We start from the raw sequence: 93,385 nt of genomic DNA, 5'->3' as shown, positions 1-93,385 counted from the left end.
CACGGTCACCACCACGGTCATCGCGGTTGAAACCACCCGAGGGGCGGTCGTCGCGACGGAAGCCGCCACCGGCGGGACGGTCGCCACCGGAGCGGAAGCCACCGGACGGACGGTCGTCGCGGCGGAAGCCACCACGGTCACCACCACGGTCATCGCGGTTGAAACCACCCGAGGGGCGGTCGTCGCGACGGAAGCCGCCACCGGCGGGACGGTCGCCACCGGAGCGGAAACCGCCCGACGGACGGTCGTCGCGGCGGAAGCCACCACGGTCGCCACCACGGTCATCGCGGTTGAAACCACCGGACGGACGGCCACCGCGGTCACCGCGGTCGTCACGGCGGTCGTCACGGCGGAAGCCACCGCGGTCGCCACCGCGGTCGCCACCGCGGTTGTCGCGGCGCTCGAAGTTGCCGCGGTCGTCGCGCTGGGCGCGCTGCTCCTCGCGGCGCTCCTGTGCGGCCAGCTCGGCGGCAGCAGCCGCGGCGGCGGCCGCGACCTCGGCCTCGGCGGCCTCGGCCACCTCGGCGACAGCGGCCTCCGGGTCCTCGCCGCGCTCGCGCGCGGAACGGGCGACCAGGCGGTCGGCCTCCTCGCGCAGCTCGCCGGCACGGCGCGTCAGACGCTCCAGCTGCTTGGTGAGCTCGGCGACCTCGCGCTCGGCCTGCTTGGCGGCGTTGTTCGCGGAGTCGGCCTGGACCTCGGTCAGCGAACGGGCGCCGGTGATCTCGGCGACCTCCGGCTCGAAGGCGCCGGCGCCCTGGACGATGTGGCGCGAGGCGTCGACGCCCGCGTCCTCCATCAGGCGGAAGATCTGGCGGCGCTGGTGCGGCAGGGCCAGGGAGACGACGACACCGGACTTGCCGGCACGGGCGGTACGGCCCGAGCGGTGCAGGTAGTCCTTGTGGTCGCCGGCCGGGTCCACGTTCAGGACCAGGTCGATGCCGTCGACGTGGATGCCGCGGGCGGCGACGTCGGTGGCGACGAGCGCGTTGACGTAGCCGTCCTTGAAGTCGGCGAGGACGCGGGTACGGGCGCCCTGCGTCATGCCGCCGTGCAGCGCGTCGGCCTTCACGCCGGCCTCGACGAGCTGCTCGGCGATGCGGTCGGCGCCCAGCTGGGTGCGGACGAAGATGATGGTGCGGCCCTTGCGGGCGGCGATGGCGGCCGTGACCGGCGCCTTGTCCTTCGGCTTCACGACGAGCACGTGGTGCGTCATGGTCGTGACGTTGCCCTGGGCGCTGTCGACCTCGTGCGTGACGGGGTTGGACAGGTAGCGCTTGACCAGGGTGCCGATCTCGTTCTCCATGGTGGCGGAGAAGAGCATGCGCTGGCCGCCGCCGGGGATCTGGTCGAGCAGCTCGGTGACCTCGGGCAGGAAGCCCAGGTCGGCCATCTGGTCGGCCTCGTCGAGGACGGCGATCTTGACGTTCTCGAGGGAGCAGGCGCCGCGGTTGATGATGTCGCGCAGACGGCCCGGGGTGGCGACGAGGACGTCGACACCGCGCTCGAGGGCGTAGATCTGGTTGCTCATCGAGGTGCCGCCGCAGACGACCTTCATCTTCAGGCCGAGCACGTCGCCGTAGGGCTGGAGGGCGTCCGCGACCTGCATCGCGAGCTCACGGGTCGGCGTGAGGATGATCGCGCGGGGCTTCTTCTTGTCGGTGAAGCCGCCGGCCAGCGAGGCCAGGGTCGGCAGACCGAAGGAGAGGGTCTTGCCGGAGCCGGTGCGGCCGCGGCCGAGGATGTCCTTGCCGGCCAGGGCGTCCGGGATGGTCGCGGCCTGGATCGGGAAGGGGGTGGTGACGCCGTTCTGCGCGAGCTTGCGCACGACGCCCTCCGGCAGACCGAGGTCCGCGAAGGTGATCGTGGGCTCGGCGTCGGCGCCGGACTCGTCGTCGCCCTCGGCGTCGACGGAGTCGATGGACTGGTCGGTCGTCACGTCGGCCTCAAGAGCCTCGATGGTCTCGTCGACCACGAAGGCCTCTACGGCCTCAACGGCGTCGACGATCTCGTTCGAGTCGTTCTCGGGCATGACGGCACGGTCAGAACTGGAAATGGACATGCGAAATGCGAAACCTTCCGGAGTCTCGGCACGCGCCCAAACTCCGTGAATCGCAAATCGACCGCCTCAATGCGGTCAGCCACGGCTAGGGAGAGTACGCGCCACACGGCGCTCTTCGGATTCGGCGCCGGGCAATGGGATCAAACGATCTATAACCATACGCACCCTCCCCCGGGTCTGGCAAGTCACTCCAGCAAAACGGCTTTGACCTGCGGAGATGCCCTGAGCCCGGGGTCGGGCGGAGCGCGGGTGCGCCCGGAGCGGGCCCCGGCTACGACCCCGGCGCGGTGCTCGGATCGGGTTGCGGGCTCGTCGGCGCCGGCGTGGGTTCCGTCACAGGGGGCGTGGTGGCCGGCGGCGGGGTCGGGCTGGCCGACTGCTGCCCACCCCCTGAACCGCCCGAACCGGAACCTCCCGATCCGCCTGATCCGCCCGAGCCGCCAGACCCCCCGGAGCCCCCGGATCCGCCCGACCCTCCCGAGCCGCCCCCGGAAGGCTCGTGCGGGCCCTGGCCCCCCGCACCGCCGCCCGGTCCCGCCGACGGCGAGGGCAGGCCCGGCTTGCCGCTCGGCGCGCCCGGGCTCGGCGAGCCGCCGGTCGCGCCGGACGCCTTGCCGTCCTCCTTGGGCTTGCCGTCCTGGGTCCCCGTACCGTCCTTCGCGCCGTGCCCCTTGCCGTGCACCCCGGAGCCGCGGCCGGTCGTGGACCCCCCGCCCGCCGTGGCGCCGCCGCGATCGTCGGACGAGGCGGAGGGCCCGGGTTTCGCCGAGTCCTCGCCGACACTCATGCAGCCCGCCGTCGCCGCGACCGCGAGCGCGGTGACGGCCAGTCGGAGGGAAGCGGACAACTGGCGCACGAGGGCACCTCCGAGCCTTGGGGGTGAGCGGTCCGCATGAGCGGGTCAAGTAGCCCAACTCCCTTTGGCCCGTAAGGGACACGCCCTCAGCCGAACAGCTGCCGCGCCACCTGCGACCCGAGGTGTACGGCGCCCAGCCCGACCAGCACCGATGCCCCCACGTTCGCCGCCGCGAGGAACGGCCGGCCGCGCTCGGCCAGCCGCAGCGTCTCGTACGAGAACGTCGAGTACGTGCTCAGCGCCCCGCACAGGCCCGTCCCCAGCAGCAGCTCCAGCCGCCCGGAGGAGGCCCCGGCCGGCAGCGCACCGGTCAGCACGCCCAGCAGCAGGCAGGCCGCCGCGTTGACCACGAAGGTGCCCCAGGGGAACAGCGAATCGTGCCGCACCTGCACCGCGCGGTCCGTCAGGTACCGCAGCGGCGCGCCGACGGCCGCGCCCGCCACCACGAGCAGCCAGTTCACCGGGCCGCCGCCGGACGCCGGACGGCGCGGCGCGTCACCGCGGCCGCCGCCCACACCGCCCCCAGCGCCGCCGCCACGGTGAGCCCCGCGTACGCGAGCGCCGTGCCCGCCTCCCCCTGGTCCAGGAGCCGCGAGAAGTCCACCGCGTACGTCGAGAAGGTGGTGAAGCCGCCGAGGATCCCGACCCCCGCGAAGGGCCGCACCAGGGGGTGCGGCGCCGTTCGGCCGCCCTCGCTGATCAGCACCATCAGTACGCCGATCAGGGCGCAGCCCGACGCGTTGACGACCAGGGTCGCCCACGGGAAGGCCCCGGGCCCGGCCGGCCACAGCAGGGAGATGCCGTACCGCGCCGAGGCCCCGACCGCGCCGCCCGCCGCCACCGCCGCGAGCACCCGGCCCTGCGGCTCGGCGCGCTGCCCGGGCACGTGCAGGTCGACGTCCGGGTCGATGGCCTCGCCGCCGGGGACCGGCCGGGTCATCCGTACCCCAGCGCGTGCAGCCGCTCGTCGTCGATCCCGAAGTGGTGGGCGATCTCGTGCACCACGGTGACCTCCGTCTCGGCGACCACGCTCTCCCGGTCCTCGCACATCCGCAACGTGGGGTTGCGGTAGATCGTGATCCGGTCCGGCAGCACCCCGGCGTACCACTCGCCGCGGTCCGTCAGCGGGGTCCCCTCGTACAGCCCGAGCAGCTCGGGATCCTCGGCGGGAGGTTCGTCCTCGACGAACACCGCCACGTTGTCCATCAGCCGCGTCAGCTCCGGCGGGATCCGGTCCAGCGCCTCTGCGACAAGCTCTTCGAACTCCTCGCGCGTCATCTCCAGCACCGGGCCATTGTCCCCCCGGTCCGGGCTCCTCCCCCGGTCCGGGGGAAACCGTTTTGGCGATCCCTCCCCGGATCCCATATGCTTCTCACGTCCCCGACGCGCTGGAAAGTGCCCGGCGGGCCTTTAGCCCTCATCGTCTAGTGGCCCAGGACGCCGCCCTTTCAAGGCGGTAGCACGGGTTCGAATCCCGTTGGGGGTACGCATTACCGTGTGCAAGACTTGTTCTCGCACACTGCAAGGTCCTGTGGAGCAGTTGGTTAGCTCGCCACCCTGTCAAGGTGGAGGTCGCGGGTTCAAGTCCCGTCAGGATCGCTGAAGCCGGAAACGGCTTCGTGGCTGGGTAGCTCAGTTGGTACGAGCGATCGCCTGAAAAGCGATAGGTCGCCGGTTCGACCCCGGCCCCAGCCACCATCAGGAAGGCCCCGTCCCTCGGACGGGGCCTTCTGTGGTTACCGCGTCTCGGTCTCCGTCTCCTTCTCCGCCGTACGCACGCTGCCGCGCCCCTGCGCCAGAGCGACGGCCGTCACCCCCGCCGCGACCAGCAGGAGCAGCGCCCAGTCCGGAACCCCGTCCGCCACGGACCGGACCCACTCCTCCACCGCGAACGAGTCGTCCACGTCCAGCAGCCCCGGCAGGGCGCTCGCCCCGTCGAAGACCAGGAACATCGCGCCCAGGGCGATGAAGAACAGCCCGGACAGCAGCGAGGTGGTGTGCAGCTCGAAGCGGCCCACCCGGACGGCCCGCCCGCGCAGCCAGCGCCGCCCGCCCAGGTCGAACCGCTCCCACAGCAGGGCCAGCACGAACAGCGGTACGGCCATCCCCAGGGCGTACACGGCCAGCAGCAGGCCTCCGTAGACCGGGCTGCCGCTGACCGCCGCCACCGTCAGCACGCTGCCGAGGATCGGACCCGCGCAGAAACCGGCCAGCCCGTAGACCGCACCGAGGGCGTACACGGACAGGGCGGTCGTCGGCCGGATCCTCCCCGACAGCTCGGAGACGCGCCGCGAGGCGAAGCCCAGCCCGAGGATCTGCGCCAGGCCGAGCGCGATGATCAGCCAGCCTCCGGCGAGGACCAGCGCGTCGCGGTTGCCGTGGAAGAACCGCCCGGCGTACGAACCGGCCGCCCCCAACGGTACGAGGGTCGTCGCGAGGCCCGCGTAGAAGATCCCGGTGCGCGCCAGGAGCCGGGAGGCGGAGTCGATCGAGTACGCGAAGAAGGCGGGCAGCAGCAGGGCGCTGCAGGGGCTGAGCAGCGCGAGGAGGCCGCCCAGCAGGGCGGCCAGGTATCCGATGCCGGTCACGGGCGCGCCGCCGCCTCGGCCCCGGCCTTGGCCTTGGCGATGGCGGCGGTGAAGGCGCCGAGGGGCTGTGCTCCCGCGAGGGGCTGCCCGTTGACCAGGAACGACGGGGTCGAGGTCACGCCGATGCGGTAGCCCTCGTCCTGGTCCCGCTTCAGGGCCGCGGCGGCCTGCTCCCCGGCCATGTCCTTCTTGAAGCGCTCCAGGTCGGGGACGCCCGCCTGCTCGGCGAGCTCCAGGAGGCGGGCTTCGGCGAAGCCCTTCTCCTTGGCGCCGTCGGCGTACGCGGCCGCGTGGAAGGCGCTGAAACGGTCCTGTTGCCCGGCGGCCCAGGCGGCCTTGGCGGCGGCCTCCGACTCGGCGCCGAAGATCGGGAAGTTGCGCCACTCGATGCGCAGGGTGCCGTCCTCCACGTACTTCCTGACGAGCTCGGGCTCGGTGTCCCGGGCGAACTTGCCGCAATAGCCGCACAGGAAGTCGGAGTACTCGATCAGCACGACGGGCGCGTCCGCGCGGCCGACGGCGAGCTTGTCGCCGGGCTCCCGGCGCGCCAGCGCCTTCAGCTCGGCCGAGTGGTCGCTGCGGGCCGCGGCGGAGGCGCCGGATCCGCCGGAGGGCTTGCCGGTGGAGGCGGTGGAGGCCTGCCAGGAGACCAGACCGAGGGTGAGTGCGGCGAGGGCGACCCCGGCGGCGATGTGCAGCGGCTTCTTGGACGTCTTGCCGGGCTTGGAAGAGGACACGGGTGCTCCAGTGCTACGGGTGATGAGGCGGACCGGTGGGTGATCGGCCCTCCTAGACCCGCATCACGGACAGCTCCACAGGGCCGGGCGCCGGCTGGTCGGGCCCGCGTACGAGGCTCCGTACGGGTATGGCACGGGCGTCGCAGGCCCGGTCCGCCGCGAGCCGCCCCGCGGCCGGGATGTGGGCGTGACCCGGGTCGCCGGCCCGCGGCGGCACGACGGGCGGCCGGCCGTGGTCCCCGGCGGGGGCGCAGGACGGGCCACTGCCCCCGTACGCGACCGCGGGAGCCGCGTGGGCGGCGTGGGCCGAGTGGGCGGCGGCGGCCGCGGCGGCCGCGGGCGGGGCCTGCTGCGCCGCGGCGGCCGGCAGCGCGCCTCCCGCCAGCAGGGCCAGTACGGCGCCGAGCAGGCACCACACACGGCTGCGGCGGGACAAGGTGGGCTGCCTCTCACTCGTACGGCTGGGGGAGTCGTCCCGAAATGGTACGGGTACGCCCCACAAATGCGTTCGCCACCCGGCGCCCCCGGGTGAGATCCTCGACCAGGTATGTCTACTTCCTTCGCCGCCCTGCAGACGCTCCTCGGTGAGATCTCCCTCCGCGACGCGCACCGCCTCGGCCGCCGCCTCGAGGGCGCCCGCCGTATCCGCAAGCCCGAGGCCAAGCAGGCCGTGCTCGACGAGATCGCCGCGGAGGCCGCGAAGGCCGCCGAGCGACTGGCCGGCCGTGCCTCGCGGATGCCCGAGGTCACGTATCCCGAGAACCTGCCCGTCAGCCAGAAGAAGGACGAGATCGCCGAGGCGATACGCGACCACCAGGTCGTGATCGTCGCGGGCGAGACCGGCTCCGGCAAGACCACGCAGATCCCCAAGATCTGCATGGAGCTGGGCCGCGGCGTCCGGGGCATGATCGGGCACACCCAGCCCCGCCGGATCGCCGCCCGCACGGTCGCGGAGCGCATCGCCGAGGAGCTGAAGTCCGAGATCGGCCAGACGGTCGGCTGGAAGGTCCGCTTCACCGACCAGGTGGACCAGGACGCGACCTTCGTGAAGCTGATGACGGACGGCATCCTGCTCGCCGAGATCCAGACGGACCGCGAGCTGCGCGCGTACGACACGATCATCATCGACGAGGCCCACGAGCGGTCGCTGAACATCGACTTCCTGCTCGGCTACCTGGCCACGCTGCTGCCCAAGCGCCCCGACCTCAAGGTGGTCATCACCTCCGCGACCATCGACCCGGAGCGGTTCTCGCGGCACTTCGGGGACGCGCCGATCGTCGAGGTCAGCGGGCGGACGTATCCGGTGGAGGTCCGCTACCGGCCCCTTCTGGAGGAAGAGGGCGACGACAGCGACCGGGACCAGATCACGGCGATCTGCGAGGCCGTGGACGAGCTCCAGTCCGAGGGGCCGGGCGACATCCTGGTCTTCCTTTCCGGCGAGCGCGAGATCCGCGACACGGCGGACGCCCTGAACAAACGGAACCTCCGCTTCACAGAGGTGCTCCCCCTCTACGCGCGCCTCTCGCACGCCGAGCAGCACCGGGTCTTCCAGCAGCACACCGGGCGCCGGATCGTGCTCGCGACGAACGTCGCCGAGACCTCCCTCACCGTCCCGGGCATCAAGTACGTGATCGACCCGGGCACCGCCCGCATCTCCCGCTACAGCCACCGCACCAAGGTGCAGCGCCTGCCCATCGAGCGGATCTCGCAGGCCAGCGCCAACCAGCGCAAGGGCCGCTGCGGCCGCACCAGCGACGGCATCTGCATCCGGCTGTACTCCGAGGACGACTTCAACGCCCGTCCCGAGTTCACCGACGCCGAGATCCTGCGCACCAACCTGGCCTCCGTCATCCTCCAGATGACCGCGGCCGGGCTGGGCGAGATCGAGAAGTTCCCCTTCATCGATCCGCCGGACCACCGCAACATCCGCGACGGCGTGCAGCTGCTCCAGGAGCTCGGTGCCCTGGACCCGACGGAGAAGGACCCGAAGAAGCGGCTCACGCAGATGGGCCGCCAGCTCTCCCAGCTGCCCGTGGACCCGCGCCTGGCCCGCATGGTCGTGGAGGCGGACAAGAACAACTGCGTCCGCGAGGTCATGGTCATCGCGGCGGCCCTGTCCATCCAGGACCCGCGCGAGCGGCCCTCGGACAAGCAGACCCAGGCCGACCAGTACCACGCCCGCTTCAAGGACGAGACCAGCGACTTCCTCTCGTTCCTCAACATGTGGCGCTACGTGCGCGAGCAGCAGAAGGAGCGCGGCTCGTCCTCGTTCCGCCGGATGTGCAAGCAGGAGTACCTGAACTTCCTGCGGATCCGCGAGTGGCAGGACATCTACTCGCAGCTGCGCACGGTCGCCAAGACCATGGGCATCCACGTCAACGAGGCCGACGCTCCCGAGACGAGCATCCACATCTCGCTGCTGGCCGGTCTGCTCTCGCACATCGGGCTCAAGGACACCGACAAGAACGAGTACCTGGGGGCCCGGTCCGCCAAGTTCGCGATCTTCCCGGGCTCGGCGCTCTTCAAGAAGCAGCCGAAGTTCCTGATGTCGGCGGAGCTGGTGGAGACCTCGCGGCTGTGGGCACGGGTGAACGCCAAGGTGGAGGCCGAGTGGGTCGAGCCGCTCGCGCAGCACCTGATCAAGCGCACCTACAGCGAGCCGCACTGGGAGAAGGACCAGGCGGCCGTGATGGCGTACGAGAAGGTCACGCTGTACGGCGTGCCGATCGTGGCCCAGCGGAAGATCAACTACGGGCGGATCGATCCCGAGGTCTCGCGCGAGCTGTTCATCCGCAACGCGCTGGTGGAGGGCGACTGGCGCACCCACCACAAGTTCTACGCCGACAACCGCAAGCTCCTCACCGAGGTGGAGGAGCTGGAGAACCGGGCCCGGCGCCGCGACATCGTGGTGGACGACGAGACCCTCTTCGACTTCTACGACCAGAAGATTCCGGAACACGTGGTCTCCGGTGCGCACTTCGACTCGTGGTGGAAGCACAAGAAGCGCGAGGAGCCCGAACTCCTCGACTTCGAGCGCGAGATGCTGCTGACCGAGAAGGCGGCCGGAGTCACCAAGGCCGACTATCCGGACACCTGGCGGCAGGGGCAGCTGAAGTTCCGGGTCACCTACCAGTTCGAGCCGGGCGCGGACGCGGACGGCGTGACCGTGCACATTCCGCTCCAGGTGCTGAACCAGGTCACCGACGAGGGCTTCGACTGGCAGATCCCGGGCCTGCGGGAGGAAGTCGTCACCGAGCTGATCCGCTCGCTGCCGAAGCCGATCCGCCGCCACTACGTCCCGGCGCCGAACTTCGCCGGCCGCTTCCTGGACACGGCGGTGCCCCTGCAGGAGCCGCTGCCGGTGACGCTGGCGCGCGAGCTCCAGCGGATGGTCGGGGTGCCGGTCTCGGCCGAGGACTTCGACCTCTCCCGGATCCCGGACCACCTGAAGATCACCTTCCGGATCGTCGACGAGCGCCGCAAGAAGATTGCCGAGGACAAGGACCTCGAGGCGCTGAGGCTGCGGCTGAAGCCGAAGGCCCGCCAGGCCCTCTCCAAGGCAGCGGCGGCCACCGCCGAACGGGCGGGCGGGGAGTCGGTGGAGCGCACCGGCCTGACCGACTGGACCATCGGAACGCTGACCAAGGTGTTCGAGACCCGGCGCGCGGGCCAGCCGGTGAAGGCGTACCCGGCGCTGGTGGACGAGGGCGCGAGCGTCTCCGTACGGCTCTTCGACACCGAGGCCGAGCAGCAGCAGGCGATGTGGCTGGGCACCCGGCGGCTGATCCTGCTGAACATCCCGGTGAACCCGGCGAAGTTCGCCTCGGACCACCTGACCAACCAGCAGAAGCTGGCCCTGTCCAGGAACCCGCACGGCTCCATCCAGGCCCTGTTCGACGACTGCGCGACCGCCGCGGCCGACAAGCTGATCGCCGACCACGGCGGTCCCGCGTGGGACGAGGCGGGCTTCCGCCGCCTCTACGAGGCCGTCCGCGCGGACCTGGTGGACACGACCGTGCGGACGGTGAGCCAGGTCCAGCAGGTGCTGGCCGCCTGGCAGGCCTGCGAGCGGCGCCTGAAGGCCACCAACAGCCTCGCGCTGGTCGCCAACCTCCAGGACGTCAGAACGCAGCTGGCGGCCCTCATGCCGGCCGGGTTCGTGACCCTCACCGGGCTGCGCAGACTGCCGGACCTCATGCGCTACCTGGTGGCGGTGGACCGGCGGCTCCAGCAGATGCCGACGGGCGTCCAGCGCGACACCACGCGCATGGAGAAGGTCCACGAGATGCAGGACGAGTACGCGTGGCTGCTGGAGCAGCTGCCGAAGGGCCGGCCGGTGCCGTCGGCGGTCACCGACATCCGCTGGATGATCGAGGAACTGCGGGTCAGTTACTTCGCGCACGCCCTCGGAACGGCGTACCCGGTCTCCGACAAGCGGATCGTGAAGGCGGTCGACGCGGCGGCCCCGCCGTCGGCCCGGTGACCGGCGGCGTGATCCGGTTCGACTGCACCCCCTGAGCTGCGGTACAGTCTGATTCGCAGCCGCCGAGCGGCAGCAAATCAAGGACCTGTGGAGCAGTTGGTTAGCTCGCCACCCTGTCAAGGTGGAGGTCGCGGGTTCAAGTCCCGTCAGGTTCGCAGAAACGTCAGGGCCCGCATCCCCCAGGGGATGCGGGCCCTGACGCGTTGACCGGGGAAATCCCCCTCGGCGGCCCGGGGATACGGGGGCGCCCAGGGCGCCTTGGAGCCACCCGGGGCCCGCAGGCGCGCTCAAAGGCCCTCCGGCACCCGTTCCCGCGCCCACGGCGGCTCTGACGGCCGCCACCGACCGCGCCCCGCCCCTCGCGGCCGTCACGCTCCTGCCACCAGGGCCGAACCGCTCCAGGCGAATTCCGGCCGCTCCCCGTCGGATCCCGGCCGCTCCCGGCGGATTTCGACCGCCCCGGCCCGCGCCGGCCCCGCCCGGCCGCCCGGCCGCCCGGCCGCCCGGCCCGGCGAGAATCCCCCGTTCGCATGAGGCGCTCCGCGGCGGACATCCCCCTTACGGGGTGCATTCCCGCGAATACAAGAGTGATCATCTGTGACGGGAGTCACCGTATGAGTTTTTGGAAGGGGTGCTTTTATCGCACCCATACACCCGCTCGATTTAATATGTGCAATGGCACCTACCCCGCAGGCCTCCGCACACCCGCGCGATACCGCCCTGACCAGGGCATAAAAAAGATCGCGCTGGACCCGGCGGAGTCCAGCGCGATCGACGACCGTGAACCTGTTGGGGCAGGTTCAGTCGCATGAAGCAATGTGGGTTTCATCGGATTGGGGGACCCGATATAGACCCGTTAAAGCAGGGGTGCGTGCGGTGTCTCAGGCCTCGCTGCGCTGCTGCGGAATTCCCGCAAGCAGTGCGCGGACCTCAGCCTCGCGGTAACGCCGGTGTCCACCCAGCGTGCGGATGGACGTGAGCTTGCCAGCCTTGGCCCAGCGGGTGACCGTCTTCGGGTCCACGCGGAACATCGTGGCGACCTCAGCCGGGGTCAGCAGCGGCTCGGCATCAGGGGTGCGAGCGGTCATGAGCGGCCTCCTCGGGAGAACCGAACCATCTCGGTTCTTTCCTCTAAATTCTGCACCTTGGCCCGCGTTGCCCGAAATGGACATACGCGGGCCGAGTCGGTTATAGGACGAACGGCTTGTCCTCGGCACTACAACTACACCATCCGTCCAGCCCCAAGGGCCAAACCGACGGAATTGCCCTCCGAGGTGTTCATCAGCGGCGGAAGCCGATGGACCGCCCCATAACGGACAGTCACCCCACTGTGACGATCAGTCACAGAGCGATCAGGAGTCGTCAGGACCCCCCGTAGAGCGCAATGCCGAGCATTCCGCCCTTAGTTGGACGGAAGGAACCCTCCCCGGACTCCTTGTCCTATTTTGGCACGAGGGTAGGGGAAGGGCGCAAGGGTGTGGTTAGTGCGGTCCGTCACCCTTGGGCCAATGGCCCGTATCGGGACGAAGGTCCTGGTACTCCGTCCTTAAAGGCATGATCAAGCCCCTGATCAGCCAGTTATAACCGAAAGACCGATACGCGGGGGTACGTACGGGTGCTCCCGGACCGATCGGAGCACCATCAGAACACGGCCGGCCTCCCGGCCCTCAGTTCGCGAACAGTCTCTCCCGGACCGCCCGCCACCGTTCCGCCAGCTCCTCATAGACCTCGGCCGCGCCCTCCGCGTCCCCCGCGCGCAAGGCCGCGATCCCCTCCGCCAGCTCCCCCGCCGAGCGGTCCTCCGCCAGCCGGTCCGCCGGCAGGGCGTGCAGCAGCCCGCCGTAGTCCAGTTCGACCATCGAACGCGGATGGAACTCCTCCAGCCAGCTCCCGACCTCCACCAGACCCTCGGCGAGCCCCCCGTACCCGTCGGCCTCCCGCAGGGTCCGCAGGGCGCGCGCCAGGCGCCGCCGCGCCTGCACCATCGGCGTCCGGTAGCGCAGCCGCTCGCCCGGCACGTACTCCCGCTCCTGGTCCGCCACCAGCACGAACCAGCGCAGCGGGACCTGCCACACCCCCGTACGGATCCACGGGCGCGCGTCCGGATTCCGCTCGCGCCAGCGCTCGTACTCCTCGGCGGCCCGTTCGCGCACCAGCGGCGGCAGCGCCGCGTCCAGCACCGGCCGCGGGAACCACTCGACCAGCTCCTGGAGCGCCAGCCAGCCGCGGAGCCGGGTGCGCCACGGACAGACCAGCAGCACCCCGTCCACCTCCGCGGTGAAGGCGTCCGCGCTCTCGTGGGCCGGCACGCCCACCACGGGCACCCGTACCAAATCGGTGAGCGACCGGCGCAGTTCGTCCTGCGCGGTCGGCGCCGTCCCGCGGCGGGCGTAGGCGGACCAGTGCGCCCGTTCCGACTCCGGAAAGGCCCCGAGGGGCTCGTAGACTCGCAGGTAGGAGGCATACGGGACGGCCGGCGCCGAACGCGCGGAGGGCAGCAGGGGATCGGGAGATTCGCTCACGCTCTCGTACTCCCCTTTTTGCGGCTCCGCTACCTCAGGCGCTCCAGTGACACGGGAGTGTTCCGATCCTCGGACAGGCGGTCCCCGCACCCCCCACAGGTCTTACGCTGCTCCCAGCACGCCCTCCCCCACCCGCAGGGCGGGCGTCACTTCCGCGCCGCATCTCTTCCATGGGAGTCACCACCGTGACCGAAATGACCGACGGCGTCCTGCACACCCTGTTCCGTACGGAGCAGGGCGGCCACGAGCAAGTCGTGCTGTGCCAGGACCGAGCCACCGGCCTGAAGGCCGTCATCGCGATCCACTCCACCGCCCTGGGCCCCGCCCTCGGCGGCACGCGCTTCCACGCGTACGCCTCGGACGAGGAGGCCGTCCTCGACGCGCTGAACCTCTCGCGCGGCATGTCGTACAAGAACGCCCTCGCCGGACTCGACCTGGGCGGCGGCAAGGCCGTCATCATCGGCGACCCGGACGTGTTGAAGTCCGAGGAACTGCTGCTGGCCTACGGCCGGTTCGTGGAGTCCCTCGGCGGCCGCTACGTGACCGCCTGCGACGTCGGCACCTACGTGGCGGACATGGACGTCGTGGCCCGCGAGACCCGCTGGGCGACCGGCCGCTCCCCCGAGAACGGCGGCGCCGGCGACTCCTCGGTGCTCACCGCCTTCGGCGTCTTCCAGGGCATGCGCGCCAGCGCCCAGCACCTGTGGGGCGACCCGACCCTGCGCGGCCGCAAGGTCGGCGTCGCCGGCGTCGGCAAGGTCGGCCACTACCTGGTCGAGCACCTGCTGGAGGACGGCGCCGAGGTCGTGATCACGGACGTGCGCGAGGAGTCCGTCCAGCGGATCCTCGACAAGCACCCGGGCAAGGTCACCGCGGTCGCCGACACGGACGCGCTGATCCGCGTCGAGGGCCTGGACATCTACGCCCCGTGCGCGCTCGGCGGCGCCCTGGACGACGAGACCGTGCCGGCCCTCACCGCCAAGATCGTCTGCGGTGCGGCCAACAACCAGCTCGCACACCCGGGCATCGAGAAGGACCTCCAGGACCGCGGGATCCTCTACGCCCCGGACTACGTGGTCAACGCGGGCGGCGTGATCCAGGTGGCCGACGAGCTGGTCGGTTTCGACTTCGACCGGTGCAAGGCCAAGGCCGCGAAGATCTTCGACACCACCCTGGAGATCTTTGCTCGCGCGAAGATGGACGGTATCCCGCCGGCCGCCGCGGCCGACCGGATCGCGGAACAGCGCATGGCCGACGCCCGCTCCGCCCGCCAGGTCTGACCCGTAGCGGGGCACCTGGGCGCGCCCGCCGGGGTGCGGGGAGACAGAACTCACTGCACTTCGGCGGGTCGCGGGCCAGGAAAGCGTTAAAATCGCGGTTGACCAGCGAGGACGGGGCGCCTTGTTGGTTCTGCACCGGGGCGCGTCATGCGGGCGGCGTACCGTATGGCCGCGGAAGCAGGTACCGTTAAACCCCTACGGACGGTCTCTCCACGGAGAGCCCGCTCCGAACCATGAACGCGTGTCAGACTCTGGGGCCGTCGAGCCCCGTCACCGAGGGGGTCGAGCCATGGGGCGCGGCCGGGCCAAGGCCAAGCAGACAAAGGTCGCCCGCCAGCTGAAGTACAACAGCGGCGGGACTGACCTCTCGCGTCTGGCCAATGAGCTGGGCGCATCGCCGACAGAGCCGCTGCAGATCAGCGAGCCGGTCGAAGTCGATGACGATCTGGACGACGACGACCCGTACGCCAAGTACGCGGATCTCTACAACAGCGATGACGACGACGAGGACGAGGAGTCCGGTCCGTCGGCACAGCGTCGCGGCGCTTGACGCTTTCTCGAGGGCGTCTGCACAACAAGGTCAAAGACTGAAACCCGGTCCAGGGCATCGCCCCGGGCCGGGTTTCAGTGCTGCTCAGCTCGCGTAGGAACCGGTCAGGGTCGATCCCTCGGTGTGCTCGCCGCGCTCGACGATCTCACCGGCGACCCAGGAGTCGACGCCCCGGTCGGCCAGCGCGGTCAGGGCCACGTCCACCGACTCGGCGGGGACGACCGCCATCATGCCGACGCCCATGTTCAGCGTCTTCTCCAGCTCCAGCTGCTCGACCCGGCCGGCCTTGCCGACCAGGTCGAAGACCGCGCCGGGGGCCCAGGTCGAACGGTCGACCGCGGCGTGCAGGTGGTCCGGGATGACCCGGGCCAGGTTCGCCGCCAGACCGCCGCCGGTGATGTGCGAGAAGGCGTGCACCTCGGCCGTCCGGGTGAGGGCCAGGCAGTCCAGCGAGTAGATCTTGGTGGGCTCCAGGAGCTCCTCGCCGAGGGTGCGGCCGAACTCCGCGATCTCCTGCTCCAGGGACATCCCGGCCCGGTCGAAGAGCACGTGCCGGACCAGCGAGTACCCGTTCGAGTGAAGGCCGGACGAAGCCATCGCGATGACGGCGTCACCCTTACGGATGCGATCCGCGCCGAGCAGCCGGTCGTATTCGACCACGCCGGTGCCGGCGCCCGCCACGTCGAAGTCGTCCGGGCCCAGCAGGCCCGGGTGCTCGGCGGTCTCGCCGCCGACCAGGGCGCAGCCGGCGAGGACGCAGCCCTCCGCGATGCCCTTGACGATGGCCGCGACACGCTCGGGGTGGACCTTGCCGACGCAGATGTAGTCGGTCATGAAGAGCGGCTCGGCGCCGCAGACGACGATGTCGTCCATGACCATCGCCACGAGGTCGTGGCCGATGGTGTCGTACACGCCGAGCCGGCGGGCGATGTCGACCTTGGTGCCGACCCCGTCGGTGGCGGAGGCGAGCAGCGGGCGCTCGTAGCGCTTGAGGGCGGAGGCGTCGAAGAGGCCGGCGAAACCGCCGAGGCCGCCGAGGACCTCGGGGCGCTGCGTCTTCTTCACCCACTCCTTCATCAGCTCGACGGCGCGGTCTCCCGCTTCGATGTCCACACCCGCGGCTGCGTAGCTGGCACCGGTGGTCTTCTCTGTCATGACAGGGAGAGCTTTCGTGTCGTTACTGCTGTGGGTGCCGGGCCCCGGGACCGCCTGGGTTCCCATGGGCCTGAAGGACAGGGCCCGGCGCAGGTGGAGCGAAGGTTACGGACGGCGCAGCGCGTCGGCCGCGTCCGTGCCGCCCGCGAGCTCGGTCTCCAGGAGCTGCTTGCCCAGGAGCTGCGGGTCGGGCAGCTCCATCGGGTACTCGCCGTCGAAGCAGGCACGGCAGAGGTTGGGCTTCTGGATGGTCGTCGCCTCGATCATCGCGTCGAGCGAGATGTACGAGAGCGAGTCCGCGCCGAGCGACGTGGCGATCTCGTCGACCGTCATGCCGTTGGCAATCAGCTCGGCCCGGGTGGCGAAGTCGATGCCGAAGAAGCACGGCCACTTCACCGGCGGCGAGGAGATCCGGATGTGGACCTCCGCCGCGCCGGCCTCGCGGAGCATCTTGACCAGGGCGCGCTGGGTGTTGCCGCGGACGATCGAGTCGTCGACGACCACCAGGCGCTTGCCCCGGATGACTTCCTTGAGGGGGTTGAGCTTCAGGCGGATGCCGAGCTGGCGGATCGTCTGCGAGGGCTGGATGAAGGTCCGGCCGACGTAGGCGTTCTTGACCAGGCCGGAGCCGTACGGGATCCCGCTGGCCTCGGCGTAGCCGACGGCGGCGGGCGTGCCCGACTCCGGCGTCGCTATGACCAGGTCGGCGTCGACCGGGGCTTCCTTGGCCAGGCGCCGGCCCATCTCGACACGCGAGAGGTAGACGTTCCGGCCGGCGATGTCGGTGTCCGGGCGCGCCAGGTAGACGTACTCGAAGACACAGCCCTTGGGCTTCGCTTCCGCGAATCGGGACGTCCGCAGGCCGTTCTCGTCGATCGCGATGAGCTCACCCGGCTCGACCTCGCGGACGAAGCTGGCGCCGCAGATGTCGAGGGCGGCCGTCTCGCTCGCGACCACCCAGCCGCGCTCCAGGCGGCCGAGGACCAGCGGGCGGATGCCCTGCGGGTCACGGGCGGTGTAGAGGGTTCCCTCGTCCATGAACACCAGCGAGAAGGCGCCCTTGACCTGCGGGAGGACCTTGGCGGCCGACTCCTCGATGGTCAGGGGCTTGCCCTCGTCGTCGGTCTGGCCGGCCAGCAGGGCGGTGACCAGGTCGGTGTCGTTGGTCGCGGCCACCTGGGTGGCACGGCCGTCCTGACGGGGGAGGTCGGCGACCATCTCGGCAAGCTCGGCGGTGTTCACCAGGTTGCCGTTGTGACCCAGGGCAATGGAGCCGTGGGCGGTCGCGCGGAAGGTGGGCTGAGCGTTCTCCCAGACGGAGGCTCCGGTGGTCGAGTAGCGGGCGTGACCGACCGCGATATGACCCTGGAGCGAGCCGAGAGAGGTTTCGTCGAAGACCTGGGAAACGAGGCCCATGTCCTTGAAGACGAGGATCTGGGAACCGTTGCTCACAGCGATTCCCGCGGACTCTTGTCCGCGGTGCTGCAGTGCATACAGTCCGAAGTAGGTGAGCTTGGCGACCTCTTCACCCGGAGCCCAGACACCGAAGACGCCGCAAGCGTCCTGGGGGCCCTTTTCTCCGGGGAGCAGGTCGTGGTTGAGTCGTCCATCACCACGAGGCACACCTTGAGTGTAGGCGAGGTCGACCACTGGTCCGAATTCGGGATGCCCGGGAAATGTCACAGCACAGAGGGTGACCGGACCGCTCCGCCTCGGTATCCGCATTCCTTTGTCGACAGCCGTACGGCTATTCGTACAAGCGCTGCTCCCGGGCCCCCGCAGGAGCCCCGGGACCGCCCGCCAAGCGTCACTCCACGGCCGTCGCGCCCCGGGCGGTCAGGCCCTTGCCGCCGGGGGCGGTGAGGGTCAGGTTCTGGCTCTGGATCTTCCAGGTGAGCGGGCCGCTGCCGAGGAGCGCGGTCAGGGTCCGCTCCACCTCGCCGGCCGGGCCCTCGCAGGCCATCCGGGTGGTGGTGAGCGGTCCGAAGGTGACCGAGGGGCCGTCCACGGTGGCCTTGGCGCTGAACCGGTTGCAGCCGAGGCTGCCGCTCGCCGCGCCGTCGGCGGTGAGCGTGAACCGGGCCTTTCCGGCCACCTCGGCGGGGACGGAGGACACGGTCGCGCCGTCGGCCAGCCCGTCCACGGTCCACTCGGTCGCGGCGAGCGGGGCGTCCGGGGCCGGTGGCTCGGAGGACAGGGCGATGGTGCTCCCGTCGGCGGTCTTCAGGGTGAGCCGGCCGGGGCCGCGGTCGAGGGTCAGCCGGCCCTTGAAGAGCTGGGCGAAGGCGATCTCGAACTCCTGGTCCTCGCAGGCCATCGCGGTGCTCGCGCCGGGGGTCACGGTCACGGCGGAGGTGCCTTCGAAGACGGCCTTCGCCGTGAAGCGGTTGCAGCCGTAGTTGCCCGTGGCCTCGTCCTGCGTGAAGTCGACGCGTGCGACCGCGGGCGCGTGCAGGGTGCGGCCGCCGGTGGTGAGGGACTCGACGGCCCAGGAGCCCTGGGGGTCGGGGAGCGGGCTGCTCCCGCCGTCCTCGGACCGGGCGCACGCGCAGAGCGCGAGGACGAGGGCCAGGCCGGCCGGAAGGTGCCTGAGGGTACGCATGCCGATGGGACGGAGCGGGCGCCCGGGCGGTTCCGCTCAGCTCATCAGGGGCAGCAGCGCGGACAGGTCGGCCCGCTCGCCGCTGGCGCTGACCTGCGCTTCGTCGAGGGCGGTGGCCCAGTCGGTACGGCCCGTCGCGAGCCGGATCCAGGTCAGCGGGTCGGTCTCGACCACGTTGGGCGGGGTACCGCGGGTGTGGCGGGGGCCCTCGATGCACTGGACCACGGCGAACGGCGGGATCCGCACCTCGACCGAACCGCCCGGGGCCTTGAGCGCGAGGGCGTCGGCGAGCAGCCGGGTGCAGGCGGCCAGGGCCTGGCGTTCGATGGGGATCTCCGCTCCGGCGGCCCGGTTCAGGTCGTCGGTGTGGACCACCAGCTCCACGGTCCGGGTGACCAGGAAGTCCGCGAGGGTCATGTCCCCGATCCACAGGTCCAGCACGCGCCCGCCCGAGTTGGCCTCCAGGGCCCGGGCCATGGCGGCGGCCGCCCGGTCGTACAGCTCGGGGAGCGGGGCTCCGGCGAGGGTCTCGCGGGCGGCCTCGGAGATCTTCCCGGCGAGGGAGGAGGTGGCGAAGGGCCATTCGACGGCGGTCAGTTCGGGGACGGCGGCGGGCGGCCGGGCGAGGCCGGCGGCCAGCGAGTCGGCGATCCACGCGATGTGCGCGACGAGCTCGGCGACGGTCCACTCCCCGAGCCCGCTCGGCCGCGCCAGCTGCTCGGGGCTCAACTCCCGGACGGCCCGGGCGACATGCCCGAACTGTGCGGTGACCGCGGCGCGGATCTTGGCGGGGTCGTAGGCGCGCGGCTTCTTCTTGGCGGGCGGCATGGTCCCGACCCTACTCGGGGCCGGGCAGCACGAGCCCGGTGCAGCCGCGCCGCGTCACCGTCTCGGTGGCGTAGGCCTTGAACACCTCGTCGAAGCGGGGGCCGAGCACCCCGTCGTAGCGGAAGGCCACGGTCATGCCGAGCACGGGGGGGCGGCCCTGGCGGGTGGCCGCGGCGTACAGGAGCCGGTCCTCCCGTCCCGCTTGGCCGGAGCGATCACGGTGCCCTTCCCGGCCGCGGAGGAAGGCCGCGTACCAGGCGCAGCTGCCGGTGCCCTGCTCGGCGGGGCCGAGGGTGCGCCCCTGCGCGGGCAGGGTGGCGGGCAGTTCGGGTGCGGTGGCGGCGCAGCCGTTGCGCTCGGCTGCCGTGACGGCCGCCCTGCGGGCCATCACGGCCGGCGCCTTGCGTTCCGGCGACGATGCACAGCAGCACATTGACCGCATTGCACCGTCCGCGACGCCGAGGCCCCGCCCACGGGGTGGACGGGGCCTCGTACGTGCGGAAGCGGAAAGCGGGATCAGGCCAGCAGGGCCGGGATCGTCGCCTCGTGGGCCTCGCGGAGTTCGGCCAGCGGGAGGGTGAACTCGCCCTGCACCTCGATCTCCTCGCCGTCCACCACGCCGATGCGGGCGACCGGCAGGCCGCGCGCACCGCACATGTCGGTGAAGCGGAGCTCCTCGCTGCGCGGGACGGACACGATGGCGCGGCCCGCGGACTCGGAGAACAGGAAGGTGAAGGCGTCCAGGCCCTCCGGGACCACGATCCGCGCACCGTTTCCGCCGCGCAGGCAGGACTCGGTGAGCGCCTGGATCACACCGCCGTCGGACAGGTCGTGCGCGGCGTCGATCATGCCGTCGCGCGAGGCGGAGATCAGGATCTCGGCGAGCAGCTTCTCGCGGCCCAGGTCCACCTTGGGCGGCATGCCGCCGAGGTGGTCGTGGACGACCTGCGACCAGGCCGAGCCGCCGAACTCCTCGGCCGTGTCGCCCAGCAGGTACAGCAGCTGGCCGGCCTCCGAGAACGCCATCGGCGTACGGCGGTTGACGTCGTCGATCACGCCGAGGACCGCCACGACCGGGGTCGGGTGGATGGCGACGTCACCGGTCTGGTTGTAGAGCGAGACGTTGCCGCCGGTCACCGGGGTGCCCAGCTCCAGGCAGCCGTCGGCCAGACCGCGGCAGGCCTCCGCGAACTGCCACATGACGTCCGGGTCCTCGGGGGAGCCGAAGTTCAGGCAGTCGGAGATCGCGAGCGGCTTGGCGCCGGTCGCGGCCACGTTGCGGTAGGACTCGGCCAGTGCCAGCTGCGCGCCCGTGTACGGGTCGAGCTTGGCGTAGCGGCCGTTGCCGTCGGTGGCCATGGCCACGCCGAGGTTGGACTCCTCGTCGATGCGGACCATGCCCGCGTCCTCGGGCTGCGAGAGCACCGTGTTGCCCTGCACGAAGCGGTCGTACTGGTCGGTGACCCACGCCTTGGAGGCCTGGTTCGGGGAGGAGACCAGGGCCAGGACCTGCGCGCGCAGTTCCTCCGAAGTGGCCGGGCGCGGCAGGTTGTTGGCGTCGTCGGCCTGCAGCGCGTCCTGCCAGGAGGGGCGCGCGTACGGGCGGTTGTAGACGGGGCCCTCGTGGGCGACGGTGCCCGGGGGCACGTCCACGATCTGCTCGCCGTGCCAGTAGATCTCCAGGTGGTCGCCGTCGGTCACCTCACCGATGACGGTGGCGATGACGTCCCACTTCTCGCAGATCTCCATGAACCGCTCGACGTGCTGCGGCTCGACGATCGCGCACATGCGCTCCTGCGACTCGCTCATGAGGATTTCCTCGGGCGAGAGCGTCGCGTCGCGCAGCGGCACGGTGTCCAGCTCGACGCGCATGCCGCCGGAGCCGGCGGAGGCGAGCTCGGAGGTGGCGCAGGAGAGCCCGGCGCCGCCGAGGTCCTGGATGCCCGCGACGAGCTTCTCCTTGAAGATCTCCAGGGTGCACTCGATGAGGAGCTTCTCCTGGAAGGGGTCGCCGACCTGGACGGCGGGGCGCTTGGTGGGCTTGGTGTCGTCGAAGGTCTCCGAGGCCAGCACGGAGACGCCGCCGATGCCGTCGCCGCCGGTGCGGGCGCCGTAGAGGATGACCTTGTTGCCGGGGCCGGAGGCCTTGGCGAGGTGGATGTCCTCGTGCTTCATCACGCCGATGCAGCCGGCGTTGACCAGCGGGTTGCCCTGGTAGCACTCGTCGAAGACGACCTCGCCGCCGATGTTGGGCAGGCCCAGGCAGTTGCCGTAGCCGCCGATGCCCGCGACCACGCCCGGCAGGACGCGCTTGGTGTCGGGGTGGTCGGCCGCGCCGAAGCGCAGCGGGTCCACGACGGCGACCGGGCGGGCGCCCATCGCGAGGATGTCGCGGACGATGCCGCCGATGCCGGTGGCCGCACCCTGGTAGGGCTCGATGTACGAGGGGTGGTTGTGCGACTCCACCTTGAAGGTGACGGCGTAGCCCTGGCCGACGTCGACGACGCCGGCGTTCTCGCCGATGCCGACGAGCATGGCGTCGTTCTGCGGGACCTTCTCGCCGAACTGCTTCAGGTGGACCTTGCTGCTCTTGTACGAGCAGTGCTCGGACCACATGACCGAGTACATGGCGAGCTCGGCGCCCGTGGGGCGGCGGCCGAGGATCTCCCGGATGCGGGCGTACTCGTCCTCCTTGAGGCCGAGCTCCTTCCAGGGCTGGGAGGCGTCCGGGGTCTCGGTGGCGTTCTTGACGGTGTCGAGGCTCATGCGCTGACCAGCTTCTTCAGGACCGAGGTGAAGAACGGGAGGCCGTCGGTGCGGCCCGTCCCGATCAGCGGCTCGACCGCGTGCTCGGGGTGGGGCATGAGGCCGACGACGTTGCCCGCGGCGTTGGTGATGCCGGCGATGTCGCGCAGCGAACCGTTCGGGTTGCCGTCCAGGTACCGGAAGGCCACGCGGCCTTCGGCCTCCAGTTCGTCGAGCGTGCGCTCGTCGGCGGTGTAGCGGCCGTCCATGTTCTTGAGCGGTACGGAGATCTCCTGGCCGGCGGTGTAGTCACCGGTCCACGAGGTCCCCGCGTTCTCCACGCGCAGCTTCTGCTCGCGGCAGATGAAGTGCAGGTGGTTGTTGCGGAGCATCGCCCCCGGCAGCAGGTGGGCCTCGGTGAGGACCTGGAAGCCGTTGCAGATGCCGAGGACGGGCATGCCGCCCTTGGCCTGCTCGATGATGGTGTCCATCACCGGCGAGAACCGGGAGATGGCTCCGGCGCGCAGGTAGTCCCCGTAGGAGAAGCCGCCCGCGAGGACGACCGCGTCGACCTGGTGCAGGTCCTTGTCGCGGTGCCAGAGCGAAACCGGCTCGGCCCCCGCGAGGCGGATGGCGCGCAGTGAGTCACGGTCGTCGAGCGTTCCGGGGAACGTGACGACTCCGATGCGAGTGGTCACCGTCAGGCCTCGACCTTCACGGTGAAGTCTTCGATGACGGTGTTGGCGAGGAAGGTCTCGGCCATCTTGTGGATGCGGTCGAGGGCGGCCTGGTCGACCGGTCCCTCCACCTCGAGCTCGAAACGCTTCCCCTGGCGGACGTCGGCGATCCCTTCGAAGCCCAGGCGCGGCAGTGCACGCTGCACCGCCTGGCCCTGGGGGTCGAGGATCTCCGGCTTGAGCATGACGTCGACTACGACGCGTGCCATCGGGCACTCCCGTGTGTGGTTGGTGCGAAGGCGGTTCCCTCAGCGTACCCGGCCGAAATTTCTACGCGGGTAGATATCCCGGAACCGCGATCACCGGGCCGTTTCGCCTTCACCAACGCTTCGCAAAATCCGCCGGAAAACCTCGTGCCCGGGATTGCGGCGGGACACGCGGAGAGAATTAACTGGGCTTCGCAATGCAATGGGAATCGGGGTACAAAGGAATCACCCGGGATTCCGGTTGAATGATGCATTGCCCCGAAACATCCACACAGTCGACATCGCCCCACGTCAGCCGGTGGCGGCGTCGCACGAAGGGACCGATATCCGTGGCGCAGCGCGTAGTAGTCACGCTCTCCGACGACATCGATGGCGGAGAAGCGGCGGAAACGGTCGTGTTCGCTCTGGACGGAAAGTCGTACGAGATCGACCTCAATGCGGCCAACGCAAAGAAACTGCGGAAGGGCCTCGCACCCTTCGTGGCCGCCGGGCGCCGCCAGTCGCGCTCGGGGAAGACCTTCAAGCACACGTCCATCGCACCCGACCCGGCGGTCGTCCGGGCCTGGGCCCGGTCCAACCAGTACGAGGTGCCGCCCCGCGGCCGCATCCCCAAGAAGATCTACGAGGCCTACAACGCCGCGCACTGAGGGCCGATTTGCCATCCACCCCCCTCCGTCGGCTAGTGTGTGGATCACGCCGAGGGGCCAGACCGCAGGTCAGAGCCTCGAAGGTCGTGCGGGTGTAGTTCAGTAGCAGAACATCCTCCTTCCAGGAGGAAGGCGCAGTGTGCGATCCCTGTCACCCGCTCTGCATCGGTTTACCGACCACCACGGTGGATCAGGTAGAGTGATGTACGCATTGTTCACGCAGTGCACGCAGTAAACCTGCGGACGTAGCTCAGTTGGTAGAGCACCACCTTGCCAAGGTGGATGTCGCGCGTTCGAGTCGCGTCGTCCGCTCCACAGGGAGAAGGCCCCGGTCATCACGACCGGGGCCTTCTTCGTGTTCCCTTGTCCCGAGCGCTGACAAATGTCATCGCGTGTCATGACAGCGCGCACTGCCCCGGCCGCCCCGGCGCCGTGAGGCTGGAGTCATGACTGACACCGTGATCGACGTCGCAGAGCTGCGCCGCAGCTACGCCGGCGGCTTCGAAGCCGTACGGGGCGTCTCCTTCTCCGTGGCCCGCGGCGAGATATTCGCCCTGCTCGGGACCAACGGGGCCGGGAAGACCTCCACCGTCGAACTGCTGGAGGGGCTGGCCGCGCCGAGCGGTGGGCAGGTCCGCGTCTTCGGGCTCGACCCGTACGCGCGGCGGGCCGAGGTCCGCCCGCGCACCGGGGTCATGCTCCAGGAGGGCGGATTCCCCTCGGACCTCTCGGTCGCCGAGACCGTGCGGATGTGGAGCGGGGTCACCACCGGCGCCCGGCCCGCGGCGGAGGTGCTGGAGCTGGTGGGCCTGGACGCGCGCGCCTCCGTACGGGTCACCCAGCTGTCCGGCGGTGAACGGCGGCGCCTCGACCTGGCGCTGGCCCTGCTGGGGCGGCCCGAGGTGCTGTTCCTGGACGAGCCGACCACCGGCATGGATCCCGAAGGCCGCCGGGACACCTGGGCGCTGGTACGGGACCTGCGGGACCGGGGGACCACGGTGGTGCTCACGACGCACTACCTGGAGGAGGCCGAGGAGCTCGCCGACCGGCTGGCGATCCTGCACGAGGGGGAGATCGTGCTGTCCGGCACCCCGGCCGAGGTGACCGCCACCCGTCCCGCCCGGATCCGCTGCACGCTGCCGGACGGGGTGCCGGCGGCCCGGCTCCCGCTGTCGCTGCACGCGGCGGCCTACGGGCAGCGCGTGGAGATCCGTACCGGGCGGCTCCAGGAGTCGCTGACCGAACTGCTGCGGTGGGCCCATGACTCCGGGGTGGTGCTGGACCGGCTCGAGGCCCGGTCCGGCTCCCTGGAGGAAGCCTTCCTGGAGATCGCGCAGGGCCGCCGCAGCGAACCCGCGGACACCGCGTTCACCCCGGACACCGCGGACGGGGCCGGCCCGGCCGGTCCGGCCCGCGCACCAGCAGGAGCCGCCCGATGACCCCGGCCCTGGTCCCCGTCCCGACCCTGAACCGCGGCCGGCTCACCGCGCTCGGACGCAGCGAGCTCACCCTGCTCGTGCGCAACCGGGCGGCGCTGAGCGTGGCCCTGCTGATGCCGCTCCTGATGGTGCTCGTGCTGCGCTCCGTCCTGGACGGGGCGCAGGGTGCGGCAGCCGTCGGCGAGGCCACGCTGACCGGCGGGATCGGCATGGTGCTGCTCCTCGTCGTGTACATGAACCTGGTCTCCGCGTACGTGGCCCGGCGCGAGGAGCTCGTACTCAAGCGGCTGCGCACCGGCGAGGCGACCGACCTGGAGATCCTGGCCGGGACCGCGCTGCCGTCCGCCGCCCTCGCCATCGGCCAGATCGCCGTCCTCGCGGTCGCCGGGGCCGCCGCCCTGGACGTGCGGATGCCGCGCGACCCGCTGCTGCTCGTCCCCGCGGTCCTCGCCGGGATCGTGCTGCTGGCCGGGATGTCCGCGCTGACCAGCACCGTCACCCGCACCGTGGAGAGCGCGGGCCTCACCACGCTGCCGCTGTTCCTGCTGACCGCGCTCGGCTCGGGGCTCTTCGTACCGCTGGACACCCTGCCGGAGGCGGCGGCCCGGGTGTGCGAACTGCTGCCGCTCAGCGGGGTGATGACCCTGGTGCGGGCCGGCTGGAGCGGTGGCGCGCAGGCCCACGACCTGCTGGGGGCGGCGCTCACCACGCTGGCCTGGGTCATGATCACCGTGTTTGCTGTGCAGAAGTGGTTCCGCTGGGAACCGCGCCGCTAGAGAGCCGGGGGGACGGGACCGTGTCGAAACTGACCGGGTGGTGGAAGAACCGCAACAGCGCGGAGAAGGTCGAGCTGTACTGCCGCTGGTCGTGCCACCTCTTCATCCTCATCGAGATCTTCTCGTTCGGGCTGCTCCCGGTGGCGGTCGAGGCCGCCGAGCGGCCCGTGGTGGCCCTGGCCCTCTCCCTGCTGGTGTGCGGGCACGCGGTGATGTGCGGGGTGGTCTACTCGCGGGCGATGGACTGGGCCGTCGGCCGGCGCGAGCGTCCGGCCCGGCTCTCGGCCACCATCGCCGTGCTGACGGCGGTCTTCGCCGTGACGGTGCTCGCCCTGCGCGCCTACGGGGGGCTCTCCGATCCGGCGGTGGCCCCGCAACTGGTCGGCGGAGTGGTCGGCTTCGGGAGCGGGGCCCTGGTGATGTGCCTGCCCTCGGTACGGCAGATGCGGTACGTCGGGCCGGCCTTCGCGGGCGGCACGGGGCTGGTGGTGCTCGCGCTCGGACTGTCGGCCGGAGAGGCCCTCGGGTACGCGGTCGGCGTGCTGATCACCGCCCTCTTCTTCTCGCTGGCCTGCGGTTTCACGATCTGGCTGATCAAGACCGTCTGGGAGCTGGACCGCTCCCGCGAGGCCCAGTCCCGGCTGGCGGTCGCCGAGGAGCGGCTGCGCTTCGGCCGGGACCTGCACGACGTGATGGGCCGCAATCTGGCGGTGATCGCGCTCAAGAGCGAGCTGGCGGTCCAGCTGGCGCGGCGCGAACGCCCGGAGGCGGTGGACCAGATGATCGAGGTGCAGCGCATCGCCCAGGAGTCCCAGCGAGAGGTGCGGGACGTCGTGCGCGGCTACCGGGAGGCGGACCTCGCGGTGGAGCTGGAAGGGGCGCGCGGGGTGCTGAGCGCGGCCGGAATGGACTGCCGGGTCGACGTCGAGGCCGGGCGGGTGCTGCCCTCCGAGGTGCAGTCGGCGCTCGGCTGGGTGGTGCGCGAGGCGACCACCAACGTGCTGCGGCACGGGGACGCGCAGAACTGCGTGATACGGCTGACGGCGCCGGAGGCGGGAGCCGTGACGCTGGTGGTGGAGAACGACGGGGCGCCCGAATGTCCCGCCGGGCCGCCCGGATCGGGGCTCGCCGGGCTCCGGGAGCGGCTCGCGGTCCTGGACGGAACCCTGCAGGCCGGACCGGCGGCTGGCGGCCGGTTCCGGCTGCTCGCCGAGATCCCGAGTGCACACGTGCAAGGACTGGAGGTGCGGGCGTGAGCCCCGTACGCGTACTGCTCGCCGACGACGAACACCTGATCCGCGGGGCGCTGGCCGCCCTGCTGGCCCTGGAGGACGACCTGCTGGTCGTCGCCGAGGCGGCCTCGGGGCCCGAGGCGCTGGCGATGGCGCGGGCGCACCGGCCGGACGTGGCGGTGCTGGACCTCCAGATGCCGGGGGCGGACGGTGTGAGTGTCGCCACATCGCTGCGGGCCGAACTCCCCGACTGCAAGAGCATGATCGTGACCAGTCACGGCCGTCCGGGACACCTGAAGCGGGCCCTGGCGGCGGGGGTGCGGGCCTTCGCGCCGAAGACCGTCTCGGCGCAGCGGCTGGCCGAGCTGATCCGGACCGTGCACGCCGGAGGGCGTTATGTGGACCCGGAGTTGGCGGCCGACGCGATCAGTGCGGGGGACTCTCCGCTGACCGCCCGGGAGGCCGAGGTCCTGGAGTTCGCGGCCGACGGGGCGCCGGTCGCGGAGATCGCGGAGCGGGCCCGGCTCTCGCAGGGGACCGTACGGAACTACCTGTCCTCGGCGGCGACGAAGCTCGGGGCCGAGAACCGGCACACGGCAGTGCGTCTCGCACGGGAGCGAGGTTGGGTATAGTAGGTCTCGCCTTACGGCGCCTGCGGACATAGCTCAGTTGGTAGAGCACCACCTTGCCAAGGTGGATGTCGCGCGTTCGAGTCGCGTTGTCCGCTCAGCAGTGAAGAAGCCCCCGGTCCTCGGACCGGGGGCTTCTTCCGTTGTCAGGACCAGTTCTGGCCGGTGAGCCGCTCGTAGGCCTCGACGTACTTGGCGCGGGTCTGCTCGACGACCTCCTGCGGGAGGGCCGGCGGCGGGAGTTCGCCCTTCCGGTCCCAGCCGGAGGCCGGGGAGGACAGCCAGTCGCGGACGTACTGCTTGTCGAAGGACGGCTGCGCGTGGCCCGGCTCCCACAGGTCGGCCGGCCAGAAGCGCGAGGAGTCCGGTGTCAGCACCTCGTCGGCGGCGACCAGCGTGCCGTCCTTCGGGTCGAAGCCGAACTCGAACTTGGTGTCCGCCAGGATGATCCCGCGCTCGCGGGCGATGTCCCGGGCGCGGCCGTACACGGCCAGGGTCGTCTGGCGCAGCAGGGCGGCCGTCTCGGCGCCCGCGGTGCGCGCGACCTCCTCGTAGGTGACGTTCTCGTCGTGCTCGCCGACCGCGGCCTTGGCCGCCGGGGTGAAGATCGGGGCGGGCAGCTCGGAGCCGTCCACGAGGCCTTCGGGGAGGGCGAGGCCGCAGACCGTACGGGTCTGCTCGTACTCGGCGAGGCCGGAGCCGGTCAGGTAGCCGCGGGCCACGCACTCGACGGGGATCATGTCGAGGTTGCGGCAGATCAGGGTGCGGCCCGCCCAGTCGGCGGGGGCGCCGGCGGGCAGGTCGGTGGAGATGACGTGGTTCGGGACGAGGTCCGCGAGCTGGTCGAACCACCACAGGGAGAGCTGCGTCAGCACGCGGCCCTTGTCCGGGATCTCGGTGGGCAGCACCCAGTCGAAGGCGGACATGCGGTCGCTGGCGACCATGACGAGGCGGTCGTCCTGGTCGCGGTAGAGGTCGCGGACCTTGCCGGTGTGGAGGTGGACGAGGCCGGGAACCTCAACCGGCTCGGGCTTTTCGACGAATCCGGACACGGGGTCTCCCTGTGGGTCTGTACAAGCGCAAACCCATTCTCCCGTACGCGGTCGCCCGCTCGGGCAGGCGGGGGTGTCGTGCGGGTCTCAGTCCCGCTTGCAGATCCGGTCGAGGAGGTTGGCGGTCGCGCGCTGTACCCGCTCGTCGACGTGGCCGGGGCGGTCGAGCGCCGGGGACCAGGCGAAGGTGCCGGACGCGAAGACCAGGGCTCCGCTGGGCGCGCGGTAGAGCGAGGTCTCCTGGTGGCGGCGGTGGCCCTCGCTGTCGAGGTAGGGGGAGTGCGCGAGCAGGATCCGGTCCTGGTGCGCGGGGAGCTGGGTGCGCGGGAAGTACCGGTCGGCCTCGCCGGCGACCAGGCCGGGCAGTTCGTCGTTCTCGCCGGCGCCGGTGGAGTCCCAGAGCCAGTGCGTGGCGTTGCGCACGATCAGCGGCGCGGGCTCGGGGACCCGTCCCGCGTACTGGATGCCGAGCAGTTGCTGCTCCGGGCGGTCGACCTCGCGCCAGAGGCTGGGGCGGCCCGGGCCGCGGCGTTTTCGGCAGGTCAGGAGCCGGTCCTCGACCCCGGAGGGGGAGGGTCCGAGCTCGACCTGCCAGTACATGGTGTTGGCGGAGAGGAAGACGAGGGAGGTGCCGTGGTCGCGGGCGCGTTCGACGGTGCGGCGCATGGGGACGGACCAGTACTCGTCGTGGCCGGGGAAGACCAGGCCGCGGTAGCGGGTGGGGTCGATGCGGCCGGCGTGCAGGTCGCGGGTGTCGGCGTAGGCGAGGTCGTAGCCGTAGCGCTCGGCCCAGCGGATGAAGTCGTAGGCGTGGCCCACGTGCAGGGGCAGGCCCGCGCCCGCGTAGGGGCGGTCGAAGGAGACGGTGTGCGCCGCGTCCTGCTCGCCGAGCAGCCGGCCGTCCTCGTCCCAGGCGTGGTAGAGGCTGGCGCCGGTGCGGCCGTCCTCCGGATAGAGGTTGTAGGCCTGCCAGGTGATGTCGGGGAGCAGGAGCAGGAGGTCGGCGGGGTGCTCGTCGCGGACCGTGAAGGGGATGTGGGAGCGGTAGCCGTCGGCGGTGGTGAGGACGGCCACGTACGCCCCGATGCTCCAGTAGGACGGGACCTGGAGGCGCCAGGACAGCCACCAGTGGTGGCAGGAGACGGTGCGGTCGGCGGCGAGCGGGGCCGGCTGGACGATGCCGGAGAGCCGGGGGCTGGTGGTGATCTTCGATGCGCCGTCGCCGCCGTAGTGGCCGATGCGGTAGACGTCGACGGAGAACTGCTGGGGCGGGTCGACGGTGATGTGGAAGTCGATCGCCTCGCCGGGGGCCACGGCTCCGGTGGAGGCGAAGCCCTTGATCTGGCGGTGCACGTCGTCGGCCGTGCGGGGGCCGCCGGTGCCGCCGCGGGTGCGCGGGAGCTGGCCGGGGGCGAGCGCGGGGTCCACGTACCAGGGGACGACCTGGCCGGTGTCGTCGAAGTAGAGCTCACTGCCCCGGAACCAGGGCAGGGGGCCCTGTCCGAAGGGGTCGTTCACCGCGTGCGCGAGCGCACCTGACTCCCAACGCCGGATCTGGTCCGCACCCATAACCGCTCCCCTCCCTCGCTCCCCCGAACGGGCATGCAATCGAGCCGGTCCCAGCACATCACATAACGCACGCAGTCCGTCACCGTTCGTCGCGAATTGACGTGATCGGAACCTAAGGATCCGGTTGTGTGTGCGATCCGTAGCGCGTCAGGGGAGGTGGGGGGCGGGGCCCTGGGGCGCGTACGTCAGACGAGGCGGACGGGCTTCTCGGGGCGGACGCCGAGGTCCGCGAGCCAGTCACGCAGGGGCTCCGGGTCGCCGTCCTCGACCAGGCTCAGCACGCGGGGCGCGAGGTCGGAGCGGCGGGCGCCGCCCACGAGCAGGACGGGGCCGTCGAGCCAGTCCAGGCCGGGTGCGGCCCCGGCCGAGTCGACCGCCGCGCAGCACACCATCGCCGTGACGTGGTCCGCCAGCAGGTCGCGGCCGCTGCGCGGCGGCTGGAGCGGGAACAGCGGTACGGCGTCCGCTCCGCGCGCCTTCCCGGCCGAGGGGTGCGCGGCACCGGCGGCACGCTCCTCGCGGGCCAGGTCGCCGCTGAGCCGTCCGGCCAGCGCCTCCCCGGCGGCGCCCGTGCCGGAGGGGTCGGCGAGATAGCTCAGCACCCGCTCCAGCGTGGGCCCGGCGAAGCCGTCCACGGCGGGGGTGGGGGTGGGGGCGGGCGCGGAGACGGAGGTCGCGGGGCCGGAGGTCGCGGGGCCGGAGGTCGCGGGCGGCGCGGCGGCGACGGTCAGGGCGTCCAGCGCCGTGTGCAGGCGGGCCGCCTCCGTGCGCCATGTGCGGTCCACGACCTCTTCCGGATACGCCGCCCAGTCCACCGGGGACCATTCCGGCCCGGTTTCGGCGGGACCGCCGTGGAAGAGCCGCGCGGCCAGCAGCGAAGCCGCCTCGTCGACCGCGCCCGGCTGCTCCAGCAGGTCGCAGGCGGGGCGCTCGCCGAGGCGGGAGGTGAACCCGTCGGCGAGCCGGTCCCGGCGGGACAGCTCGGTCAGTGCGGAGACCACCCCGGCATCGAGGTGCGCGGGCCAGCGGCCCATCCGCCAGGCGGGCAGCGCGACCCGGGTCAGCAGCCGGTCCCAGCCCGCATAGGCGAGGCCGACCTGTTCCTGGGCGACGATGCGCAGTCCGTAATCCACACCCTGTGCACGGTCCGAGGCGGCCGCGGCCACTCCGCGCTCCATCTCGGCGGCATCCACCCGGCACAGTCTCAGCAGGAGCCGGGCGCCTCCGGCGATCCAGCCGAGGCCACGCCGGCCGCCCACGTCCACGGCGGCGTCCAGACCCCGTACAAAGCCGCGTGCGTCGGCTATGTCGGGGTGCGCGGAGGGTCCCGTACCGGCGACGACCGGGGCGAGCACGGCGCGCAGCTCGGCGACCCGCATCCACCACAGGAACGGCGATCCGATGACCAGCACGGGGGCGGCGCCGGGCTCGGACTCCGGACCGGCACGTCCGGCTATGCCGGCGGATGTGCGTCCGCCGCCGCGGCGGTGGGCCGCGTGGGTGCGGTCCTCGAGCCAGCTGTCGCAGTCCGGGGTCAGCGCTATCGCGGAGGGCGCCGGGACGTTCATCCGGTCGGCCAGGTCCCGCACCAGCCGGTAGAGGTCGGGGGCGGCGGCCTCGGACAGCGGCACCGTCGGCGTCACGGCGGGGCTCGCCCGCAGCACCACGGCGGCGAAGATCCCGCCGACGAGCAGCACCAGCGCGGCGACCGCGCAGACGGCGAGGGTCACGGCGGGCCAGGGGTCGGCAGCCAGCCGGCCCGTCATCCGGGCGGCGACCAGCACCACCGCGAGCGCGGCGGGCAGCAGCGCGACGGCCAGGGCCCTGCTGCGAACGCGCAGCACGGCCAGGGCGCGGGAACGCGCGGACGGCACGCCCACTTCCATGATCGAACCGGTTCCGGACACGGCCGGACCTCACCCCCTCTGCCCTGCGGCGGCTTTGCTCACTCCCCCACTGTGACACCCGCCACTGACATCGCAATGCCGGTGGGCCAAGTGCCGGAATGAGTGCCGGAATGCTTGCGCCGCACCCTAGTTGGGGCACGCCCGGCCGTCAGGCAGACGGGGGGACGATCACCCGATGGAATGGCTTTGGGCAAAGGTGGGTGCGTTCGAACGCGGCCGGATGCAGTCGTCCGCCCCCGGGGACGGACGCGCCCGCGGGCCCGGGCGCACCTCGTGCGCACCGGGCCCGCGGGGGGTGGGTCTGCCGCAGCTCAGGGGCGTTCGGCCGCCTTGGCCGCAATATCCGTACGGTGCTGCGAGCCGTCGAGCCGGATGCGCGCGACCGCCTTATACGCCTTCTCCCGGGCCTGCGCCAGATCAGAACCGGTCGCCGTCACCGACAGCACGCGGCCGCCCGCGCTGACCACCGCGTCGCCCTCGCGCCGGGTCCCGGCGTGCAGCACGTACGCGTCGGGGCCGTCCTCGGCGGCCACGTCGCCCAGGCCCTCGATGACGTCGCCCGTGCGCGGGGTCTCCGGGTAGTTGTGCGAGGCGATGACCACCGTGACGGCCGCGTCCTCGCTCCAGCGGAGCGGGGGCTGGGCGTCCAGGGTGCCGTTGGCGGCGTTCAGCAGCACGCCCGCGAGGGGGGTGCGCAGCCGGGCCAGGACCACCTGGGTCTCCGGGTCGCCGAAGCGGGCGTTGAACTCGATGACCCGGGTACCGCGGCTCGTGATCGCCAGGCCGGCGTACAGCAGTCCGGAGAAGGGGGTTCCGCGGTGGCGGAGTTCGTCGACGGTCGGCTGGAGGACCAGCTCCATGACCTCGTCGACCAGCTTCGGGTCGGCCCAGGGCAGCGGGGAGTACGCGCCCATGCCGCCGGTGTTGGGGCCTTCGTCGCCGTCCAGCGCCCGCTTGAAGTCCTGGGCGGGCTGGAGCGGGACGACGGTGACGCCGTCGGTGATGGCGAAGAGGGAGACCTCGGGGCCGTCGAGGTACTCCTCGATGACCACGCGGTCGCAGCCGAGCGCGTGGGCGCGGGCCACCGCCAGGTCCTCGGTGACCACCACGCCCTTGCCGGCCGCGAGGCCGTCGTCCTTGACGACGTACGGGGCGCCGAAGGCGTCGAGGGCCTCGTCCACCTCCTCCGGCGTGGTGCACACGTAGCTGCGCGCGGTCGGAACCCCGGCCGCGGCCATCACGTCCTTGGCGAAGGCCTTGGAGCCCTCCAGCTGCGCCGCCTCGCCGGACGGGCCGAAGACGGGGATGCCGGCGGCGCGCACGGCGTCGGCGACTCCGGCGACCAGCGGGGCCTCCGGGCCGACGACGACCAGATCGGCGCCGAGTTCGGTGGCGAGAGCGGTGACGGCGTCGCCGTCGAGGGCGTCGACCGGGCGGAGCTCGGCCACCTCGGCGATGCCGGCGTTGCCGGGAGCGCAGTACAGCGCGGAGACGTCGGGGTCGAGGGACAGAGAGCGGCACAGGGCATGTTCGCGGGCGCCGCCGCCGATGACGAGGACCTTCACGCTGCTCAGCCTAGCCCGGACGGCGCAGCCGGCTTCGTGCGGCCACCCCAATCAGGCGGTGCTACTCATTCGTGTATTCCTCCACAACGGTGGCTCCGAGCTCGCGCACGATCAGGTCGTGTCCGGTCAGCGCGCTCTCGACGAGGTCGGGATCGTCCTCCTCCGGGACGTCGTCCTCGGGGGCGACGGGCGGGGGCGCCTGCTGCTGTACGGGGGGCTGCGCGGCCGGAGCCGAGTGCTGCGGCTGCTGTGAGTGCTGCTGTGACTGCTGGTACTGCGGGGCGCCTGCGGACGGAGCCTGAGCCTGCGGCGGGGGCGGCGGGCTGTAGGCCGGGGCGGGAGCGTGGGCTGCCGGGGCGCCGTACGAGGACGAGGACTGCACCGGGGCCGGTGATCCGCCGCCCACCACGGCCTCGATCTTCCAGTGGACCTGGAACTGCTCGGCCAGGACGGCCTTGAGCACGTCCTCGCTGCCGCTGCTCGCGAAGTTGTCGCGGGCTCCGGCGTTGGGGAAGCCGAGCTGGAGGGTGGTCCCGTCGAAGCCGGTGACCTGGGCGTTCTGGCTGAGCAGGATCCAGGTGAAGCGGCGGCGGTTCTTGACGGCCTCCAGGACGCCGGGCCACATCGCCTGGACCTGCCCGGCGCCGGCGGCCATGCCGGGGGACGGCGCGGAGGCCGCGGGCGCGGCGGGGACCTGGGGCTGGGCGGCGGCCGGGGCGGGGGCCGCGGGAGCGGGAGCCGGAACCCCCTGGCCGGGAGCGGCCGCGCTGGGCCAGGCACCGGGGGCGGCGGCCGCGGCCGCGGCCGCGGGCCGGGCGCCGGGGGCGCCGCTGCCGGGCTGCGCGGCTCCGGGCCACGCCCCGGGCGCGGGAGCCGCGGGGGCGGCGGGGGCGGTGGGCGGCACGGCGGTGGGCGGCACGGCCTGAACCGGCGCCTCCGGCTGCGCGGGAGCCCGTACCGGCTCGGGGGCGGCTGGCGCGGGGGAAGGCACCGGGGCGGGGGAAGGCACCGGGGCGGGGCCCGCGGCGGGCGCCTGTGCGGCGGCGCGCGCGGCGGCGGCGCCCCCGCCCGGACCGGCGGGGGCCATGGGGTGCGCCTCGGGCCCGGGTACGTAGCCCATGGCGGGCGGCACCGCGACCGCGGCGTGCCCGGCGGCGAAGGCGGCGGCCCCGCTGCGCTCGAGCCGGTCGAGCCGGGCCTGGAAGGACCGCTCGTCGTCGAAGGCGGCGGGCAGCAGCACGCGGGCGCAGATCAGCTCGAGCTGGAGCCGCGGCGAGGTCGCGCCCCGCATCTCGGTGAGGCCGGTGTTGACGAGGTCGGCGGCGCGGGACAGCTCGGCGGCCCCGAACACGGACGCCTGGGCCTGCATCCGCTCCACGACGTCGGCGGGGGCGTCGATCAGCCCCTTCTCCCCGGCGTCGGGCACGGCGGCCAGGATGACCAGGTCGCGCAGCCGCTCGAGCAGGTCGGCGACGAAGCGCCGGGGATCGTTCCCGCCCTCCACCACCCGGTCGACGACCTCGAAGGCGGCGGCCCCGTCCCCGGCGGCGAAGGCGTCGATGACGGAGTCGAGCAGGGAACCCTCGGTGTACCCGAGCAGCGAGGTCGCCATGGCATACGTCACACCGGCGTCGGCGGCGCCCGCCAGCAGCTGGTCCATGACGGACATCGAGTCACGCACGGATCCCGCGCCGGCGCGCACGACGAGCGGCAGCACGCCGTCCTCGACCTTGGCGCCCTCGCGGCCGCAGACCTCGCCCAGGTAGTCGCGCAGCGTCCCGGGCGGAACCAGCCGGAAGGGGTAGTGGTGCGTCCGGGACCGGATCGTCCCGATGACCTTCTCGGGCTCGGTGGTCGCGAAGATGAACTTGAGGTGCTCCGGCGGCTCCTCGACGACCTTCAGCAGGGCGTTGAAGCCCGCCGAGGTGACCATGTGGGCCTCGTCGATGATGTAGATCTTGTACCGGCTGGACGCGGGCCCGAAGAAGGCCTTTTCGCGCAGGTCACGGGCATCGTCCACACCACCGTGCGAGGCGGCGTCGATCTCGATGACGTCGATGGACCCCGGGCCGTTCCTGGCCAGGTCACGGCAGGACTGGCACCCCCCGCACGGGGTCGGAGTGGGACCCTGCTCACAGTTCAGGCAGCGGGCGAGGATGCGCGCGCTGGTCGTCTTTCCACAGCCCCGCGGCCCGCTGAACAGGTACGCGTGGTTGACCCGGTTGTTCCGCAGCGCCTGCATCAGCGGGACAGTGACATGCTCCTGTCCGATGACCTCGGCGAACGTCTCGGGGCGATAGCGGCGGTACAGCGCAAGGGACGACACGTCTACGAGGTTATCCGGGCCCACCGACAACGGCGGCCCACAAGGCCCCCCGGAACGCAAAGCGCCCCCCACGCACCCGCCAGAGCCCACTTACCCTTGCTGCCTTCCGGCCCTGGGGGAGTTGGGTGAGATAGCGCCACGTGAGGGGCTGAGCCCACCCTAGCGGATGGACGCCCCCGGAATCGAGCCCGGCCCCCCGCCCGCCCTCCGGGAACGATCACGTTCGCGAGCACCCCTCAACGTCTTGTATTGTTTGCGGCGGAGGATTCGCCTAGTGGCCTAGGGCGCACGCTTGGAAAGCGTGTTGGGGGCAACCCCTCACGAGTTCGAATCTCGTATCCTCCGCCACGGCTGACCAGCCGAAACGAAGGTCCCGACCGCCCTGCGGCCGGGACCTTCGTCGTTCTGTGGTTGCAGTGTTGGTTCAGTTCCCGATCTACGCCCCTCGCTGGCTCGGGATGGCCGCAGCCCGGCAAGCGTCACAGGCCATCGCCGCGTTGCGCCCGTACCGGCGCATCAGCTGCCCGCAGCCGATGCACGGACCGACCTCCCACGGAGGACATCCCAGGGTGGCTGCCGCCGCGGCCCGCTCCACCTGCGTGATCCACGTCGCACGTCGCTTCCGCTGGGCCGGCATGCGGGCGAGGGTGAAGCCGCCCGTGGGCTGCCCAAGGTCCCTGACCGGCCTGGCGTCGCTCCGAAACCAGCCCTCCTCGCCCGCTCGGCAGGAGCGGTCGATCTCCTGCTCGGAGAAGGTGATCTCGTCGTCAGCCTCTGGCTCCTGCACCTTGGGCAGGGGATCCCACTGACCGGTCAGCTCCCGCCAGGTTCGACACTCGGTACGGGGAACCCACATGTGCCGGCCGGCCCGACCGCCGCCACGGCTCGGCACGAAGACCGGCACACTGTCGCCGGTGGCGCTGGTCAGGATCAGGTCCTCGATCCGGACGGGAGGCTTGGGCGGGTCGCACAGCGCCGGGAGAAACCACTCGGCGTGGATCGCGCCGCAATGGCCCGCGCCGCCGCTGTCGGGGCAGTGGAGCGCGCTGCTCGTCAGGCAGCGCCAGACCTGTAGGTGCCGGTACCCGCCGCGGATGACCATCTCGCTGCCGTCGACGATCTCCCGCCAGGACATGTCGTCGACCCTGGCCCAGGGTGCTCGGTCGATCAGGGCCGCCGTGTCGTCCTTGGCGACCCACAGCGGTGTGATGTCGTGCTCCATGGCGTTGACCGACCGCCGGTGGACGCTGCTGGGGCTGAGCGGGGAGTACTGGATCTCCCAGCCGATCTGGATGCCGGAGGGCCCGGTGACCATGGCGTCGGTGACGCCGCGCCGGTTGAGCATGCCCACCTCAGCATCGGCGGTCAGCCCGTACGCCTCGGCTGTCTCGACGATCCGCTCCTTGGTGGCCTTGTGCTGATCGCTCTCGGCCGGCGTCGGCTTGTGCGTGATCGGCAGGTGAGCAGCCACCAGCGGCGAGCGGCCACCGACGCGAGCCCGCCGGATGAACATCCACGGGGACTTCCCACCCGCCTCGGACGCGCACGGCTTGCCTCGGTGGTGCGCGAGGCACTCCAACATCTGCGGGTTCCGCTCCGAGACGCTGGTCATGATCTCTTCGAGCAGACCGGGGTAGCCACGGACCCCCAGGTCTGGCCGCGTCAGGTTGATCTCAATGTCGTATCCGGTATGCCACACGCCATTGGCCATCCATCCACGATAGGAACGTCCGCTGACACGCAACAGAGCGCGGTGCAGCATCACTTCGACAAGGTCGCTTTCAGCCGACCTTGTCTCCGCCGCCGGCCCGCCCCTGCGCTGCGGCGCAGAGGGTGCCCTTCGGGACCCCTTCTCGCCCGACTCGAGCTCCGCCGCAGGTGGGCGACCATCAGGGCCTCGGCCTTCTCCCGGGTGGTCGCGTTCAAAACGGAAATGATCGGTTATACGCCGCCCGCGCGCTGAGCAGGCGGCGCACCGACCAAGTACATGCTCTGGCCAGAAGCCGTCCCGTTCCGGGGCTCTTGGCGAGAAACCTCCCGCGCACACCGTCAAGTGCGTCACCATCCGAACCATGAACTACGGAGCAACGCGTGGGTAAGCGCGAACGCCGGCGCAAGCGGGAACAGGCGAAGAGGAAGGGCCAAGCCCAGCCGCAGCCGACTACCCCGCAGCCGATCATCGTGGAGTACCCGGAGGAAGCCCCCCGCATCCGCGTCGTGATCAAGCACGGCGCGCCGGACGATGCACAGAAGGTCAGCCTCCTCTACTGGGAGATCAAGAACGACGGCAGCTGGGCTCGGACCGTCAGCAGTATCGGAGTCTCCAGCAACATCGGCGTGGTGGCGACGACGTACTCTCACGCCGTCCTGCTCGGCTGCCCGTGCGCGAACTGCTCCGAACCGATCAGCGTCACCAACAGATCCTGGGCCAACAAGGTCGGCGGCAAGTACCTCGACGACGAGGCCCCTACCCACCTCTGCTGGGACTGCTCGGCGGTTCAGAAACGCCAGGAGACGGAGCGGCAGCAACGCCTCGCTGAAGAGAAGCGGGCCGAGCAGGAACGCGAGAAGCAGAAGGCCGAAGGACTCAAGCGCCTGATTGCCGATGCCATCGAGGACGAGGAGGGAAAGTCCGAGACCATCAGCCGCCTCCCAGAGGACAACGCCCCAGCCTTGGCCCTCTACGTGGCGCTGGTCAGCTACGCGGCACACAACCCCGGCAAGTCACTGCCCAGCATCACGAGTATCGGTTCCACGGGCTGGACGGGTGACACCGCGCAGGACCGGGAGCTCCTCCTCGTGCTCTACTACGCAAACCTGCTCGCCATCTCCCAAGAAACCCCCGCACAGGCTTTCAGCCTCTCCAAGGACGGCGATGACATCACGTTCGTCGCCAAGGAGGTGGCTTGGCGTCTTATCGGCGGTGTCCCGATCGCACAGGAGCGCGTCCGGGAGATCACGTACAGCTTGCAGACCGAGCCTGGGCCCCGAGGATTGGAGGCACGTAAGGCGGTCGCCGCGCTCGTGGAGCAGATCGAAGTCACCAACGTCGCTACGTACCTGAATGGGCTGCTCACGAAGAAGTACAGCTACCCCGAAGTGCCCGAGGCCCGGCGCGAAGAACTCACCGACGTCATCCGCAAGGGGTTCAGCCACGGCTACACCCCGGGGCAGATGATCTGTTTTGCGTGGCGGGCAGCTGACTCGGCCGCAGCCTGGAAGGAGCGCAACGCCCGGATGGGGCCACCGGAGGCCGCTTCAGCCTCTGTGACGAGCCTCAACGGGAAGATCGACAAGGCGATCGAGCTCCACCATTCCATCCCGGAGTACGAGGCGCCTCGCTGGCACACAGCACCCCTCGCGCTCGGCAGCCTCCGACGGCTGCATGCAGATATTCAGTGGGTCTACAACCGCGAGGTCATTGACGCCTGCACCCACTGCGATCACCAAGGCCTCAAGGACACCGTTCACCCCGAAACCGGAAGAGGGGCTGTGTGGCGCTGCACGCACCCCGTCGAGATTCCGGCCCAACAGCAGGTGGAAGAAGAGCCGAACTGGTGGGATGACGCCCCTGAGCCAGCCGATACATGAACCACCCAGCCGGTCTCCGAAGGTCATCGGGGACCGGCTGGCAAAGGTCATCAGCTACCGAAGGCGATCAGCGACGCCACCGGTCCCAGAGCCACCCGATGGCCGTGACCGTCACGAAGCCGAGCACCTGCTGCGCCTCGTTGCCGATGCCTGCGGTGTAGCCCGCCGCGTAGCCGACGGCGACCGCGGCCACGAACATCTCGAACCTGGGCGGCCGCTCGCTTCCGAGCAGGGGGACACGCATACTGAACATGGTTCTTCTCCTCATCAGATGGGTTGGACCATCCGCCGGACCCCGGAGATCTGTGGAAGGTGACACGGGATCCGGCGGAAGCATGTGGACTAGCTGTCGTCGCCACCGTCCTCGGTAACTGGCAACTCCTCGTACAGCTCGGAGCTCACGAGCTCACCGAGCCTCGCCGCCATTTCACGACGCTGTTGCTCGGACAGGCCTCTGAAGGCACGCCATGCGAGTTCGGCGGGGGAGCTGGGTCGGCGACCCATGGCGATCCAGGCCAGGATGAGCGACCTCTCCTCCTGGGAGAGATCCTTAAGGCGCTCCCAGACCGCCTCCGGGTCCTGAGGGCGATGGACCCTGATTGCGTCCGCGAGCCGGTACTCCTGGACCCGTTCGACCGATGCCGAATGGCGAGGAGCCAACGCGCGGCGTTCACGCAAGGTGCGAGCACGCGCGCCCGGTTCCCATACGGGATCTCCAGCCTGGACGAAACGGGCCTCGTGAGAGGTGAGGCGCGGATCATCACGGTTGGTCGCGATAACCCAGCCATAATCCCGCAGCTCTCGAACCCGGCGGTCGATCTGCGAGACGTCGGGGAATGCCGCCCGCAGTTGCTCCTTGGTATAGACGTTCCCCTCCCCCACCTCGGTAGCGAGCCACAAGGCGGTGCGCACCTTGGTCGCCATCTTCTGGTCGGTCCAGTCCGGCAGTTGAGACTCCGTCACGCAGCCTCACCCCCTTCGTCCGCTGCACTCTCAGTAAAGCACACCCGGCGGACTTCGGCGCCGTTTTCCGGCGCAGTCCGGCGCGTGATCGGACGAGAACGCATTGGGCCCCGACCAGACAGGCCGGGGCCCCCTCCATAGGAAGCAGCTACCCCTCGTCGGTGTCGCCGTATCTTCCCGGGTTTCGGGCTCGGTCCACGGCCTGAGCACACGCGTCAGCGAAGGCCGCCTCCCCGGCCGCCTTGTCCGTGCCTCGCACCTGTGCCTCGCGAAGCGGAGGCCGTTGTGGCCGGCCAGCTCGCCGAAGAGGAAGGCGGTGCGGGCCTGGATCTCGGCGGCGTCATAGCGGCCGAGGTCGAAGCTGGCGTTCGCAGTACGCCGCCCAGCGCGCCGGCACCGACGTACAGGTCGCGGTGTACTGCGGTGGCTGGCGCCCTTCGAGGAGTTCGAAGGCGTGGTCGCGCAGGGCGCGTACCTTCGAAACAACGGACCTGAGGGGCGGTTGGGGTACGAATCGACATCCGGCGGATGGCAGCTTCCCGCTGCTCCAGCGTGTGCGGTCCCACGTTGCTGCTCTCTGCCCTGGCGGCAAACTGCGCCGACTCGTTGGGCGCCGCCGTCGCCACGTCCCCAAGGCCGTATTCGAACAGTTCCACTGCAAGGTGTTGCTGCGCCGCGGGTGGCACGGCACGGACTCGTGCCCGGACGGCACGGGTCCGAGAAGCCGTGCCGCTGGGATCCCGGGGAACATGAACTCCAGGATCCGGCGAGCGACGGTCTGCGGGGTGCGGACCTCGCCGTGCGCGTAGAAGAACTGACGCTTCTCGATCGTCACGTTCGAGATCGAGGGCGGGCCCTCCAGCTCGGCTAACTGCTTGGCCGCCTGCTCGTACCGCCTCTTCAAGACCTGGTAGTCCTGCCAGCCCCGCTGGTTGATCAGGGTCTGAAAGAGGGTCGGTCCTGTGCGTTCCACAGCGGCTCCCTCGCGCCGGCCTCTGCCTCCGGCGACCACGCTATGCACCAACCCCGCCTGTGCGCGGAGGTGTTGTCGAGAAATCTCGCGCGGGCCGCGAATAGACATCGGTTGGGCACGGAAGGGCCGCGTTAGACAGCGCTTGGGGACTCGTTCAGGCGGGTTGGACGGAGAACACTGCGGCTTCGCCCCGGCAGGCCGGTAACCGCACGGGGTCGCAGCCTCGCCCCTTGCTCCACAGCCTGGCGCTCAGGAGGCCCGCTCGTGACAGCGCAACGCCAGCTCGGCTTTCCCGACATCGGTCCGGCGATCACCAGCCCGGTGGCGTCGCCCACTTCCGCGACTGCCTCCGTCACCGGGGACGTCGAGGCCGCCCTCAGCCTCGCCGACCACCTCCCGTCCGGGCCGGTCGCCGTATAGCTGCGGGAGCAGCTCCGCGGGCACTCCGGACCTTGGCGGTGCCCGCCGAGCGGTACGCGGATTTCTGCTGCCAGAGAGCCGTGAGAAGGACATCGCAGCCAGCACCGTGCGGTTCGCTCGCAAGGTCGCCGGCGGCTGCGGGAGCGACCCCGCCATAGCGCTGCGCCTGCTGGCCAAGTCGGTGGCACACCTCGCACGCAACACCGACCTCCTGCGGTCCGCCTGAGCCGCTTCCGGTATCGGCCTGCATGGGGGCGCCGGTACCGGGAGCACTTCATCTGCCCGCCCGGCGCCGGGCCCCGTCGAACCCTCCCCTAGAGGCACCTCCGTGTACGCGATCGGCATGTGCGTCGATGCCCGCTACCTGATACCCGCCCTGGTCACGCTCAGGTCGGTCGCCGACCATCTGCCGGTGGCCGACCGCCGCGATAGCCCGGTGCGGGCTGACCGACGGCCTGTCCCGGGGGCAGGCCGCCGTGATGGAGTCCTTCCCTGCCACTGCGGGTTCGGCTCTTTCGACCTGTGCTGGCAGGCCCCGCCGCCCGAGAGCGTCATGGCGGACACCGCCTCCATCTCCATCGCCACCTACCTGAGGTTCGGGTTCACCCCCGAATTCCTCGACCGCCCCTTCCTGATCTACGTGCGCGGCGACGTCTCAGCGTCTCTGAACGGGCTGCCGGAGGATCGGATCGGCGCTGTGCAGGACGAGTTCAACCCGGCCGTCAGCCAGTGCCCGGCCCTGCCCGGCCTCGCCGAGCGGTGGCCGCAGCTGGTGGGGCGGCCCTACTTCAACGCCTGGATGGTGTTGGCCCCCACGCCGAAGCTCGCTCCCATGCGGACCGCGGTCCAGCGAGCGCTGGTCGGCGGGCGGCAGTACATCAAGCTCAACGACCAGTGCGCCCCGAACCTGTGGCTGCTGTCCTCGAGGACCGCGCACCCGGTCGGGCCGGTGTTCAACCGGTTCGAGGTGGACCGGTTTCTCGAGCCGGGGGACTGGGTTCGCCGGTTCCTCCGGCACCCGGTCACCCGTCGGGACGGGCACGTGGTGCACTTCGTCGGGGCCACAAGCCGTGGAGGCGCTCGTGCCCCGGCACGGAGGACGTGCGTGCCTATCGGCGGCAGATGCGCCGCACGCTGCGGCACCTGGCCGGGGCAGGAGACGGGCGGCACGGTCCTGGCGGTGGAGCGGGCCTGCGCGGAGCTGGCCGGGTCGCCTCCGGCCGAGACGGTCCGGGTCCGCAACGGGCCAGTCAAGCTGCTCGCGGCCGGCATCTCACACGGCGCGGCCGATGAGGCCCGCCTCCTGGCCGCCGTCGCAGACGCCGGGCGGGTACGGGTGCCAGCCGTGATCGGGCACGGGCGGTTCCTGGCCTGACGCTCTCCGCTCTGGTCACCGCCGACGCCGGAACGAGCAGCCTGGACGACGCCATCCGGGCCGGGCAGATGGCACGTCCGGCAGCTCTTCTGCGGCTCGCTCTGCTGATGGCCGCTTCCACGACATCAAGGCCCCGGCCGGGGTCCCCCTGGCGCCGGGCATCGGCTAGCAGGTCAGCGCCCTGGCCGCCCACTGCCCCAAACAGGTCCTCGTCCGGCTCGCGCCCGCGCTGGAGGTTCATTGCAGCCGGGGCCTGCCTGGAACGGCTGGTGTGGTACCACGGCGACCTCCACCTGGACAACGTGATCCGCGGAGGCGACCGATCCTCACCGCGGCCGAGCGCGGCCAGCCTCACCTTCCTGAGTGCCTCGTGGACTTCGAAGGCCGCGACCGTGGAGGTCCCCGGGTACAACCTCGCACAGACCCTCGTGACGTGCGACGCCCTGGAGCCGTCCGACCTCGTGTTCATGGCCGCCGCTTACGGACGCCCCATCGACACGCGCCTCCTGGACGCCTACGTGGCTTGCCGGGCCGCATGCGGCTGGGACCTACGCCGCCCACCGGGAAGGCCGCAACCGCGACGCCTGGGCGGCCCGCCTTCACCAAGCCCTGACTCCCCAACCAGGAAGGACCGTGCTGTGACCGATCCCGCCCTGTCGGTGGTCACCCCCGCCTACAACGAGGCCGAGTACCTCCCCCGCTACCTGCCCACCGTCTTCGCGTCCCTGCGCGCCCGGACCGATGTCGTACACCGCGAACGCGGATCGAGCAGCGTCACGCCGGTGACCCAGAACAGGCCGTGCTGGAGCGGATGAGACACATCTGCCAGCCTGAAGACCGCGGTCGGCGAAGGCTTGGTACAGCTCGCTGCTGAACGGAGGAAAGGCGGGCCCCTCGCACAGCCGCTCGGCCGCCAAGCCAACCAGAAAGATGTTGAGCATGGGCTCGGGGTGAGCCATGACGATGTGAGGCAAGTGCTGACGCCCAGGTCGCGGCATGCCTGGATATGCACCTCAAACGCCCGGCACCTCGGCTTGAGTGGAGAGTTCAGCACCCGTTAGGTCGGTGGGTTCCGCGTCTCTAGTCGTCGTCAGGCGCTGCTGGCGCAGGTCATCAGCTGCAAACACGGACACGCACTCACAGGCAGAGGGAACGGGGCAGGCGAGCCAGCTTCATGCAGACGAGAGTTGGGAGACAAACACCCCCCTCCTAGAACTCAAACTATGGAGCAATAATAGTCAAAGAATGTCAACATCGATCTAAATTGACAATTAACTGGTCACTCATGCCCGCAATACAACAATCAGACGCAACTCGAAGAACCATCCCATAGCATCTCTAGCGAGTGACCGAGACGCGCAGCCGCGCCACCCTCGACCTCAAGGCATCGACACAAAGCGAGGAGAGGGCAGCACGTGATCGAAGAAGACAGTGAGAATCCCCGAACATACACCGAGCTCACTGAAGTGACGCCGGACAAGTGTTCGATCTGGATGGAAAAAAGGACATGTAACCGCGTCCCCTTGAAGCGGTCCAATGTAGACAAGTTTAAGAGCATTCTGCGAAATCGACAGTTTCGCACTACCCACCAAGGCTTCGCCCTGGACTGGCATGGCTGTCTCATCGACGGGCAGCACCGAGCCGCCGCCATCATCGAGACCGGCCTTACAGTGACCGCACAGGTCACGTACAACCTCAGCCCGGACACCTTTGCTGCAATTGACGGTGGTCGCGTCCGTGCAGCCGGCGACTTCGTCGCACAGATCACTGAGATGAGGCAGAGTAACTCCAACGTCTATGCAGCCGCTCTTAAGATCCTCGCAAACCGCGCTGCGGGGCTGCACTGGATGAGGTGGACCAGCGGACGGCTGACTGCCGAACAAGTACAGGATTTGGTCCCAAGGTGGCCAGTCGACGAGGAGCGCATCGTCCGCCTGGTCAGCAAGGGAAAGCAATGCCACTCCAGCGCAACAGGATTGATCGTCGCACGCACGATCATTACAGAAGTGTGGCCCGAGAGTATTGCCGACCTATTCTTTGACGGCATCGGCGAGACCAGCCGGGAATTTGTCGGGCGAGACCCTCGATCCCTGTACACGAATACGATGATCAATGTGAACCGCGGTGTCGTGAGTAGGGACAGTGTTCAGCAGTCAGCTCAGGCTATCAAAGCGTTCAACGCACTCGTATCGGGTGACTCTATTGGCACCTTGAAAAAAATGAAGGTGGCTGGCGTAAAGATCATCAAGGATCGGAGAACCGGCACGGAGGTTCAGCAGGAATACCCTCCGGACCGTTATCCCGAAGTCATTCAGCCGGCCATCAACATCAGTGACAAGTGGCTTGGGAATGACGGCACAAGGCCGATCGAGTGAAGGGGCGGGTCACGGCTCCCGCCGGAACAAGCACAACTAGTCTTGAGGGACAAGGCGCCGAGCCCACCAGCTTGGGCAGCAAGCGCGAGTACACGTCCCTCGATGCCGCGGCGACCCGCATGACGTCAGTAGCCCTGCCTGTGCTGGTGATACAAAGCCGTCGGCGGCCCTGGGCTCCTGGCAGCCGAGGTACATGGAGTGTCAAGGTGCGGCGTCTTCACCGTCGGCCCCTTGGTAGGTCCCGGAGTTTGGTCGGGCTCTGGTAGGGCGCTCGGAACTGGTCACGGACAGCCTGCGTTCGGCTCGCGCAACCCTGCGATTCCGGCAAGCAACGGGATGACGGGCTTGAGGCAGCCTCGTCGCACTGCCGGGGGCGCGTGGCGGGAACACCACTCGCCCGGTAGCGGTTTCGGTTGCGTTCATCCTGGTTCGGCACGGTCCACAAGCAACCGAGCGAACCGCATCGCCACAGGTCGGGGCGTTCGCGACCATCTCTGAACAGCCAGACGAACATTTGAAAAGCGTGTTGGAGGCAACCCCTCCCGAGTTCGAATCTCGTATCCTCTGCCAGTGCCTCACCGGGCACTTGAAGGCCCCGACCGGGAAACCGGCCGGGGCCTTCTGCGTTTCGTGGTCTCAGTTCCAGTCTCAATTATTTCGACATAGCCGGGTGACTCACAACATTCCGGCCTCGATGGCCTACCCCTCGTGCTCCCAAGGATTCAGCAGGAGTGCGCCTGACCTCGCCAGATGCTTGATGTTGCGGCTCACCGGCGTCCAGTCGGTCGCCAGCGCAGTGGCGGGGATCAGCGCATCGGGTGGATCCATGCTGGTCCCGGCACTCTAGAGCCCTGGGTGAAGAGCGAGGCAGGCGAGTGCCTCCCGCTCTCCGACCCGAGCAATAGAACACTCGCCGTCCGCCGCACCGTCGTAGGACCGCTGCCCGAACTCCGACCCTCGAACGGGGCCGCCCCCGTAGCCGCTCAAGGAATCCGTCGCTGCCAAGCGCCGCCCAGTAGTGAAGCATGTTAGGCAAGGCATCGATGTCGGTGTCGGCCAGCTCGGCATGGAAGTGCCCGAGCTTGCTCGGGCAGACACTCCCGGTTCTCCCGGACCGTCCGAAGAGGATGAGGCCCCTCGGGTCTGCGCGGCAGAAGCGGTAGGTTCGGGGAAGTGCGCTGTGGTCCACGGGCACATGCCTCAAGACCCCCTAGGCCGGGCGGCCCGGGAGAGGCGCGAAAACGACCCATCCGTGACTGAGCGCCCGCAGCGGTTGAAGCAGCCGTGCGCATAGCGGGGCCGCCTCCGGTTTCGTTGTACCGCCAGGTCCTTTAGCCCGAGGTCGACATGGTCACTCCGACCAAGGACCTCACTCTGTCGCAGGCAGAGCGACACCTGTCGAGTGCCACCACCCATACCTCTTATATTGCCGCGCCGCCAAACATTGTTCACTCGATGAGGCTAGATTCCAGGAAAATCCCCCGAAGCGCAACCTGCCACCCCTCACGATTTCTCTTGAGCCTGATCTAGCGGCGCGAGAGGAAAAACATGCGCGATGTCTTCACTCTCATCAATGAACGAGTTCAGCGTGATTGCGAGGGGGAACCCGTCTGTGCACATGTCGGCGATGTTCAAGCGTGCGCATTGAGGAGCCACCCCACATATCAAGTGTTGCGCGAGCAAATTCGACTTGGTCGAACGAAGTCCGTAGCAAGCCTACGCCTCTGGGAATCTGTGGGCACTTTGGCGAAGGAAAGCAGCAAACGCGAAGGAGAGAAATGGCTAATGATCCTACTGGATCTACTGACTCCCTATTTCGGAGGATGGTCGAAGGAGTTTGCGCGAAAATGGCATTACGAGGTTTCTGACATCAGGTCTGCGATGATAGAAGGAGCCCTGGAGGCATGGTTTTCGGCGGCAGGTGACATGCCATCTAAGAAACTCCTGGATACCATGAAGACTCGTGCGTTCACCGGCGCCCGCGGTCTGGTGGAGGCTGGAAGCTCGGAAACCTGTGCGGCAAGTGCGGAGTATCTGATTGCCGATGCTGTGCGCGAGGAGGATTCCACACTGCGCGCATCGTCAATCATTGACGCCCGCACAGTGCAGGACCCGGACGCCGATGAGAGAATTCGCGGCGAGCGCACGGGAGCCCTACTGCAACGAATGGGCGCCATGAGCCACGTCAAGATTCTCCATGCCAAACTCCGCAGCGGTTGTCGCGATGAGGCAGATGCTCCCGCCATTACCCCCGCACAGATGGGGCGATCCTGGGTGGACGGGAAGAATCTTTACTATCGATTTTCCGATCTCTTGCCGCAACACATCAGTTTCAGCGAGGCGGCCAATATTGTTGGTCTTTCAGAATCGCAAGCATCAAAGATGGCCGCGAAGGGCTCCCTCTCCTTCAGGGTGCTCTGGATTGGCAATAGCCGAGTCGTGTCGGTCAAGTCACTTATGCGCATCTTGGGGATTCAGGATTCCATCGTGCATCCCGACGATGTGGAGAACGGAGCCTCCCATGTTGGGGAAGGATAGAAAATCGATGGCGCGAGGCATATGTCGCACAGCCATGTCCGTCAGCTCGCCCAAGCCATCGACGCCAGCACCGCCATCACTGTCGAGTACGTCGCACCCTCGTGCATTCTCACCGTACGCGCCCTGCGCAGCCTGGAACTCGACCCGCCCTACCTGGAAGCCTGGTGCCACCTACGTGAAGCCAAACGCGTCTTCACGCTCTCCCGAATCCACCGCGTCATGCCCAGGCCGGTCAGGCGCCCAACGTCAGCGCTGCAGCCACACCGCACTGACAGCATGATCGAGGCCGCTGCACCGCGCTGAGGCACGTCGGCTTCTAGGCTGACGTCGTCGTCCGCCACGGTAGCCACCGTACGGGGGTCCCTGAGCTGGTCAGGGACCCGGGGCCGGTCTCAATTCCGGTCTCGTTCATACCGGTCCAGGGCCATCCGGCGAACCCTCTGGGCCAGGTCCCGACCCAGGTCAGGACGGTTTCAACCCCGGCCGTACAGCCATCCGAACCTTTGGAAAGCGTGCTGGTGGAACCCCTCACGAGTTCGAACCTCGTATCCTCCGCCAGTGCCTCACCGGGCACTTGAAGGCCCCGACCGGGAAACCGGCCGGGGCCTTCTGCGTGCCGCAGCTCTCGTCTCATGCGGCCGGACGTTTTACGGAGGAACCGGCACGGCGGGCCACCGCTACGATCGCCGATCATGGACTGGCTCGAGCGCGCCGCGAAGCTGAGGCAATGGACCGGGAACGGGGTGCGGGCTCCGCACAAGCCACTGCTGCTCCTGTACGCCCTCGGCCGGTTCCAGGGGGATGCCGACGGCGCATTGCGGTACAGCGCGGTGGAGGAAGATCTGAAGCGGCTGCTGAGCGAGTACGGGCCGGCCAACAGGACGACACCCGCCTACCCCTTCCACCACCTGGTCAGCGACGGGGTGTGGGAAGTGCGTACCGATCGCGGACCCGGCAGCCCCGGCAGCGGTGTGCTGGAACTCCGCGCGACGGGCGCGGCGGGTCGGCTGGCACCGGAACTGCGGGCAGCTCTGCGCCGTGAGCCGTCGCTGCTCGGGCGAATGGCCCGGATGCTGCTCGATCGGCACTTCCCGCCGTCGCTCCACGGCGAGCTGTGCGAGGCCGTGGGCCTGGAGCTGGAGCCGGAGCCGGCGGGCTCCGAACCGCTGACGGCCGGGCGGCGGCAGCGGGACCGGCGGATGCGGGAGCTGGTTCTGACCGCCTACGAGTACCGGTGCGCCTTCTGCGGCTACGACGGCAGGATCGGCACGGTGCCCGTCGGGCTGGAGGCCGCGCACGTGCGCTGGTGGGCGTTCGACGGCCCGGACGACGTGGACAACGGCCTGTGCCTGTGCGCACTGCATCACAAGCTGTTCGACAGGGGCGTCCTCGGTGTGGGCGAGGGCCACCGCATCCTGGTCTCACAGCGCTTCGTCGGGCATAGCCCGACAGCCCGCGAGCACGTGACAGCGCTGGCGGGCCGCCCGCTGATCGGCCCCCAGCCGGGGACGAGCCCGATAGCGGCGGCCCACCGGTCCTGGCACACCCGCCAGGTCTTCCACGGCACGCCGCGCCCCGCCTCCGTACCGTGATGCCCGGACCTCGTGCGGTTCAGCCGAACTTCGGCATTTCGCCGACCGTCGTCGACATGTCGATCACCGCGAAGGCCGCGCCCTGCTGGTCCGTCACCGCCGCGAAGCGGCCGAAGGGGCTGTCCATCGGGCCGAAGTGCAGCTTCCCGCCGTGCTTCTTCGTCTTCTCGACCGCCTCGTCGCAGTTCGGGACGCCGAAGTAGACCTGGATGTACGAGGGGATCTGCGGCGGGAACTCGTCGCCCATCTTCATCCGGCCCAGCACCGGGTTCTCGGGGCCGCCGACGCTGAAGACCTTGAAGTCCATGTCGGCCGTCTCCGGGTCGTGACCCCCCTCCATCTTCTGGGTGCTGTACGGGAAGACCTTCGGCAGGAAGGCGTCGGCCTTGTCGGGCTCGCGGGTGAAGACCTCCGCCCAGGCGTACGCGCCGGCCTCGCCCATCTTCTCGAAGCCCTTGTGGTCACCGGGCTGCCAGACGCCGAAGACCGCGCCGCTCGGCTCCTTCGCGATCAGCATCGAGCCGAAGCTGCCCACCTGCATGGGCCCCATCAGCACCTCTCCGCCGTTCGAGGTGACCTTCTCGGCCGTGGCCGACACGTCGGGCGAGTGGAGGTACAGACACCACTGCGACGGGGCGTCCGCCCCGGGCATCGGCGGCACCACGGCCGCGACGGCCTTCCCGCCGGAGTAGGCCTGCGTGTAGTTGCCGTACTCGCTGCTGGCCTCGCCGAAGGTCCAGCCCAGCACGTCTCCGTAGAAGGTCTTGGCGGCCTCCACGTCGGCGAACATCGCGTCCACCCAGCACGGTGCGCCTTCGGTGAACTCACCCATGGTCGATCGACTCCTCGGACTCGGACTCGTAGCTGTCGTCGTTCCCACGCTAGGCGCGCGGTGTGCCGACCGCGCGGGGAGCGCGCCCGCGCGGGAGGCTGGAGCCATGGACAAGGACATCACCATCCGGCTGGCGCAGCAGCCGGAGGCCGACGCGCTGCTCTCCCGGAGCCCGCTCGCCGCCCTCGTCGGGATGCTGCTCGACCAGCAGGTGCCGATGGAGTGGGCCTTCTCGGGGCCGTGGACGATCGCCCAGCGGCTCGGCTCCGACGACCTGGACGCGCACGCCATCGCCGCGTACGACCCGGAGGCCTTCGCCGCGCTGCTCTCGGAGAAGCCCGCCGTCCACCGCTACCCCGGGTCGATGGCGAAGCGGATCCAGCAGCTGTGCGCGTACCTGGTGGAGCACTACGGCGGGGACGCCGAGGCCGTCTGGGACGGCGTCGGCACCGGGGCGGAACTGCTGGCGCGCCTGAAGGCGCTGCCCGGCTTCGGCGAGCAGAAGGCCCAGATCTTCCTCGCGCTGCTGGGGAAGCGGCTCGGCGTGCGGCCGAAGGGCTGGCGGGAGGCGGCGGGAGGCTATGGACCGGCGAACGTCTACCGTTCGGCGGCCGACATCACGGGCCCCGAGTCACTGGCCAAGGTCCGGGCGCACAAGCAGGAGATGAAGGCCGCGGCCAAAGCCGCGAAAGCGTCGGGCTGACCAGCCGTCTGCCCGGCAGCCGGCCCGGCAGTCGGCCCGGCGGTAGCAGTAATTGACCGGCTTGGAAGGTGCTGGATTGACCCCTGGGACCGGTCTATTCACACCCTAGATTGGGGGACATGAACGAGATCGCCACCCGCGCCGCCACCGCCGAAGTCATCCAGGACGCCCCCGGCAGCCTCATCACGCTGCTCACGGACACCGCCGAACTCACCTGCAACACGGCCACCTTCGAGGAGGGCGCGGCCGGCGCCCCGGTGCACTTCCACACCAAGGCCACCGAGTTCTTCCACGTCACCGCCGGCCGCCTGGACGTCCTGGTCGGGGACGAGATCCACACCCTCGAAGCGGGCGACTTCCTCGCGGTCCCGCCCGGCGTCAAGCACGCCTTCGCCCCCGCCGCCGGCCACACCGCCGGGGTCTTCGTCGGCTTCACCCCCGGTATGGGCCGCTTCGACTACTACCGCCTCCTCGGCCGGGTCAACGCGGGCGAGGCCACCGTGCAGGACATCAAGGACAGCTCCGCCACGTACGACAACCACTACGCGGAGAGCGCCGCCTGGAGCGGCCGCCGCCGCAGCGCAGCGCCGTAGGTCACGTCCGCGTCGAGGCGGCGCAGCTCCTCCGCGATCAGCTCGGCGCCGCTGCGGATCTTCAGGGCCACGCTGCGGTCCGGGCTCCCCGGCAGGGCCAGGGTGGCCAGCGCCCCCGCGGGCCGGTCCACCCGGATGTCGCCGCCCGTCGTGCGCAGGACGACCCGGGTGATCACCGGGCCCCCGCTCGCCACCCGGTCGACGGGCACGCCGAGCCGGTCCTCCAGCCAGCGCGCCAGCAGCTCGGCGCTCGCGTTGTCCGGCTCGCTCTCCACCGCCGCGCCGGTCACCGGCAGCGGCTTCTGGTCCAGGGCGGCCGCGAGCAGGGCCCGCCACGGCGTCAGCCGGGTCCAGGCCAGATCGGTGTCCCCGGGCCGGTACGCGGCGGCCCGGTCGTCCAGTACGCCGACCGGGTCGAAGGCCGCGGCCGCGTCCGTGATCCGGCGCTGCGCGAGCGAGCCCAGGGAGTCCCCGGCGACATCGGCGGGGGCGTCGGCCGGCCACCACGCGACGACGGGCGCGTCCGGCACCAGCAGCGGCAGGACGACCGAGCCGGCCTGCTCGGTCAGCTCCCCGTGCAGGCGCAGCACGAGCGTCTCCCCGGTTCCGGCGTCCGAGCCGAGCCGCAGCTCGGCGTCCATCCGGTCGGCGCGGAGCTTGTGCGGGCCGCGCGAGGTCCGCTTGATCACGGTGATGATGCGGCAGGGGTGCTCGCGCGAGGCCTCGGAGGCCGCGCGCAGGGCGTCGTAGGCGTTTTCCTCGTCGGTGACGACGAGGAGGGTGAGCACCAGCCCCGTGGTGGGGCTTCCTATCGCGCGGCGGGCGGCGAGCAGCGCCCGGTTGATCTTGCTGGACGTGGTGTCGGTCAGTTCGGTCCGCATGCCACGAGTCTCTCAGCGACGGGCCGGTTCCGGTCACCCGGTGGGCTGGGTTCCGCCTGGAACGGGGGCCGGGCGACACCGTTTTCGCGGCTCATCGCCGCCTGCGGGCCGTTCCGAAGACCGAGCGCGAGATCTCCCGGCCCAGCTGGGTCCCGATCGACCGGGCCAGCGAGCGGAACAGCCCGCTGCCCAGCACCTGCTCGGCCAGCGAGGGGTCCGGCTCGGGAGCGCCGCGCCCGGTCCGCGCCGCCCCCTTCTCCGCCTTCTCGGCCTGCTTCTCGGCCTTCTCCGCCTTCTCGGCCTGCTTCTGCGCCTCGGCGGCTGCCGCTGCCGCCTCCGCCTCGGCCTCCGCGGCGGCCTGCTCGGCGCTGATCTTCTCGTACGCCGACTCCCGGTCGACCGGCTCCGCGTACCGCGACCACAGCAGCGAGGACTTCACCGCCTGGTCCAGGGCCGCCGGCTCGATCGGCCCCATCAGCGACTGCGGGGCCCGCAGCCTGGTCGCCGCCACCGGCGTCGGCGCGCCGTTCTCGCTCAGTACGGTGACCACCGCCTCGCCGGTCCCCAGCTGCGTGAGCAGCTCCTCCAGGTCGTAGTCGGAGTGCGGGAAGGTCCTCACCGTCGCCTTCAGCGCCTTCGCGTCGTCGGGGGTGAAGGCGCGCAGCGCGTGCTGCACGCGGTTGCCGAGCTGGGCGAGCACGTCCCCCGGCACGTCCTTGGGCGTCTGCGTCACGAAGAAGACGCCCACGCCCTTGGAGCGGATGAGGCGCACCGTCTGGGTGACGGAGTCGAGGAACGCCTTCGACGCGCCGTTGAAGAGCAGGTGCGCCTCGTCGAAGAAGAAGACGAGCTTCGGCTGCTCCAGATCGCCCACCTCCGGCAGGTCGTGGAACAGGTCGGCCAGCAGCCACATCAGGAAGGTGGAGAAGAGCTGCGGCTTGTCCTGGACCGCCGCGAGCTCCAGTACGGAGACCGTGCCGCGCCCGTCCGCGGCCGTCCGCAGGAGCTCGCTGGTGTCGAACTCCGGCTCGCCGAAGAACTCCGCTGCCCCCTGCTGCTCGAAGGCGGTCAGCGCCCGCAGGATCACCCCGGCCGTCACCGTGGACAGCCCGCCGATGCCCTTGAGCTCCGGCTTTCCCTGGTCGGAGACGAGGAACGCGACGACCGCGCGCAGGTCCTTGAGGTCGATCAGCTCCAGGCCCTTGGTGTCGGCGTAGTGGAAGATCAGGCCGAGGGACTGCTCCTGCGTCTGGTTGAGCCGGAGCACCTTCGACAGCAGGACCGGGCCGAAGCCGGTGACGGTCGACCGGACCGGGATCCCGGGGCCGATACCGCCGAGCGAGTAGAACTCGCACGGGTATCCGGTGGCCTCCCACTGCTGGGCCACGTCCTTCGCCCGTACCGCGACCTTCTCGTTCGGCGCGCCCGGCGCCGAGATCCCCGAGACGTCGCCCTTGACGTCCGCGAGGAAGACCGGGACTCCGCTGGCCGACAGCTGCTCGGCGATGAGCTGGAGCGTCTTGGTCTTGCCGGTGCCGGTGGCGCCCGCGACCAGCCCGTGCCGGTTGAGCATCGGCAGCGGGATGCGGATCTGGTGGCCGGGCAGGCAGCTGCCGTCCCAGAGCAGGGCCCCCAGGTCGAGCGCCGGTCCGGTGAAGGCGTATCCGGCAGCGATCTTGTCGGCCGGGCCCGTCTGCTCCGCCATGGCGGCGGGGTCGGTGCTCTCGCTCATGCATCACTCCCGAATTGGCGCCCTTCGCCACTTTTGCACCAACGCGGCGAGGCTGCGCTCGCAGGGCCGGGGCCGGTAGGCTTTCCGTGTGATCTTCAAGCGCATCGGTAACGGAAAGCCGTACCCCGACCACGGCCGGGAAAGCACCCGCCAGTGGGCGGACGTCGCGCCGCGCCCGGTCCGGCTCGACCAGCTGGTGACGACCAAGGGGCAGCTCGACCTCGAGACGCTGCTCGCCGAGGACTCCACCTTCTACGGCGACCTCTTCGCGCACGTCGTCAAGTGGCGGGGCGACCTCTACCTGGAGGACGGGCTGCACCGCGCCGTGCGCGCGGCCCTGCAGCAGCGCCAGGTGCTGCACGCCCGCGTCCTCGAGATGGACTGAGCCGACACCGGCCCGCACGACCACGCCCGGCCTCCGGGCGCGAGCCCCTGACCACCCCCCGGCCAGGGGCTTCGGCGCGTCGGCCCATCGGCCCGTCGGCGCTTCGCGTGGATTGCGCCTTTCGGGTCACCATTGACCTATCAGCAGATCATTTAGTAGGCATCGCCACCGGGCGGCACTACGCTGCGCCCATGAGCATGCTCACTCCCCCCGGCATGGGCGGAAAGTACCGCGTCACGGGAGCCGCCTACCCCCGTATGAGCCGTAAGCGGAGCCGCCGTCGGATCGTCTTCGCCGTGCTCGGCTCGGTCCTCGCACTGGCCCTGCTCGGCTACGGAGCCCTGCAGCTCATCGACGTGTTCCAGGGCGACAGCCCGAAGCGGAACACGGCCGCGGGCGCCAGGGACTGTCCGACGAAGGCGGCCGACGCCGCCGTCAAGGGCGGCCCCGAAGCCGCCTCGGCCGCCTCCCCGAAACCGGCGGTCGTGCTGCCCAAGCCCGCCGACATCACCGTCAACGTCTACAACGCGACCCCGCGCGCCGGACTCGCCAAGGCCGTCGGCGACGAGCTCCGCAAACGCGGCTTTACCGTCGGCGACGTGGGCAACGCCCCCGCCGACTTCGACAAGAAGGTCCCCGGCACCGGGATACTGCTGGGCTCGCCCACCACCGACAAGGCCGCCTTCAGCGTGCTGGGCACCCAGCTCGCCGGCGTCACCCAGCAGACCGACGCCCGCGAGACCGCGGAGATCGACCTGATCCTGGGCGACGCCTTCAAGGAGCTGAACACGCCGGAGGACGCGGCCAAGGCGCTGGCCGTACTGGCCAACCCCGCGCCCGCGCCCTCCGCGAAGTGCTGATGCGCCCGATGCACCCGATGCACCCGGTGCGCCCGATGCGCTGATCGGGTGCCGGGGGGGCGGCTGCTACTCGGCCGAGCCGTACATGCGGTCGCCCGCGTCGCCCAGGCCCGGAACGATGTAGCCGTGCTCGTTGAGCCGCTCGTCCACCGCCGCCGTCACCACGGTCACCGGCGTGCCCGCCAGCTCGCGCTCCATGATCTCGACGCCCTCGGGCGCGGCCAGCAGCACCACGGCGGTGACGTCGTCGGCGCCGCGCTTGATCAGCTCCCGGATCGCCGCGACGAGCGTGCCGCCGGTGGCCAGCATCGGGTCGACGACGTAGACCTGCCGCCCGGAGAGGTCCTCCGGCATGCGCGTCGCGTACGTGGAGGCCTCCAGGGTCTCCTCGTTGCGGACCATGCCCAGGAAGCCCACCTCGGCGGTCGGCAGGAGCCGCACCATGCCGTCGAGCATGCCGAGGCCGGCCCGCAGGATCGGCACGACCAGCGGGCGCGGGTGCGAGAGCTTCACGCCGGTGGTCGGGGCGACCGGGGTCTCGATGTCGGCCTGCTCGGTGCGCACGTCCCGGGTGGCCTCGTACGCGAGCAGGGTCACCAGCTCGTCGGCGAGCCGCCGGAACGTGGCGGAGTCGGTGCGCTTGTCGCGCAGGGTGGTGAGTTTGTGCGCCACCAAGGGGTGATCGACGACCTGCAAACGCACAACATCCTCCAAAACTCGGCCTGCGACCTGCAAAAACGGCCGCGAGACGCGACCTGCACCCAAAAGGCTACGCGGTGCGCGGGCCCGCGCGCGTCCGTCTGGGGATGCGACCCGCGCGCGAGCCCACCAGGCTGGACTGATGAGCAACGCACCGGTGATCGCCGCCGTCGACGGGTCCGAGCACAGCCTCAAGGCCCTGGACTGGGCCAGGGCCGCCGCCCTGCGGCACGGTACGGGACTGCTGATCGCCCATGTACTGCCCGACCACGCCCAGTTGTACGCGGGACGCCGGGCCGCACTGCACGACGCCTCGCAGCCGGAGGAGTTCGCCGACCCGGTGAGCGAGCGCATCCGGGCCCTGCTGGGCGGCGGACCCGACCTGCCGGAAGGGGTCCGGTACGCATCGCTGGAGGGCTCCGTCCCCGAGGCCCTGCGGGTGATCGGCGCGGAAGCCCTGATGCTCGTCATGGGCTCCCGCGGGCGCGGCGGCTTCGCCACCCTGCTCCTCGGCTCGAACAGCCGCGCCGTCGCCACGACCGCGCCCTGCCCGGTGGTCGTGGTCCCGCACGCGGAACGGAACGTGGCGGACGCCTCGGCGGAGCAGTCCGCCGGGAAGGTGGTGCTCGGGCTGCACGCCGCGGAGACCCCGGACGACGTACTGGCCTTCGCGTTCGCGGAAGCGTCCGTGCGGGGGACCACCGTCCAGGTGGTGTCCGCGTACGCCGTACCGCCCGCCCCGACCATGGTCATCGACGCGCCCTTCGTGGTGATCCCGCCGGAGGGCCTGGCGGACGACGGGGACGCCGTACCGGCCGAGCGGGAGATGCTGCGGTCCCAGACGGCGCGGCTGGCGCCCTTCCGCGCCCGCTACCCCGGCGTGCCGGTCGAGCAGGCCGCCGTGCCCGGGGACGCGGCGGGCCGGCTGGTCATGGCCTCGCGGTCGGCGGAGCTGGTCGTGGTGGGCCGCCACCATCCGCGGCGCACGGCCATGTCCCTGCTGATCGGCTCGGTGGCGAACGCGGTGCTGCAGCACGCCCACGGCCCCGTGGCCGTGGTCCCGGCGCTCTCCGACGACGCGGCCGCCGCCGCCTGACCCCGGCGGCGCCGTCCGACCTTCTGACCTGCGAAGGGGTGGCATCAAACGGCCCTTCCGGGGGAAGGTGGGTGCAGGGGGAACGACCGACCAGCCTGGGTGGTGGCCGATGCCCGACACGCAGCCGAGCGACGACGAGCCGGAGACCGCGGCGCAGCGCCGAGCACGCCGCGCGCAGTTCCTGCGCGACCTCATGGAGGCGCGGGCCCTGCGCGACCGCGTCCAGCCCCGCCGCGCCCGCGCCGCGCGCATGCGCCAGCAGATGCGCATGCGCACGTTCCGCTGGTGACCGCCGCCGCCGACACGGCGGGGCGCGCCCGACGGGCAGGGACGCCTCGACCGGGGCCGGCCGAGGCCCCGGACCCGTACGGCACCGCCGCCCCACGCCCCCCGCACGGGCCGCACGGCGCACGGCACGGGACGACGCAAGCGCGGAAGACCTCTCGCAATGCCGCCGTTTCTGCCACGATGCCGATTGGGCGGGGCAGTACGGCGGGCACCACAGCCGTTCGACCCCAACCTCCGGCCGGGGGGACCTCCAACCGGCACGCCTAAGACCAGTGGGAGAGTCACGGTGTATTTCGCCGCACTGCTCGCGCGCACCGAAGACGGGTGGGAAGCGAGCGACATGGAACTCGACGACGTCGAGTCCCTCAGTGATCTGATCGATCTCGCCCGGTCCGCCGCTGTCGACGACGACACGGTGGTCGCCCTCATCGAGCAGGAGGACGCCTGGTTCGGCGTCGTCCGCGTGGACGGCGAGGAGGACCCGCGGTACTTCGTGTCGAACGCCTCCGCGGCCGCCCGCAGCTCCTACGGCTCGATGCTGACCAAAGAGCTGCTGGGCAGCGACGAGGAGGACGACGAACTCGACGAACTGGACCTGGACGGCACCGAGGACGGCGAGGAGGAACCCCTCACCGCCTTCACCGACGAGACAGACGACGAGGACGAACCGGGAGGCACCGGCGCGGAGCCGGTACCGGCCGGCCCGCTCGGCGACCCCCAGTTGCTGGACGACCTCGGCGTGACCCACAAGCAGCTGATGACCCTCGACGGGGACGCCCTCTCGGAGATCGCCGAGTCCCTCGGCGCCACCGAGGTCCTGGAGGCCGTCCGCTAGTGATCCACATGCAGGACGCGCACACTCCGGATCCCGTACGGGACCCGTGGCGGGACTCCATGCGCCTGGCGCTCCAGGAGGCCGCGCGGGCGGTGCCGGCCGGCGACGTGCCGGTCGGCGCCGTCGTGCTCGGCCCCGACGGCTCGGTCCTGGCCACCGGGTACAACGAGCGCGAGGCGGCCGGCGACCCCACGGCGCACGCCGAGGTGCTGGCGCTGCGCCGGGCCGCGGCCGCACTCGGGGAATGGCGTCTGCCCGGGTGCACCCTCGTGGTGACCCTGGAGCCGTGCGTGATGTGCGCGGGCGCGCTCGTGCAGTCGCGCGTCGCCCGGGTCGTCTACGGCGCGGACGACGAGAAGGCGGGCGCGGCCGGCTCGCTCTGGGACCTCGTACGGGACCGCCGGCTCAACCACCGGCCCGAGGTGATCCGCGGCGTCCTCGCCGAGGAGTGCGCACGGCAGCTGACGGACTTCTTCCGCGACCTGTGACCGGACCGGCGGCTGCCCCGCCCCGCAGACCGGCCCGCAGACCGGCCCGCAACCGCCTCGCAACCGCCCCGCCGACCTGCGCGCTGACCGGCTCACCGGCCCGGCGGATTCCGATTTCGGTGAATGAGGCTCCTTAGGCTAGGATCCATCTCGGTAGTGTGTCCGAGTGGCCGAAGGAGCTCGCCTCGAAAGCGAGTATGGGGCAACCCATCGGGGGTTCAAATCCCTCCACTACCGCTCCGATCGAGAGCCCCGCCCCGCAAGGGTCGGGGCTCTCGGCGTTCCACCCGCACGTCGCGTCACGTACGTCATGCGCGTCACTTCACGCACGTCACATGCCGCGCGTCCCGCGCCTCGACGCGTCTCTCCGGATGACCCCCGCGTGACCGCCCGCCCCCTCGGCCGTTGTCACGGCATGACCAAGACCCAGCGCATGCTCGCCGCCTTCGCCCTCGCGGGGGCCGCCGCGGGCCTCGCCGCACCCGCCGCCTCCGCCGCGCCCCTGGCCCCCCTCACCCTCCCGGACCTCCCGACTGCCGCCCCGGGCATGCCCGCGGGGGCCCAGCCCGCCTCCGTCCAGGAGATCGGCGGGAAGGTCAGCGAAGGCGCGAACCAGCTCAACCAGCTGACGGAGCTGCCGAACCAGCTGGCGCCCGTCATCGCCCCCGTGCAGCCCCTGGTCGACCTGGCCGGCGCCATCCAGTAGCGGCACACACGAAGAAGGCCCCGACCGGAGCCGGGACCTTCGACGTGTGGACGGGGGAAGCGGCATCGGGGGGACAAGCCGCTTCCCCCGATGAGGACGGAACCTGCCGGCCCGAGCCGCGTCAGGGGGAAGCTCGCGGCGCGGACCCCGCAGTGAGGTCCTGTCCCTCACCCACCGATTTCCTGCCAGAACCGGTGGGCTCACACCCATCCTGCGCTTCCCGCAACCGCCGGCACACCGGCAAAGGGCCTGGAGGGCCGGGTCATTGGTCCCTAAAGGACAGGTGAGTGTCCATACCCGACCGGTTAGACTCACCCGACTTTGCAAGGACCGGTTGGGGAGGCCGTCACCGCTCATGGACACCAAGAAGCTCATCACGGGCGCCCTCACCATCTTCGTACTCTTCGTGATCATCACCCAGCCCAAACGTGCGGCCGAGATGGTGGGAATAGGTTTCCAGGGCATATCGGATGCAGCCTCCGGTATCGGCGAGTTCATGACCGAACTGGTGCGCTGAGCCCGTACGCTGAACCGGCTTCCGGATTTCCCGGCCCCCCACTCCGACGGGTGGGGGGCTTTTTGCATACCCACCACTCGGCGCAATGCCCCACTATGCCCAACTTGCCCTCAACACGGTGATATACGGTGCTTGCACACAGTGCACATCTCTTGTGATGCTATGACCGCTTTTGACGGATGAGTTGATTGAAGGGGTGGCGTGACCGTGCCGGCCAGTACAGCGCCTCAGGTGCCACCCCAGCAGGACCCGCAGCAGGACTCTCCGGTACCGCTCCAGCAGGACCCGCAGCAGGAATCTCCCGTACCGCTCCAGCAGGAGCCCCGGCAGGGACCGCGACAGGAACCCCGGCAGGAGATCCGGCAGGAACCCCGGCGGGAGCCGGGGCAGCAGCCGGGACACGAGCCGGGGCAGGAGCCGGGGCAGGAACCGCGCCGCGACCCCGCCCCCGAGGAGCCCCCGGCCGCGGCCCCGCCCGCGCCCCCGAGACCGCCCAGCCGGGGCGCGGACACCCGGGCCCTGACCCAGGTCCTCTTCGGGCAGCTGAAAGGGCTCCAGCCGGGCACCAGCGAGCACAACCGGGTGCGCGGGGCCCTCATCGAGGCCAACCTCCCGCTCGTCCGTTACGCGGCCGCCCGCTTCCGCAGCCGCAACGAGCCGATGGAGGACGTGGTCCAGGTCGGCACCATCGGGCTGATCAACGCCATCGACCGGTTCGACCCGGACCGCGGCGTGCAGTTCCCGACCTTCGCGATGCCCACCGTCGTGGGCGAGATCAAGCGCTACTTCCGCGACAACGTCCGCACCGTCCACGTGCCCCGCCGCCTCCACGAGCTGTGGGTGCAGGTCAACGCGGCCACCGAGGACCTCACGACCCTCCACGGCCGCACCCCGACCACCGCAGAGATCGCCGAGCGGCTGCGCATCACCGAGGACGAGGTCCTCTCCTGCATCGAGGCCGGACGGAGTTATCACGCAACCTCGCTCGAGGCCGCCCAGGAAGGCGACGGCATGCCCGGCCTCCTCGACCGCCTCGGTTACGAGGATCCGGAGCTGGCCGGGGTCGAACACCGCGACCTGGTCCGCCACCTGCTCGTACAGCTGCCCGAGCGTGAGCAAAGGATCCTGCTGCTGCGGTACTACAACAATCTGACGCAATCGCAGATCAGCGCCGAGCTCGGCGTCTCCCAGATGCACGTCTCCCGACTCCTCGCCCGGAGCTTCGCCCGACTGAGATCCGCAAACAGGATCGAGGCGTAACCGGAACGAGTGGAGATCATTCACATGTTTCCCGACAGAACGGGCTGATCGCCCTCTGACCTCGTCTGTCGCTGGAGATATATGTCGACTTGGCGCTACAGCGCGTTGCCGACATGTGACATTCTGCTTGAACCGCGTTTGCCGCAGCCCCGCCTCCGGTATTCAGGTGGAGGCTGCGTTCCTCCGACGGGCGCGCCGTACGCGACCGTCCGCGACCTCAAGGGGGTGGCATGTCCGTAGACCAGGGCAGCTCCAAGGTGCTCACGCTCGTCAAGAGCGCGGCGCCGACAGCACCGGCAGTGTCCGACCGCTCGGAAGCCATCGACACCCGCACCCTCTCCCGCTCCCTCTTCCAGCGCCTCGCCGCCCTGGACGCGGACAGCCCCGACCGGGCGTACGTACGCGACACCCTGATCGAGCTGAACCTGCCCCTGGTCCGGTACGCCGCCGCGCGCTTCCGCAGCCGCAACGAGCCGATGGAGGACATCGTCCAGGTCGGCACGATCGGCCTGATCAAGGCGATCGACCGGTTCGACTGCGAACGCGGCGTGGAGTTCCCGACGTTCGCGATGCCGACCGTCGTGGGCGAGATCAAACGATTCTTTAGGGACACCTCCTGGTCCGTCCGCGTCCCGCGGCGCCTCCAGGAGCTGCGCCTGGCGCTGACCAAGGCCAGCGACGAGCTCGCCCAGAAGCTGGACCGCTCGCCGACCGTCCCCGAGCTCGCCGCCGTCCTGGGCGTCTCGGAGGAGGACGTCGTCGACGGCCTCGCCGTGGGCAACGCCTACACCGCCTCCTCGCTCGACTCGCCCTCCCCCGAGGACGAGGGCGGCGAGGGCTCGCTCGCGGACCGGCTCGGCTACGAGGACACCGCGCTCGAGGGCGTCGAGTACCGCGAGTCGCTCAAGCCGCTGCTCGCCAAACTCCCCGCCCGTGAACGGCAGATCATCATGCTGCGGTTCTTCGCGAACATGACGCAGTCGCAGATCGGCGAGGAGGTCGGCATCTCCCAGATGCACGTCTCCCGGCTGCTCACCCGCACCCTCGCGCAACTGCGCGCAGGCCTGATCGGCGAGTGACAGAGGCCCGCGGGCTTCCCAATTGACGCAGCGTCAGCAAAACTGGCGCGATGCGAAAGGGATCCCGCGCGGCCGTCCTCCTCGCCCTGTGCTGCACGGCCGCCGCCGGCCTCACCGGCTGCGGCGGCCCGGCACGGGACGGCTACGTCGCCGTGGGCGCCGCGGCCCCCGGCCCCGAGCGGGGCGCGGGGGAGAACGTGGCGCCTCAGGACAGGGTCGAGTTCCAGCCGCTCGGCGGCCCGTCCGCGGCGGGCGGCTCCTCCGTGTCGTCGAGTACGTCGGCCAGTACGCCCGGGTCCGGGACACCCGGCGGCTCCGCCCGGACCGGAGGCACGACCACCGGACCCGGCGGCTCCGCACACGCCCCGGGCACCTCACCCGGAGCCGGCCCGACCACCACCGCACCCGGCACACCCGGCAGCCCCGGCGGAACCGGCACACCTGGAAGTCCCGGCAGCCCCGGCCCCGGAGGCCCCGGCACTCCGTCGAGCCCGTCCGCCAAGCCCGGCACCACGCCCCCGGCGCCGCCGGCCACGGCGGCGAAGCTGACGCTGTCCACCCCGGTCAGAACGGCCGCGGCCGACCGCTGGTGCGAGCAGGTGACCGTCACCTTCACCAACACCGGGACCACCACCGCGCGTTCGGGCACGGTCAGTTTCGCGACGCACATCATCGGCGCCCTCGGCATCGACTGGGCCACGATCACCACCACCCAGCCGCTGCCCGCGCCCATCGCGGGCGGGGCCGCGAAGACGCAGAGCTACGCGGTGTGCGTGGAGGCGTGGCGGGTGCCGCTGGGCATGCACGTGGAGACCCGCCAGGTCACGGCCACCTGGAGCTGAGGCCCCCGGCCGGGACCCGCGGGTGCGGGCGCCGGTGGGCGGAGCCGGTGCAGGAGGGCGCGCCCGCATCTGCGCAGGAATCGCGCACGTATCGGCGCACGCATCGGCGCACGTATCGGCGCACGCATCGGCGCACGTATCGGCGCACGTATCGGCGCACGCATCGGCGCCGGACTCAGCGCAGAGCGAGCCAGGCGGCCGCGCCGATCACGAGCACCAGCGCGACGGCCAGCCCCAGCCAGAGGCCCTTCTTCGAGCCGGCAGCCTGCTGCTCCTCCTCGCGGCGCTGGCGACGCGTGGGCGTCTGGCGGGCCGGTGCGGCCTCCTCGACGAACGCCCGGAACATCTGGGTGCTGCCCGCGGGGTCGTAGTTGCCCTCGGGGCCCTGTGAGTTGTGGTTCGCAGCCATGGAGCAGGACCCTAGCCGGTTTTCCGATTCTTTTACCGCCCCACTCCCCGGATTCGTTTGCCTGTAGCAACCATCCGGTTCTATGGTTGCCCCAAGCAACAAGATGGGGGGCGGTCCGGGTGAGCACGCAGACGGCAAAGACCACGCGGTACGAGGAGCTGGCCCGCCAGCTCAGCGGAATCGGCGCGGTCAAACGCGACCTCGCCCGCATCCTGCCCCCGGACTGCCCGCCCGGCACCGCCGCCGTCCTCACCGTGCTCGACCGGCACGGCGAGATGCGGCTGAGCCGACTGGCCGAACTCATGGCCGTGGACATCTCGGTGACCAGCCGGCACGTGACCCACGTAGCCGAACGCGGCTGGATCGAGCGCGAGGCCGACCCGGGAGACGGCCGCTGCCGGATCCTGCGGCTCACCCCCGCCGGCCGGACGCTCCTCGCCGAGCTCGGCTCGCGCTACACGGCCGCGCTGGAAAGAGCACTGGCCGCATGGTCGCCCGAGGACGTCGACGCCCTCAACACCCTGCTGGCCCGACTCCGATCGAGCTTCTAGACAAAGGAAAGACATGGTCCAGTCGGAGACGACGACCCCCCACCCGCCCCCGTCCCAGACCCCGGCCATGACGCACCCGCAGATCATGAAGGCCCTGTCCGGGCTGATGCTCGGCATGTTCGTGGCGATCCTGTCCTCCACGATCGTCTCGAACGCCCTGCCCCAGATCATCAGCGACCTCGGCGGCACGCAGTCCTCGTACACCTGGGTGGTCACCGCGGCCCTGCTGTCGATGACCGCGGCCACCCCGCTGTGGGGCAAGCTCTCGGACCTCTTCAGCAAGAAGCTGCTGGTCCAGATCTCCCTCGTGATCTACGTCCTGGGCTCCGTGGTCGCGGGCATGTCCCAGAACACCGGCACGCTCATCGCGTGCCGCGTGGTCCAGGGCATCGGCGTCGGCGGCCTGTCCGCCCTCGCGCAGATCGTGATGGCCGCGATGATCTCCCCGCGCGAGCGCGGCCGGTACAGCGGCTACCTCGGCGCGGTGTTCGCCGTCGCCACCGTCGGCGGTCCGCTGCTGGGCGGGGTCATCACCGACACCGAGTGGCTGGGCTGGCGCTGGTGCTTCTACGTCGGCGTGCCCTTCGCGATCATCGCGCTGATCGTGCTCCAGCGCACCCTGCACCTGCCCGTCGTGCGCCGCGAGGTCAAGGTCGACTGGCTGGGCGCCTTCCTGATCAGCGGAGCCGTCTCGCTGCTGCTGATCTGGGTCACGCAGGCCGGCGGCTCCTACGCGTGGATCTCCTGGCAGACCTGGGCGATGACCGGCGGCGCGGTGGCGCTCGGCCTGCTCTTCGTCCTGGTGGAGTCCCGGGCGAGCGACCCGATCATCCCGCTGCGGCTGTTCCGCAACAAGACCATCACACTCGCCTCGGCGGCCTCGCTGTTCGTGGGCATCGCGATGTTCTCGGGCACCGTCTTTTTCAGCCAGTTCTTCCAGCTGGCCCGCGGGGAGTCCCCCACGATGTCCGGAATCCTCACGATTCCGATGATCGGCGGGCTCTTCGTCTCCTCCACCGTTTCCGGTCAGGTGATCACCAAGACCGGTCGGTGGAAGGCCTGGATCGTCGTCGGCGGCGTCCTGCTGACCGCCGGTCTCGGCCTGCTCGGCACCCTGCGGTACGACACCCCGTACTGGCAGATCGCGGTGTACATGGCGCTGACCGGCCTCGGCCTCGGCATGATGATGCAGAACCTGGTCCTCGCCACCCAGAACCAGGTGGCCCCCGAGGACCTGGGAGCGGCCAGCTCGGTCGTCACCTTCTTCCGCTCGCTCGGCGGCGCCATGGGCGTCTCGGCGCTCGGCGCGCTCATGGCGCACCAGGTCACCGGGTACGTGAAGGACGGCCTGGCCGCGCTCGGTCCCCAGGCCGCGGCGCTCGGCCACGGCGGCACGGGCGGCGGCGCCTTCCCGGACCTCGACAAGCTGCCGGCCCCGGTCCGTACGGTCATCGAGTCGGCGTACGGGCACGGCGTGGGCGACGTCTTCCTCTACGCGGCGCCCACCGCGCTGCTCGCGCTGCTGCTCTGCCTGTTCATCAAGGAAGTCGTACTGAAGTCGAAGCCCGCGGCCCACACCCCGGTGGGCGCTTCCGTGGAGAAGGCCGCCGCCCCGGCGGAGGCAGCGGCCAAGGCCTGACCCTGCGGGCCTACGCCGTGGCCGTAGTCGTAGCCGTGGACGCGGCCGCGGCCTTGGCCTTGGCCTCGATGCCGGCGATCAGGACGTCGAGCGCGAGGCAGAAATCGCCCTCGGGCGCCCGCCGGGCCGCACCCCCGCAGCCGTGCAGGAACTGCGAGACGGCCAGGTGGGCGCCGGTCCGGGCGGGGTCCGCGAGACCCGTGGCGTCCAACAGCCGCTGGAGGGCGGCGTCGAAGGCCCGGGCGTGCGGGCCGATGTTCGGATAGGCGGCGGTGAGCGGGACCACCCAGGGGTGGTCCGCCAGCAGCCGGCGGTAGCCCCGGGCCAGCGCCCGCAGCCGGCCGTGCCAGCCCTCCGGCGGGGGCCCGGCCGACAGGGCCAGCTCTCCCAGGGCGCTGTCCAGGGCGAGTTCGAGCAGATCGTGCCGGGTGTCCACGTACCAGTACAGGGACATCGCGGTGACCCCGAGTCCGGCGGCGAGCCGCCTCATCGAGAACCGGGCCAGCCCGTCGGAGTCGAGCAGCCGCACGGTGGCGGCGGTGATCCGCTCCCGGTCGAGCCCGGAGGGCGCCTCGCTGCGGCGTCTGGCGGGTGCGGCGGCCCTGGCGGTCAGCCACACACTGCTCTCGACTGGCATCGGATCACCGGAACCGGCCGCGGTCACCATGGAGGCACCCTCCTCACGCCAGGTGGATCAGCCCGGAATGCCCGGTCCGCCCTCTTGATGCTAGGGGGTTCGCCGCAGCGGGCGCTGGATCAGGACCGGGAAGCCGTCAGGTCGTAGAAGGTGGCTCCGCCGACCGTCGTGGCCTTGAACGTGGCCTTCACCCAGGTCTCGATGGCGGTGCCGGTGGCTCCGCCCGGACCTCCCCCGCCCTGGAGCATGCCTCCGCGGGCCTCACCGGTGGCGCGGCCGTCGGCGCCGCCGCCGGTACTTCCCTGGCCGATGAACCAGTGGATCTTCCCGTCCCGCACGTACTGCCGGAACTGCTCCAGGGTGGGCGACGGGTCGCTCCCGTTGAAGCCGCCGATCGGCATCACCGGCGCGCCGGTGGCCAGCTGGTAACTCGCCGCGTTCTGCGAGCCGATGGCGGCCGCCGCCCACGTGTACCGGTCGGCGCCGGCGCTCACGGCCGCCTTGGCCTCGGCACTGACCCGGGTGCCGCCCAGCAGGCCGCCCGGCCCGCCCTGGCCGCCACCGACGCGCTCGAGGACCCGCCCGTCCTGACCGCCCGCGGCGCCATCCTGCGCGGCACCGTCCCGCGCGGCACCGTCCTGGCCTGCCTGGCCCGCCTGGGGCGCCTGGCCCCCCGGCATTCCGCCCTGCGGCGGGGCGGCGCCGCCCTGCGGGCCGCCGCCCTGGCCGGTTCCACCGGGGCCGCCCGGAGGCAGGTCGCCGGGCCCGCCCGCGCCCCGCATCATGCCGCCGGGACCGCCCCGGCCACCCGCCACCGCGGGGCCGGCCGTCACGATGGAGCCGGTGTGCCCGGTGCTCACCGTGGTCAGGCAGTACGCGAGCGGTCCCGCCAGTGCCGCGCCCAGCGCCAGCGCCGCGATGGCCGGCAGCACCCGGCGCCCGGCGCGCCCGGCCCGTGCAGCGCGTCCGGCGCGTGCGGCGAACGGCAGCGCGGCCGCGGCGAGCAGACCGCCCACCAGCACCGCCCAGCGCAGCCACGGCAGATAGCCGGTGGCGCGGCCGAGCAGCTCGTACGACCAGACGGCGGTCAGGGCGAGGGTGCCGGACAGGGTGAGGAGCGCGGCCCGGCTGCCCCGCTCCTCCCACAGCACGGCGACCCCCATGCCGATCAGCGCGGCCACGGACGGCGCCAGCGCCACGGTGTAGTACTCGTGGAAGATGCCCCGCATGTAGCTGAAGACGAGCGCGGTGATCAACAGCGAACCGCCCCAGGCCAGGAACGCCGCCCGGGCCATCCCCTCCAGCGAGTCCGTGGCCCGGCGGGCCCGCCAGGTGACGACCAGCCCGGCCACCAGCAGCACCAGGGCCGCGGGCATCAGCCAGGAGATCTGACCACCGATAGGGGAGGAGAACAGCCGGTCGATGCCCGTCTCGCCCCAGCCGCCACCTCCGCCACCGGCTCGTCCCCCTCCGCCGACGCTGCCCGTCTCATTGCCGTTGATCCGGCCCAGCCCGTTGTAGCCGAGGGTCAGTTCCAGGAAGGAGTTGTTCTGCGATCCGCCGATGTACGGGCGGGAGGAGGCGGGCCACAGCTCCACGACGGCCACCCACCAGCCGCCGGCCACCACCATCGCGAGCCCGGCCAGCAGCAGCTGGCCCAGGCGCCTGCGCAGCGCGATGGGCGCGCAAACCGCGTACAGCACGGCGAGTGGCGGCAGGATGACGAAGGCCTGGAGGGTCTTGGTGAGGAAGGCGAAACCGACTGCGACTCCGGCCCAGACCAGCCACTTCGTGCGCGCCCCGTCCAGCGCGCGCAGCACGCAGTACACGGTGGCGGTGAGCAGCAGGGTCAGCAGCGCGTCCGGGTTGTTGAAGCGGAACATGAGCGCGGCGACGGGTGTCAGCGCGAACGCGGCGCCACTCAGCAGCGCGGCCCCCGGCCCGAACTGGCGCCGTACGGCGGCGTACAGCACGGCGGTCGTCGCGACGCCCATCAGTGCCTGCGGGACGAGGATCTGCCAGGAGCCGAGCCCGAACAGCCGGACTGACAGCATCATCGGCCACAGGGCGGCCGGGGGCTTGTCGACGGTGATGGAGTTCCCGGCGTCCGAGGAGCCGAAGAAGAAGGCCTTCCAGCTCTCGCTGCCCGCCTGTACGGCGGCGGAGTAGAAGGAGTTGGCGTAGCCGGAGGAGCCCAGGTCCCACAGCAGCAGCAGGGCCGTGGCGATCAGGAGCCCGGCGACCGCGGGCCGTTCCCAGCCGGGCCGGCTGGTGCGGGCCCGGGCCTCGGCGGCCGGGAAGAGCGGAAGTACTGCCGTGGTCATCGGGTGTCCTTGGGCGTAGGGGACTGGGAGCCGCGCCGGTCGGGGAAGACCCAGGCGCGGAAGAGCAGGAACCTCAGCACGGTGGCGGCGAGGTTGGCGGTGATCAGTACGGCCAGTTCGGTGCTGTGCGCGGGATGGGCGGCGGCCGCGCCGAGGGCGGCGAGGGAGCCGCTGGTCAGGGCCAGTCCGATGGCGAACACCACCAGTCCCTGGGCCTGGTGGCGCACGGCCCGGTCCCGGCCGCGCACACCGAAGGTGAGCCGGCGGTTGGCGGCGGTGTTGGCGACGGCGGACAGCAGCAGGGCGGCGCCGTTGGCGATCTGCGGGCCCGTCCCGGCGCGGAAAGCGGAGTACAGCGCCAGGTACAGCAGGGTCGACAGGGCTCCGACCGCGCAGAAGCCGAGGAGCTGGCGGGCCAGCCCGCCCTCCACCCCGGGCAGGGCCGTGCGGTCGCGCGGGTCGTCGCCGAAGGGGCGGGCGAGCCGGTCCAGCGGGAGCGCGCCGACGGCCAGGGCGCGGCCCACCCGCCAGACGCCCTTGAGGTCCTCGGCCGCCGTCTTGACGAGGTGGACGGTGGAGTCGGGGTCGTCGACCCAGTCCACCGGCACCTCGTGGATCCGCAGCCCGGCCCGCTCCGCGAGGACGAGCAGCTCGGTGTCGAAGAACCAGCCGGAGTCCTCCACCAGCGGCAGCAGCCGCTCGGCGACCTCCCGCCGGATGGCCTTGAACCCGCACTGGGCATCGCTGAAGCGGGCGGCGAGGGAGGAGCGCAGGAGGAGGTTGTAGGCGCGGGAGACGAACTCCCGCTTCGCTCCGCGCACCACGCGGGAGGAGCGGGCGAGGCGGGTGCCGATGGCGAGGTCGGAGTGGCCGGAGATCAGCGGGGCGACCAGCGGCAGCAGGGCGTTCAGGTCGGTGGACAGGTCCACGTCCATGTACGCGAGGACCGGCGCGTCGGAACCGGACCAGACGGTGTGCAGTGCCCTGCCCCGGCCCTTCTCCTCCAGCCGGGTGCTGCGTACGCCGTCCAGGGTCGCGGCGAGCGCGCCCGCGACCTCGGGGGTGCGGTCGGTGCTCGCGTTGTCGGCGACGGTGATCCGGAAGGGGTAGGGGAACGTACGGGTGAGGTGCTCGTGCAGCCTGTGCACGCACGGTCCGAGGTCCTTCTCCTCGTTGAACACCGGAATCACCACGTCGAGGACGGGCTCACCGGGCGCGGTGGCGAGGGGCGCCCGTGCCGGAAGGGCCCCGGGAGAGGTGTCGGTTCGCATGCTCCGACACTCGCCGGGCGGCCTGTCACCGCTGTGTGGTGAGCCTGTGCCCCGTCTGTGAGTCCTTGTCCTGGTCCTTGTCCTGGTCCTTGTCCTGGTCCTCGTCCGCGCTCTCGTCCTCGTCCCCGGACGCCGGCCCGGGGGCGAGTGGCAGCAGGACCTCGAAGCAGGTCCGTCCGGGCTCGCTCCGTACGCCGACCCGGCCGCCGTGCGCGGTGACGACGGCCTGGACGATGGCGAGCCCGAGGCCGGTGGAGCCCGCGGCCCGGGAGCGGGAGGCGTCGCCGCGCGCGAAGCGCTCGAAGACGTGGGGCAGCAGGGCGGGCGGAATGCCCGGGCCGTCGTCCTCGACCCGCAGCCGGACCGCCGTTGTTTCACGTGAAACATCGGCGGTGACGGTGGTGCCGGGCGGGGTGTGCGTGCGGGCATTGGCGAGCAGGTTGACCAGCACCTGCTGGATGCGGGCCGGGTCGCCGCGGACGGGTGCGGGCTCGTCCGGCAGGCGCAGCCGCCAGTGGTGCTCGGGGCCTGCGGCGCGGGCATCGCTGACGGCGTCGACGACGAGGGGAGCCAGGTCCGTGTCGGTGTCGCCGGCGGCGAGCGGACGGCCCGCGTCGAGCCGGGCCAGCAGCAGCAGGTCTTCGACCAGTCCGGTCATCCGGGTGGCCTCGGACTCGATCCGGCCCAGAGCGTGCCGGGTGTCGGGGCCCGGCTCCTCCCGTCCCCGGCGGGTCAGCTCGGCGTAACCGCGGATGGAGGCCAAGGGAGTGCGCAGTTCGTGGCTGGCGTCGGCGACGAACTGCCGGACCCGCATCTCGCTCTGCTGCCGGGCCGTGAGGGCGGCGGAGACATGCCCCAGCATCCGGTTGAGGGCGGCCCCGACCTGGCCCACTTCGGTGCGGGGGTCGGCCTCGGCGTCCGGAACCCGCTCGTGGAGGGCCGGTTCGCCCTTGTGCAGGGGCAGTTCGGAGACGCGGGTGGCGGTGGCGGCGACCCGGCGCAGCGGGCGCAGGGCGACCCCGACCAGGGCCTGCCCGGCGAGGGAGGCCGCGATCAGCCCCGCCAGGGTGACGCAGACCTCCACCGCGATCAGGGTGTTCACGGTGGAGTCGACCTCGCCCAGCGGGAAGCCGAGGACGACGCTTCCGTCGCGCGCGGCCAGCACCCGGTACGCCCCGAGCCCCGGAAGAGTGACGTCGACCGGCGCGGCCCGGTCCGGCCCGGCCGCGTCCCGGGCGGTCTTGGTCATGACGGCGATCTGGGCCGCGGTGAGGGGCTCGCGGTGGTCGCGCTCGGGATCCTCGAAGCGCACTGCGCGGTCGGCGCCGAACACCTTGCCGTCGGAATCGACCCGGAATCCGACGGCACCCAGCGGGGTACCGGGACCGAGGACGGACTTGCCCTCCCTGATCGCCTTCCCCAGGCCGGGGGGCGGGGAGGCCATGGAGACGGAGGTGCGCAGCTGCTCGTCGAGCTTGTCGACCAGGTAGGAGCGCAGGGCGAGGGTGGTGACGGCCCCGATGGCCGTCCCCACGACGGCGATCAGCACGACCGCCGAAACGACGAGCCGGGTCCGCAGCGACCACGGCCGGCCGATCCGGGTCCGCAGCCACCACGACTGGCCGATCCGGGGCCGCAGCGACCACGGCCGGCGGGCACGCGGCCCCCGCTGGCCGCGGAAGGCCACTACTCGGCCGGCTTGATCAGGTATCCGGCGCCGCGCCGGGTGTGGATCAGCGGTGCCATGCCCGGCCCGCTCTCCAGCTTCCGCCGCAGGTAGGAGATGTACAGCTCGACGACATTGGCCTGGCCGCCGAAGTCGTACGACCACACCCGGTCCAGGATCTGCGCCTTGCTGAGCACCCGGCGCGGGTTGCGCATCAGGTAGCGCAGCAGCTCGAACTCGGTGGCGGTCAGGTGGATCTCGCGTCCGGCGCGGACCACCTCATGGCTGTCCTCGTCGAGCCGCAGGTCTCCCACGACGAGTGCGGAGCCGCCGCGCGCCGCCTGCGCCGCGCCCGAACGCCGGACCAGGCCGCGCAGCCGGGCCACGACCTCCTCCAGGCTGAACGGCTTGGTCACGTAGTCGTCGCCGCCCGCCGTCAGGCCCGCGATGCGGTCCTCCACGGAGTCCTTGGCGGTCAGGAAGAGGACGGGGACCTGCGGCAGCTCCCGGCGCAGCTGGCCGAGGACGGCGAGCCCGTCCATGTCGGGAAGCATGATGTCGAGGACCACGACGTCGGGCCGGAACTCCCGGGCCGCCCGTACCGCGCCGGCCCCGTCACCGGCGCTGCGGACCTCGCAGCCCTCGTAGCGCAGGGCCATGGACAGCAGCTCGGAGAGCGAGGCCTCGTCGTCGACGACCAGAACCCGGCAGGGCCCGCCGTCGGGCCGCACCAGGGCCGTGTGGTTGCCGGTGGACGTGGACGCGTGGGAGGTGGTCGTCGCAGTCATGCATTCACGCTGTCCGGCGCCTCTGAGAGCGTTCTTGTCCCTGCCTGTGAAATTTCTGAGAAACGGAGGAGCCCGCCGCGGCGGGATCAGGCCCGGCCGTCGAGCCGGAACAGCCGGGCGCCGTTGTCGTGGCAGACGGCCCGCAGCCAGTCGTCGCCCAGGCCGAGCCGTTCGAGGGCGGCGAGCTGGTGTTCGTACGGGTAGGGGATGTTCGGGAAGTCGGTGCCGAGCAGGATCCGGTCGCCGAGGTCGGCGAGCCGCCCGCGGTCCCCGGGCGGGTAGGGGCTGATCCGTTCGCAGAAGTCGGTGAAGGCCATGGTCGTGTCGAGGCGCACCTCGGAATACCGGTCGGCGAGGTCCAGGAAGTCGGCGTACTCGGGCATGCCCATGTGGGCCACGATCAACGGCAGCCGGGGGTGGCGGCCCAACAGCCGGGCGATCGGGTCGGGCCCGGTGTACTTGCCCGGGGCCGGACCGGACCCGCAGTGGACCACGGTCGGGACGCCCGCCTCGGCGAGCAGCCCCCACACGGGGTCGAGCCGGTCGTCGTTCGGGTCGTAGGCCCCGACCTGGAGGTGCGCCTTGAAGACCCGGGCACCGGCGTCGAGGGCCTGGCGGACGTACGCGGCCGCGCCCTCCTCCGGGAAGAAGGTCGCCGTGTGCAGGCAGTCGGGGGTGCGGGCGGCGAAATCCGCGGACCAGGAGTTGAGCCAGGCCGCCATCGCCGGCTTGTGCGGGTAGAGCATGGCGGTGAAGGCCCGTACCCCGAACTCCCGCAGGAGCGCGACGCGCTGCTCCTCCTCGTGCCGGTAGGTGATCGGCCACTCGACCCCGGTCAGCGGACCGATCGCGTCGAAGTAGTCCCACACCTTGTCCAGGACCCGCTCGGGCATGAAGTGCGTATGTACGTCGACCAGTCCGGGCAGCCCGAGCCGCTCCCGGAAGGCGCGGACCGCCTCAGCCGTTGCGGACAAAGCCGTGGCTCCGCTCGACGGTCGCGACGTGCAGGGTGTAGCTCTCGTACCAGCCTTCGCGGCCCTGCTTCATGGCTGCCTGGTGTTCCAGGTCCTCCCGCCAGACCGCGAGCGACTCGTGGTCGCGGAAGTAGGCGACGGTGATCCCGAGGCCTCCCGGGTTCCGCGCGGACTCGTAGCCGAGGAAGCCCGGGTTCTCCGCGACGATCTCGTTCATCCGGGCGAGTGTCTGCGGGTAGCCGCTGTCGTCATCGGTGCGGATATTGCTGAAAACCGCCATCACATAAGGCGGTTCGAAGGCCTGTACCGGCTGAATGCTCATGCCCACCACCCTGTGCGGCGCACCCCGGCGTGTCCACCGGAATCCGCCCCGGCAGACGAAAGGGATCCAAGTTTTGACCATGCCGGCGGCCGGGCCCGCCCACGGCCGTACGCCTCAGAACAGTCCGTCCTGCTCGGCCGGAGGCCGCACCGCCGCAGGCGGGATCTCCACCACCGGCACGGAGGTCACGGCGGCTCCGCCCACCGGGGCGGCGAGCTCCCACCCGGCCAGCAGTCGGGTGTCCACGACCAGCCCGTCAGCGAAGTGCAGATCGGGACCGGCCGCACCCGCCAGCTGCCCCACGACCGCCCCGCCCGGCACCATCTCGGTGATCACCCGGGCGGGATCGGGCAACGCCTCCAGCCCGAACACCCCCGCATGGTCGGCGACTTCACACCCCAGCCGCTCCAGCGAGTCCGGCCAGCCGGGCAGCGCGGCCGCCCGTGCATGCAGCTCGGCGACCTCCCGGGCCCGTTCCGCCGCGGCCGGCAGGTGGACCCGTACGGCGCGCTTACGGGCGTACGCGATCCGATCGGGCACCCCGAGCGCCGCCCGCAGCAGCTCCTCGGTGCGCCGGGCGGCCATCAGCGGCCCGCGCCCCAGCCAGGCCCAGGCCACGGCCCCCTGCTCCAGCAGCCGGGCGCGGCCCCGCTCCTCGGCGGTGATACCGACCTTGACCATCCCGGGCCCGAACCACGCCAGGTAGACGCGGTAGGTGCGCGGATCGGCGGCATGGGTGTCGGCGGCCACCGAGAACGACCGGTCGAGCCGCGCACATTCGGGACACTGCGCGTTCCCGGCGCGGCCGGGCACGGTGGCGCCGGTCGGGCAAGGCGTCCGCTTCCCGGCCCGTCGCACCCCGAGGCAGCGCCGCTCCCCCTCGGCGACGAAGGCCAGCCTCTGCCCGTAGCCGAGCGGGCTCGCCCGCTCACCGCGCCCCTCCCCGTACCAGCCGATGGCGGGCTGCCCGTCCTGCCACCGGATCCCGGTGCACCACCAGCTCACAGCGGGAGCGGCCGCTCGAAGAAGGTCTCCAGGACGACGGTGGCGTGCGTACCGCTGACCCCGTCGATGGCGTACAGGCGCCGCAGGACGTCCTGCAACTGCTCGGTCGAGGCCGTGCGCACCTTGACCAGCACCGACGCGCTGCCCGCGATGATGTGCGCCTCCTGGATCTCGGGGATCGCCGCGAACGCGGCGGCGGACTCTCCCATCCAGGCGTTGGAGTCGACCATCACGTAGGCGAAAACCCCGCTGCCGACGGCCACCGGGTCCACCTCGACGGTGGTCCGCCGGATCACCCCGCGCTCGCGCAGTTTGCGGACCCGCTCGTGGGTCGCCCCCGCCGAGAGCCCCACGGCCGCGCCGAGCGCGGCGTACGACTGGCCGGCGTCTTCCTGCAGGCGCAGGACGAGCGCCCGGTCGATGTCGTCCACGCGACCTTCCTCCCATGGACCCGTCGGCCCTTGCGAAGACGGTACCTGATCCTGCAATCTCACCATCACGCCGAACAGTATTCGGCAATCCGCTATCAGGGGGAATCATGTCCGGCATAGCCGACCTCACTTTGTACGAGATCCTGGACGAACGCTTCAAGACCGGACGCTGCGCCAACGGTGACGAGCGCCTGGAGCGGCTCTACGACGACTGCCGCTGGGCGGAAGGCCCGCTGTACCTGCCCGCCTGGCGACAACTGGTGTGGAGCGACATCCCCAACGACCGCATGCTCCGCTGGGACGAGGCGACCGGCGCGGTCTCCGTCTTCCGCTCCCCGGCCGGCCACTCCAACGGCAACACCCTGGACCGCGAAGGCCGGCTGATCACGTGTGAGCAGGGCAACCGCCGCGTCACCCGCACCGAGCCCGACGGCCGCCTCACCGTCATCGCCGACCGCTTCGACGGCAAGCGCCTCAACAGCCCCAACGACGCGGTGGTCCGCTCGGACGGCTCGGTCTGGTTCTCCGACCCGGACTTCGGCATCACCAGCGACTACGAGGGCCATCGCGCACCCGGCGAAATCGGCGCCTGCAACCTCTACCGGGCCGACCCCGCGACCGGCGAGGTCCGCATGGTCGCCGACGGCTTCCTCGGCCCCAACGGGCTCGTCTTCTCCCCCGACGAGAGCGAGCTCTACGCCGCGGACACCCGCGCGGGCCACATCCGCGCCTTCAAGGTCACCGACGACGGCACCCTCACCGGCGACCGGGTCTTCACCGCCTGCCCCTCCGTCGACAACATCCGCTTCGACGACGAGGGCCGCCTGTGGGCCGCCGCGATGGAGTCCGGCGTCCACTGCTACGCCGCGGACGGCACCCTGATCGGCCGCGTCCGCGTACCCGAACCGGTCTCGAACATCGCCTTCGGCGGCCCGAAGAACAACCGCCTCTTCATCACCGCCACCACCTCCCTCTACTCCCTGGTGATGTCCGTGACCGGCCTGCCCCGCGTCCTGTGAGGACCGCGGCCCGCCCGGCTACCGGGCGACGAACTGCGTGAGGATCGCCTGCACCTGGTAGATGTCGACACCCTTGGTGAAGGTCTTCTCGATCGGCGCCGCGCTCCCGGATATCCAGATCTTGAGCTCGGCGTCGAGATCGAAGTGGCCGGCGGTCTCCACGGAGAAGTGCGTGATGCTCCGGTAGGGCACGGAGTGGTACTCGACCTTCTTCCCCGTGAGCCCCTGCTTGTCGATGAGCACCAGCCGCCGGTCGGTCAACAGGATCGTGTCCCGGATCAGCAGATACGCCGCATGCACTTGCTCGCCCTGCCCCAGCAGCCGCGCATAGTCCCGCTGCGCCGACGCCGAGTCGATGCTGTGCGCGTTTCCGAACAGTCCCATGAGAGCCCCCCGTGTTCCGGTTCCCGCTTCGAACGATCTTCAAGAACCGTACGGAAGCCGACCCGTAACCCGCGTCCCTCTCCAGAGCCATCTCACCCCTGACCCCCTACGGGGTACGCCCTCCCCACCAAGGAGGAGCCCCACCGAGCCCCACCCCACCCGGCCTCCGCCAGGACATACGACAGAAGCCCCCAGGATTTCTCCTGAGGGCTTCTGCCTTGCTGTGCACTCGGCAGGATTCGAACCTGCAACCTTCTGATCCGTAGTCAGATGCTCTATCCGTTAAGCTACGAGTGCTTGTCCGCCGGGGTTTTGCGCCCCGTTGGCCTTGCGAGAACAACAATACATGGACCTCGCCGGGACGCGAAATCCATTAGCCAAACCATCGATGACCTGCGGAAACGCCCTGGAAGAAGATCATCCGGTTGGGTCCGGGGGCTCCTGCGGAATCCGTGCGCGGCCGAGCCGTCCGCGTGGACGGGGTGCTCCGGAGGTCGTACAAAGGTCGGAACGCACCGAAGCCCCGGTCCGCAAGGACCAGGGCTTCGTGAAGTGCGGAGGCGGAGGGATTTGAACCCTCGATGGGGTGTAAGCCCCAAACCGCATTAGCAGTGCGGCGCCATAGACCGGACTAGGCGACGCCTCCAGCACACCCCCGCGTACGAAGGTGCGTGCAGATGATGACACAGGCGCAGGGCCCCTCACCAATCCGCTCCCACGGTACTAGGAGGGGCGGGCCCAGGGCAAAGCCTTAAACCCGCCGCAGCACGGAACGTCGGCGGACCGTCGTCGTTGGTCAGGCGTACGACGTACGGACGACCTGGAGTGCCCCATGCTGCGTCTCGCCGCCTTCGCCGTCACCTCCGCCCTGGCCGCCGCGGCCGCCGGACCACTGCCGCCGCTGCCCGAGCCGCTGGGCGGGCTGCTCTCGACGCCCGACCGCCTGACGATCACCATGGCCAACACCGGCAACCGGCAGCTGGACCGCGAGTACCGACTCGAATGCGATCCCGTCGGCGGCAACCACCCCTCGGCGGAAGAAGCCTGCGCGAAGCTGGACCGGCTCGCCGAGGAGGGAAAGAACCCCTTCGCGCCCGTCTCCAAGCGGCAGATCTGCTCCGAGCAGTACGGGGGCCCGGCCACCGCCGAGGTCACCGGGACCTGGCAGGGGCGCAAAGTGGACGCGCGCTTCCGCCGGACGGACGGCTGCGAGATCAGTCGCTGGAAGGAGTTGGAACCTCTGCTTCCGCCCGGGCGTTCCTGACCTGGGAGGATGCGCACGAAGGGTGGTGTCCGCCACACATCGGCCACCTCGCCGGGGGACTGTGGCCTTAGACTCCTCCCGTGACATGCCGGTAGTTGTGGTCAGGGAGGAAGCTCGTCGTGAGCAGCAGGCCATCCCGAGGCGCTGCTCGCCTCGCAGCAATACTCGACGCTCTTCCGGACGCGCTGTTGCTCGTCAACGCCAACGGCACTGTCGTCAACGCCAATTCGATCGCCCTCGAGGTCATGGAGAGCCCGGGCACCGCGCTCGTCGGCCGCGGTGTGCTCGACCTGCTGCCCGAGTTCGACTCCAAGCTGATCCCCGGCTCCATGCGCCGGCCCGGCGAGGACGAAGGCGGCCGGGCCACGCCCAAGCGGATGACCGCGCGCCGCACCGACGGCACCGAGTTCCCCGTCGAGGTCACCAGCGCCCACCTCGACGGGCGCGACGCCTACCGCGAGCCCCAGCCCTCCTACACCGGCGACGAGCTGCTGATGCTCGTCGTACGGGACCTCTCGCAGACCGTGGACACCGAGGCCGAGCTGGCCCGCTCCCAGCGGCAGACCGAGATGATCCTGCGGGCCGCCGCGGAAGGCGTCGTCGGCACCGACACCGACGGACGGGTGGTGCTGGTCAATCCGGCCGCCGCCCAGATCCTCGGCTACCGCGCCACCGACCTCGGCAACCGCGAACTGCACGGGCTGGTCCTCCACTCGCGCGCCGACGGCTCCCCGTTCCCCTTCGAGGAGTCCCCGCTCGCCGACACCCTGCGCAGCGGACGCAAGCACCGCGTGCGCGGCCAGGTCCTGTGGAACAAGGCCGGGCAGCCGGTCGCCGTGGACCTCACCACCTCGCCCGTACGCGACGGGGAGCAGCTCGTCGGCGCCGTCATGACCTTCACCGACCGGCGGCCCTACGACGCCCTCGCCGCGCGACACGCCCAGCTGCTGGCCGTCCTCGGCGAGTCCCTGCGCGGACCGCTGGACGAGCTGCGCGGGGAGCTGGCGACGCTGGCCGCCGACGACGCCGGGCAGCTGTGGCCCGAGGCCAACCAGCTGCTGCACCACCTGGCCGCCGGGTACTCCCGGATGACCACGCTGCTGGACAACGTGCTCGGTTTCCAGCGCCTGGACTCCGGCGCCGACCGGCTCAAGAAGAAGAAAGTCCTGATCAACGGTGTGGTGACGGCCGGCGTCGACGGGGCCGTCGAGCTGATCGGCCCCGGCCGTGCGCAGTTCGCCGTGCACGCGCCGACGATCGAGGCCGAGGTCGACGCGGACCGGATCGCGACCGCTCTGGCGCACTTGGTCGCGGACGTCGCCGGGGTGGACGCCACCGGCAAGACGCGACAGGGCAGCGGGTACAGCGACTCGACGATCGTGGTGGCCGCCGCGCAGCGCGGTGACGTCGTACGGATCGAGGTGCGCGGGCCGTACGAAGGCGGCAACCCGGTCCACGAGCCGATCGTACGAGGCATCGTGGCCGCGCACGGAGGCGTGCTGCAGACGGTGGAGGTTCCGGGCGCGCCCGGCGGTGCGTACGTGCTGGAGGTGCCGCTGGGCGCGGGCGCGGGGACGGTCACCCTGCCCGAGCCGGAGGAGGAGCAGCCCCCGGCCGACACGGCCCCCGCGGGGCGGGTCTCCGGAGGACGGCGGGGCCGTCGCGGGGTGGACGCCTTCCTGGAAGACGAGGCCGGCGGTTCCGGCGCGCCCGGCTCCGAGAAGGCCGCCGAGGGCGGCGCCGCGCTGGCGCTGCCGTCCGGGCGGCGGCGGGCCGGTGAGGCCGCTGCCGCGGCCGAGACGGGTCCGGAGCTCGCGCAGTCTCCGGTGAACCCGGCGGGGCTGGGGACCGGCCGGCGCCGCGGCCGCGCCGGCGACGGCAGCAGCGAGGGCGGCCCGGGGCAGCCCGTGCCCCCGCAGGGCACCGCCATGCCCGCGCTGCCGCCCGTTCCGACCGTGCCCCCGGTGCCGCTGATGGAGCATCCCGCCGGGCGGCGCCGGGCGCTGGGTGCGGCCGGTCCGGTGCAGCCCGGCGGTCCCGTGCCGGCGACCGGGCTCGGACCGGCGCCCGTTCCCGCCCAGGCCCCCGCGCGGCCCATCGCTCCCGAGGGCGGCTTCGCGCTGCCCGCCGGTCCGACCCCCGCTGCGCCGGCCCCGCAGGATTCCGTGATGGCCGGCTCGGCCCCCGCTCCCGCCGAGGCCGATGCCGAGGCCCCCGGTGGGCGGCGTGGCCGTCGGGTCCTGGGCGCGCCCGGCACCGCGGACGAGGCCTCCGCCGTACCGTCGGCCGCGGCCGAGGGGGACCCCGTACATCCCACCGGGCGGCGGCGGGCGCTGACGAACCCGCCGGCCTGGCCGGTTCCCGCGGCCCGGACCGCTCCGGAGGACGCCGAGGCGGCCTCCGGCCAGGCCGCGGTGCCCGGGGCCCGGCAGCCGCAGGAGACCCCGGCCGACGGCCAGACCGCCCAGCCGATCAGCGTGCGCGCCCTCGGCACGCTCGGGCAGGGCATCTCCGTGGACCCGGCCGGTTCGGGCTCCGGCCGCCGGCGCCGGCTCTCCGAGCCCGCTCCGCAGGGCCGGGCCTTCGCCATAGGAGCCCCCGAGGCGGGCTCCGCCGAGGGTCCGGAGCCGCTGGACGGGCCCGGGGGCGCCGTCGAGGTGGTCAACCGTCCCGTGCCGCGGCCCGTCGATGACGAGCTGCCGCCGGAGCCGCTGGACAACCCGCGACGGCTGCTGGTGTGGCCCGCGCCGGACGTGCAGACACAGCAGGCGCTCAGCGACCGCGGCTACCGCCCGGTGATCGTGCACTCCCGCGAGGAGGTGGACGCGCAGATCGCCGCGTTCCCCGCCGCGCTGTTCGTGGATCCGCTGACCGGGCCGATCACCCGGACCGCCCTGCAGTCCCTCCGCCAGGCCGCGGTGGCCGCCGAGGTGCCCGTACTGGTCACGGCCGGGCTCGGGCACGCCACTCGTGAGGCGGCGTACGGCGCGGATCCGGCCGTCCTGCTGAAGGCGCTCGCGCCGCGTGACAGCGAGCAGCACCCCTCCCGGGTCCTGCTGATCGAGGAGCACGACGCGATCGCGACCGCGCTGACCGCAGCGCTGGAGCGGCGCGGCCTCCAGGTCGCGCGGGCGGGCGCCGATACCGACGCCGTGGAGCTGGCGACGCGGATACGGCCCAACCTCGTCGTCATGGACCTGATGCAGGTGCGCCGCCGGCGGGCCGGGATCGTGGACTGGCTGCGTGCCAACGGGCAGCTGAACCACACCCCGCTGGTCGTCTACACGACGGCCGGCATCGAGCCGTCCGACATGCCGCGGCTGGCATCCGGCGAGAGCGTGCTCTTCCTCGCCGAACGGGCCACGACGGCGGACGTCCAGGGCCGCATCGTGGACCTGCTGGCCAAGATCGGCACCAACTAGCCATCCTGGCCCGATGGCCATCACCCAGACGACCGAGCACACCGTCCCCGCCGACAACGGGGAGGTGAACCTGCTGATCGCGCGGCAGGTGGAACCGGGGCACGAGGAGACCTTCGAGGCCTGGGCCCACGGGATCCTGGAGACGGCCGCGGGCTTCCCGGACCACCTCGGGTACGGACTCTTCCGTCCGGCGGCGGAGGGCGGGCCGTGGTTCCTGGTCCACCGCTTCCGCAACCAAGAGGCCTTCCAGCGCTGGCAGGACTCCCCGGAGCGGGCGGAGTGGTTCTCGAACTGCCTCGGGCACCACCACACGGAGATAGCCCGCCGTGAACTGCACGGCATGGAGACCTGGTTCGCCAAGCCGGGTACGACCCGGCCCGCGCCGCCGCGGTGGAAGATGGCGATCAGCTCGGGGCTGGCCATCTTCCCGATCTCGCTGGCCGGCAACGCGGTGCTCGGGCCGTACCTGGTGGATGTGCACTTCGTACTGCGGACGGCGGCCTTCGCCATCATCTTCAGCACCCTGATGACCTATGTGGCCATGCCCGCCGTCAGCAGGCTGCTGCGGCCATGGCTCACGAAGGACTGAGGGAGGCGAAGGCCGGCGCGGTCAGTCCAGCTTCGTGACGTCCAGCGCGCCGTCCGCGTACTGCTTGCGGATCACCTTCTTGTCGAACTTGCCGACACTGGTCTTCGGGACCGACTCGATGATCGTCCAGCGCTCCGGCAACTGCCACTTGGCGATGGACTGGCTGAGGAACGCGCGCAGCCCCGCGTAGTCGACGGTCGCGCCCTCCTTCAGGACGACGGTGGCCAGCGGGCGCTCGCCCCACTTGTCGTCGGGGACCGCCACGACCGCGGCCTCGGCGACCTCGGGGTGGGCCATCAGCGCGTTCTCCAGCTCGACACTGGAGATCCACTCGCCGCCGGACTTGATGACGTCCTTGGCCCGGTCGGTGAGGGTGAGGTAGCCGTCGGGGCTGATGACGCCGACGTCGCCGGTCTTGAGCCAGCCGTCCGCGCTGAACTTGTCCTCGGGCCGGAGGGGTTCGCCGGACGCCCCGCCGTAGTAGGAGCCCGCGATCCAGGTGCCGCGCACCTCCAGCTCGCCCGCCGATTCGCCGTCCCAGGGCAGGATGCCGCCGCCGGGACCGACCAGGCGGGCCTCGACACCCGCCGGGAAGCGGCCCTGCGTGATCCGGTAGGGCCACTCCTCCTCGGCACTGAGCCCGGCCGGCGGGTGGGCCATCGTGCCCAGCGGCGAGGTCTCGGTCATGCCCCAGGCGTGGCAGAGGCGGACGCCGAGCTTGTCGTACGCCTCCATCAGGGAGGGCGGACAGGCCGCGCCGCCGATGGTGACCTGCTTCATCGAGCTCAGGTCGCGGGGATGCGCGGTGACCTCGGCGAGGAGGCCCTGCCAGATGGTGGGGACGGCCGCGGCGTGCGTCGGCTTCTCCCGCTCGATCATCTCGGCGAGCGGAGCGGGCTGGAGGAACCGGTCCGGCATCAGCATGTTGATGCCGGTCATGAAGGTGGCGTGCGGCAGGCCCCAGGCGTTCACGTGGAACTGCGGGACCACGACGAGGGTGGTGTCCTTGTCGGTCAGACCCATCGACTCGGCCATGTTGACCTGCATGGAGTGCAGGTAGATCGAGCGGTGCGAGTAGACGACGCCCTTGGGGTCCCCGGTGGTGCCAGAGGTGTAACACATGGCCGCCGCCTGGCGTTCGTCCAGCTCGGGCCAGTCGTACGTGTCGGCGCGGCCCGCGAGCAGTTCCTCGTACTCGTGCACGCGCACGTCCAGGCCCGCGAGCGCGGAGCGGTCGCCGACGCCCGAGACGACGACGTGCTCGATGGTCGGCAGGTGCGGCAGCAGCGGCACCAGCAGGGGCAGCAGGGTGCCGTTGACCAGCACGACGCGGTCGGCCGCGTGGTTCACGATGAAGACCAGCTGCTCGGGAGGGAGCCGCAGGTTGAGGGTGTGCAGGACCGCGCCCATGGACGGGATCGCGAAGTATGCCTCGATGTGCTCGGAGTTGTTCCACATGAGGGTCGCAACCCGGTCGTCCTGCTGCACACCGAGCTCGTCGCGCAGGGCGTTCGCGAGGCGGGTGGCGCGGGTACCGATCTCGGCGAAGCTGCGGCGGTGCGGCTCAGCCTCCCCGGTCCAGGTCGTGACCTGGGACTTCCCGTGGATCGTCATCCCGTGCTGGAGTATGCGGGTGACGAGGAGTGGTACGTCCTGCATGGTGCTCAGCAAAGCGTCCTCCCGGTGAGCGCTGCGGCGCCGCGGCGGCTACGGATGCTGCCGATTCTGCGCACGTACCGGTCGGCATGTCACTACCTGGGAGTACAGACCACGGCGTGTTTCACGTGAAACATCGCCGCTCGCCCGACTCCGGGTGGGCTCCGGCTCTGTGTTTCACGTGAAACATCGCCCGCCTCACTTGACCGGCGTGAGCTCCGGATCCTCGCGGAGTTTGCCGAGGGCGCGGGAGACGGCGCTCTTGACGGTGCCCACCGAGACTCCCAGCAGTTCGGCGGTCTGCACCTCACTGAGGTCCTCGTAGTAGCGCAGGACGACCATGGCCCGCTGCCGGTCGGGCAGCCGGGTCACTGCGCGCCACATCGCGTCGCGCAGGGCCTGCGCCTCCGCGGGATCGGCGGCAGGGGCCCCCTCCGTCTCCGGGAGCTCGTCGCAGGCGAACTCGTCGACCTTGCGCTTGCGCCACTGGGAGGTGCGGGTGTTGACGAGGGCCCGCCGGACGTAGCCGTCGAGGGCGCGGTGGTCCTCGATGCGGTCCCAGGCCATGTACGTCTTCGCGAGGGCCGTCTGGAGCAGGTCCTCGGCATCGCACGGGTTGGCGGTGAGGGAGCGCGCGGTGCGCATCAGGACCGTTCCGCGGGTCCGGACGTACGCCGAGAACGACGGGTACGGCGTCGGCTGCGCGGCGAGCGTGCACACGGGCGTGGTCATGGCTCCACGCTAGGAGCGCCCGCGCGCCGTGGGATCGGCCGCAAGTGCCGAAGGGGGATCCGCCTCAGGTTGTAGGAGTAGGGCAAACCCCACCCCCTGAAGGTGGAGGAGGCGGGGCCCGGGTGGGACGGCGGTCTCAGCCGTCGGCTCCGAGGATCAGCCCGGAGGTAGGCACCCCGGTACCCGCCGTGACGAGTACGCGCTCCGCCCCCGCGACCTGGTTGACGGAGCTGCCGCGCAGCTGGCGCACGGCCTCGGCGATCCCGTTCATGCCGTGCAGGTAGGCCTCGCCCAGCTGGCCGCCGTGGGTGTTGAGCGGCAGCGCGTCGGCGGCGACGAAATCGCCCGCTTCGCCCGGCGCGCAGAAGCCGAACTCCTCCAGCTGCATGAGCACGAAGGGGGTGAAGTGGTCGTAGAGGATGCCGACGTCGATGTCCGAGGGCCGCAGCCCGCTGGTCCGCCACAGCTGGCGGGCGACCACGTTCATCTCGGGCAGCCCGGTGAGGTCGTCGCGGTAGAAGGAGGTCATGCCTTCCTGGCGGCGCCCGGCGCCCTGCGCGGCCGCGGTGATCATGGCGGGCGCGTTGCGCAGGTCGCGTGCCCGCTCGACCGTGGTGACGACGAGGGCCTGGCCGCCGTCGGTCTCCTGGCAGCAGTCCAGCAGTCGCAGCGGCTCCACGATCCAGCGTGAGGCGGCGTGGTCGGCGAGGGTGATGGGCTTGCCGTGGAAGTACGCGGCGGGGTTGTTCGCGGCGTGCCGGCGGTCGGTGACCGCGACGTGCCCGAAGGCCTCGGGGGTGAGGTTGTAGGTGTGCAGGTAGCGCTGGGCCGTCATGGCCACCCAGGAGGCGGGGGTCAGCAGCCCCCAGGGCAGGGACCAGCCGAGCGCCGCCCCCTCGGCGGAGGGCTCGCGCTGCTGGACGCCGGCGCCGAAGCGGCGTCCGGAGCGCTCGTTGAAGGCGCGGTAGCAGACCACGACCTCGGCGACCCCGGTGGCGACGGCGAGGGCGGCCTGCTGGACGGTGGCGCAGGCCGCGCCGCCGCCGTAGTGGATACGGGAGAAGAAGGAGAGGTCCCCGATACCGGCCGCCTGGGCGACGGTGATCTCGGGGCTGGTGTCCATCGTGAAGGTGACCATGCCGTCGACGTCGGCGGGGGTCAGTCCTGCGTCGTCGAGGGCGGCGTGGACGGCCTCGACGGCGAGCTTGAGCTCGCTGCGGCCGGAATCCTTGGAGAACTCGGTGGCGCCGATCCCGGCGATGGCCGCGCGGCCACCGAGTTCGTCGCGGGTGCGCACGCTCATGCCGGCACCTCCGCGGTGACCGTGCCCGTGACGTGGCGGCCGATGCCGTTGGCCCCGACCACGCTGATCTCGACCGTGGTCCCGGCCACGGCGGTGACGGTGCCGGTGAAGGTCATCGTGTCGCCCGGGTGGTTCGGGGCGCCCAGCCGGATCGCCACCTTGCGCAGCACGGCGTGCGGTCCGAGGTGGTCGGTGACGTAGCGGCCGACCAGGCCGTTCGTCGTCAGGATGTTCATGAAGATGTCCGGTGAGCCCTTCTCGCGCGCCAGAGCCGCGTCGTGGTGCACGTCCTGGTAGTCACGGGAGGCGATCGCACCCGCCACGATCAGCGTGCGGGTGACCGGGATCTCCAGCGGCGGCAGTGTGTCGCCGACCTTCATGCGTGTTCCCCCTCGGCTATCGAAGCTCCCAGCTCGGCCAGCAACTCGCTGCCGCAGCCCAGATACGCGTCCAGCTGGCGCCCCCACAGGAAGTGCCGGTGGACGGGGTGGTCCAGGTCGGCGCCCATGCCGCCGTGCAGGTGCTGGCCCGCGTGCACGACCCGCTTCCCCGCCTCCGAGGCCCACCAGGCCGCGGTCAGCGCGTGTTCGCGCGCCGGGAGCCCCTGGTCGATGCGCCAGGCCGCCTCGTACGTGGTGACCCGGATCGCCTCGGTGTCCATGTACGCGTCGGCAGCGCGCAGCATGACCCCCTGGTTGGTGGAGAGCGGCCTGCCGAACTGCTCGCGGCTCGAGGTGTACTCCACCGCCCGGGCGAGCGAGCCTGCGCAGACACCCGCCTGGAGGCCGGCGAAGGCGGTGCGGGCAGCAGCCAGGACCTCGTCGTAGGCGCGGGCTCCGCCGAGCCGTTCCGCCGCGGCGCCGTTCAGGGTCAGCCGTCCCGCCGACCAGGGGGCAGTCGTCTCCACCGGCGCGGTCCGCACGCCGGGCGCGTCCGTCCGCAGGATCCACAACGCCCGGTCGGCGTCCGGGACCAGTACGTGCGTGGCCTCGCGCAGCCAGGGCACGGCGGGGGCGGTCCCGGTGAGCCGCCCGTCCTGCGCGGTGATCCGGCCGCGGGCCGGGAAGGCCCCGGTGGCCACCGCCTCGCCGCTCTCCAGGGCGGGCAGCAGCCGGGCACGCTGCTCGGCGCTGCCGTGCGCCGCCAGCGGGAGCATCCCGTACACGCAGGTGGCGGCGTACGGGACCTGGGCGGTGGTGCGGCCCTGTTCCTCCAGCAGCAGGACCAGTCCGAGCAGGCCGATTTCCTGGACGGCGGCGATCAGCCCGGATGCGGCGAGGGCCTTCCACAGCTCGGCGTCGCTGCCGGTGCCGGCCGCGGCGAGGCGTTCGTGGGTGGCGAGGTCCCCGAAGATCCGGGCGGCGAGACCGGCCGCGGCTGCCTGCTCCTCGGTGGGGTGGAAGTCCATCAGCCCTCGCTCCCGCGGAAGACGGGGAGTTCGAGGTCGTCGTCGACGCGCAGGAACTCCAGCTGTACGGGCAGCCCGATGCGCACCTTGTCGTAGGGGACGCCGGTGACGTTGCTGATCATCCGGACACCTTCGGCGAGTTCGATGAGCGCCACGGCGTACGGGCCCCCCGCGGCATCGGGATCCTCGTGCGCGGTGAAGGCGGGGAACTGCGGATGGTGCATGACGACGTAGCTGAACACCGTGCCGGCGCCGGAGGCCTCGACGGTGTCCCACTCGGGGGAGGCGCAGGCGTTGCAGCCGGGGAGCCAGGGGAACCGCAGGGTGGCGCAGGCGGTGCAGCGCTGGATCAGCAGCTTGTGGTCCCGGACCCCGGTCCAGAATCCCTCGTTGTCGCGGTTGATCACCGGGCGGGGGCGCTGGGCCTTGGGCCGCTGTTCCCGCGCCCGCCCGGCCGGCGCGTACTTGAGGATCCGGAAGCGGTGCGTGCCGGCCGGCTCGCCGTCCGCGTGGACGTCCATGCGCGTCGTGACGAAGTGTCCGGTGCCCAGCCGGGTCGTCTTGCGCGGCGACACGGACTCGATGACGGCGTCGAAGGTGATCGCGTCGCCGGGGCGCAGCGGGCGCAGGTACTCCTGCTCGCAGTCGGTGGCGACGACGGAGGTGAAGCCCGCGGCGTCGAGCAGCGCGAGGAGCTCGTCGTAGGCGGAGGAGCGGTCCGTGTGGCCGGAGAGGCCGCCCATCGTCCAGGCTTGGAGCATCGTGGGCGGAGCGATGGCGTCCGGGCCGGTGTAGGCCGGGTTGGCGTCGCCCATCGCCTCGCACCAGTGGCGGATCATCGGCTGGTTGACGGCGTCCTTGCCCCGGCCCGCGGTGGCGGCGGGCCGGCCCTCGAAGGCCGTGAGCAGGGCGAGGAACCGGCCTGCCTCGTCCACTGCGCCGGCAGCGTCTGCCGTCATCGCTTCCTTCCCTTCATACCGAGCCGCATCATGGCGACGATCTCCCGCTGGACCTCGCTGACCCCGCCGCCGAAGGTGTTGATCTGGGCGGCTCGGTTCATCCGTTCCAGCTCGCCTCCCGCGAAGGCCGCGGGCCCCCGGACGAGGGCTTCCTCGCCCACCACCTCCTGGCACATCCGGTACACCTCGACGGTCGATTCGGTCCCGAGGAACTTCACGCCGCTCGCGTCGCCGGGAGCCAGGGTGCCGCCGCCCACGTCCTGGACGAGGCGCCAGTTGAGGAGGCGTACGGCGGCCAGCCGGGCGTGTGCCTCGGCGAGGCGGGACCGTACCCAGGGCAGGTCGGCGGGGCGCTCGCCGGTGACCGGGTCGGGGGTGCGGGCGTGGGCGAGGGCCGCCTCGTAGAAGTCCTCGGCCTGCATGCCGATGGCGGCGAGGGCCACCCGCTCGTGGTTGAGCTGGTTGGTGATCAGCCCCCAGCCGCCGTGCTCGGGGCCGACGAGGTTGCCGGCGGGTACGCGCACGGAGTCGTAGTACGTCGCCGTGGTCGTGAGCCCGCCGACGGTGTCGATGGGTGTCCAGGAAAAGCCGGGGGCGTCGGTGGGGACCAGGATGATCGAGATGCCCTTGTGTTTGGGGGCCTCGGGGTCGGTGCGGCAGGCGAGCCAGATCCAGTCCGCGTTCTGGGCGTTGGAGGTGAAGATCTTCTGGCCGTCGATGACCCAATAGCCGCCGTTCAAGTCGACCTCGGCGCCTTGTCCGGCCTGGGCGCCCTCGCGGACGGCGCGGGTGCGCAGGGCGGCGAGGTCGGTGCCGGCCTCGGGCTCGGAGTAGCCGATGGCGAAGACGATCTCGCCCGTGAGGATCCGGGGCAGGAAGTAGTCCTTCTGCTCCTGGGTGCCGTACTTCATCAGGGTCGGGCCGACCGTATTGAGCGTCACCATGGAGACGGGGGCTCCGGCCCGGTAGGCCTCGTCGAAGAAGACGAACTGCTCGGCGGGGCCGCGGCCTTGGCCCCCGTACTCGACGGGCCAGCCGAGGCCGAGCAGTTCGTCGGCACCGATGCGCCGCAGCAGTTCGCGCTGGCGGGCCGGATCTTCGGGAACCCCGTCCGGCAGCAGGTTCTTGAAGTACTCGCGCAGTTCGGCGCGCAGCCGCAACTGGCCTTCGGTCGGGGCGAGGTGCACGGCGCTGGCCTCCCGGCATCACATCATCGAGTGACCTGACTGTCCGTCAGATTCACCTGTGGTGTCAAGGTCGGCGAGGGGTCGGGCGGGGGCCTCGTGGGGCTGGGGACCGGGCGGGCATGCGCGAGGGCGCCTGCGCTACCGGACCCCAGCCGGTCCGGTCGCACAGGCGCCCTCTTCAGTCGAAGCGGCTCAGGCCGCGGCTACCACCAGGGGTGGAAGTTGACGGCGACGTTCGAGTTGGACTGGTCGATCGCGGTGAGGGCCGAGCCGTTGACCTGCGCGGTGTTGCTCTGGTTGGAGGCGCCGGAACCGGTCGCCACCTGCTGCGACGTGGACGAGTTGCCGTTGTTGTCACCGCCCACGCCACTGCCGATGATGCTGGCGACGCTCGCATTCGATCCGTCGTTCGCGAAGGAGCCGTTGTCGGCCGAGGCCGCCCCGCCGAACAGCGTGATGGCGAGGGGAAGCGCGGCGACAGCGGCGACGACGCGGGCGGTACGGATGCTTGCCATGTCTGAATCCTCCAGAAAGCGAAGTGGGGCTTGCTCCAAGGCAGTTGGCCGACCGCCTCGGTCGTTGTGCGTGCTGACGACGTCGCGAGATCAGAGTTGCCCACCGAATCCCCGGCGAACCACCCCGGAGGATGCGATTCCCCCGCAAGTATGACCAACATCGGATAAACCCCGTTCGCGCCCCCGGCGCCACAGGGCAGCACCCTCGTACCTCCTGAAACCCCTGCCCCACAGGGGATGAAGCGTTCCACCAGACCACCGTGTCCGGACATGCCGAAAAGGGCCGCGCCGTCCGGGAACCCCACCGTCTCCCGGGCCTGCGGCCCTGCAATACCAAGCTTTGCGCCCCCTGTGCGCCCCCGGCGTCCGCCGTGCAATCCATCCGTGCCCCGCTCCGGGGCACACCACGTGGCGCGATCCTCGGTCACATGTGACCGGGCTCCAGCGCCGGTTCCTACGTCCCTTCCCAGAGGCAGCGCGTACGCCTACGCGGCGAGCACGAGCACGTCCCGGGCGGCTCCGGCGGCGGATCCCGCGGACGCACCGGCGGGGGCGGGGACACCGGCGCGGGCGGGCGCACCGGCGGGGGCACCGATCCGGATCAGGCTTCGGACGGCGGTTCCCGGGCCGGCACCCATGGCCGCGGCGGTCGTCGAGCGACGGACGGACGGGGTCTTGCCGTGCGCCTCGGCGCGGATCCGCTGCTTGATGGTCGGCGGCAGCGATCCGCCCCGCATCATCGCCCGCCAGGTCCGGCGGGCCGTGAAGGCCGGACGGCGCACCGCGGCGGCGGGGGCGGCGGGCGCGGCCGGGGCGGTGCCGGAGGGGGTGGCCGCAGCGGCCTTCCCACCGAGGCCGAGAGAGCTGAGGAGAGCCACGAGGGCGGCGAGGACGGAGGTCCAGATCGAGGAGAGGGTGCTGCGCTGAGCCATGACGGGTGCCTCGTTTCGAGATGTTCCGACGGGCGGATCTGAATACATTCGTCATGATGTGGCCGCAACCGCACAGCCCCCACGCCCCGCGCCGATCTTCCGACAAACACCACTCGGAAGGCCCAGCCCGAGGAGTGGTCTTCGACGGCGACCATGCACCACAGAGGCCTCTGAGCCCCTTCTGACCTGCGCCTTCGCCCCATGTCAGGGCGCGGACCACGCAGCGGCACGCGCGCGTCGCGTCGGCAAGTCGGACATCGCGTCGCCCGCCCTCACCTCGGCGGGGAGCGCTTTCGGCCAATGGGCACGGTCGTCCGTTGCTCCTCGGCCCACAATGGGCCCAGAGCCGTGAGCGCTCGTCGCGCGCGAGGGAGAGGGCTTATGCCGCTGGTCGCAAGCACGGGCATGACCGGTCGGGGAGTCGAGATGACCCGGGTGGGTGATCGGTGGCGGGTGACCCGGCCGTGGCCTCCCCGGCTGCGTCCGTTCATCCACAGCTACGCCGGCTACTGGGAGGCGGCGGCCACGCCCTACCGGGTCCGGCTGGTGCCCACCGGCCGGGCCGTCGTGGTGATCAACCTCGGCGAGCCGTTCGCCCAGGTCCGGCGGCTGGGGGACGCGACCGCGAGCAGCCAGGTGACCGGCTCGCTGATCGCTGGTCTGGAGGACGGGCCCCGCGTGTGCGACCACCCTGGCGGCCAGGAGGCGATTCGGCTCGAGCTGACCCCCCTGGGCGCGTTTCGGCTGTTCGCCATGCCGATGAACGAGTTGACCAACAGGGTGGTCGAGCTCTGCGACGTCCTCGGCCCCGGGACCGGTGTGCTGGTGGAACAGCTGAGGGCCACCAGCGACTGGGCGGCCCGGTTCGACCTGCTGGACCTCACGCTGTCGGCCCGGCTCGATCACGGCCCGGACCCCGCGCCCGAGGTGCGCCACGCCTGGCGGCTGCTGTCGCGTGCCGACGGGGCGATCCCGGTCGGCCGGATCGCGGCCGAAGTCGGCTGGAGCCAGGGCTACCTGATCCGCCGGTTCACGGAGCAGATCGGCCTGACGCCCAAGACCTCCGCCCGGGTGCTGCGCTTCCATCGGGCGATGCGGCTCCTCACCCGCGAGGGATCAGATCTCGCCGAAGTCACCGCCGCCTGCGGCTTTTACGACCAGGCCCACCTCAACCGCGAGTTCCGCGCACTGGCCGGGATCACCCCGGGCCGCTTGGCCGCCGCTCGCCTGGCGGAGGGAGCCGTCCCGCTGTAAGGAGCGAGGTCAAATTTGTCCAAGCCAGCCGGTCCGCGCGTCGATAGTGTCCCCGTTCGTAGTGGCCCAGAGGGGGAGGCTCGATGGAAGACCTGCTGCGCATCCTGGTATCCGGCGCGATCACCGGCGGTTTGATCGGTTTGGCGGGAGCCCTCGGCGCGCGCCGGCGCAGACGCCGAGAGGGCGGTGGCACCAACGGCCGCTGACGCCCGGCTCGCGGCCTGGGCCGGACGGCTGTCTCCTGGCCCCACATGCACTGGTCAGCGACGGGACACGGGGGATCCCGGCGCTGACCGGTGAACGCAGAGGGCGGGCCCCCGTAGCGGGGACCCGCCCTCTGGCCGGTCAGTTCCCTGACCTGGAAGCGGTGGGTGTGGGATTTGAACCCACGGTGACTCGCGCCACGACGGTTTTCAAGACGGGTCCGCTCTCAGCGTCCGTATGGTGCCTGAGCTGTGCAGGAGCTCCCGGTGGAGGTACCTGTGCGCACATCTGGCCCGCGCATGGCCCAGAAGGTGTCGGATGAGCTCGGTCTAGACGAGTAAGTCCGAAGTCTCGGGCGCATGAAGCGAGGGTCTCGTTGATCTGTTTGTGACGACAGATCTCGAAACCCTCGCTACAGCACTGT

Annotated in this window: 86 protein-coding genes, 12 tRNA genes and 1 other RNA gene; 46 read left to right on the top strand and 53 right to left on the bottom strand. The window is 71.1% G+C overall.

Going from position 1 to position 93,385, the window contains the following annotated elements:
• The 4 genes from ACZ6I1_RS24340 to ACZ6I1_RS24325 form a co-directional block, all read right to left on the bottom strand.
• Positions 1 to 2,032 (bottom strand): DEAD/DEAH box helicase (locus ACZ6I1_RS24340; RefSeq protein WP_469290434.1); only part of this gene is annotated, 2,032 nt, incomplete at its 3' end.
• A gap of 972 nt (positions 2,033 to 3,004) precedes the next feature.
• Complete coding sequence (locus ACZ6I1_RS24335; RefSeq protein WP_469290432.1) at positions 3,005 to 3,379, bottom strand: fluoride efflux transporter FluC; 375 nt, start codon at positions 3,377 to 3,379, stop codon at positions 3,005 to 3,007.
• Complete coding sequence (locus ACZ6I1_RS24330; RefSeq protein ID WP_469290430.1) at positions 3,376 to 3,858, bottom strand: FluC/FEX family fluoride channel; 483 nt, start codon at positions 3,856 to 3,858, stop codon at positions 3,376 to 3,378. Before ACZ6I1_RS24330 ends, ACZ6I1_RS24335 begins: the two co-directional genes overlap by 4 nt.
• Positions 3,855 to 4,205 carry a metallopeptidase family protein gene (locus ACZ6I1_RS24325; protein ID WP_362582075.1) on the bottom strand — a complete coding sequence of 117 codons (351 nt, stop codon included), beginning with the start codon at positions 4,203 to 4,205 and terminating at the stop codon, positions 3,855 to 3,857. The genes ACZ6I1_RS24330 and ACZ6I1_RS24325 overlap by 4 nt, the downstream gene beginning before the upstream one ends.
• A 126-nt stretch (positions 4,206 to 4,331) precedes the next feature.
• Between ACZ6I1_RS24325 and ACZ6I1_RS24320 the strand changes: the two genes are divergently transcribed.
• From ACZ6I1_RS24320 to ACZ6I1_RS24310, 3 genes are all read left to right on the top strand, one after another.
• Positions 4,332 to 4,404: transfer RNA gene (locus ACZ6I1_RS24320), tRNA-Glu, on the top strand.
• Positions 4,405 to 4,443: 39 nt separating this feature from the next.
• A tRNA-Asp gene (locus ACZ6I1_RS24315) sits at positions 4,444 to 4,517 on the top strand.
• 22 nt (positions 4,518 to 4,539) lie between these two features.
• Positions 4,540 to 4,616: transfer RNA gene (locus ACZ6I1_RS24310), tRNA-Phe, on the top strand.
• A gap of 38 nt (positions 4,617 to 4,654) precedes the next feature.
• Here the strand turns inward: ACZ6I1_RS24310 and ACZ6I1_RS24305 are convergent.
• Genes ACZ6I1_RS24305 through ACZ6I1_RS24295 form a run of 3 tightly spaced genes read right to left on the bottom strand, consistent with a single transcriptional unit; the run spans position 4,655 to position 6,679 of the window.
• Entirely contained in the window at positions 4,655 to 5,506 is an 852-nt protein-coding gene (locus ACZ6I1_RS24305) for a cytochrome c biogenesis CcdA family protein (RefSeq protein WP_469290427.1), read from the bottom strand.
• Positions 5,503 to 6,243 (bottom strand): DsbA family protein, encoded by a 741-nt coding sequence (locus ACZ6I1_RS24300; protein ID WP_469290425.1) that lies wholly within the window; start codon positions 6,241 to 6,243, stop codon positions 5,503 to 5,505. The genes ACZ6I1_RS24305 and ACZ6I1_RS24300 overlap by 4 nt, the downstream gene beginning before the upstream one ends.
• A gap of 52 nt (positions 6,244 to 6,295) precedes the next feature.
• The gene (locus ACZ6I1_RS24295; RefSeq protein ID WP_469290423.1) at positions 6,296 to 6,679 is read right to left on the bottom strand and encodes a hypothetical protein; all 384 of its coding nucleotides are present in this window, start codon (positions 6,677 to 6,679) and stop codon (positions 6,296 to 6,298) included.
• Positions 6,680 to 6,790: 111 nt separating this feature from the next.
• Between ACZ6I1_RS24295 and hrpA the strand changes: the two genes are divergently transcribed.
• Positions 6,791 to 10,726, top strand: a complete 3,936-nt coding sequence (gene hrpA / locus ACZ6I1_RS24290) for an ATP-dependent RNA helicase HrpA (protein WP_469290422.1) — start codon at positions 6,791 to 6,793, stop codon at positions 10,724 to 10,726.
• 81 nt (positions 10,727 to 10,807) lie between these two features.
• Positions 10,808 to 10,881, top strand: a tRNA-Asp gene (locus ACZ6I1_RS24285).
• Positions 10,882 to 11,607: 726 nt separating this feature from the next.
• Here the strand turns inward: ACZ6I1_RS24285 and bldC are convergent.
• Together bldC and ACZ6I1_RS24275 are read right to left on the bottom strand one after the other, a co-directional pair.
• On the bottom strand, positions 11,608 to 11,814 hold the full coding sequence (gene bldC / locus ACZ6I1_RS24280; RefSeq protein WP_003949541.1) for a developmental transcriptional regulator BldC: 207 nt from the start codon (positions 11,812 to 11,814) through the stop codon (positions 11,608 to 11,610).
• 579 nt (positions 11,815 to 12,393) lie between these two features.
• Entirely contained in the window at positions 12,394 to 13,248 is an 855-nt protein-coding gene (locus ACZ6I1_RS24275) for a DUF8083 family protein (protein ID WP_469290419.1), read from the bottom strand.
• Between the two features lie 185 nt (positions 13,249 to 13,433).
• On the opposite strand from ACZ6I1_RS24275, the gene ACZ6I1_RS24270 reads away from it, so the two are divergent.
• Positions 13,434 to 14,528, top strand: a complete 1,095-nt coding sequence (locus tag ACZ6I1_RS24270) for a Leu/Phe/Val dehydrogenase (RefSeq protein WP_469290417.1) — start codon at positions 13,434 to 13,436, stop codon at positions 14,526 to 14,528.
• 289 nt (positions 14,529 to 14,817) lie between these two features.
• Positions 14,818 to 15,078, top strand: a complete 261-nt coding sequence (locus ACZ6I1_RS24265) for a DUF3073 domain-containing protein (RefSeq protein WP_069921195.1) — start codon at positions 14,818 to 14,820, stop codon at positions 15,076 to 15,078.
• An 84-nt stretch (positions 15,079 to 15,162) separates the two neighbouring features.
• Here ACZ6I1_RS24265 and purM read toward each other — a convergent pair whose 3' ends face one another.
• The 8 genes from purM to purS form a co-directional block, all read right to left on the bottom strand.
• Positions 15,163 to 16,233 (bottom strand): phosphoribosylformylglycinamidine cyclo-ligase, encoded by a 1,071-nt coding sequence (purM, locus tag ACZ6I1_RS24260; RefSeq protein WP_469290416.1) that lies wholly within the window; start codon positions 16,231 to 16,233, stop codon positions 15,163 to 15,165.
• 105 nt (positions 16,234 to 16,338) lie between these two features.
• Entirely contained in the window at positions 16,339 to 17,856 is a 1,518-nt protein-coding gene (gene purF / locus ACZ6I1_RS24255) for an amidophosphoribosyltransferase (protein WP_362389699.1), read from the bottom strand.
• A gap of 184 nt (positions 17,857 to 18,040) precedes the next feature.
• On the bottom strand, positions 18,041 to 18,835 hold the full coding sequence (locus tag ACZ6I1_RS24250) for an META domain-containing protein (protein WP_469290413.1): 795 nt from the start codon (positions 18,833 to 18,835) through the stop codon (positions 18,041 to 18,043).
• A 36-nt stretch (positions 18,836 to 18,871) separates the two neighbouring features.
• Entirely contained in the window at positions 18,872 to 19,663 is a 792-nt protein-coding gene (locus tag ACZ6I1_RS24245) for a maleylpyruvate isomerase family mycothiol-dependent enzyme (RefSeq protein ID WP_469290411.1), read from the bottom strand.
• Between the two features lie 10 nt (positions 19,664 to 19,673).
• Complete coding sequence (locus tag ACZ6I1_RS24240) at positions 19,674 to 20,054, bottom strand: hypothetical protein (RefSeq protein ID WP_469290410.1); 381 nt, start codon at positions 20,052 to 20,054, stop codon at positions 19,674 to 19,676.
• 125 nt (positions 20,055 to 20,179) lie between these two features.
• Positions 20,180 to 22,429: a phosphoribosylformylglycinamidine synthase subunit PurL gene (gene purL, locus ACZ6I1_RS24235; protein WP_469290407.1), complete on the bottom strand. Its 2,250-nt coding sequence runs from the start codon at positions 22,427 to 22,429 to the stop codon at positions 20,180 to 20,182.
• On the bottom strand, positions 22,426 to 23,106 hold the full coding sequence (gene purQ / locus ACZ6I1_RS24230) for a phosphoribosylformylglycinamidine synthase subunit PurQ (RefSeq protein ID WP_469290405.1): 681 nt from the start codon (positions 23,104 to 23,106) through the stop codon (positions 22,426 to 22,428). The genes purL and purQ overlap by 4 nt, the downstream gene beginning before the upstream one ends.
• A gap of 2 nt (positions 23,107 to 23,108) precedes the next feature.
• On the bottom strand, positions 23,109 to 23,354 hold the full coding sequence (gene purS / locus ACZ6I1_RS24225) for a phosphoribosylformylglycinamidine synthase subunit PurS (protein WP_030009438.1): 246 nt from the start codon (positions 23,352 to 23,354) through the stop codon (positions 23,109 to 23,111).
• A 326-nt stretch (positions 23,355 to 23,680) separates the two neighbouring features.
• On the opposite strand from purS, the gene ACZ6I1_RS24220 reads away from it, so the two are divergent.
• The 8 genes from ACZ6I1_RS24220 to ACZ6I1_RS24185 all read left to right on the top strand — a co-directional run bounded on the left by ACZ6I1_RS24220 (position 23,681) and on the right by ACZ6I1_RS24185 (position 28,172).
• The gene (locus ACZ6I1_RS24220) at positions 23,681 to 23,998 is read left to right on the top strand and encodes a histone-like nucleoid-structuring protein Lsr2 (protein WP_469290403.1); all 318 of its coding nucleotides are present in this window, start codon (positions 23,681 to 23,683) and stop codon (positions 23,996 to 23,998) included.
• 88 nt (positions 23,999 to 24,086) lie between these two features.
• Positions 24,087 to 24,158, top strand: a tRNA-Gly gene (locus ACZ6I1_RS24215).
• Positions 24,159 to 24,237: 79 nt separating this feature from the next.
• Positions 24,238 to 24,313 (top strand) — tRNA-Gly (locus tag ACZ6I1_RS24210).
• Between the two features lie 131 nt (positions 24,314 to 24,444).
• Positions 24,445 to 25,437 (top strand): ABC transporter ATP-binding protein, encoded by a 993-nt coding sequence (locus ACZ6I1_RS24205; protein ID WP_469290401.1) that lies wholly within the window; start codon positions 24,445 to 24,447, stop codon positions 25,435 to 25,437.
• Positions 25,434 to 26,213, top strand: coding sequence for an ABC transporter permease (locus ACZ6I1_RS24200; RefSeq protein WP_469290399.1), 780 nt, complete (start codon positions 25,434 to 25,436; stop codon positions 26,211 to 26,213). Before ACZ6I1_RS24205 ends, ACZ6I1_RS24200 begins: the two co-directional genes overlap by 4 nt.
• A 20-nt stretch (positions 26,214 to 26,233) precedes the next feature.
• Entirely contained in the window at positions 26,234 to 27,469 is a 1,236-nt protein-coding gene (locus tag ACZ6I1_RS24195) for a sensor histidine kinase (protein WP_469290397.1), read from the top strand.
• Positions 27,466 to 28,077 carry a response regulator gene (locus ACZ6I1_RS24190; protein WP_469290394.1) on the top strand — a complete coding sequence of 204 codons (612 nt, stop codon included), beginning with the start codon at positions 27,466 to 27,468 and terminating at the stop codon, positions 28,075 to 28,077. The genes ACZ6I1_RS24195 and ACZ6I1_RS24190 overlap by 4 nt, the downstream gene beginning before the upstream one ends.
• A 22-nt stretch (positions 28,078 to 28,099) precedes the next feature.
• Positions 28,100 to 28,172, top strand: a tRNA-Gly gene (locus ACZ6I1_RS24185).
• Positions 28,173 to 28,220: 48 nt separating this feature from the next.
• On the opposite strand, the gene ACZ6I1_RS24180 is transcribed toward ACZ6I1_RS24185, so the two are convergent.
• The 6 genes from ACZ6I1_RS24180 to ffs form a co-directional block, all read right to left on the bottom strand.
• Positions 28,221 to 29,126 carry a phosphoribosylaminoimidazolesuccinocarboxamide synthase gene (locus ACZ6I1_RS24180; protein WP_469290392.1) on the bottom strand — a complete coding sequence of 302 codons (906 nt, stop codon included), beginning with the start codon at positions 29,124 to 29,126 and terminating at the stop codon, positions 28,221 to 28,223.
• A gap of 87 nt (positions 29,127 to 29,213) precedes the next feature.
• Complete coding sequence (locus ACZ6I1_RS24175; protein WP_469290390.1) at positions 29,214 to 30,695, bottom strand: N,N-dimethylformamidase beta subunit family domain-containing protein; 1,482 nt, start codon at positions 30,693 to 30,695, stop codon at positions 29,214 to 29,216.
• A 185-nt stretch (positions 30,696 to 30,880) separates the two neighbouring features.
• Positions 30,881 to 32,602, bottom strand: a complete 1,722-nt coding sequence (locus tag ACZ6I1_RS24170) for a hypothetical protein (protein ID WP_469290388.1) — start codon at positions 32,600 to 32,602, stop codon at positions 30,881 to 30,883.
• A gap of 311 nt (positions 32,603 to 32,913) precedes the next feature.
• On the bottom strand, positions 32,914 to 34,167 hold the full coding sequence (gene purD / locus ACZ6I1_RS24165) for a phosphoribosylamine--glycine ligase (RefSeq protein WP_469290387.1): 1,254 nt from the start codon (positions 34,165 to 34,167) through the stop codon (positions 32,914 to 32,916).
• A 61-nt stretch (positions 34,168 to 34,228) separates the two neighbouring features.
• Complete coding sequence (locus ACZ6I1_RS24160; RefSeq protein ID WP_469290386.1) at positions 34,229 to 36,493, bottom strand: DNA polymerase III subunit gamma and tau; 2,265 nt, start codon at positions 36,491 to 36,493, stop codon at positions 34,229 to 34,231.
• Between the two features lie 54 nt (positions 36,494 to 36,547).
• Positions 36,548 to 36,646: signal recognition particle sRNA small type (gene ffs / locus ACZ6I1_RS24155), an RNA gene on the bottom strand.
• Positions 36,647 to 36,753: 107 nt separating this feature from the next.
• On the opposite strand from ffs, the gene ACZ6I1_RS24150 reads away from it, so the two are divergent.
• Positions 36,754 to 36,841, top strand: a tRNA-Ser gene (locus tag ACZ6I1_RS24150).
• An 88-nt stretch (positions 36,842 to 36,929) separates the two neighbouring features.
• Here the strand turns inward: ACZ6I1_RS24150 and ACZ6I1_RS24145 are convergent.
• Positions 36,930 to 38,255, bottom strand: a complete 1,326-nt coding sequence (locus tag ACZ6I1_RS24145) for a competence protein CoiA family protein (protein ID WP_469290466.1) — start codon at positions 38,253 to 38,255, stop codon at positions 36,930 to 36,932.
• A gap of 329 nt (positions 38,256 to 38,584) precedes the next feature.
• Between ACZ6I1_RS24145 and ACZ6I1_RS24140 the strand changes: the two genes are divergently transcribed.
• Positions 38,585 to 40,084, top strand: a complete 1,500-nt coding sequence (locus ACZ6I1_RS24140; RefSeq protein ID WP_469290384.1) for a hypothetical protein — start codon at positions 38,585 to 38,587, stop codon at positions 40,082 to 40,084.
• A 67-nt stretch (positions 40,085 to 40,151) separates the two neighbouring features.
• Here the strand turns inward: ACZ6I1_RS24140 and ACZ6I1_RS24135 are convergent, their stop codons facing one another.
• Positions 40,152 to 40,337 carry a hypothetical protein gene (locus tag ACZ6I1_RS24135; RefSeq protein WP_469290382.1) on the bottom strand — a complete coding sequence of 62 codons (186 nt, stop codon included), beginning with the start codon at positions 40,335 to 40,337 and terminating at the stop codon, positions 40,152 to 40,154.
• Positions 40,338 to 40,426: 89 nt separating this feature from the next.
• Positions 40,427 to 41,047, bottom strand: a complete 621-nt coding sequence (locus ACZ6I1_RS24130; protein WP_469290380.1) for a hypothetical protein — start codon at positions 41,045 to 41,047, stop codon at positions 40,427 to 40,429.
• A gap of 1,237 nt (positions 41,048 to 42,284) precedes the next feature.
• Between ACZ6I1_RS24130 and ACZ6I1_RS24125 the strand changes: the two genes are divergently transcribed.
• The 7 genes from ACZ6I1_RS24125 (at position 42,285) to ACZ6I1_RS24095 (ending at position 50,320) form a co-directional block, all read left to right on the top strand.
• Positions 42,285 to 42,440 carry a hypothetical protein gene (locus ACZ6I1_RS24125; protein ID WP_469290378.1) on the top strand — a complete coding sequence of 52 codons (156 nt, stop codon included), beginning with the start codon at positions 42,285 to 42,287 and terminating at the stop codon, positions 42,438 to 42,440.
• A gap of 553 nt (positions 42,441 to 42,993) precedes the next feature.
• The gene (locus ACZ6I1_RS24120) at positions 42,994 to 43,815 is read left to right on the top strand and encodes a glycosyltransferase family protein (protein WP_469290376.1); all 822 of its coding nucleotides are present in this window, start codon (positions 42,994 to 42,996) and stop codon (positions 43,813 to 43,815) included.
• A 638-nt stretch (positions 43,816 to 44,453) separates the two neighbouring features.
• Positions 44,454 to 44,630 (top strand): hypothetical protein, encoded by a 177-nt coding sequence (locus tag ACZ6I1_RS24115; RefSeq protein WP_469290373.1) that lies wholly within the window; start codon positions 44,454 to 44,456, stop codon positions 44,628 to 44,630.
• A gap of 600 nt (positions 44,631 to 45,230) precedes the next feature.
• Positions 45,231 to 46,190 carry a hypothetical protein gene (locus tag ACZ6I1_RS24110; protein ID WP_469290371.1) on the top strand — a complete coding sequence of 320 codons (960 nt, stop codon included), beginning with the start codon at positions 45,231 to 45,233 and terminating at the stop codon, positions 46,188 to 46,190.
• A 1,548-nt stretch (positions 46,191 to 47,738) separates the two neighbouring features.
• A complete protein-coding gene (locus ACZ6I1_RS24105; RefSeq protein ID WP_469290369.1) occupies positions 47,739 to 48,728 on the top strand; it encodes a hypothetical protein in 990 nt (329 codons plus the stop codon).
• 21 nt (positions 48,729 to 48,749) lie between these two features.
• Positions 48,750 to 49,031, top strand: a complete 282-nt coding sequence (locus ACZ6I1_RS24100; RefSeq protein ID WP_469290367.1) for a WYL domain-containing protein — start codon at positions 48,750 to 48,752, stop codon at positions 49,029 to 49,031.
• Positions 49,032 to 49,420: 389 nt separating this feature from the next.
• Positions 49,421 to 50,320 carry a phosphorothioated DNA-binding restriction endonuclease gene (locus tag ACZ6I1_RS24095; protein WP_469290365.1) on the top strand — a complete coding sequence of 300 codons (900 nt, stop codon included), beginning with the start codon at positions 49,421 to 49,423 and terminating at the stop codon, positions 50,318 to 50,320.
• Positions 50,321 to 50,339: 19 nt separating this feature from the next.
• Here the strand turns inward: ACZ6I1_RS24095 and ACZ6I1_RS24090 are convergent, their stop codons facing one another.
• Entirely contained in the window at positions 50,340 to 51,152 is an 813-nt protein-coding gene (locus tag ACZ6I1_RS24090) for a VOC family protein (protein ID WP_469290363.1), read from the bottom strand.
• Positions 51,153 to 51,258: 106 nt separating this feature from the next.
• Between ACZ6I1_RS24090 and ACZ6I1_RS24085 the strand changes: the two genes are divergently transcribed.
• Together ACZ6I1_RS24085 and ACZ6I1_RS24080 are read left to right on the top strand one after the other, a co-directional pair.
• Complete coding sequence (locus ACZ6I1_RS24085; protein WP_469290362.1) at positions 51,259 to 51,855, top strand: HhH-GPD-type base excision DNA repair protein; 597 nt, start codon at positions 51,259 to 51,261, stop codon at positions 51,853 to 51,855.
• A gap of 119 nt (positions 51,856 to 51,974) precedes the next feature.
• Positions 51,975 to 52,448: a cupin domain-containing protein gene (locus tag ACZ6I1_RS24080; RefSeq protein WP_469290359.1), complete on the top strand. Its 474-nt coding sequence runs from the start codon at positions 51,975 to 51,977 to the stop codon at positions 52,446 to 52,448.
• On the opposite strand, the gene opcA is transcribed toward ACZ6I1_RS24080, so the two are convergent.
• Together opcA and ACZ6I1_RS24070 are read right to left on the bottom strand one after the other, a co-directional pair.
• Positions 52,397 to 53,329, bottom strand: a complete 933-nt coding sequence (gene opcA / locus ACZ6I1_RS24075) for a glucose-6-phosphate dehydrogenase assembly protein OpcA (RefSeq protein WP_469290357.1) — start codon at positions 53,327 to 53,329, stop codon at positions 52,397 to 52,399. The two genes, ACZ6I1_RS24080 and opcA, sit on opposite strands and share 52 nt — an antisense overlap.
• Positions 53,330 to 53,420: 91 nt before the next feature.
• The gene (locus ACZ6I1_RS24070) at positions 53,421 to 55,061 is read right to left on the bottom strand and encodes a helicase HerA-like domain-containing protein (protein WP_469290355.1); all 1,641 of its coding nucleotides are present in this window, start codon (positions 55,059 to 55,061) and stop codon (positions 53,421 to 53,423) included.
• Between the two features lie 88 nt (positions 55,062 to 55,149).
• On the opposite strand from ACZ6I1_RS24070, the gene ACZ6I1_RS24065 reads away from it, so the two are divergent.
• Together ACZ6I1_RS24065 and ACZ6I1_RS24060 are read left to right on the top strand one after the other, a co-directional pair.
• Positions 55,150 to 55,446 (top strand): type II toxin-antitoxin system VapB family antitoxin, encoded by a 297-nt coding sequence (locus tag ACZ6I1_RS24065; RefSeq protein WP_017240525.1) that lies wholly within the window; start codon positions 55,150 to 55,152, stop codon positions 55,444 to 55,446.
• 215 nt (positions 55,447 to 55,661) lie between these two features.
• Entirely contained in the window at positions 55,662 to 56,306 is a 645-nt protein-coding gene (locus tag ACZ6I1_RS24060) for a LytR C-terminal domain-containing protein (protein WP_469290465.1), read from the top strand.
• Positions 56,307 to 56,372: 66 nt separating this feature from the next.
• Here ACZ6I1_RS24060 and upp read toward each other — a convergent pair whose 3' ends face one another.
• Entirely contained in the window at positions 56,373 to 57,008 is a 636-nt protein-coding gene (upp, locus tag ACZ6I1_RS24055) for a uracil phosphoribosyltransferase (protein ID WP_328926482.1), read from the bottom strand.
• Between the two features lie 139 nt (positions 57,009 to 57,147).
• On the opposite strand from upp, the gene ACZ6I1_RS24050 reads away from it, so the two are divergent.
• The 10 genes from ACZ6I1_RS24050 (at position 57,148) to ACZ6I1_RS24005 (ending at position 64,116) form a co-directional block, all read left to right on the top strand.
• A complete protein-coding gene (locus tag ACZ6I1_RS24050; RefSeq protein WP_469290352.1) occupies positions 57,148 to 58,101 on the top strand; it encodes a universal stress protein in 954 nt (317 codons plus the stop codon).
• Positions 58,102 to 58,210: 109 nt separating this feature from the next.
• Positions 58,211 to 58,390 carry a hypothetical protein gene (locus tag ACZ6I1_RS24045; protein ID WP_469290350.1) on the top strand — a complete coding sequence of 60 codons (180 nt, stop codon included), beginning with the start codon at positions 58,211 to 58,213 and terminating at the stop codon, positions 58,388 to 58,390.
• A 285-nt stretch (positions 58,391 to 58,675) separates the two neighbouring features.
• Positions 58,676 to 59,224 (top strand): tRNA adenosine deaminase-associated protein, encoded by a 549-nt coding sequence (locus ACZ6I1_RS24040; RefSeq protein WP_384216864.1) that lies wholly within the window; start codon positions 58,676 to 58,678, stop codon positions 59,222 to 59,224.
• 8 nt (positions 59,225 to 59,232) lie between these two features.
• Positions 59,233 to 59,712: a tRNA adenosine(34) deaminase TadA gene (tadA, locus tag ACZ6I1_RS24035; protein WP_469290463.1), complete on the top strand. Its 480-nt coding sequence runs from the start codon at positions 59,233 to 59,235 to the stop codon at positions 59,710 to 59,712.
• Positions 59,713 to 59,864: 152 nt separating this feature from the next.
• Positions 59,865 to 59,949: transfer RNA gene (locus tag ACZ6I1_RS24030), tRNA-Ser, on the top strand.
• Positions 59,950 to 60,127: 178 nt separating this feature from the next.
• On the top strand, positions 60,128 to 60,418 hold the full coding sequence (locus tag ACZ6I1_RS24025; protein WP_469290348.1) for a hypothetical protein: 291 nt from the start codon (positions 60,128 to 60,130) through the stop codon (positions 60,416 to 60,418).
• A 355-nt stretch (positions 60,419 to 60,773) separates the two neighbouring features.
• Positions 60,774 to 60,935 (top strand): hypothetical protein, encoded by a 162-nt coding sequence (locus ACZ6I1_RS24020; RefSeq protein ID WP_167739582.1) that lies wholly within the window; start codon positions 60,774 to 60,776, stop codon positions 60,933 to 60,935.
• A gap of 231 nt (positions 60,936 to 61,166) precedes the next feature.
• On the top strand, positions 61,167 to 62,195 hold the full coding sequence (locus ACZ6I1_RS24015) for an RNA polymerase sigma factor SigF (protein WP_469290346.1): 1,029 nt from the start codon (positions 61,167 to 61,169) through the stop codon (positions 62,193 to 62,195).
• Positions 62,196 to 62,425: 230 nt separating this feature from the next.
• On the top strand, positions 62,426 to 63,274 hold the full coding sequence (locus ACZ6I1_RS24010; protein WP_469290344.1) for an RNA polymerase sigma factor SigF: 849 nt from the start codon (positions 62,426 to 62,428) through the stop codon (positions 63,272 to 63,274).
• A gap of 50 nt (positions 63,275 to 63,324) precedes the next feature.
• On the top strand, positions 63,325 to 64,116 hold the full coding sequence (locus tag ACZ6I1_RS24005) for a hypothetical protein (protein WP_469290343.1): 792 nt from the start codon (positions 63,325 to 63,327) through the stop codon (positions 64,114 to 64,116).
• Positions 64,117 to 64,291: 175 nt separating this feature from the next.
• Here the strand turns inward: ACZ6I1_RS24005 and ACZ6I1_RS24000 are convergent, their stop codons facing one another.
• Positions 64,292 to 64,525, bottom strand: coding sequence for a hypothetical protein (locus tag ACZ6I1_RS24000; RefSeq protein WP_469290340.1), 234 nt, complete (start codon positions 64,523 to 64,525; stop codon positions 64,292 to 64,294).
• Between the two features lie 119 nt (positions 64,526 to 64,644).
• Here ACZ6I1_RS24000 and ACZ6I1_RS23995 point away from each other — a divergent pair, with 119 nt between their 5' ends.
• Together ACZ6I1_RS23995 and ACZ6I1_RS23990 are read left to right on the top strand one after the other, a co-directional pair.
• Complete coding sequence (locus ACZ6I1_RS23995) at positions 64,645 to 65,076, top strand: MarR family winged helix-turn-helix transcriptional regulator (protein WP_469290338.1); 432 nt, start codon at positions 64,645 to 64,647, stop codon at positions 65,074 to 65,076.
• A gap of 13 nt (positions 65,077 to 65,089) precedes the next feature.
• Positions 65,090 to 66,715, top strand: coding sequence for an MDR family MFS transporter (locus ACZ6I1_RS23990; protein WP_469290336.1), 1,626 nt, complete (start codon positions 65,090 to 65,092; stop codon positions 66,713 to 66,715).
• A 10-nt stretch (positions 66,716 to 66,725) separates the two neighbouring features.
• Here ACZ6I1_RS23990 and ACZ6I1_RS23985 read toward each other — a convergent pair whose 3' ends face one another.
• From ACZ6I1_RS23985 to ACZ6I1_RS23945, 9 genes are all read right to left on the bottom strand, one after another.
• A complete protein-coding gene (locus tag ACZ6I1_RS23985; protein ID WP_469290333.1) occupies positions 66,726 to 67,352 on the bottom strand; it encodes a TetR/AcrR family transcriptional regulator in 627 nt (208 codons plus the stop codon).
• A 119-nt stretch (positions 67,353 to 67,471) separates the two neighbouring features.
• Positions 67,472 to 69,676, bottom strand: coding sequence for a glycosyltransferase family 39 protein (locus ACZ6I1_RS23980; protein ID WP_469290331.1), 2,205 nt, complete (start codon positions 69,674 to 69,676; stop codon positions 67,472 to 67,474).
• Entirely contained in the window at positions 69,673 to 70,947 is a 1,275-nt protein-coding gene (locus ACZ6I1_RS23975) for a bifunctional glycosyltransferase family 2/GtrA family protein (protein ID WP_469290329.1), read from the bottom strand. Before ACZ6I1_RS23975 ends, ACZ6I1_RS23980 begins: the two co-directional genes overlap by 4 nt.
• A 25-nt stretch (positions 70,948 to 70,972) precedes the next feature.
• The gene (locus tag ACZ6I1_RS23970) at positions 70,973 to 72,544 is read right to left on the bottom strand and encodes a sensor histidine kinase (protein ID WP_469290461.1); all 1,572 of its coding nucleotides are present in this window, start codon (positions 72,542 to 72,544) and stop codon (positions 70,973 to 70,975) included.
• An 89-nt stretch (positions 72,545 to 72,633) separates the two neighbouring features.
• Complete coding sequence (locus tag ACZ6I1_RS23965; RefSeq protein WP_469290327.1) at positions 72,634 to 73,401, bottom strand: response regulator transcription factor; 768 nt, start codon at positions 73,399 to 73,401, stop codon at positions 72,634 to 72,636.
• Between the two features lie 86 nt (positions 73,402 to 73,487).
• Entirely contained in the window at positions 73,488 to 74,375 is an 888-nt protein-coding gene (locus ACZ6I1_RS23960; RefSeq protein ID WP_469290325.1) for an amidohydrolase family protein, read from the bottom strand.
• Positions 74,359 to 74,697 (bottom strand): antibiotic biosynthesis monooxygenase family protein, encoded by a 339-nt coding sequence (locus ACZ6I1_RS23955; RefSeq protein ID WP_469290323.1) that lies wholly within the window; start codon positions 74,695 to 74,697, stop codon positions 74,359 to 74,361. The genes ACZ6I1_RS23960 and ACZ6I1_RS23955 overlap by 17 nt, the downstream gene beginning before the upstream one ends.
• 114 nt (positions 74,698 to 74,811) lie before the next feature.
• A complete protein-coding gene (locus ACZ6I1_RS23950; RefSeq protein ID WP_469290322.1) occupies positions 74,812 to 75,702 on the bottom strand; it encodes a DUF2797 domain-containing protein in 891 nt (296 codons plus the stop codon).
• Positions 75,699 to 76,133 (bottom strand): Lrp/AsnC family transcriptional regulator, encoded by a 435-nt coding sequence (locus tag ACZ6I1_RS23945; protein WP_469290319.1) that lies wholly within the window; start codon positions 76,131 to 76,133, stop codon positions 75,699 to 75,701. The genes ACZ6I1_RS23950 and ACZ6I1_RS23945 overlap by 4 nt, the downstream gene beginning before the upstream one ends.
• Before the next feature lie 107 nt (positions 76,134 to 76,240).
• On the opposite strand from ACZ6I1_RS23945, the gene ACZ6I1_RS23940 reads away from it, so the two are divergent.
• Positions 76,241 to 77,152, top strand: a complete 912-nt coding sequence (locus ACZ6I1_RS23940) for an SMP-30/gluconolactonase/LRE family protein (protein ID WP_469290317.1) — start codon at positions 76,241 to 76,243, stop codon at positions 77,150 to 77,152.
• A gap of 18 nt (positions 77,153 to 77,170) precedes the next feature.
• On the opposite strand, the gene ACZ6I1_RS23935 is transcribed toward ACZ6I1_RS23940, so the two are convergent.
• From ACZ6I1_RS23935 to ACZ6I1_RS23925, 3 genes are all read right to left on the bottom strand, one after another.
• Complete coding sequence (locus ACZ6I1_RS23935) at positions 77,171 to 77,536, bottom strand: PH domain-containing protein (protein WP_469290315.1); 366 nt, start codon at positions 77,534 to 77,536, stop codon at positions 77,171 to 77,173.
• Between the two features lie 224 nt (positions 77,537 to 77,760).
• A tRNA-Arg gene (locus ACZ6I1_RS23930) sits at positions 77,761 to 77,833 on the bottom strand.
• 258 nt (positions 77,834 to 78,091) lie between these two features.
• Positions 78,092 to 78,182 (bottom strand) — tRNA-Ser (locus tag ACZ6I1_RS23925).
• A 186-nt stretch (positions 78,183 to 78,368) separates the two neighbouring features.
• On the opposite strand from ACZ6I1_RS23925, the gene ACZ6I1_RS23920 reads away from it, so the two are divergent.
• From ACZ6I1_RS23920 to ACZ6I1_RS23910, 3 genes are all read left to right on the top strand, one after another.
• On the top strand, positions 78,369 to 78,800 hold the full coding sequence (locus ACZ6I1_RS23920; RefSeq protein WP_469290313.1) for an SSI family serine proteinase inhibitor: 432 nt from the start codon (positions 78,369 to 78,371) through the stop codon (positions 78,798 to 78,800).
• 119 nt (positions 78,801 to 78,919) lie between these two features.
• A complete protein-coding gene (locus ACZ6I1_RS23915) occupies positions 78,920 to 82,222 on the top strand; it encodes a response regulator (protein ID WP_469290311.1) in 3,303 nt (1,100 codons plus the stop codon).
• Between the two features lie 13 nt (positions 82,223 to 82,235).
• Positions 82,236 to 82,811 carry an antibiotic biosynthesis monooxygenase gene (locus ACZ6I1_RS23910; RefSeq protein ID WP_469290309.1) on the top strand — a complete coding sequence of 192 codons (576 nt, stop codon included), beginning with the start codon at positions 82,236 to 82,238 and terminating at the stop codon, positions 82,809 to 82,811.
• A gap of 21 nt (positions 82,812 to 82,832) precedes the next feature.
• Here ACZ6I1_RS23910 and ACZ6I1_RS23905 read toward each other — a convergent pair whose 3' ends face one another.
• The 9 genes from ACZ6I1_RS23905 to ACZ6I1_RS23865 all read right to left on the bottom strand — a co-directional run bounded on the left by ACZ6I1_RS23905 (position 82,833) and on the right by ACZ6I1_RS23865 (position 91,503).
• The gene (locus tag ACZ6I1_RS23905; RefSeq protein WP_469290308.1) at positions 82,833 to 84,482 is read right to left on the bottom strand and encodes a long-chain fatty acid--CoA ligase; all 1,650 of its coding nucleotides are present in this window, start codon (positions 84,480 to 84,482) and stop codon (positions 82,833 to 82,835) included.
• A gap of 183 nt (positions 84,483 to 84,665) precedes the next feature.
• Entirely contained in the window at positions 84,666 to 85,199 is a 534-nt protein-coding gene (locus tag ACZ6I1_RS23900; protein ID WP_469290306.1) for a SigE family RNA polymerase sigma factor, read from the bottom strand.
• Between the two features lie 136 nt (positions 85,200 to 85,335).
• The gene (locus tag ACZ6I1_RS23895; RefSeq protein ID WP_469290305.1) at positions 85,336 to 86,502 is read right to left on the bottom strand and encodes a lipid-transfer protein; all 1,167 of its coding nucleotides are present in this window, start codon (positions 86,500 to 86,502) and stop codon (positions 85,336 to 85,338) included.
• Entirely contained in the window at positions 86,499 to 86,882 is a 384-nt protein-coding gene (locus ACZ6I1_RS23890; RefSeq protein WP_469290303.1) for a MaoC family dehydratase, read from the bottom strand. The genes ACZ6I1_RS23895 and ACZ6I1_RS23890 overlap by 4 nt, the downstream gene beginning before the upstream one ends.
• Entirely contained in the window at positions 86,879 to 87,910 is a 1,032-nt protein-coding gene (locus ACZ6I1_RS23885) for an acyl-CoA dehydrogenase family protein (protein WP_469290302.1), read from the bottom strand. Before ACZ6I1_RS23885 ends, ACZ6I1_RS23890 begins: the two co-directional genes overlap by 4 nt.
• Entirely contained in the window at positions 87,910 to 88,869 is a 960-nt protein-coding gene (locus tag ACZ6I1_RS23880) for a bifunctional MaoC family dehydratase N-terminal/OB-fold nucleic acid binding domain-containing protein (protein ID WP_469290300.1), read from the bottom strand. Before ACZ6I1_RS23880 ends, ACZ6I1_RS23885 begins: the two co-directional genes overlap by 1 nt.
• Positions 88,866 to 90,056: an acyl-CoA dehydrogenase family protein gene (locus ACZ6I1_RS23875; protein ID WP_469290298.1), complete on the bottom strand. Its 1,191-nt coding sequence runs from the start codon at positions 90,054 to 90,056 to the stop codon at positions 88,866 to 88,868. Before ACZ6I1_RS23875 ends, ACZ6I1_RS23880 begins: the two co-directional genes overlap by 4 nt.
• 203 nt (positions 90,057 to 90,259) lie before the next feature.
• Positions 90,260 to 90,571 (bottom strand): hypothetical protein, encoded by a 312-nt coding sequence (locus ACZ6I1_RS23870; RefSeq protein WP_469290296.1) that lies wholly within the window; start codon positions 90,569 to 90,571, stop codon positions 90,260 to 90,262.
• Positions 90,572 to 91,056: 485 nt separating this feature from the next.
• Positions 91,057 to 91,503: a DUF6344 domain-containing protein gene (locus ACZ6I1_RS23865; protein WP_469290294.1), complete on the bottom strand. Its 447-nt coding sequence runs from the start codon at positions 91,501 to 91,503 to the stop codon at positions 91,057 to 91,059.
• 381 nt (positions 91,504 to 91,884) lie between these two features.
• On the opposite strand from ACZ6I1_RS23865, the gene ACZ6I1_RS23860 reads away from it, so the two are divergent.
• Positions 91,885 to 92,757 carry a helix-turn-helix domain-containing protein gene (locus ACZ6I1_RS23860; protein ID WP_469290292.1) on the top strand — a complete coding sequence of 291 codons (873 nt, stop codon included), beginning with the start codon at positions 91,885 to 91,887 and terminating at the stop codon, positions 92,755 to 92,757.
• Between the two features lie 83 nt (positions 92,758 to 92,840).
• A complete protein-coding gene (locus ACZ6I1_RS23855) occupies positions 92,841 to 92,963 on the top strand; it encodes a hypothetical protein (protein ID WP_469290290.1) in 123 nt (40 codons plus the stop codon).
• A 162-nt stretch (positions 92,964 to 93,125) separates the two neighbouring features.
• Here the strand turns inward: ACZ6I1_RS23855 and ACZ6I1_RS23850 are convergent.
• Positions 93,126 to 93,226: transfer RNA gene (locus ACZ6I1_RS23850), tRNA-Ser, on the bottom strand.
• Positions 93,227 to 93,385 lie beyond the last annotated feature (159 nt).

The organism is Streptomyces sp. NPDC046303 (assembly GCF_055588085.1).
Note: the sequence above shows the minus strand (reverse complement) of the source record. Positions and strands in the feature narration are given on the sequence as shown.

Bases quoted from the DNA above. Each gene is read 5' to 3' on its own strand.
- ACZ6I1_RS24330 (WP_469290430.1), bottom strand. From the start codon at position 3,858: ATGACCCGGCCGGTCCCCGGCGGCGAGGCCATCGACCCGGACGTCGAC.
- hrpA (WP_469290422.1), top strand. From the start codon at position 6,791: ATGTCTACTTCCTTCGCCGCCCTGCAGACGCTCCTCGGTGAGATCTCC.
- bldC (WP_003949541.1), bottom strand. From the start codon at position 11,814: ATGACCGCTCGCACCCCTGATGCCGAGCCGCTGCTGACCCCGGCTGAG.
- ACZ6I1_RS24265 (WP_069921195.1), top strand. From the start codon at position 14,818: ATGGGGCGCGGCCGGGCCAAGGCCAAGCAGACAAAGGTCGCCCGCCAG.
- purM (WP_469290416.1), bottom strand. From the start codon at position 16,233: ATGACAGAGAAGACCACCGGTGCCAGCTACGCAGCCGCGGGTGTGGAC.
- ACZ6I1_RS24250 (WP_469290413.1), bottom strand. From the start codon at position 18,835: ATGCGTACCCTCAGGCACCTTCCGGCCGGCCTGGCCCTCGTCCTCGCG.
- ACZ6I1_RS24245 (WP_469290411.1), bottom strand. From the start codon at position 19,663: ATGCCGCCCGCCAAGAAGAAGCCGCGCGCCTACGACCCCGCCAAGATC.
- purL (WP_469290407.1), bottom strand. From the start codon at position 22,429: ATGAGCCTCGACACCGTCAAGAACGCCACCGAGACCCCGGACGCCTCC.
- purS (WP_030009438.1), bottom strand. From the start codon at position 23,354: ATGGCACGCGTCGTAGTCGACGTCATGCTCAAGCCGGAGATCCTCGAC.
- ACZ6I1_RS24205 (WP_469290401.1), top strand. From the start codon at position 24,445: ATGACTGACACCGTGATCGACGTCGCAGAGCTGCGCCGCAGCTACGCC.
- ACZ6I1_RS24200 (WP_469290399.1), top strand. From the start codon at position 25,434: ATGACCCCGGCCCTGGTCCCCGTCCCGACCCTGAACCGCGGCCGGCTC.
- ACZ6I1_RS24175 (WP_469290390.1), bottom strand. From the start codon at position 30,695: ATGGGTGCGGACCAGATCCGGCGTTGGGAGTCAGGTGCGCTCGCGCAC.
- ACZ6I1_RS24145 (WP_469290466.1), bottom strand. From the start codon at position 38,255: ATGCTGCACCGCGCTCTGTTGCGTGTCAGCGGACGTTCCTATCGTGGA.
- ACZ6I1_RS24135 (WP_469290382.1), bottom strand. From the start codon at position 40,337: ATGTTCAGTATGCGTGTCCCCCTGCTCGGAAGCGAGCGGCCGCCCAGG.
- ACZ6I1_RS24120 (WP_469290376.1), top strand. From the start codon at position 42,994: ATGGCGGACACCGCCTCCATCTCCATCGCCACCTACCTGAGGTTCGGG.
- ACZ6I1_RS24105 (WP_469290369.1), top strand. From the start codon at position 47,739: ATGCGCGATGTCTTCACTCTCATCAATGAACGAGTTCAGCGTGATTGC.
- ACZ6I1_RS24100 (WP_469290367.1), top strand. From the start codon at position 48,750: ATGTCGCACAGCCATGTCCGTCAGCTCGCCCAAGCCATCGACGCCAGC.
- ACZ6I1_RS24095 (WP_469290365.1), top strand. From the start codon at position 49,421: ATGGACTGGCTCGAGCGCGCCGCGAAGCTGAGGCAATGGACCGGGAAC.
- ACZ6I1_RS24090 (WP_469290363.1), bottom strand. From the start codon at position 51,152: ATGGGTGAGTTCACCGAAGGCGCACCGTGCTGGGTGGACGCGATGTTC.
- ACZ6I1_RS24085 (WP_469290362.1), top strand. From the start codon at position 51,259: ATGGACAAGGACATCACCATCCGGCTGGCGCAGCAGCCGGAGGCCGAC.
- ACZ6I1_RS24080 (WP_469290359.1), top strand. From the start codon at position 51,975: ATGAACGAGATCGCCACCCGCGCCGCCACCGCCGAAGTCATCCAGGAC.
- opcA (WP_469290357.1), bottom strand. From the start codon at position 53,329: ATGCGGACCGAACTGACCGACACCACGTCCAGCAAGATCAACCGGGCG.
- ACZ6I1_RS24070 (WP_469290355.1), bottom strand. From the start codon at position 55,061: ATGAGCGAGAGCACCGACCCCGCCGCCATGGCGGAGCAGACGGGCCCG.
- ACZ6I1_RS24060 (WP_469290465.1), top strand. From the start codon at position 55,662: ATGGGCGGAAAGTACCGCGTCACGGGAGCCGCCTACCCCCGTATGAGC.
- ACZ6I1_RS24050 (WP_469290352.1), top strand. From the start codon at position 57,148: ATGAGCAACGCACCGGTGATCGCCGCCGTCGACGGGTCCGAGCACAGC.
- ACZ6I1_RS24045 (WP_469290350.1), top strand. From the start codon at position 58,211: ATGCCCGACACGCAGCCGAGCGACGACGAGCCGGAGACCGCGGCGCAG.
- tadA (WP_469290463.1), top strand. From the start codon at position 59,233: ATGCAGGACGCGCACACTCCGGATCCCGTACGGGACCCGTGGCGGGAC.
- ACZ6I1_RS24025 (WP_469290348.1), top strand. From the start codon at position 60,128: ATGACCAAGACCCAGCGCATGCTCGCCGCCTTCGCCCTCGCGGGGGCC.
- ACZ6I1_RS24020 (WP_167739582.1), top strand. From the start codon at position 60,774: ATGGACACCAAGAAGCTCATCACGGGCGCCCTCACCATCTTCGTACTC.
- ACZ6I1_RS24010 (WP_469290344.1), top strand. From the start codon at position 62,426: ATGTCCGTAGACCAGGGCAGCTCCAAGGTGCTCACGCTCGTCAAGAGC.
- ACZ6I1_RS24005 (WP_469290343.1), top strand. From the start codon at position 63,325: ATGCGAAAGGGATCCCGCGCGGCCGTCCTCCTCGCCCTGTGCTGCACG.
- ACZ6I1_RS24000 (WP_469290340.1), bottom strand. From the start codon at position 64,525: ATGGCTGCGAACCACAACTCACAGGGCCCCGAGGGCAACTACGACCCC.
- ACZ6I1_RS23990 (WP_469290336.1), top strand. From the start codon at position 65,090: ATGGTCCAGTCGGAGACGACGACCCCCCACCCGCCCCCGTCCCAGACC.
- ACZ6I1_RS23985 (WP_469290333.1), bottom strand. From the start codon at position 67,352: ATGCCAGTCGAGAGCAGTGTGTGGCTGACCGCCAGGGCCGCCGCACCC.
- ACZ6I1_RS23980 (WP_469290331.1), bottom strand. From the start codon at position 69,676: ATGACCACGGCAGTACTTCCGCTCTTCCCGGCCGCCGAGGCCCGGGCC.
- ACZ6I1_RS23975 (WP_469290329.1), bottom strand. From the start codon at position 70,947: ATGCGAACCGACACCTCTCCCGGGGCCCTTCCGGCACGGGCGCCCCTC.
- ACZ6I1_RS23965 (WP_469290327.1), bottom strand. From the start codon at position 73,401: ATGACTGCGACGACCACCTCCCACGCGTCCACGTCCACCGGCAACCAC.
- ACZ6I1_RS23955 (WP_469290323.1), bottom strand. From the start codon at position 74,697: ATGAGCATTCAGCCGGTACAGGCCTTCGAACCGCCTTATGTGATGGCG.
- ACZ6I1_RS23940 (WP_469290317.1), top strand. From the start codon at position 76,241: ATGTCCGGCATAGCCGACCTCACTTTGTACGAGATCCTGGACGAACGC.
- ACZ6I1_RS23935 (WP_469290315.1), bottom strand. From the start codon at position 77,536: ATGGGACTGTTCGGAAACGCGCACAGCATCGACTCGGCGTCGGCGCAG.
- ACZ6I1_RS23920 (WP_469290313.1), top strand. From the start codon at position 78,369: ATGCTGCGTCTCGCCGCCTTCGCCGTCACCTCCGCCCTGGCCGCCGCG.
- ACZ6I1_RS23910 (WP_469290309.1), top strand. From the start codon at position 82,236: ATGGCCATCACCCAGACGACCGAGCACACCGTCCCCGCCGACAACGGG.
- ACZ6I1_RS23900 (WP_469290306.1), bottom strand. From the start codon at position 85,199: ATGACCACGCCCGTGTGCACGCTCGCCGCGCAGCCGACGCCGTACCCG.
- ACZ6I1_RS23895 (WP_469290305.1), bottom strand. From the start codon at position 86,502: ATGAGCGTGCGCACCCGCGACGAACTCGGTGGCCGCGCGGCCATCGCC.
- ACZ6I1_RS23890 (WP_469290303.1), bottom strand. From the start codon at position 86,882: ATGAAGGTCGGCGACACACTGCCGCCGCTGGAGATCCCGGTCACCCGC.
- ACZ6I1_RS23885 (WP_469290302.1), bottom strand. From the start codon at position 87,910: ATGGACTTCCACCCCACCGAGGAGCAGGCAGCCGCGGCCGGTCTCGCC.
- ACZ6I1_RS23880 (WP_469290300.1), bottom strand. From the start codon at position 88,869: ATGACGGCAGACGCTGCCGGCGCAGTGGACGAGGCAGGCCGGTTCCTC.
- ACZ6I1_RS23870 (WP_469290296.1), bottom strand. From the start codon at position 90,571: ATGGCAAGCATCCGTACCGCCCGCGTCGTCGCCGCTGTCGCCGCGCTT.
- ACZ6I1_RS23865 (WP_469290294.1), bottom strand. From the start codon at position 91,503: ATGGCTCAGCGCAGCACCCTCTCCTCGATCTGGACCTCCGTCCTCGCC.
- ACZ6I1_RS23860 (WP_469290292.1), top strand. From the start codon at position 91,885: ATGCCGCTGGTCGCAAGCACGGGCATGACCGGTCGGGGAGTCGAGATG.
- ACZ6I1_RS23855 (WP_469290290.1), top strand. From the start codon at position 92,841: ATGGAAGACCTGCTGCGCATCCTGGTATCCGGCGCGATCACCGGCGGT.